The 115343-nt window shown below is 58.3% G+C and carries 101 protein-coding genes and 1 pseudogene (1 of these 102 running past the window's edge); 50 read left to right on the top strand and 52 right to left on the bottom strand.

The window, feature by feature from the left end:
• Window positions 1-42: the final stretch of a glycosyltransferase family 2 protein gene (locus tag FHT92_RS27290; protein WP_183831112.1), read on the top strand. It extends 1107 nt beyond the left edge of the window; 42 of the gene's 1149 nt are visible here — the last part of the coding sequence; its start codon lies off the left edge, out of view; the stop codon is at window positions 40-42.
• 3 nt (window positions 43-45) lie between these two features.
• Here the strand turns inward: FHT92_RS27290 and FHT92_RS27285 are convergent, their stop codons facing one another.
• Window positions 46-960: a DMT family transporter gene (locus tag FHT92_RS27285; protein ID WP_183831110.1), complete on the bottom strand. Its 915-nt coding sequence runs from the start codon at window positions 958-960 to the stop codon at window positions 46-48.
• A 298-nt stretch (window positions 961-1258) separates the two neighbouring features.
• Here FHT92_RS27285 and FHT92_RS27280 point away from each other — a divergent pair, with 298 nt between their 5' ends.
• On the top strand, window positions 1259-2461 hold the full coding sequence (locus tag FHT92_RS27280) for an ROK family transcriptional regulator (RefSeq protein WP_183831108.1): 1203 nt from the start codon (window positions 1259-1261) through the stop codon (window positions 2459-2461).
• 21 nt (window positions 2462-2482) lie between these two features.
• Here FHT92_RS27280 and FHT92_RS27275 read toward each other — a convergent pair whose 3' ends face one another.
• Window positions 2483-3397, bottom strand: coding sequence for a DMT family transporter (locus FHT92_RS27275; RefSeq protein WP_183831106.1), 915 nt, complete (start codon window positions 3395-3397; stop codon window positions 2483-2485).
• 277 nt (window positions 3398-3674) lie between these two features.
• Here FHT92_RS27275 and FHT92_RS27270 point away from each other — a divergent pair, with 277 nt between their 5' ends.
• Window positions 3675-4472 carry a helix-turn-helix domain-containing protein gene (locus tag FHT92_RS27270; protein ID WP_246735576.1) on the top strand — a complete coding sequence of 266 codons (798 nt, stop codon included), beginning with the start codon at window positions 3675-3677 and terminating at the stop codon, window positions 4470-4472.
• Between the two features lie 65 nt (window positions 4473-4537).
• Here FHT92_RS27270 and FHT92_RS27265 read toward each other — a convergent pair whose 3' ends face one another.
• Window positions 4538-5353 (bottom strand): oxidoreductase, encoded by an 816-nt coding sequence (locus tag FHT92_RS27265; protein ID WP_183831104.1) that lies wholly within the window; start codon window positions 5351-5353, stop codon window positions 4538-4540.
• 89 nt (window positions 5354-5442) lie between these two features.
• Here FHT92_RS27265 and FHT92_RS27260 point away from each other — a divergent pair, with 89 nt between their 5' ends.
• Window positions 5443-5904 carry a helix-turn-helix domain-containing protein gene (locus tag FHT92_RS27260; RefSeq protein WP_183831102.1) on the top strand — a complete coding sequence of 154 codons (462 nt, stop codon included), beginning with the start codon at window positions 5443-5445 and terminating at the stop codon, window positions 5902-5904.
• 123 nt (window positions 5905-6027) lie between these two features.
• Here the strand turns inward: FHT92_RS27260 and FHT92_RS27255 are convergent, their stop codons facing one another.
• The 8 genes from FHT92_RS27255 to FHT92_RS27220 form a co-directional block, all read right to left on the bottom strand.
• On the bottom strand, window positions 6028-8049 hold the full coding sequence (locus FHT92_RS27255) for a beta-N-acetylhexosaminidase (RefSeq protein ID WP_183831100.1): 2022 nt from the start codon (window positions 8047-8049) through the stop codon (window positions 6028-6030).
• A gap of 30 nt (window positions 8050-8079) precedes the next feature.
• The gene (locus FHT92_RS27250; RefSeq protein ID WP_183831098.1) at window positions 8080-8550 is read right to left on the bottom strand and encodes a GNAT family N-acetyltransferase; all 471 of its coding nucleotides are present in this window, start codon (window positions 8548-8550) and stop codon (window positions 8080-8082) included.
• A gap of 13 nt (window positions 8551-8563) precedes the next feature.
• Complete coding sequence (locus FHT92_RS27245; RefSeq protein WP_183831096.1) at window positions 8564-9490, bottom strand: ABC transporter ATP-binding protein; 927 nt, start codon at window positions 9488-9490, stop codon at window positions 8564-8566.
• Entirely contained in the window at window positions 9487-10302 is an 816-nt protein-coding gene (locus FHT92_RS27240; RefSeq protein ID WP_183831094.1) for an ABC transporter ATP-binding protein, read from the bottom strand. The genes FHT92_RS27245 and FHT92_RS27240 overlap by 4 nt, the downstream gene beginning before the upstream one ends.
• A complete protein-coding gene (locus FHT92_RS27235; protein WP_183831092.1) occupies window positions 10299-11201 on the bottom strand; it encodes an ABC transporter permease in 903 nt (300 codons plus the stop codon). Before FHT92_RS27235 ends, FHT92_RS27240 begins: the two co-directional genes overlap by 4 nt.
• Window positions 11201-12181 (bottom strand): ABC transporter permease, encoded by a 981-nt coding sequence (locus FHT92_RS27230; RefSeq protein WP_183831090.1) that lies wholly within the window; start codon window positions 12179-12181, stop codon window positions 11201-11203. Before FHT92_RS27230 ends, FHT92_RS27235 begins: the two co-directional genes overlap by 1 nt.
• Before the next feature lie 18 nt (window positions 12182-12199).
• Window positions 12200-13894 carry an ABC transporter substrate-binding protein gene (locus FHT92_RS27225; RefSeq protein ID WP_183743079.1) on the bottom strand — a complete coding sequence of 565 codons (1695 nt, stop codon included), beginning with the start codon at window positions 13892-13894 and terminating at the stop codon, window positions 12200-12202.
• A gap of 367 nt (window positions 13895-14261) precedes the next feature.
• Entirely contained in the window at window positions 14262-14717 is a 456-nt protein-coding gene (locus FHT92_RS27220) for an Lrp/AsnC family transcriptional regulator (RefSeq protein WP_183831088.1), read from the bottom strand.
• 113 nt (window positions 14718-14830) lie between these two features.
• Between FHT92_RS27220 and FHT92_RS27215 the strand changes: the two genes are divergently transcribed.
• Entirely contained in the window at window positions 14831-15247 is a 417-nt protein-coding gene (locus FHT92_RS27215; RefSeq protein ID WP_183743075.1) for a DUF2000 domain-containing protein, read from the top strand.
• Between the two features lie 468 nt (window positions 15248-15715).
• Here FHT92_RS27215 and FHT92_RS27210 read toward each other — a convergent pair whose 3' ends face one another.
• Window positions 15716-15901 carry a hypothetical protein gene (locus FHT92_RS27210; RefSeq protein WP_183831188.1) on the bottom strand — a complete coding sequence of 62 codons (186 nt, stop codon included), beginning with the start codon at window positions 15899-15901 and terminating at the stop codon, window positions 15716-15718.
• A gap of 298 nt (window positions 15902-16199) precedes the next feature.
• Between FHT92_RS27210 and FHT92_RS27205 the strand changes: the two genes are divergently transcribed.
• The 3 genes from FHT92_RS27205 to FHT92_RS27195 all read left to right on the top strand — a co-directional run bounded on the left by FHT92_RS27205 (window position 16200) and on the right by FHT92_RS27195 (window position 18562).
• On the top strand, window positions 16200-16739 hold the full coding sequence (locus tag FHT92_RS27205; protein WP_183831086.1) for a GXWXG domain-containing protein: 540 nt from the start codon (window positions 16200-16202) through the stop codon (window positions 16737-16739).
• Window positions 16740-16928: 189 nt separating this feature from the next.
• Complete coding sequence (locus FHT92_RS27200; RefSeq protein WP_183831084.1) at window positions 16929-17375, top strand: SRPBCC domain-containing protein; 447 nt, start codon at window positions 16929-16931, stop codon at window positions 17373-17375.
• A 128-nt stretch (window positions 17376-17503) separates the two neighbouring features.
• Window positions 17504-18562: an adenylate/guanylate cyclase domain-containing protein gene (locus tag FHT92_RS27195; protein WP_183831083.1), complete on the top strand. Its 1059-nt coding sequence runs from the start codon at window positions 17504-17506 to the stop codon at window positions 18560-18562.
• A 64-nt stretch (window positions 18563-18626) separates the two neighbouring features.
• Here FHT92_RS27195 and FHT92_RS27190 read toward each other — a convergent pair whose 3' ends face one another.
• Both FHT92_RS27190 and FHT92_RS27185 read right to left on the bottom strand, forming a co-directional pair.
• A complete protein-coding gene (locus FHT92_RS27190; protein ID WP_183831081.1) occupies window positions 18627-27122 on the bottom strand; it encodes a GH36-type glycosyl hydrolase domain-containing protein in 8496 nt (2831 codons plus the stop codon).
• 479 nt (window positions 27123-27601) lie between these two features.
• Entirely contained in the window at window positions 27602-28621 is a 1020-nt protein-coding gene (locus FHT92_RS27185; RefSeq protein ID WP_183743066.1) for a LacI family DNA-binding transcriptional regulator, read from the bottom strand.
• Between the two features lie 216 nt (window positions 28622-28837).
• Between FHT92_RS27185 and FHT92_RS27180 the strand changes: the two genes are divergently transcribed.
• From FHT92_RS27180 to FHT92_RS27160, 5 genes are all read left to right on the top strand, one after another.
• The gene (locus FHT92_RS27180; RefSeq protein ID WP_246735575.1) at window positions 28838-31096 is read left to right on the top strand and encodes an alpha-L-rhamnosidase; all 2259 of its coding nucleotides are present in this window, start codon (window positions 28838-28840) and stop codon (window positions 31094-31096) included.
• Window positions 31097-31162: 66 nt separating this feature from the next.
• The gene (locus FHT92_RS27175) at window positions 31163-32443 is read left to right on the top strand and encodes an ABC transporter substrate-binding protein (protein WP_409527177.1); all 1281 of its coding nucleotides are present in this window, start codon (window positions 31163-31165) and stop codon (window positions 32441-32443) included.
• Window positions 32444-32506: 63 nt separating this feature from the next.
• Window positions 32507-33370, top strand: coding sequence for a carbohydrate ABC transporter permease (locus FHT92_RS27170; protein ID WP_183831075.1), 864 nt, complete (start codon window positions 32507-32509; stop codon window positions 33368-33370).
• A complete protein-coding gene (locus FHT92_RS27165) occupies window positions 33367-34191 on the top strand; it encodes a carbohydrate ABC transporter permease (protein WP_183831073.1) in 825 nt (274 codons plus the stop codon). The genes FHT92_RS27170 and FHT92_RS27165 overlap by 4 nt, the downstream gene beginning before the upstream one ends.
• Before the next feature lie 2 nt (window positions 34192-34193).
• Complete coding sequence (locus FHT92_RS27160) at window positions 34194-35174, top strand: ABC transporter ATP-binding protein (protein ID WP_183831071.1); 981 nt, start codon at window positions 34194-34196, stop codon at window positions 35172-35174.
• A 3-nt stretch (window positions 35175-35177) separates the two neighbouring features.
• Here FHT92_RS27160 and FHT92_RS27155 read toward each other — a convergent pair whose 3' ends face one another.
• A complete protein-coding gene (locus FHT92_RS27155; RefSeq protein WP_183831069.1) occupies window positions 35178-35462 on the bottom strand; it encodes an acylphosphatase in 285 nt (94 codons plus the stop codon).
• An 89-nt stretch (window positions 35463-35551) separates the two neighbouring features.
• On the bottom strand, window positions 35552-36460 hold the full coding sequence (locus FHT92_RS27150) for a helix-turn-helix domain-containing protein (protein WP_183743051.1): 909 nt from the start codon (window positions 36458-36460) through the stop codon (window positions 35552-35554).
• An 85-nt stretch (window positions 36461-36545) separates the two neighbouring features.
• Here FHT92_RS27150 and FHT92_RS27145 point away from each other — a divergent pair, with 85 nt between their 5' ends.
• The 7 genes from FHT92_RS27145 (at window position 36546) to FHT92_RS27115 (ending at window position 43557) form a co-directional block, all read left to right on the top strand.
• A complete protein-coding gene (locus FHT92_RS27145) occupies window positions 36546-37820 on the top strand; it encodes an ABC transporter substrate-binding protein (protein ID WP_183743049.1) in 1275 nt (424 codons plus the stop codon).
• Between the two features lie 80 nt (window positions 37821-37900).
• Window positions 37901-38761, top strand: a complete 861-nt coding sequence (locus FHT92_RS27140) for a carbohydrate ABC transporter permease (protein ID WP_183743047.1) — start codon at window positions 37901-37903, stop codon at window positions 38759-38761.
• On the top strand, window positions 38758-39594 hold the full coding sequence (locus FHT92_RS27135) for a carbohydrate ABC transporter permease (protein WP_183743045.1): 837 nt from the start codon (window positions 38758-38760) through the stop codon (window positions 39592-39594). The genes FHT92_RS27140 and FHT92_RS27135 overlap by 4 nt, the downstream gene beginning before the upstream one ends.
• 11 nt (window positions 39595-39605) lie before the next feature.
• Complete coding sequence (locus FHT92_RS27130; RefSeq protein ID WP_183831066.1) at window positions 39606-40691, top strand: ABC transporter ATP-binding protein; 1086 nt, start codon at window positions 39606-39608, stop codon at window positions 40689-40691.
• 33 nt (window positions 40692-40724) lie between these two features.
• Window positions 40725-42728, top strand: a complete 2004-nt coding sequence (locus tag FHT92_RS27125; RefSeq protein ID WP_183831065.1) for an aldo/keto reductase — start codon at window positions 40725-40727, stop codon at window positions 42726-42728.
• A 169-nt stretch (window positions 42729-42897) separates the two neighbouring features.
• Window positions 42898-43116 carry a hypothetical protein gene (locus tag FHT92_RS27120; protein ID WP_183743040.1) on the top strand — a complete coding sequence of 73 codons (219 nt, stop codon included), beginning with the start codon at window positions 42898-42900 and terminating at the stop codon, window positions 43114-43116.
• Window positions 43117-43182: 66 nt separating this feature from the next.
• Window positions 43183-43557 carry a hypothetical protein gene (locus FHT92_RS27115; RefSeq protein WP_183743038.1) on the top strand — a complete coding sequence of 125 codons (375 nt, stop codon included), beginning with the start codon at window positions 43183-43185 and terminating at the stop codon, window positions 43555-43557.
• A gap of 33 nt (window positions 43558-43590) precedes the next feature.
• On the opposite strand, the pseudogene FHT92_RS27110 reads toward FHT92_RS27115, so the two are convergent.
• The 3 genes and pseudogenes from FHT92_RS27110 to FHT92_RS27100 form a co-directional block, all read right to left on the bottom strand.
• Window positions 43591-43800: pseudogene (locus FHT92_RS27110) on the bottom strand (DUF2934 domain-containing protein); the annotation flags it as partial.
• A 32-nt stretch (window positions 43801-43832) separates the two neighbouring features.
• Window positions 43833-44015: a hypothetical protein gene (locus FHT92_RS27105; RefSeq protein ID WP_183831061.1), complete on the bottom strand. Its 183-nt coding sequence runs from the start codon at window positions 44013-44015 to the stop codon at window positions 43833-43835.
• Window positions 44016-44159: 144 nt separating this feature from the next.
• A complete protein-coding gene (locus tag FHT92_RS27100; RefSeq protein ID WP_183831059.1) occupies window positions 44160-44930 on the bottom strand; it encodes a siderophore-interacting protein in 771 nt (256 codons plus the stop codon).
• 303 nt (window positions 44931-45233) lie between these two features.
• On the opposite strand from FHT92_RS27100, the gene FHT92_RS27095 reads away from it, so the two are divergent.
• The gene (locus FHT92_RS27095; RefSeq protein ID WP_183743033.1) at window positions 45234-45545 is read left to right on the top strand and encodes a DUF982 domain-containing protein; all 312 of its coding nucleotides are present in this window, start codon (window positions 45234-45236) and stop codon (window positions 45543-45545) included.
• 34 nt (window positions 45546-45579) lie between these two features.
• Window positions 45580-46506, top strand: coding sequence for a lytic transglycosylase domain-containing protein (locus FHT92_RS27090; protein ID WP_246735569.1), 927 nt, complete (start codon window positions 45580-45582; stop codon window positions 46504-46506).
• A gap of 35 nt (window positions 46507-46541) precedes the next feature.
• On the opposite strand, the gene FHT92_RS27085 is transcribed toward FHT92_RS27090, so the two are convergent.
• Both FHT92_RS27085 and FHT92_RS27080 read right to left on the bottom strand, forming a co-directional pair.
• The gene (locus FHT92_RS27085; protein WP_183831055.1) at window positions 46542-48032 is read right to left on the bottom strand and encodes a glycosyltransferase family 39 protein; all 1491 of its coding nucleotides are present in this window, start codon (window positions 48030-48032) and stop codon (window positions 46542-46544) included.
• Between the two features lie 574 nt (window positions 48033-48606).
• Window positions 48607-48753, bottom strand: coding sequence for a DUF1127 domain-containing protein (locus FHT92_RS27080; RefSeq protein ID WP_183831053.1), 147 nt, complete (start codon window positions 48751-48753; stop codon window positions 48607-48609).
• A gap of 410 nt (window positions 48754-49163) precedes the next feature.
• Between FHT92_RS27080 and FHT92_RS27075 the strand changes: the two genes are divergently transcribed.
• Complete coding sequence (locus FHT92_RS27075) at window positions 49164-49313, top strand: hypothetical protein (RefSeq protein WP_183743025.1); 150 nt, start codon at window positions 49164-49166, stop codon at window positions 49311-49313.
• 108 nt (window positions 49314-49421) lie between these two features.
• Here the strand turns inward: FHT92_RS27075 and FHT92_RS27070 are convergent, their stop codons facing one another.
• Complete coding sequence (locus tag FHT92_RS27070; RefSeq protein ID WP_183831051.1) at window positions 49422-50201, bottom strand: DUF1194 domain-containing protein; 780 nt, start codon at window positions 50199-50201, stop codon at window positions 49422-49424.
• Between the two features lie 223 nt (window positions 50202-50424).
• Between FHT92_RS27070 and FHT92_RS27065 the strand changes: the two genes are divergently transcribed.
• Window positions 50425-50667 (top strand): DUF6074 family protein, encoded by a 243-nt coding sequence (locus FHT92_RS27065; RefSeq protein WP_183743023.1) that lies wholly within the window; start codon window positions 50425-50427, stop codon window positions 50665-50667.
• Between the two features lie 5 nt (window positions 50668-50672).
• Here the strand turns inward: FHT92_RS27065 and FHT92_RS27060 are convergent, their stop codons facing one another.
• The 3 genes from FHT92_RS27060 to FHT92_RS27050 form a co-directional block, all read right to left on the bottom strand.
• Window positions 50673-50975: a hypothetical protein gene (locus FHT92_RS27060; protein WP_183831048.1), complete on the bottom strand. Its 303-nt coding sequence runs from the start codon at window positions 50973-50975 to the stop codon at window positions 50673-50675.
• Window positions 50976-51115: 140 nt separating this feature from the next.
• Window positions 51116-51337: a hypothetical protein gene (locus FHT92_RS27055; RefSeq protein WP_183743019.1), complete on the bottom strand. Its 222-nt coding sequence runs from the start codon at window positions 51335-51337 to the stop codon at window positions 51116-51118.
• A gap of 46 nt (window positions 51338-51383) precedes the next feature.
• Window positions 51384-52103, bottom strand: a complete 720-nt coding sequence (locus FHT92_RS27050) for a Crp/Fnr family transcriptional regulator (protein ID WP_183831046.1) — start codon at window positions 52101-52103, stop codon at window positions 51384-51386.
• Between the two features lie 119 nt (window positions 52104-52222).
• Here FHT92_RS27050 and FHT92_RS27045 point away from each other — a divergent pair, with 119 nt between their 5' ends.
• Window positions 52223-52456: a DUF6894 family protein gene (locus FHT92_RS27045; protein ID WP_183743497.1), complete on the top strand. Its 234-nt coding sequence runs from the start codon at window positions 52223-52225 to the stop codon at window positions 52454-52456.
• Window positions 52457-52739: 283 nt separating this feature from the next.
• Window positions 52740-54401, top strand: a complete 1662-nt coding sequence (locus FHT92_RS27040) for an alpha-amylase family protein (RefSeq protein WP_183831044.1) — start codon at window positions 52740-52742, stop codon at window positions 54399-54401.
• Between the two features lie 72 nt (window positions 54402-54473).
• On the opposite strand, the gene FHT92_RS27035 is transcribed toward FHT92_RS27040, so the two are convergent.
• Both FHT92_RS27035 and FHT92_RS27030 read right to left on the bottom strand, forming a co-directional pair.
• Complete coding sequence (locus tag FHT92_RS27035; protein ID WP_183831043.1) at window positions 54474-55814, bottom strand: sorbosone dehydrogenase family protein; 1341 nt, start codon at window positions 55812-55814, stop codon at window positions 54474-54476.
• Window positions 55811-56260, bottom strand: coding sequence for a DUF2231 domain-containing protein (locus FHT92_RS27030; protein ID WP_246735568.1), 450 nt, complete (start codon window positions 56258-56260; stop codon window positions 55811-55813). Before FHT92_RS27030 ends, FHT92_RS27035 begins: the two co-directional genes overlap by 4 nt.
• 154 nt (window positions 56261-56414) lie before the next feature.
• On the opposite strand from FHT92_RS27030, the gene FHT92_RS27025 reads away from it, so the two are divergent.
• From FHT92_RS27025 to FHT92_RS27015, 3 genes are all read left to right on the top strand, one after another.
• The gene (locus tag FHT92_RS27025; RefSeq protein ID WP_183743493.1) at window positions 56415-57587 is read left to right on the top strand and encodes an HlyD family secretion protein; all 1173 of its coding nucleotides are present in this window, start codon (window positions 56415-56417) and stop codon (window positions 57585-57587) included.
• Between the two features lies 1 nt (window position 57588).
• The gene (locus tag FHT92_RS27020; protein WP_246735567.1) at window positions 57589-59199 is read left to right on the top strand and encodes a DHA2 family efflux MFS transporter permease subunit; all 1611 of its coding nucleotides are present in this window, start codon (window positions 57589-57591) and stop codon (window positions 59197-59199) included.
• A 106-nt stretch (window positions 59200-59305) separates the two neighbouring features.
• On the top strand, window positions 59306-59497 hold the full coding sequence (locus FHT92_RS27015; protein WP_183743010.1) for a hypothetical protein: 192 nt from the start codon (window positions 59306-59308) through the stop codon (window positions 59495-59497).
• Window positions 59498-59554: 57 nt separating this feature from the next.
• On the opposite strand, the gene FHT92_RS27010 is transcribed toward FHT92_RS27015, so the two are convergent.
• The 6 genes from FHT92_RS27010 to FHT92_RS26985 form a co-directional block, all read right to left on the bottom strand.
• Window positions 59555-60625, bottom strand: coding sequence for an ABC transporter ATP-binding protein (locus FHT92_RS27010; RefSeq protein WP_183831041.1), 1071 nt, complete (start codon window positions 60623-60625; stop codon window positions 59555-59557).
• Complete coding sequence (locus FHT92_RS27005; RefSeq protein WP_183831039.1) at window positions 60622-61449, bottom strand: carbohydrate ABC transporter permease; 828 nt, start codon at window positions 61447-61449, stop codon at window positions 60622-60624. Before FHT92_RS27005 ends, FHT92_RS27010 begins: the two co-directional genes overlap by 4 nt.
• Window positions 61446-62348: a carbohydrate ABC transporter permease gene (locus tag FHT92_RS27000; RefSeq protein ID WP_183743004.1), complete on the bottom strand. Its 903-nt coding sequence runs from the start codon at window positions 62346-62348 to the stop codon at window positions 61446-61448. Before FHT92_RS27000 ends, FHT92_RS27005 begins: the two co-directional genes overlap by 4 nt.
• 104 nt (window positions 62349-62452) lie before the next feature.
• A complete protein-coding gene (locus FHT92_RS26995; protein ID WP_183831037.1) occupies window positions 62453-63685 on the bottom strand; it encodes an ABC transporter substrate-binding protein in 1233 nt (410 codons plus the stop codon).
• Between the two features lie 65 nt (window positions 63686-63750).
• Entirely contained in the window at window positions 63751-64653 is a 903-nt protein-coding gene (locus FHT92_RS26990) for a sugar phosphate isomerase/epimerase (RefSeq protein WP_183743000.1), read from the bottom strand.
• Between the two features lie 11 nt (window positions 64654-64664).
• The gene (locus FHT92_RS26985) at window positions 64665-65699 is read right to left on the bottom strand and encodes a Gfo/Idh/MocA family protein (RefSeq protein ID WP_183831035.1); all 1035 of its coding nucleotides are present in this window, start codon (window positions 65697-65699) and stop codon (window positions 64665-64667) included.
• A gap of 289 nt (window positions 65700-65988) precedes the next feature.
• On the opposite strand from FHT92_RS26985, the gene FHT92_RS26980 reads away from it, so the two are divergent.
• Window positions 65989-67035 (top strand): substrate-binding domain-containing protein, encoded by a 1047-nt coding sequence (locus FHT92_RS26980; RefSeq protein ID WP_183831034.1) that lies wholly within the window; start codon window positions 65989-65991, stop codon window positions 67033-67035.
• A gap of 95 nt (window positions 67036-67130) precedes the next feature.
• Here FHT92_RS26980 and FHT92_RS26975 read toward each other — a convergent pair whose 3' ends face one another.
• Window positions 67131-67724, bottom strand: a complete 594-nt coding sequence (locus FHT92_RS26975) for a transglutaminase-like cysteine peptidase (protein WP_183831032.1) — start codon at window positions 67722-67724, stop codon at window positions 67131-67133.
• 99 nt (window positions 67725-67823) lie between these two features.
• On the opposite strand from FHT92_RS26975, the gene FHT92_RS26970 reads away from it, so the two are divergent.
• From FHT92_RS26970 to FHT92_RS26955, 4 genes are all read left to right on the top strand, one after another.
• Window positions 67824-69491, top strand: a complete 1668-nt coding sequence (locus FHT92_RS26970) for an O-antigen ligase family protein (RefSeq protein ID WP_246735566.1) — start codon at window positions 67824-67826, stop codon at window positions 69489-69491.
• Window positions 69492-69745: 254 nt separating this feature from the next.
• Window positions 69746-70954, top strand: a complete 1209-nt coding sequence (locus FHT92_RS26965; RefSeq protein ID WP_183831174.1) for a polysaccharide biosynthesis/export family protein — start codon at window positions 69746-69748, stop codon at window positions 70952-70954.
• Window positions 70955-71189: 235 nt separating this feature from the next.
• Window positions 71190-71714, top strand: coding sequence for a hypothetical protein (locus FHT92_RS26960; protein ID WP_246735564.1), 525 nt, complete (start codon window positions 71190-71192; stop codon window positions 71712-71714).
• A 145-nt stretch (window positions 71715-71859) separates the two neighbouring features.
• Window positions 71860-72630: a hypothetical protein gene (locus FHT92_RS26955; RefSeq protein ID WP_183831028.1), complete on the top strand. Its 771-nt coding sequence runs from the start codon at window positions 71860-71862 to the stop codon at window positions 72628-72630.
• A 14-nt stretch (window positions 72631-72644) separates the two neighbouring features.
• Here the strand turns inward: FHT92_RS26955 and FHT92_RS26950 are convergent, their stop codons facing one another.
• Window positions 72645-73478: a metallophosphoesterase family protein gene (locus tag FHT92_RS26950; protein ID WP_183831026.1), complete on the bottom strand. Its 834-nt coding sequence runs from the start codon at window positions 73476-73478 to the stop codon at window positions 72645-72647.
• A gap of 542 nt (window positions 73479-74020) precedes the next feature.
• Between FHT92_RS26950 and FHT92_RS26945 the strand changes: the two genes are divergently transcribed.
• The gene (locus FHT92_RS26945) at window positions 74021-76294 is read left to right on the top strand and encodes a polysaccharide biosynthesis tyrosine autokinase (RefSeq protein ID WP_281413049.1); all 2274 of its coding nucleotides are present in this window, start codon (window positions 74021-74023) and stop codon (window positions 76292-76294) included.
• A 61-nt stretch (window positions 76295-76355) separates the two neighbouring features.
• Here the strand turns inward: FHT92_RS26945 and FHT92_RS26940 are convergent, their stop codons facing one another.
• The 3 genes from FHT92_RS26940 to ung form a co-directional block, all read right to left on the bottom strand.
• Entirely contained in the window at window positions 76356-76964 is a 609-nt protein-coding gene (locus FHT92_RS26940; RefSeq protein WP_183831024.1) for an alpha/beta hydrolase, read from the bottom strand.
• Window positions 76965-76978: 14 nt separating this feature from the next.
• Window positions 76979-77911, bottom strand: a complete 933-nt coding sequence (locus FHT92_RS26935) for a VOC family protein (protein WP_183831022.1) — start codon at window positions 77909-77911, stop codon at window positions 76979-76981.
• 128 nt (window positions 77912-78039) lie between these two features.
• Window positions 78040-78732: a uracil-DNA glycosylase gene (gene ung, locus FHT92_RS26930; RefSeq protein ID WP_183743487.1), complete on the bottom strand. Its 693-nt coding sequence runs from the start codon at window positions 78730-78732 to the stop codon at window positions 78040-78042.
• 300 nt (window positions 78733-79032) lie between these two features.
• Here ung and FHT92_RS26925 point away from each other — a divergent pair, with 300 nt between their 5' ends.
• From FHT92_RS26925 to FHT92_RS26915, 3 genes are all read left to right on the top strand, one after another.
• Window positions 79033-80457: a phosphomannomutase gene (locus tag FHT92_RS26925; RefSeq protein WP_183831020.1), complete on the top strand. Its 1425-nt coding sequence runs from the start codon at window positions 79033-79035 to the stop codon at window positions 80455-80457.
• Window positions 80458-80499: 42 nt separating this feature from the next.
• On the top strand, window positions 80500-81927 hold the full coding sequence (locus tag FHT92_RS26920) for a mannose-1-phosphate guanylyltransferase/mannose-6-phosphate isomerase (RefSeq protein WP_183831018.1): 1428 nt from the start codon (window positions 80500-80502) through the stop codon (window positions 81925-81927).
• Window positions 81928-82029: 102 nt separating this feature from the next.
• The gene (locus FHT92_RS26915; protein ID WP_183831016.1) at window positions 82030-83346 is read left to right on the top strand and encodes a UDP-glucose/GDP-mannose dehydrogenase family protein; all 1317 of its coding nucleotides are present in this window, start codon (window positions 82030-82032) and stop codon (window positions 83344-83346) included.
• Window positions 83347-83547: 201 nt separating this feature from the next.
• Here the strand turns inward: FHT92_RS26915 and FHT92_RS26910 are convergent, their stop codons facing one another.
• The 3 genes from FHT92_RS26910 to FHT92_RS26900 form a co-directional block, all read right to left on the bottom strand.
• Window positions 83548-85038 (bottom strand): SGNH/GDSL hydrolase family protein, encoded by a 1491-nt coding sequence (locus tag FHT92_RS26910; protein WP_183831014.1) that lies wholly within the window; start codon window positions 85036-85038, stop codon window positions 83548-83550.
• A 307-nt stretch (window positions 85039-85345) separates the two neighbouring features.
• On the bottom strand, window positions 85346-86545 hold the full coding sequence (locus FHT92_RS26905; RefSeq protein WP_183831013.1) for an O-antigen ligase family protein: 1200 nt from the start codon (window positions 86543-86545) through the stop codon (window positions 85346-85348).
• A gap of 584 nt (window positions 86546-87129) precedes the next feature.
• Window positions 87130-87984 (bottom strand): calcium-binding protein, encoded by an 855-nt coding sequence (locus FHT92_RS26900; protein WP_183742973.1) that lies wholly within the window; start codon window positions 87982-87984, stop codon window positions 87130-87132.
• A gap of 1010 nt (window positions 87985-88994) precedes the next feature.
• Here FHT92_RS26900 and FHT92_RS26895 point away from each other — a divergent pair.
• The gene (locus tag FHT92_RS26895) at window positions 88995-90260 is read left to right on the top strand and encodes a nucleotide sugar dehydrogenase (RefSeq protein ID WP_183742972.1); all 1266 of its coding nucleotides are present in this window, start codon (window positions 88995-88997) and stop codon (window positions 90258-90260) included.
• A 68-nt stretch (window positions 90261-90328) separates the two neighbouring features.
• On the top strand, window positions 90329-91582 hold the full coding sequence (locus tag FHT92_RS26890; RefSeq protein WP_183831012.1) for a glycosyltransferase family 4 protein: 1254 nt from the start codon (window positions 90329-90331) through the stop codon (window positions 91580-91582).
• Between the two features lie 178 nt (window positions 91583-91760).
• Here FHT92_RS26890 and FHT92_RS26885 read toward each other — a convergent pair whose 3' ends face one another.
• The 4 genes from FHT92_RS26885 to FHT92_RS26870 all read right to left on the bottom strand — a co-directional run bounded on the left by FHT92_RS26885 (window position 91761) and on the right by FHT92_RS26870 (window position 98665).
• Window positions 91761-93056 carry an HlyD family type I secretion periplasmic adaptor subunit gene (locus FHT92_RS26885; RefSeq protein WP_183831172.1) on the bottom strand — a complete coding sequence of 432 codons (1296 nt, stop codon included), beginning with the start codon at window positions 93054-93056 and terminating at the stop codon, window positions 91761-91763.
• 9 nt (window positions 93057-93065) lie between these two features.
• The gene (locus FHT92_RS26880) at window positions 93066-94814 is read right to left on the bottom strand and encodes a type I secretion system permease/ATPase (protein WP_183831170.1); all 1749 of its coding nucleotides are present in this window, start codon (window positions 94812-94814) and stop codon (window positions 93066-93068) included.
• Window positions 94815-95199: 385 nt separating this feature from the next.
• Window positions 95200-97578, bottom strand: coding sequence for a calcium-binding protein (locus FHT92_RS26875; RefSeq protein ID WP_183831011.1), 2379 nt, complete (start codon window positions 97576-97578; stop codon window positions 95200-95202).
• A gap of 163 nt (window positions 97579-97741) precedes the next feature.
• Window positions 97742-98665 (bottom strand): endonuclease/exonuclease/phosphatase family protein, encoded by a 924-nt coding sequence (locus FHT92_RS26870; RefSeq protein WP_183831010.1) that lies wholly within the window; start codon window positions 98663-98665, stop codon window positions 97742-97744.
• A 255-nt stretch (window positions 98666-98920) separates the two neighbouring features.
• On the opposite strand from FHT92_RS26870, the gene FHT92_RS26865 reads away from it, so the two are divergent.
• A complete protein-coding gene (locus tag FHT92_RS26865; protein WP_183742966.1) occupies window positions 98921-99415 on the top strand; it encodes a DapH/DapD/GlmU-related protein in 495 nt (164 codons plus the stop codon).
• 9 nt (window positions 99416-99424) lie between these two features.
• Here the strand turns inward: FHT92_RS26865 and FHT92_RS26860 are convergent, their stop codons facing one another.
• The gene (locus FHT92_RS26860) at window positions 99425-100309 is read right to left on the bottom strand and encodes an alginate lyase family protein (protein WP_183831009.1); all 885 of its coding nucleotides are present in this window, start codon (window positions 100307-100309) and stop codon (window positions 99425-99427) included.
• A gap of 395 nt (window positions 100310-100704) precedes the next feature.
• On the opposite strand from FHT92_RS26860, the gene FHT92_RS26855 reads away from it, so the two are divergent.
• Genes FHT92_RS26855 through FHT92_RS26845 form a run of 3 tightly spaced genes read left to right on the top strand, consistent with a single transcriptional unit; the run spans window position 100705 to window position 103669 of the window.
• The gene (locus tag FHT92_RS26855; protein ID WP_183742962.1) at window positions 100705-101616 is read left to right on the top strand and encodes a hypothetical protein; all 912 of its coding nucleotides are present in this window, start codon (window positions 100705-100707) and stop codon (window positions 101614-101616) included.
• A 48-nt stretch (window positions 101617-101664) separates the two neighbouring features.
• Window positions 101665-103101 carry an oligosaccharide flippase family protein gene (locus FHT92_RS26850; protein ID WP_281413048.1) on the top strand — a complete coding sequence of 479 codons (1437 nt, stop codon included), beginning with the start codon at window positions 101665-101667 and terminating at the stop codon, window positions 103099-103101.
• A gap of 19 nt (window positions 103102-103120) precedes the next feature.
• Window positions 103121-103669, top strand: coding sequence for a serine O-acetyltransferase (locus tag FHT92_RS26845; protein WP_183831006.1), 549 nt, complete (start codon window positions 103121-103123; stop codon window positions 103667-103669).
• A gap of 88 nt (window positions 103670-103757) precedes the next feature.
• On the opposite strand, the gene FHT92_RS26840 is transcribed toward FHT92_RS26845, so the two are convergent.
• From FHT92_RS26840 to FHT92_RS26830, 3 genes are all read right to left on the bottom strand, one after another.
• Window positions 103758-104387, bottom strand: coding sequence for an SGNH/GDSL hydrolase family protein (locus FHT92_RS26840; RefSeq protein WP_183831004.1), 630 nt, complete (start codon window positions 104385-104387; stop codon window positions 103758-103760).
• Entirely contained in the window at window positions 104387-105508 is a 1122-nt protein-coding gene (locus FHT92_RS26835; protein ID WP_183831002.1) for an acyltransferase, read from the bottom strand. The genes FHT92_RS26840 and FHT92_RS26835 overlap by 1 nt, the downstream gene beginning before the upstream one ends.
• A gap of 317 nt (window positions 105509-105825) precedes the next feature.
• A complete protein-coding gene (locus FHT92_RS26830) occupies window positions 105826-106890 on the bottom strand; it encodes an acyltransferase family protein (protein WP_183831001.1) in 1065 nt (354 codons plus the stop codon).
• A gap of 314 nt (window positions 106891-107204) precedes the next feature.
• Here FHT92_RS26830 and FHT92_RS26825 point away from each other — a divergent pair, with 314 nt between their 5' ends.
• The 6 genes from FHT92_RS26825 (at window position 107205) to FHT92_RS26800 (ending at window position 112950) form a co-directional block, all read left to right on the top strand.
• The gene (locus tag FHT92_RS26825; RefSeq protein ID WP_183830999.1) at window positions 107205-108464 is read left to right on the top strand and encodes an ABC transporter substrate-binding protein; all 1260 of its coding nucleotides are present in this window, start codon (window positions 107205-107207) and stop codon (window positions 108462-108464) included.
• A gap of 62 nt (window positions 108465-108526) precedes the next feature.
• Window positions 108527-109396, top strand: coding sequence for a carbohydrate ABC transporter permease (locus tag FHT92_RS26820; protein WP_183830997.1), 870 nt, complete (start codon window positions 108527-108529; stop codon window positions 109394-109396).
• On the top strand, window positions 109386-110195 hold the full coding sequence (locus FHT92_RS26815) for a carbohydrate ABC transporter permease (RefSeq protein WP_183830995.1): 810 nt from the start codon (window positions 109386-109388) through the stop codon (window positions 110193-110195). The genes FHT92_RS26820 and FHT92_RS26815 overlap by 11 nt, the downstream gene beginning before the upstream one ends.
• Window positions 110196-110220: 25 nt before the next feature.
• Window positions 110221-110970 (top strand): glycerophosphodiester phosphodiesterase family protein, encoded by a 750-nt coding sequence (locus FHT92_RS26810; RefSeq protein WP_183830993.1) that lies wholly within the window; start codon window positions 110221-110223, stop codon window positions 110968-110970.
• Complete coding sequence (locus FHT92_RS26805) at window positions 110967-112013, top strand: ABC transporter ATP-binding protein (protein WP_183830991.1); 1047 nt, start codon at window positions 110967-110969, stop codon at window positions 112011-112013. The genes FHT92_RS26810 and FHT92_RS26805 overlap by 4 nt, the downstream gene beginning before the upstream one ends.
• Window positions 112014-112062: 49 nt before the next feature.
• On the top strand, window positions 112063-112950 hold the full coding sequence (locus FHT92_RS26800) for a MurR/RpiR family transcriptional regulator (RefSeq protein ID WP_183830989.1): 888 nt from the start codon (window positions 112063-112065) through the stop codon (window positions 112948-112950).
• A gap of 78 nt (window positions 112951-113028) precedes the next feature.
• Here FHT92_RS26800 and minE read toward each other — a convergent pair whose 3' ends face one another.
• The 3 genes from minE to minC are packed head-to-tail and all read right to left on the bottom strand — an operon-like array spanning window position 113029 to window position 114872.
• Window positions 113029-113286 (bottom strand): cell division topological specificity factor MinE, encoded by a 258-nt coding sequence (gene minE, locus FHT92_RS26795; RefSeq protein ID WP_183742948.1) that lies wholly within the window; start codon window positions 113284-113286, stop codon window positions 113029-113031.
• Window positions 113283-114098, bottom strand: coding sequence for a septum site-determining protein MinD (gene minD / locus FHT92_RS26790; RefSeq protein WP_183742947.1), 816 nt, complete (start codon window positions 114096-114098; stop codon window positions 113283-113285). The genes minE and minD overlap by 4 nt, the downstream gene beginning before the upstream one ends.
• A gap of 30 nt (window positions 114099-114128) precedes the next feature.
• Window positions 114129-114872 carry a septum site-determining protein MinC gene (gene minC / locus FHT92_RS26785; protein ID WP_183830987.1) on the bottom strand — a complete coding sequence of 248 codons (744 nt, stop codon included), beginning with the start codon at window positions 114870-114872 and terminating at the stop codon, window positions 114129-114131.
• Between the last annotated feature and the right edge of the window lie 471 nt (window positions 114873-115343).

Here is a 115343-nt window from a genome sequence, read left to right as displayed (position 1 = left end):
CCGGAGCTCCCCAGTGGTGAAAGTCGCCATAAAATCGCGTAGCCGCTAATGCCCATCGGGCGAAACATCGGCTTTGGACGTGACTTCAGCGATGTTCTTGCGATGGAAGATGAAGAGGCCTGCGAGAACGATGATGGCGGAGCCGATCAGAATCTGCCTGTCCGGCAATTCCCCGAAGAAAATATAGCCAAGCACGATTGCCCAGAGCAACAGGCTGTATTGGAGCGGCGCAAGCAGGGAGGCCGGGGCAAGTTTCAGCGCGCGCGTGATCATCAAATGAGCGCTGCCCGCCACGATGCCGAGCGCCAGCATCGCGACGAAGTCGAGGGCGGACATGGCGCGCCAGTCGCCTACGCTTAAGATTAGACCCGTGACGAGAGCGCCGACCGTCTGCCATGTCACGAGAGTCGCATCGTTGGTTTGCCGCAGCCGGCGGCCGAGGATCAGTGTCAGCGCGAAGGAAAGGCTGCCGATCAGACCGAAGATCGACGGCCAGGATAGCATCGCCGTCGAGGGCCTGAGTGCTATCACGACGCCGACAAAGCCTGTGAAAACGGCGAGCCAGCGGCGCCAGCCGATCGTTTCGCCGAGGAAGAAGTGCGAAAGAGCGGCCACATAGATGGGACCGGCCATATAAAAGGTCATGACGTCGGCGAGCGGAAGGTAGGCGACCGCGGCATAGAAAAACGCGACATCCCCTGTCGTCAGGATCACCCGCAGGATCTGCAGGGGCACGCGCTCGACCTGAAATAGCGAGCGCGGTCCTTGCCGGGCAATCATCGGCGCAAGGATCAGAAAGGAGCCGACCGAACGGATTACCAAGACCTGACCGACCGCAAAGCTCGCCACCAGCCATTTGCCCATGGCGTCGTTGAGCGAAAACAGGAAATCTCCGAGAAGCATCAGCAGCACGCCGAAGAGTACGGTGTTTTCCGCGGTGCGGCTGATGCGCAGATTCATGATTCGTCCCAATTGGTTAGGCTTTCCGTCTGCCATAGAACTTCATCCTGGCGCCGTCGATTGCTGGCAGACGATTTTCATGACGGGTCCCTTATCATTCTCAATGAATTCGATGCCTGTCCGGTGCCGTCAACTGCATCGATCGCAGCGACGCAGCCATTAAAGTGATACTTTAAGAACCAGTGGAACGATCGGTATCAATTGTCGTGGCGATCACATTGAAAAGACTGCACACTTCTCCCCTTCCCCACGTCATTATCCTGTGGCAATGGTGATACTGGAACTCCATAAAGACACCATGAAAGCGATTTCAGGCACCAATCTCGAGCAGGCCAAGTCACACAACCGGCGTGTCGTGATTGAGGCTATCCGTACCAACGGTCCGCTGTCGCGCGCCGCGATCGCCCGTATGACCGCGCTGACGGCGCAGACGGTCTCGAACATCGTCGAGGAATTGCAGCGCTCTCATCTGCTCGTGCCGGCGAAAGCGCAGAAGCTTGCGCGCGGCCAACCGATCATTCCCTATTCGATCAACCCACACGGGGCCTATTCCGTCGGCCTCGAACTCGGCCGCCAGCGCGCCAGTGGTGTGCTGACCGATCTCTCAGGCGCCGTCTGTGCACGCATCGAACGCCATGTCGAACATCCCGATCCCGAACAGGCGATGCCTGTCCTCGGTTCCATTGTCGAGGATCTGCAGGAAGCCTTCTCCTTCGATCGCAACAGGCTGCTCGGTGTCGGCATGGCCCTGCCTGGCCGCTATGCGGAGGGAGGGGTTACGTCGCTCAGCCCGCAGAACCTGCCCGGTTGGCAGGACTTCCCCGTCGGCTACGAGCTGGAACGGCGCGTCAGGGTGCCGGTGCTTGTCGAGAACGATGCAACGGCGGCTGCCATCGGCGAGCGCCTGCATGGTGTTGCCCGCGGCTTCAGCAGCTTCGTCTATCTCTTCCTTGCGGGCGGCGGCGGCATCGGCGCCGGCATGTTTCTCGACGGGCACCTCTACAAGGGCAGCCGGCAGAATGCCGGCGAGATCGGCCACATCATCGTCGAGCCGCACGGCCGGCTCTGCAGCTGCGGCAAACGCGGCTGTCTCGACCGCTACGTGTCGCCGACTGTCGCCTATGAGTTCATGGGTATTGCGAATGCCGAAGAGCTTTTGCCGGATGAACTCGAGGCGCTGATCGCCAGAGGCGGCGAAGGTCTGGATGCCTGGCTGGATCAGGCGGTTCAGCCGCTGCGGCAGACCGTCGATTTTCTGGAACTGGCCTTCGATCCGCAGACCATCGTGCTCGGAGGAAGCATATCGACATCGCTGATGCGGCGGCTCGCCGAGCGGCTGGAGCCGCTGCACATTCCGATCGACCCCGACCAGAAACGGACGGTGCCCCGCGTCATGATCGGCATGACTGGCAAGGATACGGCGATCCTCGGTGCCGCGGCCCTGCCGGTCTTCTCCGAGACCAATCCACGTTTCGACGTTCTGCAAAAGCCGCTCGGCTAGAGAGATCGTCGACGCCGGCTCTCAACCGCCTGCCGGTAGCCTCGCGCCTGTCTGCGGCGGGCGACGGGCCAGAGGTCGCGCAAAGATGACCACGTTCCCGAGAAGCGTCAGCGCTAGGCCGATCAGGCCTAGACCGCTCCAGTGATAGCCCTCGAAGACCGTCGACAACGACAGGGCGACGATCGGGAACAGGACGGTGGCATAGGCAGCGCGTGAGGAGCCGATGCGCGACACCAGCATGAGATAGGTGGTAAAGCCGATCACCGATCCGATTGCCGCGAGATAGAGCAGAGCGGCAAGATAGGTGATGTCAGGTGGCGCCACGATGGGCGTTTGCGTCGCGGCAATCAGCAAGAGGAGGACGATCGTGCCATAGGCCATGCCCCAGGCATTGGCGGTCAGCGGTGAGATTCCGGCCGCGCTGTTTCGACGCGATGCCATATTCCCCAGAGAAAAGAACAGCGTGCCAAGCGCTGCAAGACCGATCCCTTTCAGCGTGCCCAAATCGAAATCCACGACAACCTCCTCTCCGAAAAGGAGGAGAAGGCCGGTTGCTCCGAGCGCCGCTGCGAGAAGCGTGCGGCCTGTAATGCGGTCGCCGAAAAAGAGGCGCGCATTGACCGCATTGTAGATCGTTGCGAGCGAGAAGATCACGGAGATTAGTCCTGATGGAATCGAGGCGGCGGCGTTGTAGAAACAGATGAAATTGAGGCTGAACAGGCAGAGCGCTTGCGCAAGGATGAAAGGTTGATCGCGCAAGGCGGGGAACTTGAGCCGCCGCATGACAGCCAGGATGGCGACGAGGATCACTGCTGCGACCGCAAATCTGTAAAAGACCGAGACCAAGACCGGCACCGGACCGACCTGCATCGCAATGGCGATCCAAGTCGTCCCCCATATCAGAACGGTCGCGATGAAGAGAGCGGCATTTGCCATAGACTGATCCTCGTTTTCCTAACGAGTAGGCGAACCGTGAGCAGGTCTCTTGCAGATTCTTGCTATGAAATCGATTTGCCCGGACTTCCTGCTCGCCACGCGGGCCGTCGATCAGTATTGTTCGCAAGGCGTGGCCAAGTGTGGGAAAGAATTGGTGAAAGATAGCCGCCTCTCGGTTTTCAGATTTTTGTCCGCATCTCCCAATGCGCGGATGTCACATTCCATCGATTTGGGTTTCGGGAGATCAGCTGCCATCTGGAGCAACGCACACGACAGGATGAGCTACGAGCGGCCGAACGGTCATACGTTCAGTCTTTATCTCAGGGGCGGCGCCGGAACGCGTCGTCTGGATGGCAGCCTCGACGCACGCGGCCGTCCGGGGGTGCTGTGCATCATGCCACAGGGGCACTCGTCCGAATGGGAAATCACCGACTTCTTCGAATTCGTCCACCTGTATGTTCCCGACGATCAGATGCGCCGGATGTTTGCTGAGACGTTTGACCGCGATGCTCGTCTCATGACCCTTCCCGAAGTGACCTTCGCAGATGCACCCGCCTTGTCGCACACGCTTCGGCAGATGACGAAAGCGGTGTTGGCGGGCGGTCATCTGCTGGCTGAAGAAGCGATGACACAGGCGATCAACGATTTCTTCGTTGATCCGCGTTATGGAGGGATGCGTCCTTGCGCGATCAGCGGCGGGCTCGCTCCCCATGTGCGGCGGCGGAGTCTGGACTATATCGAGGCCCATCTCGGTGAGGCGATCCGCTTGCAGGATCTGGCGGCGATCGGGCAGCTGAGTGCATTTCATTTTCAGCGGATGTTTCGGGCAAGCTACGGTGTATCCCCGCATGGCTGGGTGGCTCACCGGCGTATCGAGCGCGCCAAATCGATGTTGCGCGGCCCGGATCCAATCGCGCAGATTGCTTCGGCCTGCGGCTTCAGCAGCCAGAGCCACATGACACGGGCATTTAAGTTCGGCACAGGCGTCACACCTTCTGCCTACCGGCAACACAGTGAAGGCCCTTCGCTCGAGAAACGTTTGTTCGCTGTGGGCGGGGCGGGACGGCAGTCTTGAAGTTACCGTCCTTCTGGGGGCGAACTTTCGTTCCTGTGGTGCGCGGGAAATGCGGTAAGGCTAGCTCAACCGGGAAGCTTGTTGAATTTTCGGAGGCTCTTGTCGACGAAGGACTCGGGCAGGAAGCGACGGATGAACCGCACCTGTCCTGCTGCTTTCCCGGCCGTATAGCGTCTCTTTGGTGATGTCACATTGGCCGCCTTGACGACGGCTGCGGCAACCACCTCGGGCGCATCGCCCTTCGAAACGATCTCGCGCATCAGCTTCTCCGCACCGGCGCGCACCGCATCGTAGACGGCAAGCGGCTGGTCCGGGCGCGTAATGTTCTCTTCGAAGGATGTGCGGGTGACACCAGGTTCGACGAGCACGACGCGGATGCCTTGTGTCCGCACTTCGTGATCGAGAGATTCCGAATAGCCTTCGATCGCGTGCTTGGTCGCTGCGTAGAGCGCGTTGAAGGGCGCCGGGATCAGCCCGAGGATCGAGCTGAGATTGATGATCCGCCCCCTGCGCTGCCGCCGCATCACCGGCAACACTGCATTCGTCATTCTGATGGTGCCGAAGACGTTGACGTCGAACACGGCTTTCGCCTGCGCCGTCGTCGATTCCTCGGCGCCGCCGAGCAGGCCGATCCCGGCATTGTTAACGAGAAGATCGATTCGCCCTGCCCGGCTCAGAACCTCGTCGACGACGGCCTGTACGGATTGATCGTCGATGACATCGCAGATCAGCATGGTGATGCCGTCGGCAGTGTCGGCCATCGGCTTTCGGCTGGTGCCGAACACACGGTAACCGTCGCGCAGCAAGGCTTGCGCCGTCACCAGCCCGATGCCGGAGGAAGCCCCGGTGACCAGGGCAATACCGCGTTCTCTTTTGCTCATTGACATCTGCCTTCGTTTTGACGTGGAACATCTATGCGTATTCTGTTACTATCAAATTGATAGCAAGTCACTACTAAAAAGATATCGACATGAAAAATCTTTCGAACCAGCCTTGTCTCATCGCCCGAAGCTTGGCGCTCGTGGGCGATGCGTGGAGCATGCTGATCATGCGCGACGCCCATGCGGGACTGACTCGCTTTGATGATTTTCGAAGAAGCCTCGGCATCGCCCCGACAATGTTGACGGGTCGGCTGTCATCGCTGACTGAGGAAGGATTGCTGAAAAAACGCCGCTATTCCGAGCGTCCGCCGCGCGACGAATATGTGCTGACGGAAGCCGGCCGAGACTTCCTGCCGGTTCTGTTCGCGATCGGCGCCTGGGGGCGCAAGCACCGTGGCGGCGGCGAGATCACTCGCTTCTTCGACGCCGAGACCGGAACCGAAATCGATCCCATCACCATCGATCGCGCGACCGGCGCCCCTATTGGAACCCGTCCCATTCGCATCGCCGAACCCGGATGCGCTGCGCCGCCGCAGGATCCGCAAGGCTGAACGCCGGCGCATGCTTGCATCCGTGTCTAAGACGCTCAAGCTTGCAGCTTGAGCGTAATGTCAATGTCGAGTGCCATCCCCGTCTCCGGTGATGGCAAAATGATCCTCAATCCTGACCCGAACTTACGACTGCTGCAGCCCGTAGAGCAGCGGCATCAGCCCTGCGAGCGCCCTGAAACGCTCCCACGACTTGGACGACGGCTTCGTCCAGCCCGTTTCGGCAAGCGCGGACAGGCGCGGAAAGACGAGCCGATCGAAGACGGCGCGATCGGTCATCGGTTCCGACCAGATGCAGGCCTGAATGCCGCGAAGCTTCTGCTTCTGCGTTTCCGTCCAGCCGCCGACAGGATCGAAGGTGTAGAGCTTCTCGGCATCCGACGTGCCGGCCCAGCTGGCGCCCGGCTCGTCCCAGTCGGGCCGCAGCGCCATGTCGAGATAGTAGACCTGCCCCGGGCAGACGACGATCTCATAGCCGCGGTTGGCAAGGTCGGCCGCGACCTCGACATTGCGCCAGCTGCAGAGATAGCTCTTCGATTTGTCGATGACATCGCCATGCGCCGCCTCTTCCCAGCCGCCGGTGATGCAGCCCTTCGAGGCGAGGAAATTTTGGATGCGCTTCAGGAATTCCGCTTGCAGAAAAGCCGCACCCGAGCCGTGGATATCGTCAGCACCATGCGTGTTGGTGATCACGTTCAGGCGCTTGGCATGTGCATCGGCAACCTCGTTGCCGGCGAGCGAACGCAGCTTTTCGAGCGCCTCCGGCGAACCTGACCATGCGCCGAGCGGCACTTCGTCGGCACCGATATGGATGGTCTTGAAGGGGAAAAGCTCGATGAGTTCCGAAAAGATCGTTTCGATGACCTCATAGGTCTTTTCACGGGCAGGATTGATGCAATTGTCCGGGAAACCCTGAACCGAATAGTAGCTGCCAGCTTCCTGCGGATCGCGGAGTTCCGGTATGGCCTGCAGCATGGCGTAGCAATGGCCGGGTATGTCGATCTCCGGCACGATGTCGATGCCGAACCCTTGCGCGCAGGCGACAATCCGGTGAATGGCAGCCTTGGTATAGTAGCCGCCGGTGCGGGCCGGGCTGGAGCCGAGCAGCGGCGGCAGGGCAAGACCGTGACCGCGCCATGCGCCGATTTCGGTCAGTGCCGGATAGGCATCGATTTCGACGCGCCAGGCTTCGTCATCGGAGAGGTGCCAATGGAAACGGTTGAGCTTGTTCCAGGCCAGCACCGCCATCAGCTTCTTGATTTCGGCCTCGCCATAGAACTGGCGGGCGACATCGAGATGCAACCCGCGCCAGCCCATCGACGGTTCATCCACGATCTCGCCCGAGGCGGGGAACTGGAAGGTTCTTGGGTGCAGGCGCGCACCGCGCCAGATCTGCCCGAGCGTCACTAGGCCGTAGAGGAAACCAGCGCGACTGCTCGCCTCAACGGTAATCGCCTCGCCTTCGAAGCTCAGCCGATAGGCTTCGGGGCCGAAACCGGCAGTCTTCTTCAATCTGACGCTCAAAGCACCTTCCGCTGCAGTGCGGATGATGCCTTCGACAGCAAAGAGCTGGTCGACCAGTGCCGTAAAGCTATCGGCAGCCGCTTTTGCGTCCGGATCGTCGGCCTGGAGCGAAAACCCTGCCGGCAAGGGCTGACGAGAACTGACGGCCACGTGGTTCGGCCAGGGTATAATTGAAACTTGAACGGGCACCGTGGCAGGTACCGGAAAGGTCTCCGCGCCACGCTTCAATGGTGCATTGCTGGCGGAAGACCGCGTCGGCTCGAGCCCAAGCGAGACTGTGCTGCCGTCGGCAAAGGCCAGATAGGCGCTCGTTGCACCATCCGTCCAGTGACGGAACTGCCAACTCAATGCATGGACGGAAATCGTCCAGGTCTCGCCCCTATCGAGAACGAAGCCTTCCGGGGGATGAAATTCGGTGAAGTTCGACAGCCTTTTGGAAACCGTCGCACCCTCGACGCGACCGGCGGGATCAATCCGCCCAGGCCCGCTGACACAGAGTGAGAAGCCGGCCAGCGGTTCGGCATTGAGGTTCTTGAGCTGCAGGACATAGGAAAAATCCTTGCCCTCGGCCGGCGGGTTCCAGACTGTTTCGAGCCGCAAGGCCTGAGGTCGCGGTGTGGACATGATCGTTTCTTTCTTTTCGTACTATCGAAATCAACTCTTCAGCATGCCGGCATAGATGCCGGGGGCGGAATCAGGGATGGGAATGGCATTGACGGCTTTTTCGTAGAAGGCGGACGGGCCGACATCGCCGATGATCGCATAGCCGTAGCCCATGGTTTTCAGGTCATTGAGGCTGGCAAAGAGCAGCGCCCGACCGATGCCAAGCCCACGAAGGCTCTCGTCGACACCGGTCGGTCCGAAGAAGTCGGGTGCGGTCGCCTCGTGGCAGGAAAAGCCGACGAGCTTGCCTTCGCGCGTGGCGATGAAACAGGTTGGCGGCTGGCGCGTCATCGCAACCGTTGCCTCGCTTGCCCAGGCTTCGCCAAAATGATCGTCGATCCAGCGGATGATCAGCTTTAGTTCAGGCGGCAGTGCCCGGCGGATGGTGACGCCTGCCTTTGCCATGGCGTCGGGTGATTTTGTGTCCTGCGGAAGGGTCGACAAATTGACGAGATAATCCATGAGGACGTCCTGTTTAGCTCTGCGCGCCGAGCGTGCGCATGAAATGATTGGGACCGATCTGCTCGATCACGATGGATTCCGGGCGGCTGAGCGACCGGACGCGCTCGGCCTGTTCGAGGAAGCGTGCGCTGCCGCCGGTCACGAAGGGCCGTCCGCCGTCAGGCACTGCAGAAAGCAGCAGCTGGGTATAGGGATGACGCGGATGGGAGAGCACCGTTTCGGTATCACCCCATTCGACCATCTGGCCGGCAAACATCACGACGATCTCCTCGGCCACATGGGCCGCCGTCGCAATATCGTGGGTGATGTAAAGCATCGCCAGCTCGTTCTCCTGCTTCACCCGTGCGAGCAGATCGAGGATGTCCTTGCGGATGGAAACGTCGAGCATAGAGGTCGGCTCGTCGGCGACCAGCACGCTCGGCGCCACCGCAAGCGCGCGGGCAATATTGATGCGCTGACGCTGGCCGCCCGACAGTTCATGCGGAAACTTCTGCTTCGAGACGGCCGGATCCAGGCCGACGCTTTCCAGCAATTCCGTAATGCCATTCTCAAGGGCGCGCCGCGACGTGTTCTGGCTGTGAAGCTGCAGCGGCCGGGAAAGATGATGGCTTACGGTGAAGGCAGGGTTGAGCGACGAGAACGGATCCTGAAAGACCATCTGCACGTCCTTGCGATAAAGACGCTCGTCTTTTGCCGTCCCCTGGGCCGTCAGATCCTGCCCGTGAAAGAACAGCTTGCCGCCGGTCGGCCTGTCGAGACGCGCGATGATGCGGGCGCAGGTCGTCTTGCCGCAGCCGGATTCGCCGACGAGTGCCAGCGCGCGGCCGGGAAAGAGCGAGAAGGAGACATCCTTCAACGCATGGACCGGGCCGAACTGGCGCCTGATCTCCTCAAGCCGTATGACGGCTCCGGCCGGGGACGGATGTGCCTCGGACTTCATGCCAATGCTCCTGAAAGATCGGGCTTGCTCGGAAGCTGGGGAATGGCGTTCCAGAGCTTGCGCGTGTAGTCGTGGAGCGGCGCCTGGCTGACCTGCCTGACATCGCCGACTTCGACGAGTTCGCCCTTCAGCATGACGCCGATACGTTGGCAAAGCTGCGCCATCAGATGCAGGTCGTGGGTGATGAACAGCACCGAGAAACCGTAAGTCCGTTGCAGGTCGACGACCTGTTCGAGGATCTCGCGCTGCACGACAACATCGAGCGCAGTCGTCGGTTCGTCCATGATGATGAGCTCCGGCCTCAGCGCCAGGCAGATGGCAATGACGATGCGCTGGCGCATGCCGCCGGAAAACTGATGCGGATAGTCGCTGATGCGCTGGGGCGGTATGCCGACGAGCCGGAACATCTCCTCGCCGCGCGCCCGTGACTGCTGGCGCGAGCACCCCGTGTGCCGGTAGAGCACATCGTGGAACTGTGCCTCCACGCGCATCAAAGGATTAAGCGAGTTCATGGCGCTCTGAAAGACCATGCCGATACGCTTCCAGCGGATATTCTGCAGCTCCCGCTCCGGCATTTTGAGAAGATCCTGCCCGTCCATTCGGATGCTGCCGCCGCTGATCCAGGCTGGCGCCTTGGAAAGGCGTGTGATGGCATAGGCGATGGTGCTCTTGCCGCAGCCTGATTCACCAGCCAGCCCGAAGATCTCGCCTCGACCGATACTGAACGACACGTCCTTGACGGCGCGGAACTCGCCCTTGTCGAGCAGGTAGTCGACTTTGAGCTTTTCGACTTGCAGCAAATTTCCGCTCATCGGCCGGCCTCCAGTTGACGGTTGCGGGCACGGGTCAGGCGGAACCAGCGCGACAGCGCCGGCCCGGAGCGAAGCTGCGGATTGGCAATCTCGTCGAAGGTGAAATTGAGAAGTGCGAGGCCAAGGCCGGTCACGGCAATGCCGACCGCCGGGACACCGACATCCCACCAGGCGCCGACCATGATCGCCGAAGCGTTCTGGGCATTATAGAGCATCGTGCCCCAGGACACTTTCAGTGGATCGCCGAAGCCGAGATATTCGAGTGTCGTCTGCGCGACGATCGCATAGATGATGCTGCCGACAAGGTTGATACCGATCAGCGGCGTGAGGTTCGGCAGGATCTCCACGAAGATGATCCGCCAGGCTGGCTCGCCGATCATTTTCGATGCAGTGACGAAATCGCGATTGCGCAGCGCCATCGTCTGCGACCGTGTCATGCGGGCACCCCATGGCCACGAGGTCAGGGCAATGATCGTCATGATCGTCGTCGGCCCGACCGTGCCGGCAAAAGAGGCAAGCAGGATCAAAAGCGGCATGTTCGGAACAACGAGTACCGCGTTCGTTGCAAGATCGAGGGCGGCATCCGTCTTGCCGCCGACATAGCCGGCGACGAGGCCGATGGCGGTGCCGATCACGGTGATCGCAATGCCCGTGGCAAAGCCGATGGTGAGCGAGCTGCGCGCACCCCACACGAACTGGCGATAGACGTCGCGGCCCATCTTTGTCGTGCCAAGTACGTGCTCGATGGACGGAGACTGGTGAGAGCGGCCGACACGGGCGCCGGGTTCGCCGGGCGCGATGATCGGTGCAGATAGCGCCATGAGCCAGAGGGCGACAACAATGATGAGGCCGGCGACGGCCTTCTTCTGTCGAAGGATGGATCTCAGCGTGAAACGCATTACACAGCATCCCGCAGTCTTGGGTCGATAAACCCGTAAATGATGTCGACGAGGAAGTTGGCCCCGAGCGTTGCGAGCGTCATCAGAAGCAGTTGCCCTTGAATGACCGGATAATCGCGGGCAACGCTCGCCGTATAGAGCGTCAGGCCGAGCCCCGGATAATTGAAGACAATCTCGGTGACGATCGAACCGCCGAAGACGGCACCAAGCATGAGGGCAAGGTTTGTCAGGACAGGAAGCATGGCGTTGCGCGCGCCATAGCCGAACATCACGTTAAGATGGCTGAGACCCTTGGCGCGGGCCATCGTCACATAATCCTCACCGAGGATCGAGATCATCGACGAACGCATGGTCGTCTGGAATTCACCGATCAGGAAAGGCGAGAGCGTCAGTACCGGCAGGATGGCGTGCATCAAGACGCTGCCGGCAAAGGTGAAGTTGAACGCAGGATCGAGATTCGGGTCGTAGGCGTAACCGACCGGAAACCAGCGCAGCGAGACGCCGAAAACGAAAAGCGTCGTCAGCGCAATAATGACAGGCGGCACCGAGATCATGACGACCGACAGCGGCGAGACGATCGTGTCGAAGCGGCCACCGCGCCGCCATGCCGAGACCGCGCCGAGCACGACGCCGACGCAGAGCGAAAAGATGATGGCGGTCACGACGAGGAAAATGGTCCAGATGGTCGAGCGACCGAGAACCTGGACGACGGTCTGCGGATAGTATTTGACCGAGACGCCGAGATCGAAGGTCGCAAGCCCCTTCACATAATCGACGAATTGCAGAAGCATCGGTTGATCGACAGCTCCGAAGCGTACCTTGATCGCCTCGACGGCTGCGGGTGTGGCCCGCGGGCCGAGCTGGGCGACCATCGCATCGACGGGTGTCCCCGGCATGAGCCGGGGAAGAATGAAATTCATCACGATGGCAAACGCCAAGGCGACCGCGTAGACGCCGAGGCGCCGTCCGGAAATACGCATATCCCTACCCTCGCGGTCTTATTGGACCGGCTTCAGGCGCAGGAGATGCATCAGGCGCATCCGGTTGTTGTCATGATCTTCCGGGTTCATGACTGGGTCCTTCTCGGTTACCCAGCCGGTGAAACGCTTGCTGGAGAACTGGTACCAGGTCGGGCCGTTGAAGACAGGCACAACCGGGAAATCGTCGGCGACAAGCACCTGTATATCGTTGAAGATCTTCTTGTGATCCTCATCCGACGTCGCCTTCAGATACTGATCGAAGAGCGCATCGAGCTTCGGGTTCTGATAGCGCGAGGGAGCACCGGTGACACGCCCGGCATAGGCCGTCGACAGGCTTTGGTAGTAGCCGCGAAACGGAGTGGCGCCATCGGCGCGCGAGTTCATGACGACCTCGAAGCTGCCGTCGAGAATCTGCTTGCGCCATTGTTCATATTCCGGTGTCGCGACCGAAGCATTGATGCCGGCTGCGCGCAAGCCTTCGACGGCGATCTGTACGGCGTCGATCCAGTCTGTCCAGCCATTGGGAACGATGATCGGGAAATTGATCGGTTTGCCGCTCGGCGTCGTACGAAAGCCATCCGAACCCTTCATGTAGCCTGCGTCTTCGAGGATCTTGCTGGCCTTCTCGGTATCAAAACCCATGAAGGCATCTTTGTCGCCTTCAGCCGCCTTGTTGCGCCAGCCTTCAAAGCGAGGCGGCAGGCCGGAGGCATGTTCGTTGACGACGGGATAGCCGAAGCCGGCAATATCGACCATCGACTTGCGATCCATGGCAAGACTGAAGGCGTGGCGGAAGTTGAGGTCCTTATAGGCTTCCAGATTGCCGTCATTCTTGCTTTTGAAATTCATCTGAAAGGCAACGGTTTCCGCAGGCGGCTGCCAATAGCCGTTATGGTCGGCGTCAAGCGCCACGAAGGTCTTGTCGATCTCGGGAATGAAGGAGCCGATCCAGTCCATATTGCCTTCAGGCAGGATCGCCAGCATCTGGTCGTTGCCGGAAATCTGCGGTAGCCTCAGGCAATCGACATGGAGCGAAGCGGCATCCCAGTAATTCGGGTTGCGGCACTGCTCGTAAACTTGCGGCGTGAAACGGTGAACTTCCGTCATCGGACCCGAGCCGACCGGCTTCTCGTTCTTGAAGGCCACGGGATCGGAGACATCCTTCCAGACATGCTCGGGAACGACGGCGAGGTCGGCCAGCGATTCCGGAAAGTCGGAATTGACCGCCTTGAGCTTGATCGTCACCTCAGTCGGCGACGGCGTCTCGACGGACGCTACGGTTTCGCCGACACCAACGGTATCAAGTGCGGCGTTCTTCAGCATCAGATCGATCGTGTATTTGACGTCCGCTGATGTCAGCGGCTGGCCGTCCGACCATTTCACGCCCGGACGCAGTTCATAGGTGATCGACTTCATGTCGTCGGAAAACCTATAGTTCGTGGCAAGGCGCCAGACCGGCTTGCCACCCTCCTGTGCGTTGAAGATGACGAGCGGCTCATAGATGAAGTCCATGGTGCTCTGCCGGCGCCCGGCGAGGTCGAACGGGTTAAAGTTCTGCACCCAGCTCGTCTGCTCTTCGATATGCATCGTCAGCACGGATTCGGCGGCCGAAGCAGCCGATATCCCAAACGCCATGACCGCAGTCAGAGTAGTCGCCGCGGCCCAACCGGCGCGCGCGGACACACTTCGGATTACGCTCTTATCCAGTCCCATTTTTACGTTCCCTTGATTGTTATTTTTGGAGTCAATCAAATTGATTTAATCAAGCTAGCGTAAGATTTCCGATCCGGTCAATCGGGCGGCAACTAAAATTTCGGCTCCGATATCTGAACGTTATCGCGTCGAACCACATGTTGGCAGATTGCTCGCCAACCTCCCACCTTTCGGGAAACTAAATTGTCATACTTATTGTGCGCTGCGAAAAGCCTGGCGCAAGCGCAGCCAGCCAGACTGAGGTCGTTAAAATGCGATGATTTGATCCAACCTTTATTGAAGCCATGACGGCCTAATTTTCAGCACGATCAAGCCGTCCAGCATCAGCTGGACGGCTATTCCAATGATTCTTGGTCGGATCAGCCTCTTAAAGTCCTACCGGGAAGCCTTCGAACGATTTGATTTCCTTGAGAACAAACGTAGTCTGCATTTCCTTGATGCGCGGCAGGCGGCGCACGACCGACATTGCGAAATCGGCATAGGAATCCAGATCGGCAGAGACGACCTGCAGCAGAAAATCGGAGTCTCCGGCAATGCTGTAGCAGGCGACAACCTCCTGCAGCCGTGCAACTTCGGTGGCAAAGGCATCTGCTTCCGTCTCGTTATGGCTGTCAATTTTCACCCGGATGAAGGCGAGGACACCGAGCCCGAGTTTGCGCCGATTGAGATCGGCTCTGTAACCCCGGATCACGCCTGTCTCTTCGAGTTGACGTACCTTTCGCCAACAAGGAGACGTCGACATGCCGACCCGCTCAGACAGTTCCTGATTTGTCAGCCGCCCCTCATCCTGCAAGCTTGAGAGGATTTTCATATCTACCCGCATATCCCATGATCCAGGTGAAGGTTACCAAATCTCGGCGCTGGATAGCAATATCAGGTAAGATCCTTCTGGTGTGATCGCTTAGGCTGTGACCATCGCAATTTCAGGTCTTTCCCATGCTCCCCGATATCCGCATTGCCATTGTCGTCGATCCCAAGCTTCCGCCAGCCTTTGTTGCAAATACCGTCAGCGCCATCGGTATAGGTATGGGCGCCAAGATGCCACTCCTCGGTGCTGAAAGGCTCAGCGACCGTGCCGGCAGGACGACCGATATCGTCTCCAACCGACCTGTGCTGATACTGCAGGCCGACGGGCAGACGATCCGTCAGATCATGCTGAAGGCGCTGAATCAACCTGAGGAGCGCGCCATCGTACCGTTTCCTGGTTTCGCGCGTTCACTGCACGATTACGCCGACTATCAGCGCAGTTTTCCGCAGCGGGACCTGAACGAAGAAGTGATTGACGGACTGGGCCTTGCCGGACCGGCGAAATGGGTGAGATCCTTGACCGGCTCTCTGAAGTTGCTTCGCTAGCTCGTTGAGCAAGTACAGAAAACGACATTTGCTGTCGCTTGCAAATGGATCGCTTACTGCTGTTTGGTTCCGGGAACTTGTTGGGGAAGCTCGTCCGGTCGAATGACCGGCATGTCTTCGGTGGGTGGAGCCGGTTCGACCAACCCACGATCGCCAGTCGGCGGAGGCGCCAGCACGCCCTTGCAACGAGATGTTTGGCTTTCCGACCCCCGATTTTCCGACTGCCGATCCTTGCCGACTGACGACTGGCTATCTGCTTCACACTCCGGTTGCGGCCCTTTGCTGTCCATCTGACTGATGGCAGCCTGGGGTCCAGCAAGGAGCAACGCGAAGGCAAGTCCAAGCACGACATACCTACCGGAAAGGCGATGAATCGTACGCCTGGTCAGGGATATAGGCCGTAGAATACACATCGGTGTCACTCCCTGATCCCGAGATGGCAAACTACGCTGAGCTACGGGGAGATCGTCACTTCCCTTCACGAACGCGAACGCCCGGTTTGCCAATCGGCATCAGCCGGGGATCATTGATGCCGGGCCTTATGGCATCCTGCTCGCTCGACTCCTTGAGAGGCGGCGCGCGTCCGGTCCTGTTCTCCGGGGCTTTGGGAGGTGTTTGCAAATGTTCGCGATGTTGCTTGTCGAGTTTGGTCATAAGCAGCCTCATTGCGTCGACCAATCGCATGTCGGAACCGGTTCTAGGCGCGGCGGTTTTTCGAGGGATGAACGCCGCTTGCGGTCGCCAACGCCAGGATGAGAGGCTGCAATAAAGCCAACACACCGGGCGCCGTCTCGCGATTGGAGCTTTTCCTATCCGGTTCAACCGGCGCCGACTTCGAAAGTTCCGGATAGAGATAGAATTGATCCTCGGAACCTTCGGGTTCAGACGTTGCATCGTTCTCCGGAGCGAACATGAGAAAAGGTGACCCGTGCAAACGAACCTGCAGAAAGACATGACGGCTTGGTTTCGCTCGCTCGAACCTGTCGACCCTGTCGAGATGATCGGACTGTGGAGGGGTGTCGGCGTTCCGTCAGGACATCCACTGGACGGCGTTCTTGAGAATTTGCGATGGTTCGGCAAGCGCTTTCATCCCGACATGCGGGCGGATCCCCTGCTCTTTCAGTGGTTGCCGGGACAGCTCGTCGCCATCGATCCGCGCTTCGTCCCCGTCCGGCTTGCGATCAGACTTGCGCCGCTCGGACGGACCTCCCTTGCCCGAAATCTGTTCTCGCATATTCAGAAGGCATTCCGCGCGCAAGCTACGACAGCCGCTCTGGAGATTCGGACATTCGAGCAGACCGCGAGCGCTGCAATGATCTATGACAAGCAACCGATCGTCGACCACTTCAGGAGGGCAAACGATGACACGCTGGCTGGGATGATGTGCGTGCGCGACGACGAGATGCGGCTCTTCTTCAAACTCATGAAGGTCGATGTTCAGGTCTGGAACGATGTTGAAAAGGCAGATTCGCGATCGCGCCGTCATTCGTAGACACGCTCACGGCCTCCAATTTCTTCGAAATCAGTGAAACTCAAAGGCGACAAGCGAGAGCTCAGCGCTCTCCACAATTCAAGTGCTGCCAGCTGATGATACCCTTGCTGCGGGCGATCTTCCTCCTAAGATACTCCAGGTTACCGCGTCGTACATTCGGTCGACGCCGACCAAATTTGGGAGAAAGCGATGCATGAGGCTCTCGTCGTACGCCGCGAAACGCATCTTTCCGCGCCGCCTGCGGCGGTGTTCGCCCTGCTGACGGATCCGGAAAAGATCCTTCGCTGGATGGGAACGGAGGCGGAGGTCGAGCCGCAGCCAGGAGGGCTCTATCTCGTCAATGTGACCGGCGCACGTTTCGCTCGCGGCTCTTTTCGCGAAGTGGTGCCGGTCCATCGTCTGGCCTATAGCTTCGGCTGGGACGGCAGCGAGGTGGTGCCGCCGGGATCGAGCCTGGTCGAGATCGACCTGATCGAGCAGCCGGATGGGACACTCCTGCGTCTGACACATACCGGCTTGCCCAATGCCGAACAATGCGCCGGCCATGCCGAGGGCTGGGCTCACTACCTCGATCGGCTGAGCACGGTGGCGGCTGGACGCGATCCAGGCCCCGATCCCTTTCATGGTCGGACATAACCACGCTTCTCAATCGAGCGAGAAGCCGAATTGATGAAGAGAACGACCTCTTGCCGAATGAATCCGGCTCGCCGTTCTGTTGCAGCCGCCTGGCTGACATCAAGTGACCGCTATGGCATGATCGAAGCATGGATTTGCCCGCCCACCTTGCCTGGTTGATCGATGAGGCCATCGCCTCGTCCGGCCCAGAACAATTCATAGCCGAGCTTGGCCGCCACTTGCTTGCCGATGGCCTGCCACTTACGGGTGGGGCTCTCACTCTCGTCGTTCCGCACCCGATCATTGCGCGCCGCACTTGGTTGTGGCGGGCAGAAACCGACGCAGTCATCGAGGCGCTCGACTTTGCCGGCAGCCAGCTCAACAAGTCTGCGGACGACTGGCTTGCCGGCCTTGGGCCAATATATGAAGGAAAGATCGGCCGGGGCTCCGACAACCCAATATTGGGCTGGGCCGCATCCCGGCCGTTCGATCCTGCCGAGGCGGATCGGCTGAACCAGGCCGCGCGTTTCGCAGCGGCACCCTTGTCGGCTCTGACCGCACGAACGGCGTTGACAACCCTTTTGGAGGCCTATCTCGGCAAACGCAGTGCCGCGCAGGTGCAGGCCGGAGTGCTCGGCCGCAGCAGCGGTGAAACCATTCGCGCCGCTTTGCTCTGCGCAGATCTGCGGGACTTTACGGCGCTCTCCGAAGCGACCGAGCCCCCTGCCATGATCGCCACGCTCGACGCCTGGTTCGATCGTGTTGCAGGCGCAGTGCACGCTTTCGGAGGTGAAGTGCTGAAGTTCATCGGGGACGGTGTTTTAGCAATCTTTCCCGTTACCGGCACGCCCGGCGAGGCCTGCGAAGCATCGCTACGCGCCGTCGCGGCGGCTTGTGCCGGCATGGCCCATCTTGATGCCGCACGGCAGGCACAGGGCCTGCCCCCGCTACCCTTCGGCGCGGCTCTGCACTTCGGCGAAATGCTTTGGGGCAATATCGGTGCCGCCGATCGGCTGGACTTCACCGCCATCGGCCCGGCCGTCAATCTGGTCAGCCGGCTGGAAGGGCTGTGCAAGTCCCTTGGTCATCGCGTGCTGATATCAGGTGCGCTCGCCGCGGAGACGACGACGCATCTGGTTCCCCTGGGCGAACACCGGCTGCGAGGCATCGCCGATCCCTGCGCTGTCTTCACTTTGCCGACGGACTGAATGACGCAGATCACGGCGATCGCCGGGGCAGTGACACCAGTCGATCTGCCCCGGCAGCAAGTTCTCATTTGGCCGCGAGCAGATATCCTTCATTCAGATCATCGAGCGCCATGCCGTTGATGGTCACAGAGCAGCGGTCCGCATCCACCCTCGAAACGGAAACCTGATATTTCCCGCCCGGCAGGTCGAGTTCGGCGGAGAAGCCGTTCCATCCGTCCGGCAGCACCGGCTTGACGTGCAGGCGGCCATTCTCTGAGTGGATGCCGAGGATGCCCTCGATTGCCACACGGTAGAGCCAGCCGGCGGACCCGGTGTACCAGCTCCAGCCGCCGCGGCCCTTGAGCGCGCCCTCGCCATAGACGTCGCCGGCGATCACATAAGGCTCAATGCGGTAGACCTCCGCAGACGCCTTATCGAGCGAGTGATTGATCGGATTCAGCATTTCGAAGGCCCGCCAAGCATCGTTGGCGTGACCCATGCGGGCGAGAGCCAGAACTGCCCAGGCGGCGGCATGAGTGTACTGGCCGCCGTTTTCGCGAACGCCGGGCGGATAGGCCCTGATCACACCGGGGTCGTTGACCGGCTTGACGAAAGGCGGCGTCAGGAGACGGATGAACTTGCCATCTTCATCGACGAGCTTGTCGAGGACGGCTTTCATCGCCATCTCGCTGCGTTCCGGGTTGCCCTCGCCCGACAGCACACTCCAGGACTGAGCGATCGAATCGATCTTGTCTTCCTCGGACTGGCTGGAGCCGAGTGGCGCGCCGTTGTCGTAATAGCCGCGACGATAATATTCGCCGTCCCAGCCGGCCGTTTCGATCGCGTTCCTGAGCTTTTCGAGATGTGCGGTCCAGTGGCTGACACGCTGCGTGTCGCCGCGGCTTTCAGCATAGGCGATGAAGCGGCGCAACGCACCGGCCAGGAACCAGCCGAGCCAGACGCTTTCGCCGCGGCCGGCCATGCCGACACGGTCCATCTTGTCGCACCAATCGCCGCTCATCATCAGCGGCAGGCCGTTGACGCCGGTACGCTTGATCGCGAGATCGAGACCGAGGGCGGCATGCTCGTAGAGCGATGCGGTTTCCTCCGAAACACGCGGCTGCAGGAAGGCGTCATACTGGCCGGGGCTGAGCTGCGCGCCTTCGACGAAGGGCAGCATCTCGTCCATGATCGAGCTGTCGCCGGTCGCCGTGCAATATTGATCGACGTCATAGGCGAGCCAGACGGGATCGTCGGAGATGTTCGTGCGCACACCGGCGCCGCTGTCTGCCAGCCACCAGTGCTGGAAGTCACCTTCCGGGAACTGGCGCCGGCCGGTATTGAGGATCTGCTTGCGAGCGATATCAGGCGAATGCAGCAGGAAAGCCAGCGAATCCTGCAACTGATCGCGCAGGTTCCACGCGCCGCTCGATTGATAGAAAGCGGTGCGGGCCATGATGCGGCAGCTATAGGTCTGATAGGGCAGCCAACTGTTGACCATGAAGTCGAGGCGTTGATCCGGTGTCGAAACACGCGTCTTGCCGGTAAAGTTCTTCCAGAAGTCACGCGTCTGACCGAGCACCTCTTCGAAGCTGACGGAACGGATCTCGGCAATCAGAGCAGCCGCTTCCTCCTGCGAGGCAGCATCGCCCATATAGAAGCAGATGTCGCGGACCTCGCCAGGCCCGATTGTCAGATCGAAGGCCATGGCGGCGGCCGGATCGCCATCGAGATCCAGAGCGTTGGAGAGACGCGAGCCGGCAGAGACGGTACGAGGCTGCTGGATCGTTCCGTGCCGGCCGATGAATTCGCGACGGCTGGTGGAAACGCTCGACGGCGTTTCGCTTGCGGCAAAGGCCGCAACACGGGTGCCGAAGCTCACGCTGAACGGATTGCTCGCGAAGACCGCCCCACTCGCGCTGTCGAAGCTGGAGATGATGAAGGGTTTGCTCTTCGTCGGGTTGTTGCCGAGGATCCATTCGGCATAGCCATAAAGACGCAGTTTGCGTGCCTCGTCGGCATCGTTGCGGATGCGCAGCTGCGTGAGCTTGACCGACTTCTGCATATGCAGGGTCTGCGTCACCTCCAGGACGATCTCGTCCTGAACCGTGGAGAAGACCGAGTAGCCGAGGCCATGACGGGCTTCGAAGCGCGTGTCGGAGCGCTGCGCCAGAGACGCATAGGGCACGATGACCGAACCCCGATCGAGGTCCTTCAGGTAGAAGGCTTCGCCCGGTCGGTTGGTGACGATATCGTTGGTCCAGGGTGTCAGCTGGTGATCGCGTGAGTTCTGGCTCCATGTGAAGGCAGCGCCTTCCGCCGAGACATGGAAGCCGAAGCTGTCATTGGCCATGATGTTGACCCACGGATGCGGCGTCTGTTCGCCGCCCGACAGGCGCACAACATATTCGCTGCCATCGGCCGCGAATCCGCCATAGCCATTCCAGAACTCGAGATCGCTGCCGTCGACAGGTTCTGGCGAAGCCAGGCCGCGGACCATCCTCGGCACCAGCGTGGAATCACCCCACTGGCCGAGGAGCGCAGGTGAACCGGCAACGGAACGAGCCTTCTGCAACTGGTCGACAAGACTGCCGTCACGACCCCGCAGTACGACGCGCGAGGCGGCAATGATGGCGTCATAGGCTTCCGGTGTCGTCAGGTCCTTGCGCAGCACATAGATGTTGCGCTGAATACCGGCAATTTCGCTTGCATGACGCGCCGCATCGCAGAGTTGATCGATCGTGCGCTGCATTTCCGCAGCCGCCTCGCCGGCACGTTCGTTGAAGATCACGAGATCGACCTCGACGCCGCGCGACTGCAGGAGACCCTGAGCCCGCAACAGTTCCTTGACGAGATCGGTGCCGAGCTCGTCGGTGATGCGCAACGTCATCAACGGCGCATCACCCGAGAGCGTTGCTCCCCAGAGAACGGACTGGGACTTAAGACCCTCGCGGATCGTCTTGCTGTCGGCGCGTAGCGCCATGTCGGGATAGATAATGTAGCGCGCGAACCGCTGGTAGGCGGCTGCCTCCTTCGAGTTGACGCCGATCTGGCGCAACTGGCTCTGCGTTCTCGTCCAGGCCTGAACGAGCCCCTGGGCAAAGCTTTCCGGCTGGCGATAGTGCTCCAGCGCCGATTCGAGTTCGGCGCGTTCGGCTGCCGCAACGGTCCAGAAAGTCACGCTGACCTTTTCGCCGGCCGGCACACGAAGCGTACGGCGCAGCGACACGCAGGCATCCATGGTAAAGCCGTCGGTGCCTGACAATTTGGCATCCGGATCGAAGGCGGCAGCTTCGGTCAGGGTACGGCCGCGACCGAGGAAGCGCATTCGGTCCGTCTCATATTGCGTCGGGCCGTTTTCGCCTGATGTATCGACGATCAGCTGCGCGATGGCGACATCGGGATCGGTGAGGCCACGCTTCTGGCGCTCGACGAAGATCGCATCGCCGGCTGCGGCAATCTCGGTCTTCAGGAACATGCGGGCGAAGACCGGGTGGCCTGTATCGACGATATCGAGTGTCGCGACCGGCTCCATATAGGAGGTCACTTCGATAACGCGATCTTCCGTGCCGGTATTGGAGATCGTCAGACGGCGGCCTTCCGCATCGTGATCGCTGGCGACGAAGACCTCCATCTCGCTCGTCAGTTCTCCGACGGTCTTGATGAACTCCGCCTTGTCGTCGCTGAAGCTGACGCGCACGTGCTCGTTGGCGATCGAGCGCGGCTCCGCCGTCGCAGACCACCATTCGTTGGACGCGGTGTCCCGCAGGAAGATGAAGGAACCCCAGCGGTCTTCGGTCGGATCGGCCCGCCACCGGTTGACGGAAAGGTTCTTCCAGCGGCTGTAGCCGGAACCGGTTGCCGTCAGCATGGTCGAATAGCGACCGTTGGACAGCAGCAGCAATTCGCGTTCGCGCGATGCCGGGTCTTCCAGGCGGCGCACTTCCGGACGCATGAGGTCGCCCTGGATGGTCGCCGGCGCATCGGTTTCGTGCTTGGCTGCCATGACGGGAATGTCGCGCGGCGCCTTTTCCTGCAGCAGCAGTTCGGCTGCCTCGATGACAGGATCGGCATGGAAAAGCTCACGCAGCATGCCGTCGAAAACGACGTTGGCAACCGCTGCGATCGACATGCCGTGATGGTGGGCATAGTAGTTGTAGACCACGGCACATTGCTTACCCTCAGGCACGCGTGTTGGCGTGAAGTCGACGGCATCATGGAAGCCATACATGCCGAGCGCGCCGACGGCCCGCAACCTGTTGAGGTTTTCGAGTGCGGCGACCGGGTGGTATTGGCTCGCCAGCAGCGAAGCGTAAGGCGCGATGACGGCATTCTGGCCGAGGCCGCGCTTCAGGCCGAGCGTCGGCACACCGAAATTGCTGTACTGATAGTTCATCTGGTGGTCGCGGGCATTGAAAGCCGCTTCCGAGATGCCCCAGGGGGTGCCGAGCTTGCGAGCATAGTTCATCTGTTCGAGAACGATCAGATTGTTGGTCTGGTTGAGAATACCTCCGCTGCGCTCCTGCATGACGAGCGGCGGCATCAGATATTCGAACATCGAACCGGACCAGGAGACGAGCGCCCCGCGCGGGCCGACAGGCACGACGTGACGGCCGAGCTTGTACCAGTGTTCAGTCGGAAGATCGCCCTTGGCAACGGAGAACAGGCTCGTCAGTCGTGCTTCCGAGGCAAGCAGATCGTAGCAGGCCGCATCGACTTCTTCCGTCTCGACCCGGAAGCCGATCGACAGCAGCCGACGCTCGGGGCGATAGAGGAAACTGAAATCCATGTCAAAAGCGATTTCGCGGGCACGATTGCCGACACGGGTGAGCCTTTCGCTGATGGCGTCCGCTTGCGAGGGATCGAAAGCTTTATCGGTCAGATGAAGCTCGCAGGTTGCCACGAGCTTTTCCGCCCAATGGACAACCTCGTCGCTCTGCGCGGTCTTGACTTCGCGGTCGAGGCTGCCGGCTAGTTCCTTGATTTCCCGCGCCTGCCCGGCAAAACGCTCGATTAGGCCCGAAGAGAACTCCTTTTCCCGTTTGCCGGTAGCAACCGCACTTTCGAGGTCAGCAATTCGGCCATCCAGCCGATCGTGAAGGGATTGGACCGACTTATCTTCCTCCCGAAGCTCGTTCAGCACCTCGCGAAGAATGGCCGCAACATCGCCAATGCCGTCGAGATCGGTATGAATGTGAGCAAGCGGAGACTGCGCCCACATGCGGCAGGCCGACGATACTGCAATCAGATGGCCGGCGAAATTGCCGCTGTCGACCGACGACACATATCGGCGGCCGAGCGGCTTCAGCGTGTCGGTATGATACCAGTTGAAGAGGTGGCCGCGATATTTCTCGAGCCTGTCGACGGTTTCGATCGTCTGCTCGATACGCTTGACCGCGTCTTCGAAGGAAATCCAGCCAAAACGACGCGCCGAAATCACTGACAGAAGGTAGACGCCGATATTGGTCGGCGAGGTACGCATGGCGACGACGGCATGCGGCGTCTGCTGGACATTGTCCGGCGGCAGGTAATGCTGGCCGGGAACCACGAAGTGGTCGAAATAGCGCCAGGTACGCCTTGCGATCTTGCGCAATTCATTGCGGACAGTCTCCGGCACATCGAGCCGGTCTTCAGTTTCCGCCGTCTGGCTGACCGTCCAGGCGATGGCCGGCGAGAGGATCCACAGAATAACGAAGGGAAGGCCGACCATCCAGGCGCTGTCGCCGGAGGAAATGACGAAAAGCAATGCCAGGATGGCAAGCACCGGAGCCCGCCACATGACTTTATAATGACCGAGGATGGTGGTCTGCGCCATCGCCTGGGCGCTTGCGGCAGTGCGCCACTGCAGCATCAGCTTGCGGCTGACGAAGAGGCGGTAGAGCGAGCGGATGATGGCGTCGGCCATCACGCAGGCGGTGTCGGCGATGAAGACGATGCGCATCGCCACCTGGGCGTTGGCATTCTCAATGTCTTTCCAGACCGTGTGGAGATGCGCCTGCAGGATGATGTCGCTGGTGCGTGGGATGATACCATTGATCAGCGACAGGGTCGGTGCGACGAACAGGCTGAAGATCAAGAGGATCTGCCAGATGAGCGCACCGAGCGGGTCCATCCAGTACCAGCCGAGAACGGAAGCCAGGAACCAGGCGATCGGCGTCAGCGAGCGGCGCAGGTTGTCGAACATCTTCCAACAGCCGAGTGCAGTGACGCCGCGCCGATCGTCGAAGATATAAGGCAGAAGCTGCCAGTCTCCACGCGCCCACCGATGCTGGCGCGAGACTTCCACTTCATAGCGGATCGGGAAGTCCTCGACCAGCTCGCAGTCCGTCACCAGTGCGCAACGCGCCATCGAGCCTTCGAGCAGGTCGTGGCTGAGAACCGAGTTTTCCTTGATGCGGCCCTTCAGCGAGGCCTCGAAGGCATCGACGTGATAGAGGCCCTTGCCGGTGAAGGTGCCTTCGCCGGTAATGTCCTGATAGACGTCGGAGACGGCAAAGACATAGGGGTCGAGGCCGCGGTTGACCGAGAAGACGCGCTGGAAGGTCGATGCATCCTTGCCTGTCGTGAGCGACGGCGTCACACGGGGCTGGAGCACACCGTAGCCATCGACGACACGTTGTTTCTTTTCGTCGAAGACCGGGCGATTGATCGGATGGTGCAGCTTGCCGACGAGCTTGATCACGGTGTCGCGGACGACACGCGTGTCGCTGTCGAGGGTCATCACATATTTTACGTCCTGCGGCACGACATCGGCGCCCGGCAGGAAACTCGTGTTCGGCTCGCCGCGCAGAAGCATGTTGAGCTCATGCAGCTTGCCGCGCTTGCGCTCCCAGCCCATCCAGGCGCCTTCGGCGGGATTATATTGGCGGCGGCGATGCAGCAGATAGAAGCGCTGCTTGCCGTCTTCGGCATAACGTGCCTCCAGATCGGCAATCTTGCTCAACGCATAGTCGAGCACTTCGAGATCGCGGGCGCTCTGTTCTTCCTGCGCGTCCGGCCAATCACTCAAAAGCGCGTAATAGATTTCACCGCGCGCATTGGCGAGATAATGAACCTCGAGGTTGCGGACGAGTTCATCGACATGCTCACGCTTGCCGATCAGGCAAGGGATGGTGACGAGTGTGCGGGCTTCCGCCGGCAAGCCCTTCTTGAATTCATAACCCACCAGACGATCGGGCGTGATGAAGAAGGTAGCAAAGAAGTTGAAGAGGCCGGTCGCTCCTTCGGAGGCCGGAAGCGCGAACATCAACAGCAGCACGATCGTCGCGAAAAGCGGCATCCCGGCATCGACGAAAACCGCTTCGGTAATGACCAGCGCCAGCAGCGTCAGGAGCAGCACCGGCACGGCGATTGCCAGCCAGTTCAGCTTGCGGATGACGCGCATGAACCGCAGGCCGAGCGGCCGCCGGAAGCCGATCTCTGTTTCGAGAGCGGGGCGTCCATTGCCGACGAAATAATAGCCGACATTGCCGGCTGCCGCGGAAAGATCCTGGCTTCCCGCCTTCGCGCGGTCGGCCAAGCGGACGGCCGCCTCGGCGATATCCATCTCCGTCTTGTCGGAGCGCTTCGCAAGCTTTTCGATCTGGCGGCGATAGCTGTTGCGGGAGCCGGAATCGAGCTCGGCATAATCCGTCTGCTGCCAGAGCAGCTTGTCGATGGTGCTGACCTCTTCGACCCATTCGGACCAGTCGGTATCGTTGATCTCCCGCAGGCTCTTGATGATGCTGCCCATCAGGGCATTGGCCGCCCCAAGACGCAGTTGCTCGGCCGACATCACAGCTTCGGCGTCCGTCCCCCTCGCCACGAGCTTGGCCTCAAGCCAATTGAGCGCGGCCTCGGTCGGCTCCAGCGCATTGCGCAGGCGATAATGCAGCTGGGTAACGAAGGTCGTATCGTCGAGATTGGCCGAAAGCGTCTCCAGGAAACCCGCGGCCCCGGAATCGCCGAGCGCAATCGCCTGGGTCGCCGCTGCGTTGGCGCTGCCGCGCATTTCGCTGCCCTTATGGACCCGTGCCGCAACGTGACGAAGATTGTCAATTAGAACGTAACGGACGAGCGAAGGCAGCGCCCAGAGTTCGCCGATACGCAGCGTCTCCTTGTCCTGGAAACCTTCCGTAACGGCGGTCATGCCTGCATTGCTGATATTGCTGTGGGCATGCGCCATATAGAGCCAGGCGAGTGCCAGCGTGCGCGGCACTTCCGTCCCGTCGAGTGTGATCTTGCGCAGCTCCCGATAGAATTTCTTCGGAAAGTCGCGACGGACTTCCTGGATCGCCTCTTCGACGATGTAGTGGTTGTCGAGCAGCCATTCGGTGGCCGGCGTGATGCTCTCGCCGGCATCGACGTCAGCAGCGGCAGCGCGATAGACCCTCAATATCTCCGCTTCGTTCTCCCGATGCCGCTGGAAGAAATCGAAATTCTTGAAACTCGCCACATCAAGGGCGCGGCTTTCTGCAAACTGCGCAGCCTTGATCCTCAGCTGCTCGTTCGACAACAGAGATGCGCGGATGCCGAAATCGGGATCAGCGGAAGATGCTTGAACATGCGCGCTCGTAGCGCCTACAAGATTTTGAGACGTCATAGCTTTACCTTCTACTGGGTTCGTGTCCGACGAATGCATTCTTGCGGAACTGGATGCGAGCAGGGGCACGAGCGTTTCGAATTGGGCATCTTCATTGCTTCTGAGAGACAGTCTACATTCAAACGTGAATTGTTCGAAATGGCGGATAATGGTCAATAGCGGCCGTAAAATGAACGGACGATTAATCGGACGGCTCACCAAATGAAATGGACCTGCAGGAATATGTCGCCGCTTGCGCAGTCGCGTTCCAATACGCAGTCAGGCAGCCGGAGCCAAGGTGGTTCCATCGGGTTGAAACCCCTTAACGCCGTTGGTTTCGATCGGTACGCTTGGCGCTTTTAAGCGCCAGCGATCCCATCGATGACAGGCGAGATTGCCGATACTCTGCCGCCGCGGGCGCATGAATCAGCCAGTCACTCAAAACCGTCGCGGCGTTCTTTGTCGCATAATCTCGCCAGCTTCCAGAAGCCACCTGCCCTTCAAGTGCTTCCGCGTATTTCGACATGCGGATCGATCAGCAGATGCCGGGCTTCTTCACGGCCGTCGATCCTGCCGAGCAGCGTCTTGGCTGCAGTTCTGCCGAGTTCAGCGGCATTCTGATCCACGCTGGTCAGGCCGACGAGCGGTATCGCCGCCATCGGAGAGTTGTCATAGCCGATAATCGCCAGATCCTCCGGAACCCGTAGGCCGCTCATGCGCGCGGCATTGATGAGCGGAACGGCATCGAGATCGGACCAGACGAAAACGGCACGCGGACGGTCCTTCAAGACCAGAAAATCATCGATCGCGGCTCGACGGTCGGTTCCTACCAAAGGCAGGCGAAGGATGCGGGCCTCCAGCCCCGCCGCCTTCATGCCGTCAAGATAGCCCTTCTCGCGCTGCACGGCGACAATGGTCGGCGGTGAATCGGCAAGGTCATAACCGAGCATGGCGATATCCGTGTAGCCGGACCGCAACGCCGCTTCCACTGCCAGAGTGGCGCCCCGGCGATCATCAGAATTGACGGTGTCGTAGGTCTGGGCATGTGGCTCGTGATGGGCGATGACGACGATCGGGATCTGACGCGCATAGCGCTCCAGCACCTTGCCCGATATCCTGGGAGCAATAATCAGCACACCATCCATACGATTATCGATCATCGATTCAATCATCGAAGCCTCGATCGGGCTCGTAGAGCGGCCTATCCCGATCAGCGACTTAAAGCTGCTTTCCGCCAGCGTGCCGTTGGCTTCCTCGATGACACCCGCAAGGAACGGGTTCGACAATTCGATCACCAGGATGCCGACCGTCTGCGTGCGGCCGCGCATGGCGCGTGCCGCCACAGACGGACGATAATTCAGCTTTTCGATGGAGGTCTCGACCTTCGTCCGCAAGATGTCGCTGACACCGTAGGCATTGCGCAAAACCTTCGACACCGCAGCGACGGAGACGCCGGCATCCTGCGCCACATCGCGGATCGTGATCCTGTCTCTCGTCGCGTTAATCGCCTGATTTTTCATTCCAAATTGCCTCAACCAAAAGTGTCCTAAAATTATTGGCACAAAAGCTCTTGCGCGGCAATCGAGAATGTAGAATGATATACATAGAACGATACACACGGAGCGGCCGTCGGAGGAATTGGCGGTTGAGGGAGGTTCTGAATGAGGACTATTTCGACCCATGGCATCGCCGGGGAGGACGGGCTTGCCGGTTCTGCTTTCCAGTTTACAGCATCGATGATCGGTCCGTCCTGCGATGGCGGACAGGCAACAGCTGGCACCTTCCTGTCGCGCGAATTCATGCTTGATACCGTTCCTGCAGAAGCAACACTGCGCATTTCGGCACTTGGCCTCTACCGCGCCTTCATTAACGGTCAGCGCGTGGGCAGCGACCTGTTGACACCCGGCTGGACCTGCTACGACGACCGCATCGCCTATCAGACCTATGACGTCACCAGGCTCCTGCAGCCCGGCAGCAACCGCATCGAGATCTGGCTCGGCGATGGCTGGTATCGCAGCCAGCTGATGTGGGCTGCCAATCCAATCGTCAATTGCTGGGGCGAGCGGGTAGCCGCGATCGCAGAATTGCGTGCCGGCGGCGAACTGCTCCTGAAGACGGATGACAGCTGGAAGAGCGGCTTCACTCCCGTTGTGCGCAACGGGATCTATTACGGTGAAGATTACGACGCCCGTATCCGCCCCCACGATGACTATGGTGTCGACATCCTTTCCTTCGATAAGGCCTCGCTGGTGCCGCACGAAACCGGTGCAGTCAAGGAACTGGATGCTCTCGCCCCGATCGACAGCTGGACGGAGGCCGATGGGCGCACCGTTTATGATTTCGGGCAGAACGCCGGCGCCTACGTCCGCCTGCGCCTGAAAGGTACTGCAGGCGCGCAGGTGCGCGTCGAGCATTCCGAGGTGCTCGGGCCGGATCGCTTCTTCGACAACCGCAACTATCGCAGCGCACGCGCCGAACTTCTCTACACCCTCTCGGGTGAGGGCGAAGAAGAATATGCCCCGCTCTTCACCTTCTTCGGATTCCGTTATGCGCGCATCACTGTGACCGGCAAAGCCGAGCTCGTCGCTATTACCATGGTGCCGGTCACCTCGGTGCCGGTCAGAGCCGGCGGCTTCACCTCGGGCGTTGCCGCCGTCAACCGGCTCGTCGACAACACCATCTGGTCGCAGCGCTCCAACTTCATCGAAGTGCCGACCGATTGCCCGCAGCGCGATGAGCGCCTCGGCTGGACCGGCGATGCGCAGGTCTTTGCCGGGACCGCCTGCTGGCTCGCCGATAGCCAGTCCTTTCTGAAGAAATATCTTCGCGATGTGATCCACGACCAGCGCGCCGATGGCGCCGTTTCGCATTTCTCCCCCGATCCGACGCGACTGCACCCAATCAGCGGCCGTGGCGAATGGGCGGGCTCGACCGGCTGGGGCGATGCGATCGTCATCATTCCTTGGCAGCTCTACCTGCATTACGGCGAAAGCGCGGTCCTGGAAGAATGTTTTCCGGCCATGCTGCGCTGGCTCGATTATCTTTGGGGGATCTCCGATGGGCCGATCATCCGTCCGCCCGCCGTCTGGGGCGCGCATGGTTTCACATTCGGCGATTGGCTCCAGCCGGTCGGCGATAACAGGAAGCCGCGCCCGACCGTGGCAGACGATTGCGCAGCCACCCTCTACCACTTCATTTCCACTCAGCTGACGGCGAAGATCGCACGTATTCTCGGCGAAACCGTCGAAGCTGCGCGGCTTGAGAAACGCGCCGACGAGATCAGGGCGGCTTTCAGGAACGAGTTCTTCTCGCCCTCCGGCCGCATTGCCCATAACGACCAGACGTCATGGTCTCTGGCTTTTCTCCATGGCCTCGTCCCATCCGAATATGAAGAGGCCGCTCGCGGTTATTTTCGCAGGGTGGCGGAAGAAACTGACGGCGTCATCGGTACGGGCTTCATCGGCACCCCTGCCCTGCTGCCGGCTCTGACCCGGCTCGGCATGCTGGACCTCGCCGAAAAGATGTTCCTGAACCGGAAGGTTCCGGGATGGCTGTATCAGGTCGAGCACGGCGCGACATCGATCTGGGAGCGATGGGACGCGCTCGCCGAAGATGGGACGATCTACGATCCCGATATGAACAGCTACAATCATTATGCCTATGGCGCCGTTTGCCAATGGCTCTTCGAAGACGTTGCCGGGATCAAGCCGCTGGAGGACAAGCCCGGCTTTGAGGAGATTGCCTTCGATCCGGCAATCCTACCTGCTCTCTCGCCGGTTTCAGCCTGGCATGACACGCGTTTTGGCCGTATCGAAGCTGGATGGACCCTGGAGGAGGGTTTCGTCACGTGCCGTCTGGTGCTGCCGCCGGGTGTTACTGCACGCCTGCAGGGCCGAAGCGACCGTAAGGCGTTGAAGGCGAATGGCGCCACAGTCGAGCAAGGTCAGGATCTCAGGCTCGTTGCGGGGGAGCATAAAATAACATTTTCCATCTGATGTGGTCGCTCGCGGTGAAATCCCGCGAGCAGGCAGCCAACGCATTCCGGTCTTCAAGAGGAGGAAATGACTATGCGAATGACGAAGTGCAGCATCCTTGCAGCCAGCATCATGGCTCTTGCCGCTGGAGTGGCACATGCGGATGTGACCCTCAGCGTGCTGATCGATACCAATCCGGAATCCATTGCCTCGTTCGATGCCGTTTCCAAGGCCTATATGGAAAAGCACCCGGACGTTACCTTTGACGTCGAGCAGCGCGCCGGCGGCTCTGAGGGCGACAACATCGTCAAGACCCGGCTCGCGACCGGCGAAATGGCCGATGTCTTCCAATATAACAGCGGTTCGCTCTTCCAGGCTTTGAAACCGCAGGAAACGATCACGGATCTTTCCGATCTTCCCTCGGAAGCCGGCATTCAGGACAGCTTCAAGAAGGTCGTCACCAGCCCTGACGGGCATGTCCGTGGCATCCCCTTCGGCTCGGCGATGGGCGGTGGCATCTTCTACAATAGAAAGATCTACGCCGATCTCGGGCTGACGCCGCCGAAGACATGGGCGGAGTTCATGAGCAACAACGAGAAGATCAAAGCAGCCGGCAAGGTTGCCGTGGCGCAGACCTACGGCACGACCTGGACCTCGCAGCTCTTCGTGCTGGCCGATTTCTACAACGTGCAGTCCGAGGTTCCGAACTTCGCCGACGACTATACTGCCAACAAGGTCAAATATGCCAATACGCCGGCAGCGCTGCGCGGCTTCGAGCATCTCGAGGAGGTGGCCAAGGGCGGCTACCTCAATGCGGACTTCGGAGCGGCGACCTTTGATGACGGCATGCGCATGGTCGCTACCGGCGAAGCCGCCCATTATCCAAACCTCACTTTCGGCATCGGCAATGTTCAACAGAATTTCCCTGACAACCTCAAGGACTTGGGCTTCTTCGCCCAGCCTGGAACCGACGCCACCAAAAACGGCCTGACGGTCTGGATGCCCTCGGCGCTCTACGTTTCCGCAAAGTCCGCAAATGTCGAGGAAGCCAAGAAATTTCTCGATTTTGTCGGCTCCAAGGAAGCCTGCGACCTGATGGCAAAGGCCGTTCCATCCGGCCCCTATCTCGTCAAGGGTTGCGAACTGCCGAAAGATATTCCACCGGCCGTTTCCGATATGCTTCCCTATTTCGAGACGGCGGGACGCAATGGTCCGGCGCTCGAATTCCTCTCGCCCGTCAAGGGACCGGCGCTCGAGCAGATCACCGTCGAGGTCGGAACCGGCATCCGCTCCGCCAAGGACGCCGCTGCCCTCTACGACCAGGATGTCGAGAAGCAAGCCAGGCAGCTTGGCCTGCCGAACTGGTAACCTCCCAGCCGATCCCCCATCCAGGTCCATCGGGCTGGATGGGGGACGCCTCAAGGTGTCCGTATGACAAGACGCAAGTCCCCTTATCCCTACTGGTTCGTGCTGCCAGCGGCGGTGGTGTTCACTGTTCTCTTTCTGGCCCCGACGATCGCATCCTTCTGGTTCAGCCTGACGCGCTGGGATCTGTTCACCACGCAGTTCATCGGCCTGGAGAACTATCGGCAGTTCTTCCGAGAGCCCTTCCTGATCCAGGGCCTGATCAATACGATCATCTATGCCGTCCTGACCTCGGGCACAAAAACGGTGCTCGGTCTGCTGCTCGCCGTCTTGCTGACCTCAGGCCTCTGGGGGCAAGGCCTGCTGCGCACCGTGATCTTCTTTCCGGTCCTGGTATCGACAATCGGCGTCGGCATCACCTTCTCGGTGCTCATGCATCCGACCCGCGGGCTGATCAATGTGGCGCTCGCCGCCGTTGGCATCCATGGCCCCGGCTGGCTGACCGACCCGGCCCTTGCGCTGTATTCCATCGTCTTCGTCGACCTCTGGAAGGGGATCGGGCTTGCGACGGTCATCTATATTGCCGGTCTTGCCTCGATTAGCCCGGATTATTATGAGGCCGCCCGCATTGATGGCGCGACCCGCCGACAGATGTTCTTTCGCGTCACGGTTCCGCTGGTCAGGCCCGCGACCGTCACCGTCGTGACGCTCTCGCTGATCGGCGGGCTCAGAAGCTTCGACCTGATCTGGGCGATGACCCGCGGCGGTCCCGGTTTTTCGTCGGATGTGCTCGCAAGCGTCATCTACAAGCAATACCAGGCAGGTTTCTACGGCCTGTCGACCGCCGGTAACGTGATCCTCTTCCTGCTCATCGGCCTCATCGTCCTGCCGCTGACGGCCTGGTTCAATCGCAAGGAGGTGGACCTATGAGCCGGCGCCAGCTCTATACCGGGATTGCGGCGCTGGCCGCCTGCGGCGCGATCTTCGTGCTGCCTTTCCTCTTCATCTTCATCACCGCCGCCAAAACGAAACAGGATGCGGCGACGCTGAGATTCAGCTGGCCGGTCGAATGGCAGCTCTGGCAGAATTTCATGGAGGTCGTGCAGACCCGCAACTATATGCTGCTGCTCGCCTATTTTAATTCGACCATCATTACGGTGGCCGCCGTCACCCTGCTGGTGCTGTTCGGCGCCATGGTCGGCTATGTGCTGCAGCGCCGCCCCTCACGCTGGAATACGGTCATCTATGGCTGCGTGCTCGCCGGCCTGATGATCCCGCCAGCGGTTGTCCCGACCATCTGGGTGCTGCAACTGCTTGGCCTGTTCAAGACGCTGTCGGGCATGGTGCTGATCCAGGTCGCCTATGGGCTGGGCTTCACCGTTCTGTTGTTTCGCAGTTTCATCGCAACGATCCCGCGGGATCTCGACGAGGCTGCGATCATCGATGGCGCAAAGCCGTTCCAGATCTTCTTTCGCGTCATCCTGCCGCTTTTGAAGCCGGTTACCGTCACGGTCATCGTCGTTCAGTCGATTGCCATCTTCAACGATTTCACCAACCCGCTTTACTATCTGCCGGGCCGCGAGAACGTCACCGTGCAGCTGACGCTCTATAACTTTCAGGGGCAGTTCCAGACGCAGTTCAATCTGCTGTTCATGAACATCCTTCTGGTGACCATTCCGCCCCTGATCGTCTTCATCTTCTTCAACCGTCAGATCGTAGCAGGCATGACCGCCGGTGCAGTCAAGGGATAGCCATGACATCAGTTGTTCTCGAAAGTGTCCGCAAGAGTTTTGGCAGCCTGGAGGTCATGAAGGGCGTCGATCTCACCGTCGAGCCAGGCGAATTCTGCGTCTTCGTCGGCCCGTCCGGCTGCGGAAAATCGACCCTTCTGCGCATCATCTCCGGATTGGAAACGACGACATCGGGGCAGGTGTTCATCGACGGCAAGGACGTGACCGATGCCGAGCCTTCCGAGCGCGGCATCGCCATGGTTTTCCAGTCCTATGCACTCTATCCGCATCTGACCGTTGCGGAGAACATCGGCTTCGGCCTGTCGCTCGCAAAGCGCCCCAAGGCGGAAATTGCCGAAAGGGTGAAGCAGACCGCCGACGTTCTGCAGCTTTCGCATCTGCTCGATCGTAAGCCGAAGGCGCTCTCCGGCGGCCAGCGTCAGCGTGTCGCGATCGGCCGGGCAATCATCCGCAATCCGAAAGTCTTTCTGTTCGACGAACCGCTGTCGAACCTCGATGCGTCACTGCGCTCGCAAATGCGCATCGAATTGACCGAGCTTCATGCCAAGCTCGGCGCGACCATGATCTATGTCACCCATGATCAGGTCGAGGCGATGACCATGGCCGACAAGATCGTCGTCCTGAACGGCGGACAGATTGAACAGGTGGGAACGCCGATGACGCTCTACAACAATCCGGCCAGCCCCTTCGTTGCCGGCTTCATCGGCTCACCGAAGATGAACCTTTTCGATGGAGAGATTGCAACTCGGGAAGGCTGCCGGATCTACGGTATCCGGCCCGAGCATATCGCGCTTTCATCCACCGAAGGAAAATGGCAGGGCAAAGTACGCCATATCGAGCGACTGGGTGCCGACACGGTAGTCTATCTCGATGTTCCGGAACTGCAGACGCTTGTCGTACGTACGGACGGCGATCGCTCGGTGATGATCGGAGAAATACAATTCGCCTCGCCGCTCGCAGGTAAAGAACACAGGTTCTCCTGATCGCTATCGGACGATACGAAAGTCGTTCGGCACCTCATCGAGCGTTGCTTCCTCCGCCTTCACGTCGGATACGGAGGAGCCGGAGGGACCGCTCCAGAAACGCTCCAGCATGGCACCGGTAGCACCCTGAGAGCCGACAATCAAAGCGCTGACCGAGCCGTCGGCCTCATTGCGCACCCAGCCTGTTAAGCCGAGTTGCAAGGCTTGGCCGCGGGTCCAGGCGCGATAGCCGACGCCTTGCACGCCACCGGTGATGCACACACGAAAGGCATCCTGACTGATCGTCATTTTGCAGTCCTCTCTGACATTAGGACAATGATGCCCGGCTGTCGCTCGTTCCAAGCGCGACCGGTTCTGAGAGGCATGTTCACGGCATCTCAACCGGCGACGGAGATATTCCCTATCACTGAGCGTATATCCCGGCGGAAGTCGGACGGGGACATGCCGGCTATATTGCGGAACGACTTGTTGAAGGCACTGATCGATCCAAAACCGCTGTCCATCGCGATCTGGAGCACATTCGAACCCTCGCCCATCAACTGTGCCTGGGCATGCGAAAGACGCAGCAAATTGAGATATTTACTGATCGTCATGCCGGTCGTCTTCTTGAACAGGTTCATGGCATATTTCGGATGGAGATCGACCGCGCGGGCAATCTCGACGGTATCGATATCCTGCAAGAAATTGCTCGCAATGAAGTCGCACATGCGAGCAACGCTGCGGGACAATTGCGCGTTGGGTTGCTCAAGTTCGTCCGCGATATTTCCAGGTATCATCGAGTAGGAATCGAGCGCAATCCGTTCGATGCGCAGAAGCAGCTCATCCACGGCATGTTGCGTCTTCCGCAGGTCGCCGGACCTGGCATAATCATACCAACGCGGGAAATTCGCTTCATCCGCCGCGTCGGTCGAAGACGTCAGCAGCATCTCTCCTTTCATCAGGCGAGTGCCTATCGTCGGAGGCAGGCGCATTCTGAAGAAATAAACAAGCGGCAGATGCGCGCCGGCATAGAGGGAATCATCCGACGAATCGTCCATCTGATGCGGCTGTCCGCCCCAGAACAGGCACATCTGGCCAGCCCTGAGGCTGACTTCATGGCCATTCATGCGATAGTGAACACTGCCGCGCATGATGTAATTGACCTCGACCTGAGCATGCCAGTGCGGCATCGCCATGACCGGCGGATGGGCATAAAACATCTGAAGTGCCATCGGCATGCCTTCAATGGTGCTGGCACCGGGCTGGTAAACAGGTTTGCCGACGACCTTACTTTCCGCCAATTCCATATTCCCTTTTTATGAGACAGCCATTCCCGCAGCGCTAGATTAGTCACGTTCGCTCAGCGACGGCAATTGAAAAGGGAGGATTTTCATGCGCTCTAAACTCGTCACTGCAACGACAGCGCTTGTGCTGCTTGCATCCGGATCTGCCTATGCGCAATCCGCTACGCTTACCATCTGGAGCTGGAATGTCGCAGCTTCGGCTCTCAAATCTACGGTCGAAGGCTTCAACAAGCAGTTTCCCGACATCAAGGTCGATGTTCAGGATCTTGGTAATCAGCAGGTCTTCGACAAGACGCTCGCTGCCTGTGCTGCCGGCGGCGACGGCCTTCCCGATATCGTGACGGTCGAGAATTTCGAGGCCGAGATCTTCTGGAGCCGTTTTCCGGATTGCTTCGCCAATTTGAAGGACCTCGGCTATAACGCCGATATGCAGGCGAAATTCCCCGAGTTCAAGCGAACCGAACTCGAGGTCGGCGATGTCGCCTATGCCATGCCCTGGGATTCCGGGCCGGTCGCCGTCTTCTATCGTCGTGATTACTATGAAAAGGCTGGCGTCGATCCTAAGTCGATCGCAACCTGGGACGATTTCATTGCTGCCGGCAAGAAGATTTCTGCCGCCAATCCCGGCGTCGTGATGGGCCAGGCTGATTTCAACGGCGACAGCGAATGGTTCCGCATGCTCGCCAATGAACAGGGCTGCGGCTATTTCTCGACCGATGGCCAGTCGATCACCATCAACCAACCGGCCTGCGTCCAGACGCTGGAAAAAGTCAAGGCGATGAAGGATGCCGGCACGCTGACGGCGGCAAACTGGGACGAGAAGATCTCCTCCAACACCGCCGGCAAAGTGGCAAGCCAGCTCTTCGGCGGCTGGTACGAAGGCACGATCCGTTCCGGCTCTCCCGATCTGGCTGGCAAGTGGGGCGTCTATGCCATGCCCGGCATGACCGCCGACAGCCCGCATGCGGCCAATCTCGGCGGCTCGTCGCTCGCGATCAACGCCAATTCGCAGAACAAGGAAGCAGCCTTCAAATATCTGACCTACGCACTCACCACAAATGAGGGCCAAGTCACCATGCTGAAATCTTTCGGCCTCGTGCCGTCCCTGTTGTCAGCTGTCCAGGATCCCTTCGTCAACGAGCCGCAGCCCTATTGGGGCGGCCAGAAGATCTGGGCCGACATTCTCGCGACCCTGCCGAAGATCGTGCCGAGCCGCGGCACGGCCTTCCAGACGGATGCAGATGCCATCTACAAGACGACGCAGACGAAGTATTTCGCTGGCGGCTATCCCGATGCAAAGGCAGCCCTCGACGACGCTGCCAAGCAGATCGCTTCGGCGACGGGTCTTTCGATCGCACAATGAATGGCAAGCCGGGCGCCAAAGCGCCCGGCCTCGTCTGCCGCGGGAGGCGGCGGGCACATTCGTTTCGGTAAGGAGGTACCATGCCGGTCAGAAACCGGAGCGCCTACGCGTTCCTTGCGCCCTATCTTCTGGTCTTTGCCGCCTTCTGGGTCTGGCCGATCATCAATTCATTTCTGATCTCGTTCCAGAACACGCGTATCAATCCGTGGAAATTCAGCCTTCAGGCCAATTGGGGACGCCTGTTCGCCGACCCTGCCTTCTATAATGCCGTCTATAACACCCTCGTCATCCTGGTCATCCAGGTGCCGGTCATGATCGCCCTTGCGACCATTATGGCGGTGCTGCTCAATTCGCCGCTTCTGAAAGCGCGCGCCCTGTTCCGCTTCGCCTTCTTCGCGCCTGTTGTCGTGGGCGAAGTCGCCTATGCAGCGGTCTTCCGGCTGATGTTCAACCTCGATTTCGGCATCATCAACAAGCTGATCGGCGCAACAGGCCTTGCGCCCGTTTCCTGGTTCGACAATGCCAATGCCGCCATGGTCGTCATCGTCATCGCCGTGACGTGGCGCTGGGCGGGTTACAATGCCATCATCATCCTGGCCGGCCTGCAATCGATCCCGGAAGATGTTTACGAGGCAGCCACACTCGACCGCGTCAGCAAGCTGCAGCAGTTCTTCCACATCACCCTGCCGCTCCTGAAGCCGATCATTCTTTTCTGCGTCGTCCTGTCGGTCATCGGCACGATGCAGCTCTTCGCCGAGCCTTTCCTCATCACCAATCGCGGCGGGCCGGGCGGCGGCACGGAGACGCTTGGTCTGCTTCTCTATCGCCAGGGCTTTACATCGCTGAACTTCGGTTACGCTTCAGCAATCGCCTATACGATGGCCGCCCTCGCAGTCGCGATCTCGCTTCTCAATCTCTGGGTCGGGAGGGAGCCGAAATGAGATCCAAGTCACAATCCCTTCTCATCCGCCAGATCGCCTTGCACGCCTTCCTGCTGCCGCTCGCAATCATCTGGCTCTTTCCGCTCTGGATGATGTTCGTCTTCTCGACGATGCCCGATTACGGCATTTTCAGCCCGCAGATCGTGCTCTGGCCATCGACCAACTTCGTGGCAAACTTCCAGAACCTGCAGGCAGACACGAACTTCGTCGGCGCAATGGTCATCTCCATCGTCGTCGCCACCGTCTATACCGTTCTGTCCGTGCTCTTGACCTCGATGGCCGGATGGGCGCTCGCCCGCTACCGCTTCGTCGGCCGCTCGCTGGTCATCGCCATCATCCTCGGCACCATCACGCTTCCTTATTTCGTCGTCGTCATTCCGCAATTCATCATGGTGGCGCGCGAGTTCAAGCTCGCCAATACCTGGGTCGCCCTCATCGTGCCGCCGCTCTTCAATTCGCTCGGCGTGCTCTTCATGCGGCAATCCTTTTCCATGATGCCGAACGATCTCTTCGATGCGGCGCGTGTCGAAGGCGTCAAGGAATGGCAGATCTTCCTGCGCATTGCCCTGCCGCTTGCCCGGCCGACGATGGCGGCACTGGCGATCATTCTCTTCCTCGCCTCCTGGAACAACTATCTCTGGCCGCTGCTCATCAACTCGAAGCCGGGCATGATGACGGCTCCGGTAGCGCTTGGCGTTCTGATCGGCCTGACCAAGGTCTCCTGGGGCGGCATCATGGCGGGCGCGGTGCTTCTGACCGCGCCGATTCTCATCGTCTTCGTGGCTCTACAGCGCCACTTCATCGCCGGCATTGCGGCCGGCGCAATCAAATAATCGGGGAGCCCATGGCAGAGCTTTCACTCAACAATATCGTCAAACGTTACGGTTCATTCGAAATCATCCACGGCGCCGATCTGGACGTGAAGGACGGCGAATTCGTCGTCTTCGTCGGCCCTTCCGGCTGCGGAAAGTCCACGCTCTTGCGCATGATCGCCGGCCTGGAGGATATCACCGGTGGCGAACTGAAGATCGGCGGGCGCGTCGTCAACGATGTCGAACCGGCCGACCGCGGCATCGCCATGGTTTTCCAGTCCTATGCGCTCTATCCGCATCTGACTGTCGAGGAGAACCTGAGCTTCGGCCTGCGCATGAATGGCAATCCGAAGGCCGATACCGAACGGCGCGTTCGCCATGTCGCGGAGATTTTGCAGATCACGGAATTGATGACGCGCCGGCCCAAGCAGCTCTCCGGCGGTCAGCGCCAGCGTGTGGCGATCGGCCGGGCCATCGTGCGCGAACCGCAGGTCTTCCTGTTCGACGAGCCGCTTTCGAACCTCGATGCGGAATTGCGCGTACAGATGCGCGTTGAGATCTCCAGACTGCACAAGCAGCTCGGCACGACGATGATCTATGTGACCCACGATCAGACCGAGGCGATGACGCTGGCCGACAAGATCGTCGTCTTGCGCGCCGGCAATATCGAACAGATCGGCGCGCCGCTCGATCTTTACGACGACCCCGCCAACCAGTTTGTCGCCGGCTTCGTCGGTTCGCCGAAGATGAACTTCCTGAGAGCCGAGGTGGCGGGCGTGCTGGCAGGCAAGGCAACGGTCGTGCTTACAGGCGACAAGACGGTTCGGATGGAAGTGCCGCTTTCCGACCCGTCCGTAACATCAGGCGCGGAAGTGACGCTCGGTATCCGGCCCGAACATTTCGGCGAGGCGGGCCAGGGCGAGGCTGATCTGACGGTTGCCGTCGATGTTGCCGAGCACCTTGGAAATACCAGTTACATCTACGCCAATTTCGGCGGCGAGCAGCTCATCATCGAGCAGCCTGAATCCCGCAATCTTGGGAAGACCGAGACGCTGACAGTCTCCCTGCCCGCCGCCCGCACCTTCCTGTTCGACGCCGCCGGCAAGCGGCTCCGCTAACCTGATCCCAAGACTTAGACGAAAGAGGATAGTATGACTTCAGATAATCCGATCCGCTGGGGCATCATCGGCCCCGGCACCATCGCCCGCACCTTTGCCGATGGCGTCGCGCATTCACGCACCGGCAAACTCGTGGCGATCGCCACCCGCAATCCCGATAAGCCGGGCCTTGCCGAGGGCTTTCCGGGAGCCCGTATCGTCAACGGTTACGAAGCCTTGCTGATGGACAAGGGGGTCGACGCGATCTATATCGCCACACCCCATACCGGCCATGCCGAATGGGCCATCAAGGCGATCCGCGCCGGCAAGCATGTGCTGGTCGAAAAGCCGATCGCTCTCTCAGCCTATGATGCCGAGGCGATTTACTACGAGGCGAAGAAGGCTGGCGTCTTTGCCGGTGAAGCCTTCATGTATCGTGTCCATCCGCAGACCGAAAAGCTTGTCGAACTCGTCAAGAGCGGCGTGATCGGCGAGGTCCGCATCATCCGTTCCTCGTTCGGCTTCAGCATGGGGACATACAAGCCGGAACATCGCCTTTTTGCCAATGAAACGGCCGGCGGCGGCATCCTCGATGTCGGTGGCTATCCCGTTTCCATGGCCCGGTTGATCGCCGGTGCCGCGGCCGGAAAGCCGTTCCTCGATCCCGAAAAGGTTTCGGGCGTCGCCCATCTCGGCCAGTCCGGCGTCGACGAGTGGGCATCGGCCGTGCTGAAATTCCCGAACGAGATCATCGCCGAAGTCTCTTGCTCGATCATGGCACAGCAGGACAATGTCTTGCGCATCATCGGCTCGCAGGGCCGTATCGAGGTCAAGGATTTCTGGTTTGCCTCCGGCCACAAGGGCGGCGTCGGCAAGATCGAGATCTTCAGGAACGGCGAGCAGGAGACGGTCGAAGTCAAGGAAGACCGCTGGCTCTATTCCTTCGAAGCGGATGCCGCCGGTGACGCGATCCGTGCCGGCGAGCAGGAATTCCGCTCACCGGGCATGAGCTGGACGGATTCGGTCAACAATCTCAAGGTTCTCGACCAGTGGCGCGCGTCGGTCGGTCTCGAATATGGCGTCGAAAAAGCCGCCAAGCGCACCCGGAACATCGCCGGCGGGGTTGTCCGGCGCGGCAACTCCATACCGCAGCGCCAGATCCCCGGTATTTCCAAGCCGGCCTCGGTCGTCACTCTCGGTTTTGAATTCTTCCCGAATTTCGCAGCCGCCTCGCTGACACTCGACACCTTCTATGAGGCAGGCGGCAATGTCTTCGACACGGCCTTCGTCTATGGCGGCGGGAAGACGGAGAGCATCTTCGGCGACTGGCACACAAGCCGGCAGGTGCCACGCGAGGAGATCGTCCTGATCGGCAAGGGCGCCCACTCGCCGCTCTGCTATCCCGATGTCATCAGCAGACAACTCGACCAGTCGCTCAACCGCCTGAAGACCGATTATGTCGATATCTACTTCATGCATCGCGACAATACCGATGTGCCGGTCGGCGAATTCGTCGACGCCATGGATGCCGAGGTCAAACGCGGCCGCATCCGCGGCATCTTCGGTGGCTCGAACTGGACGCGCGAGCGCTTCGACGAGGCGATCGCCTACGCGAAGAAAAACGGGAAGCAAGCACCCGCCGCCCTTTCCAACAACTTCTCGCTCGCTGAAATGCTCGATCCGATCTGGGCCGGCTGCGTTACCGCCTCTGATGACGAGTGGAAAAGGTGGCTGAACGAAAAGCAGATCCCGAACTTCGCCTGGTCGAGCCAGGGCCGCGGTTTCTTCACCGACCGGGCCGGTCGCGACAAGCGTGACGACGAGGAGATCGTGCGCTGCTGGTATTCGGATCGCAATTTCGAACGGCGTGACCGCGCGATCGCGCTTGCCAAGGAGCTTGGCCGGCATCCGATCCATATCGCGCTCGCCTATGTCATCGCTCAGCCCTTCCCCGTCATCCCGCTGATCGGGCCGCGCACGATCGCCGAGCTGGAAGACAGCCTTTCGGCGCTGGACATAAAGCTGACGGTCGAACAGGTGAAATGGCTGGAAAGCTGATTGCCTCTTCCAAAGATGGCATGACGGCAAGCGGCAGGCCTGAGCGCCTGCCGCTTTTCTGTTGTGCGACGCTGTAGCGTCAGCAACAACAAATCCATCGGTGTTGCATTCTCGCCATTGCAGTCAACCATAGGTCATCTAGTGTGAGGCTGCACCAGGGAGCAACGCGATGACGCGAACGGTTTGGCCGAAGGAAGCGCTGACGTCGGAGACGATGAATTTTCTCGACGGCATTCACCAGGAATGGTGCTCGGCCGCGCGTTGCAACCGTAGCAGCAGCCTCGGAATGGCGAAGGCGAAAGCGTTGGTCGACTGGTTCGAGTTCGGCGTGCAGGATCGCGACGAATTGCTGGGTCTGCTGTCGGAAGATTTTTCCGGCGCCGCCTGAGGCGCCCCACTTGTTTTTGCCGTATTGGCGCTACCTCACTCTGGACGATATCAGGAGGCGACGCCTTTGCGTAAACATCTAGTATTATTCGGCATTATCCTGTTTCCGGCAGCAGCTTTCGCGCAATCCCCGGATCTGGAGGCGACATGTCAATCCGTCGCCAAGGCCTTCTTCATGAGCGATCAGCTTTCGATCGGCATGGTTCAATCCTTTCCGGAACTCAAGCCGCCGGGTGTTCGCATGACCTATTCGACACGACAGGGAACTGCACCGGGCGAGATGACCGATGCGTTCGAATGCGAGTTCGACAAGGTCGGCAAGCCGCATCAGCTTACGCGGTTCTGCGTGTCAAATACCTGTTATTCGCCGAGTGAAGATGATGCCGATCGAAAGCGTCGCTTCGAGGAAGCCCGGATTCTGCTGGAGCGTAGTGAGAAGTAATCTACCTATACGTGACTAACGGCGCCCGTGAATATCACCGCTCTCGCCGGCACCCTGGAGCAGAGCCGCATCGTCGCGATCGTCTTCGTCGATCAGCTCCTGCATCGTCTCGTGTTCGTCATCCTCGCTGAGCTCGTCGGATGCCTGCAGCCAATGGCGAAGTGCCGCTCCTTCCGGACGGCCTTCCTGCTCCCAGATCTCGTAGGCGCGCTGCCGAATTGCTTCTTCCTTGTCTCTGGCCATTCTCTTACCTCCAATCTGCCGGCTTCCTCTCGTCATTGGGCGACGCCGGTGATCGGATCGACGATTGGCCGCTCGCTTTCATCCCGGGCGCCCGGCGGCTGGACCGTCGCGGGAGCGATGGACTGCTTGTCCGCACGCTCTGGCGCTTCCGCGATCGGCCCGTCATCCCGGGGACGGCGCTGTTCGGCTTTGGCGTTGGTATCCTTTGTGCCCATGACGCATCTCCTTTGCTAGGAAACACCGGCATTCGTTCGAGGTTCCGCCGCCGAATTCAAATGAGTGCTGGGCAACAGGCTCCCTTCCCTATCGCTCCAGCCAACCGGCAGGAGCGATAGGGGGGATCGGGAATTTTCCGGCTGTCAGAACTTCTCGGTCGTATCGGCCTTGCCCTTGACCCAGTAGCCCGAGGCCTTGATCCAGCTCAGCGGATAGCCGCGTTCTTCGACAAGATACGCACGGACGGATCGCACCACCGATGCTTCGGCTGCGATCCAGACGAATGTCTGGGGAACGATATCGATCCCTGCCAAAGCAGCAATCAGCGGTTCGGCATCCGTTACGTTGAAAAGAGGACGGTAGACCCAGCGCGTTGTGAGCGCTGCCGCTGTTTCGAAAGATTGCTCTTCTTCCGGGCCTGCGACTGCGGCGATTGCCACAATGGTGGTATCGGCCCCGCTCTCCTCGATACGCCGGCCGATGGCAGCAAGAGCCGTCTCGTCGCCGATCAGAAGCCATCTCCTCACACTGTCGGCCACCACGGCCGAGCCGCGCGGCCCTCCGATCTCAAGAGACGCGCCGGGTTGGGCGTCTATTGCCCATTGCGTCGCCGGACCCGCCTCATGCAGAGCGAAGTCGATCGTCATGCTGCGGGCCGCATTGTCATAGCGGCGCGGCGTGTAATCCCGCCGTTCCTCGCCGCCGTGGGCACCTGGCACGATGATCTTGATGTGGTCGTCAGGCGCAAGGCTGGTGAAATCGGCGAGGTCTTCTCCCGTCAGCACGATGCGCCGCATGCCAGGGGTGATATCGGTGACACTTTCGACCGTCAGCGAACGGCGGCGCAATTCGTGGCGGACCCGCTCGATAATGGCTGCGGGAAACTGATGATTTATGGATCGATTATTGTCCATCATGTCCTTCCGGGGCCTCAGGAGACGATCCGCAGGACACAGTCGCGCAGACCGAAGCCGCAAAGCCGTTCGATCATACGCGTTGAGTGACGTTAACGCTTACGTGGCCGAAAGGTCATCAGCCAATGATGTTTCCTTTAGCGAAAGCCGGAATAGGAGGCAATAAAAACTTGAACCACATTCTCCGTTTTTGACATTGCCGGCAGAGCCACCCTGAAGTTGTCATATACATTATCTTTCACACGCAGTCGGTATGGTTCTTGCAACGTTACCAATATCCATACGTTGGGGAGACCAAGTGTAATGGAATGGAACATATACGAGCGCTTTCCCCCTCTGGTGCTGATGCTGGGTGGCCGGGAAAAATACAGGGTCCTCAGAACGTTGAGAGACGCCGCTGAGGTTTTGATAGCGGACTGGCCGTCCGAGGACGGCGAGGAATATGTCGTGGCCGTCAAGGCCTGCGTCGATGCGATCACCGGGCAGATCGATGTCAGTGAACTGCAGGACGCTATTCGCCGTGCGGCAGCTGAGGCTGGCATTGGGGTCTTGACGGTTGTGCAAGCACATCGCTCGGAGCAACGGACCGACAAGGACGCTTGCCGTCTAGCCTGAAAACCGCGACGATGTCGCCAGAAGGTTGGTGACGATGAGATGCGGCATAGGCTTAATAGCTGCAGTGTTGGTTTGCGCAGCATGGGTTATCGTGGCGGCCACGGCCAGCGCTGGCGAGCCGTCAGCTTCCGAAGCGGCTTGCCTTTACCAGGGTGACGCTGGTGACGGACAAACCATGTGCATTCGAAAAGATCACTTCAATGCCGATCTCTGCGCCGTGATGGACCGTTTCGCGGCGATCCACAACCTTCCGCCTGCTTTCTTCGCCCGCCTGATCTGGCGCGAAAGCCTGTTTCGCCCGGAAGCGGTCAGTCCGAAGGGCGCGGAGGGCATTGCTCAATTCATGCCGGGAACCGCCCGGCGGCGAGCGCTCGAAAACAGCTTCGATGTCGTCCAGGCGCTCAAAGCGTCGTCCGGCTATCTTGACGAACTCAGGCTTCGTTTCGGCAATCTCGGACTTGCTGCCGCTGCCTATAATGCCGGTGAATCCGGGCTCAGCCGGTTTCTCTCCTCCGGCCGTTTGCCGATCGAGACCCGCGACTATGTGTTCGCGATTACCGGCCAGACCGTGGAAACCTGGCGGGACAGCCCTCCGGAAATCGCTGCGCCGGAGCTGCGGGACGGCATGCCGTTCCATCAGGCATGTGTGGCACTCGCAGAAACCCGGCAGATGAACGAGCCGGTGCTGACCGGATCGGCCGACTGGGCGCCATGGGGCGTACAGCTTGCCGCCCACTACAATCCGTCCGTGGCGGACCGGCTTTTTACCGTATCGCTTACAAAGCTTCCTGAGCCGCTGAACGCCGAGCGCGCCCTGATCGTGCGCCAAAGGGGCGGAAACTTCGGCTACCGCCCCCGCTATGCAGCGAGAATCGGCCGGGAGACCCGCGCCGAAGCGGCCGAGCTCTGCAGCACGATCCGCGCTGCAGGCGTTGCCTGCACTGTCTTCCGGAACCGCTGACGTGGATTTAGCGAGTTTCGGGCACAGTAGCGGGGCTACTTCGCCCCACCTTCGATCCAGGCATAGCCAATAGCAAACGCGTGTTTCCGATGTCCGAAGAGATAGGGCATCGCAAGGGTGTTTGTTTGCGCCACCTCGATGCCTGCGGCTTTAAGCCTGGCCGCAAAATCTGGCGTCATCGTCGCGTCCTTATCGCTGGGGCCGCGCCAAAGGACGAGAACAGGGCCTTTCGTGTTGGCGTAGTCGGTCGCTGCCGTGTCCGGGAAGTCCGGAAGCACGGTCGGCACCTCTGGCAATTGCAAACGAAAGTTGCCGGCAAGGTATTTGTTGGAGGCGATGATGAGGTTCGGTCTTCGAGTCGCCGTCAGCTCTGACGCGAAACCCGCCATGGGGGCGTTCAGGATCGGATAGTTGCCGACATATTGAGCCCCAACGATCCTGACGGTCAGAACCGTCACGATGATGACCATTGCCACCGGCACAACAGGCAGGAGGCGGCGAATCCCGACAGACAGGTCGATGCCTGCAGCCTGCATTTTCAACAGCATGTAGATGGGCAGGACCAGCAGAAACGGGTCAAGCCAGCGCTCATGGATATGGCTTGCGCCACCAACGACGACGAGGGCTACGGCAAGCAGGCTTGCCATCATCATCCGCTCGATCAGGCGGATCATCGGGCTCGTCGCCCTGAGCGCGCGCAAGAGGTCGCGACGGAAGGCGGCGGCGAACAGCACGATCGGCAAGGCTGAGAACCCGATGACGGCAACGACAAGGGAGACGAGCCCCTGACCGATACGCAGGATGGCGCTCGAGGCTTCGTGCCTTGCCGTCATCCGCTGCAGGGTCGCTGTCGAGGCGCTGTCGATATTGTCCTTCAGCCAGAGCGCGTGCGGCAGGACGATCAAAACGCTGATGGCAATTGCAGCAAGCACGCGCCAGTCGAGCAGACGGCGACGCCAATCCTTATCCGCCAACACCGCGAGCAGAGCGGCGGCAGGCAGGATGGCAAAATTATACTTGGAAATCATCCCGATGCCGGCAGCGGTGCCGACCAGGAGATAGGAGGTGAGTGTCGGCTTTTGCAGCGTTCTGAACAGGCCGTAGAGAAACAGCCCGGTTGCGACGAGCAGCGCCACGGTATGGGTCAGCTCGCGCTGCGCAAGAAAGCCAACCTGTGGGAGGGTGATGAGGCTTAGCATCGCGACTGCGGCAAGCGCCCTGTCCTTCAACGCCTCTCGAGCAGCGAGTCCATAGAACACGTAACAGAGAAAAAGAATGATGTTTTTGGGGATCACCAGCGTCCATATCGACAGGCCGGCTACTGAGACGACCGCATATTGAAGCCAATTGTAGAGGGGCGGCTGAGGGCCGTAGCCTAAGAAGAGATACTGCGAGAAGAACGCCTGCTCGGATTCGTCAAGACCAAGCGTGTCGGGAAGCGCGATCCGAATGAGTGCGTGGGTGATAAAATAGGCAGCCAGAAACAGCATTGCGGCAGGAAGGCTGCTGCCGATCCGCAACAGCATCGATCGCCGGCCCGTGTCGCTTTTCTCAGGCGGCGGAAAAGGAATGCTTTCGACGCTCACGATCTGACGACCGATTTGGCGACAGCATAATCCGCAGCTTCTCGAATGGCTTGTCGAAACTTTGGGACTTCTCTTCGAGGCATTCCTGGCATTCCCCCTGTAAGCGCTACCCTGAATAGCAGGCCACTCCGCCTGATGAAAGTCTAAATGGGTTCAAGAGAGGGAAACCGTGCGGCGGTAGACTCTGGATTGACCAAGACCGTCGCCTAAAGAGTAAGGCTATGCCGGGGAGGAGGAGATCCGGCAGACGCCTTTCATGACGCATGGCGGCGGGAGGAGGAGGCCACCCCGTTGACGCCGGCTTGGGAGAAGGTAAGCCGCGTCTCAGACAAAGCGACGGGGAGGAGTTTCACCGCTTCGCTTAATCAGCGATATGGGCCGATCGCTGCCAATCTTCTAGGCACATATTTGCAAAGGTGCCATGCGCTATGCGCCAGAAGAAGAGCTCATGTGATACGAAAAACGCGCCCGCCTTGGTTGGGCGAGCGCGTTTGATATTCGTTAAGAACCGGTCTTAGCGGCCGACGGCAGCGCGTGCGACGTCGCGGATATCGCTACGGGCAATACCCAGATCGTTCAGTTCGCGGCTCGACATACGGCCAAGCTCAGTAACGGTTTGCCGATACTTGCGCCAGTTGTTGAAGGTGCGTGCGATGTTCATTTTAATCCCCTTTCCTTGGGTCCAGCGATAGCTGCCAAATAGCGGCGCTTCGTTCGCTTTGATGAGAGATATATAATATGGGGCGGCGAGAAAGAGTAGCGTTCAGACTACAGCTCACCTATGCAGGAAATGCATGACTAAGCAGACTGATGGCCTCTTTTGAGGCGCCGTCCTATCCGTGAGTATAGTTTGAACGACGCCTGCTTAAGCCCCATGTGATCCCTACGATCCTTCCAAGCCGATGAGGGGCACATTCGATGTCTAAATCAGTCTGCGAAGCCTATCCTAGAATATGCAGTAAATCCCGTCTCGCGCACCCTCGTCCTGTCCGCCTGTTCCATCCCGCAAACGACAACCGACAAAATGCGATCCGGCCAACCCTCGTCGTCGCCCTACCCACAAGCCTTTCAGTGCCCGAGGCCAGATCGATATCTGCCCTGGAAGTCGGATCAGCTATTTCACTGCTGGGGCTGCTGATCTTCGCCGCCCATGAGGAGATCATGGCGGCCGCTTCCGCTCTCGAACAGTTTCTCGCGAGTGCGCCGGTCGCCCTCTGGTAGCCACAGCATCTCATCCTGCCGCAAATCTTGGGCGATCACCCAGGTGGTTCTGCCATGGCTGGACCAGCGGGCAGAACTTCAGGCGTTTCGATAATTTGGGGCCGGCGGTCAACGATCGAACAAATTCTGCCAGAGCTTCTCGCCAACCAGGCAGTCTGTTGTCGGAGGATTTATCGCAATTTTGCCGATCTCTGCCGGTAGTTCGCGCCCGCTGATTTCCCAGACCAGCTTCCTGCGAACGGCAACGGCAAAATCCTCGATCTTATAGACAGGCAAAACGAAGGAGCCGGGGCCGCCGATCACGCAGTCACCGTAATATTTGTCGAGCCCTTCGGGCACATCGGATGGTCGCAGCATGATGGCCAGCCCGTTGATGACGATGCCCGCCTCCAGAGCCGCATCGCGCGCAGGTGTGACCGGATCGCCGGAATTATTGGGACCGTCGCCGGAAACGTCGATCACCTCGCGATGCCCCTTGTACGGACTCGCGGCAAGCATTGACGCCCCTTGAACAATCGCTGCGGATATGGAGGTGCGGCGCTGGGTAGCGATCGGCCGCATCTCCAGCTTGTCGGCAAAATCCAGCGCATCCTTTTGCGTCTCGATCACCTGCCAATCGATGACGGAACCAGGCACGACATAGCCGGCCCATTCGAAATAGCTGACAGCAATCCGCCCGGTCAGGCCTCCTTTCACAGCGTCGAGGAACTCCCTGTGCCGCAGCGCCTCGACATAGCCCTCGCGCTGGATGCGGACTTCTTCGTAATCCATCGAGCGGGACGTATCCACGGCCAGCACCAGCTCGACATCGACTTCGTTTTGGCTTGACTGCGCGATCGTGGCGGCAGCGCCGGACAGGCTCGCGAGGATCGCAAGTGTCGTGAGCATCATCACTTCCCATCACTGCGTCATGGGGAGAACTCTAACATAGCTCGGCGTGACGACGGCGACTGCTGCCAGTACATTCTGTCAATTTTCGGTGATCTGTCGCCAGCGAACGAACGGGCAGCAGGCGAGGAGCGGTGTCCTCGGTTGGTTCACCACTTATGAAGAACTCATAGCCATTCTGCGGGACACTTAGCGATTCGCCCAGTACAATGACGGAGATAGCATGCCGCTTCTGCAGTTTCCCGCCGACCGACGCACAGCCGATATCAGGCGCTGCGCCGAGGCCCTTCAGACCCTTCACGGCGAGGCCGCCAACCGCTTCTGGCGGTCGGAGATGGCCGGGTTCGCGGCCAACTTGAGGGAACAGGGCTGCAGCGACGCTGAGCTGTCGCGGCAGGCTGCCCTGTTCATGGATGCGGTACAGATGGAGCTTCAGGTCGCCTACGCCACAGCGGCAGAGCGATAGAAAGCTTACTTGGGAAAGCGGTTGTAGAAGGATTGCGGGTCGTAAACGCACTCGTAGTCGAGCACGCACATCTCCCCGTTGGCGGCGCGCACCCTTGCGACATCATATTTGTCGCCGAGCCGGCATTGCGCAGGCGGGTAACGGAAGCTCCTGCCGCCGATGCCCATGCGAACGAAGACGGCCTTTTTCTGCTGGATAATCTGCCGGAGTTCGCGGCAGGAATGGTCGCGCGCATTGACCTCCACCGCCTCGAGAGCAAAGGCAGCCGTGGGGGCCAGAAGGGCGACCGCTAAAATCAAACTTCTCATAAGACCTCCGGATGCGGACGGCTTGGCAGCAGCCATACGGCCCTCAACGGCGACAGCTGCGCCGACGTCGCGCGATAAAGGTAGGGTTTGGGCGGATGGCATACCAGATCGACGCACCCATATTGATGGATACGGTTGCTTCAGATCTTGCCGCGCGTGGCAAAGACCAGCGTCTTCAGTTGTTCTTCGTCGTGGACGCCCTGGCGGTAGAGTTCGATGATGATCGCAGCCGAACGGCTCACCTCCTCCTCGTCATCGGCAAACTTGAATTCGGCCTTCACAGCATCCAGCACTTTCTGGCAGACGGCGAGATCATCCGATGTCAGCGCTTCGTCGCGAGGCTTGATGTAACGGCTGATCATGATGCGTTCCCACGTTGGATCCGACAGGTTTCTGGCACAGCTACTCCTAACGCGCTTCGATCGACAACGACAGATACCCAGCGTCGAAGCCCGCAATCTTCTGCAGCTTGTCCCAGTCAAGAATGGTGATAACCCTACCCTCCCAAGCGAAAGCCTTTTCTTTCCTGAGCGACTGCAGCGTCTTGTTCAAATGAACCAGGGAAACACCGAGGACATCTGCCATGGCGTTCTGCGTCAGCGGCAGCTGAAAGCTCGGCCCGTTCGTCCGGCGCACCGTGCGAAGCCGCACGTAGAGTTCACAGATGAGATGGGCGATATGCGCCTTCTTGGAGCGGCGCCCCATGGCAACGATCCATTCGCGGTGCACTGCACCGTCCACCAGCGTATCAAGCCACAACAGCCGCGTCAGATGGGGATTGGTTTCGGTGATCGCCTTCAGTTCCTGATGATCGACGGAGGCGATGCGACAGTTGGAGATTGCCAGGACACCGTGGTCCACCACTTTCAATGGGAAGGCATGCAGATCGACGAAATCACCGGCAACCTGCAACGCGGTGATTTGGCGAGTGCCATCCTCCAGAACCTTATAGCGGGCCGCAAATCCATCCAGCAGCAGCGTCGAATGATTGGGTCTGCTTCCCTCCGATACGAGATCTTCACCCGCGGCCACGGATCTTTCCCGTCCGACGATCGCGCGCAAGAGCTCGATCTCCGCAGTGGAAAGCACATCGTGACTTTCGAGATTGAGAAGGAGCGGCTCGATCAAGAACGGCTCTCCCCGCATAGGACGAAAGCGGAAAAACGGTGACTTCCCAACAGAATAGACGAATGGAACAATTTGACCGGTCGGCACTTCATGATGAAACATTTCAATGGGGTGAGCAGATGGCCCGATACTTCTTTGACCTTCACAACGGTGACGGCCCGATTCGGGACGATGCGGGAACGGAACTTGCGTCACGAGACGAGGTGCTTAAGGAAATGGCGCGAATTCTAGTAGATGTCGCACGCGACGAACTGCCAGCCGGCGAGCGGACGATCATCTCGGTGACTGTCCGTTCCGAAGAGCGGCCGATTTCCGTCGCGAGTCTCGCTTTTTCGAACGAATGGCTGGATTGATTCCGCGCCATGCGAGGCTGTGTAGCCCATAAATAACGGATCAAACCTGCCAAACTCGCGCCCCCGACATGACATGCAAGACCATGCATGCGGCGGGACCATAGCTGGCAGTCCATCTGCCGGCATTTAAATTTGACACAACCGGCTGCCGCTTCGAGATGCCGGCGGGCCGGCTCGGCATGTCCTCCGACTCCATCAAAAAGACCGTCTGACAGCGCCATTTCCGCGGTACCGGAACAATCCGTCGATGACAGCCTTTTGGCTTGCGAACGAGGAGAAAGCGATGATCAACGACCTCTGGTATAAGAACGCAGTCATCTATTGTTTATCGGTAGAAACTTTCATGGACGCCAATGGCGACGGCATTGGCGATTTTCAGGGCCTCATGCGCCGGCTCGATTATCTCGCAGGCCTCGGCATTACTGCCATCTGGCTGATGCCTTTCCAAGCCTCTCCCGGAAAAGACGACGGATACGACATATCCGACTATTACAATGTCGATCCACGCTACGGCACGCTGGGCGATTTCGTTGAATTCACGCATGGTGCCAAGCAACGCGGCATCCGCGTATTGATCGACCTCGTAGTCAACCACACGTCCGATCAGCATCCGTGGTTTCAGGAGGCGCGACGAGATCCGACATCTCGCTATCGCGACTGGTACGTCTGGTCCGAGCAAAAGCCTGAGAATGCCGATCAAGGCATGGTGTTTCCGGGGGTGCAGAAATCCACCTGGACCTACGACCAGGCGGCAAAGGCCTATTACTTCCACCGCTTCTACGATTGCCAGCCGGATCTCAATACTGCCAATCCGCATGTCCAGGCCGAGATCCTAAAGATCATGGGATTCTGGATACAGCTCGGCGTCTCCGGCTTCAGAATGGACGCCGTCCCTTTCATCATTGCCAAGAAGGGAGCGGCTGTGAAGAAGCCGGCGGAGCAATTCGACATGCTGAGAACCTTCCGCGAGTTCCTGCAGTGGCGGCAGGGCGATTCCATCATCCTGGCCGAGGCCAATGTCCTGCCGGAAACTGATCTCGATTACTTCGGCGAAGATGGCGACCGCATGCAGATGATGTTCAATTTCCAGGTCAATCAGGCGCTTTTCTATGCGCTGGCAACCGCAGACACCGGTCCGCTCGTAAAAGCCATGGAAAAGACGCGCGCCCGGCCGCAAACGGCGCAATGGGGCCTGTTCCTGCGTAACCACGATGAGCTCGATCTTGGGCGACTGAGCGAAAAACAGCGCCAGGCCGTGTTTGCCGCCTTTGGACCGGACAAATCCATGCAGCTTTACGACCGCGGCATCCGGCGCCGGCTGGCGCCGATGCTCAAGGACAGCGCCCCGTACATTCGTATGGCCTACAGTCTGATGTTCTCGTTGCCGGGAACGCCTGTTCTTCGCTACGGCGACGAGATCGCTATGGGCGATGACTTGTCGCTGCCGGAGCGCAATTGCGCCCGCACGCCGATGCAATGGTCAAGAGAGCCCAATGCAGGCTTCACCAAACACGATAAACCGGTCCTGCCGGTCATTACGAAAGGCCCTTACGGATACCAGCACGTGAACGTTGCGGCGCAACGGCGCGATCCACAGTCAATGCTGAACTGGACAGAGCGCCTGATCCGCATGCGCAAGGAGGCACCGGAGATCGGCTGGGGCGACTTTACCTGCCTCGATGCCGGCGACCCGGGTGTGCTCGCTATCCGATACGATTGGCGAAACAACGCCGTGCTGATCGTCCACAATCTCCATTCGAAGCCCGTGGAAGTTGAAATCGATCCTGATGTCGGCGAACAAGGAAACTTGTTGATCGACATCGCCGATGGCGACAACAGCGAAGCCGACGATCGCGGCAAACATTGCCTGCTCCTGGAGCCTTATGCCTATAGGTGGTTCAGGGTCGGGGGATTGGATTATCTGCTGCGGCGAACCGAGATCTGAGGGCTGGCAAGGCAGATCGCCCGCCTACACGCGGCAAGGCCGGCGGTAAGAGGAACGGTCGACCTGCGCGGCCTACCTCGCGGCGGTCACGCGCCAAACCGTGTTGCCGACATCGTCGGCGATCAACAGGCCGCCGGCCTTGTCGACTGCCAGTCCGACCGGCCTGCCATGCGTCTGGTCGTCCCCTTGAAGAAAGCCTGTGACGACGTCCTGCGGTTTGCCGCTCGGCTTGCCATTCTGGAATGGGACGAAAACGACCTTGTAACCATTGAATTCATGGCGGTTCCAGCTTCCATGCTCGCCGACGAAAGCGCCACCCTTATATTGGGCCGGCAGGTTGTCGGCCGTGTAAAAGGCCATGCCGAGCGGCGCAACATGCGCACTCAGCGAGTAGTCGGGAACGATCGCCTTTGCCACGAGATCCGGCCTTTGCGGCATGACGCGCGGATCGACATTCTGGCCGAAATAGCTGTATGGCCAGCCATAAAAGCCGCCATCCTTGACGGAGGTCATGTAGTCAGGAACAAGATTGGGGCCAAGCTCGTCGCGTTCATTGACGACCGTCCAGAGCGCATGGGTCTGCGGCTCCCAGCTGAGACCATTGGGATTGCGCAACCCATCGGCAAAGATCCTGAAGCTGCCGGTCTGCCGGTCGACCTCCAGGATAGCGGCCCTATTCTTTTCCGCCTCGATGCCGTTTTCCGTTATGTTGCTGTTCGAGCCGACGCCGGCGTAGAGCTTGTTGCCGTCTTCGCTGGCGACGAGGCTCTTCGTCCAGTGATGGTCGATCGGCCCGCCTGGGAGTTCGGTCAGCACGGTGCCGCGCTCGGTTATCTTCGTCTCGCCCTCCTGATAGGGATAACGCCTGATGGCATCGGTATCGGCGACGTAGAGATCGCTTCCGACAAGTGCCACGCCGAAGGGCGAATTGAGATGGTCGAGGAAGGTTTCGTTGACTTCGGCGACCCCGTCGCCATCGGCATCGCGCAGCAGGGTAATGCGGTTGCTGCCCTCGTTGCCGCCGCCCGAGGTCGCCATGGATTCTATCCAGCCCATGATCAGATCCTTGGGCCGCTTGATCGACGCGGCAGGTGGCGCAATGGATTCGACCGCCAGTACATCGCCGTTTGGCAGGACATAGACCGAGCGCGGATGTTTCAGCCCCGCCGCCAACGCCGTGATCTTCAATCCGTCGGCGACTTTCGGCGTTTCGCCCTCCTTCCATCCGATGACCGAGGCGACGTGCATCGGGGGTATCAGATATTGCGCCTGTTCGGGCAGCTTGGGATTGGGGCCGATTTCGCTCGTCGGGTCGGGCTCATTGTCGCTGCAGCCAGCGAGAAGCGCGCCGCTGCTGCAGAGCAGGATCAGAGCCAAAGCGTTGAAATAAGAGAACGCAAGGGAGCGGTTCATTCTTCGAGCCCTCCTGCACGCTGGCGCAAGATAACCCAGCCGATGCAAGCATTGATCACGATCAGCACGGCTGCGACGACTGAGAGCGTTAGCCCCGTCGGCACGACCGAGGTCCATGCATCGCGGCTATGTATGAAGGCGTTGAAGAGCGACACAACAAAGGCGGCGATGTTGCCAATGATATAGAGCCAGCCCAAACCGCCCCGCAGGAGAAGCCGTCCGCTGAAGATGTCGATGAGCACGGCAATGGCCGCCAGAGCGCCGAGCAGCAACCCAAAGGTGAGAAGCCAGGAGGAAAAGTTCGTCCACATCATTTCGGCTGTCCGCCAGTAGACAATGTCGGTCAGAAGCGCGCCAACAAGGCAGGCGGCTGAAAAATGGAGCGGAACTGAACGCAGAGGTGGCGCCACGATTGCAATGTAAGAGCGCATGGTCGTGTAGGTCATGGTCGTGATCCGTAAAGGTTCGCCGGGCGCTTGCCTAACCACTACCACCGGAAATTGTTCCGGATATGCGAATTGAAAAAGCGGCCATGCCCGGACTTGCGACATTTTGACCGGAACCGAAGCCGATGATCCGGCGTTGGTCTCCGGTTTCAAGATGAAAGATTTTGCCGTGCCCCAAAACCAGCGCGCCGCCGCCAGGCAACAGCAACCCTCCGCTCCCACAAAAGATGAAGCCCCGGTCAAAGAGGCGGAAAACAATGCCGAGGAGGGCCAGGAGAAGGAGCAGCGACCCTCCGTCGTCAGGCGTCATCCGATCGCTGCTCTTCTCATCGTTCTTGCGCTGATTGCCCTTGCTGTCGGCGGTTACTTCATCTGGCTCATCTATTTCCATCCTTATGAGACGACAGACGACGCGTTCCTCGATGCGCGCAGCTTCTCCGTCGCGGCCAAGATCTCAGGTTACGTGTCGGATGTTCCTGTCTCCGACAACCAGCATGTCGATGCCGGAACGGTGATCGCCAAGATCGACCCGCGCGACTACCAGATCGCGCTCGATCAGGCGCACAGCCAGATAGACGTCGCAAAGGCTGCCATTTCGAGCGCCGAAGCCCAGATCGCCGCGGCAGCGGCGGCAATTGACGAAGCAAAGGCGCAGCTGACATCGGCAGAGGCCGCCCTTCAATATGCCAAGGACGAGAACAACAGACAACAGCAACTGGTCAAAAGCGGTGCAGGCTCCGAGCAGGCAGCCCAGCAGGCGGTGTCCACCTTGCGGCAGAACGAGGCGAGCACCGCTCAGGCCCAAGCAAGCGTTACCTCAGCCATCAAGAATAAGGCGGCTGCCGAAGCGCAGAGGGCAAGCGCGGTCGCCAATCTGCATCAGGCGGAAGCACAGGTCGAGACGGCCGAACAGAACCTCAGCTACACGACGATCACGGCCGCCCAGCCGGGTCGTGTCGTGAAGCTCAGCGGCGCGAAGGGGCAATATATCCAGGCCGGACAGGCAGTCTCCATGTTCGTGCCCGACGAGATCTGGGTGACGGCCAATTTCAAGGAAACCCAGCTGACTGACATGCGGCCGGGCCAACCTGTCGACGTGACGATCGATGCCTATCCAGATCATTTGCTTCGTGGCCGTGTCGATTCCGTCCAGCCCGGTTCGGGCACTGCCTTTTCACTGCTTCCGGCTGAAAACGCGACCGGCAACTATGTCAAGGTCACACAGCGCGTGCCCGTCAAGATCGTCGTCGACAATTGGCCCCAAGATGTGGCGATCGGTCCCGGCATGTCCGTGGTTCCGACGGTTACCGTGCGGCCGAGGAACTGACATGAGTGATGCCACGACAGCGGATGGCATGCCGGCATCCGGTGCCAGGGTTGTCAATCCGTGGCTGATTGCCCTGGTCGTTTCACTCGCAACCTTCATGGAAGTTCTGGATACGACAATTGCCAATGTGGCGCTGCGCTATATCTCCGGCGGTCTTGCCGTCAGCGCCGATGAAGCTTCATGGGTCGTCACGACCTATCTCGTCTCCAACGCCATCATTCTCGTCGCCAGCAGCTTCATTGCCAAGCGTTACGGGAGACGGCGCTTCTACCTTCTGTGCCTTGCGACGTTCACCATCGCCTCCATCTGCTGCGGCCTTGCCTGGAACCTGGAATCCCTGCTGATTTTCCGCATGATCCAGGGCTTTGCCGGCGGCGGCATGGTGCCGATCTCCCAGTCGATCCTCGCCGATTCCTTCCCGCCATCGAAACGCAGCCAGGCTTTTGCCCTGTTCGGCGTCGCCGTGGTCGTCGCTCCCGTGGTCGGCCCGACGCTCGGCGGCTACCTCTCTGACAACTTCTCCTGGCACTGGTGCTTTCTGATCAACGGACCGGTCGGCCTCTTCGCATTCGTCCTCGTATACGTCCTGGTGAACGAACCGGATTCACTGCGTCAGGAACGGGCGCGGATGCGTCAGCAAGGCGTGCGTTTCGATATTATCGGCTTCCTGATGGTTGCGACCTTTCTCGGGGCACTCGAACTGGTTCTCGACCGTGGCCAGACGGAAGACTGGTTCGGCTCGAACTTCATCATAGTCGCGACGGCAATCTGCGTTGCAGCTTTTCTTCTCGCGATTCCCTGGCTGATGAACGCGGCCAATCCTGTCGTCGACGTCCGCCTGCTGGCAAGCCGGCAATTCGGCTCCTGTTTTATCGTCATGCTGGCGACAGGCGCAATTCTGATCGCCACGACCCAGTTCATCCCGCTGGTCCTGCAGCAGAATTTCGGCTATACGGCGACCTGGGCCGGTCTTGCGCTTTCGCCCGGCGGCCTGGTCACGATGTTCATGATGTTCGTGGCGGGGCGGATTTCCAATAAGTTCCAGCCGAAATACCTGATCGCGATTGGCACAGCGATCATTGCTGCCGCCATGTATGACATGACGCGCCTCAACGCAGACCTCAACTTCGGTTTCTTCGTCTGGTCGCGCATCTATCTCGGCCTGGGCCTGCCGCTGATCTTCATCCCGATGACCGCAGCCTCCTATGACGGCCTGAGACCCGACCAGACGGACCAAGCATCGGCCCTGATCAATGCGGCGCGCAACACAGGTGGTTCGATCGGCGTTGCGATTGCGTCAAACGTGCTTGCCCATCGGGAGCAGTGGCATCAAAGCCGGCTGGTCGAGCACGTCATTCCTTCCGACCCCACCTACAACCACGCGCTGCAGAGCGCCACGCAATATTTAGCCGGCAAAGGGGCGGGAGCTGTCGATGCACAATCGCAGGCCATGGGTTGGATCGGCCAGCAGGTACAGATCCAGGCGAGCTATCTTGCTTATATCGACGTTTTCCACACGCTAATGTGGCTGTCGCTTGCCGTTCTGCCGCTCGCGTTCATCCTGCGCAGGATCGACCTTGGCGAGGGTTCCGGCCATCAGGGCGGACACTGATCTGCCTGATGTCGGCAACTTCTTGTATATCCCCTTATCTGGGGGTTCATTCGAATCGCCGCATGTACTATGTATGTGGCGTGATACTCGCACGAGACAGGTACTGATGACTCCAGAAATGTCCGGCTTTGAATGCACCCGCGGCAATGCCGTTTCCGGCAAATTCAAGCTTTCGAGCAAACTCCCCTACTTTATCGTCGCCGGACTTGCTGTGGCCATGTGGGCAAACTCGAGCGAAGCGCCCCATGGTACAGAGGTGGCGGCCAAACAAGCCACGCCGGCTTCGCTCGCTCGATAAGAAGGGCAATGTCCCGCCGCTGACCGCTGCGGAAATTGATCCGGCAGAAGCCGGATCTCAAATTCTGACGCCGCTCGCCTCATCGAAGAGATGCACCTGGGCTGGAGCCACCGCCACGCCGATCGTCTGGCCCGGCTGAACCGTTCCCCTGCCAGTTTCGACGATCGTCAGCTCAGGCGTCGTCGCCGCAGTGATGAAGGTCGAGGAGCCCGTCGATTCGACGACCGCGACCGGCACGTCAAAACTCCCCTGCCCCTGGTTGGTGATGCCGATATGCTCGGGACGGATGCCGACGGTAACCTTGCTGCCGGGCTGAATTTGATGATCGATGGCAATCGGCTGCCTGATCACGCCGAGATCGAGCGTCAGGCTTTTTCCATCCTCGTCGGCAATTGCGGGAATGAAGTTCATCGCGGGCGAGCCTATGAAACCCGCGACGAATTTGTTGGCAGGCTTGTCGTAAAGGTCGAGCGGCCTGCCCTGCTGCTCGATAACGCCGTCCTTCATGACGACGACATGATCAGCCATCGTCATCGCCTCGATCTGGTCATGCGTCACATAGACCGAGGTCGCGTGCAGACGGTCGTGCAGGGCGCGGATCTCCTTGCGCATATGGACGCGCAGCGCCGCATCGAGATTTGATAGCGGCTCATCGAAAAGGAAAGCCTTCGGGTGGCGGATGATGGCGCGGCTCATGGCGACGCGCTGGCGCTGGCCGCCGGAGAGTTCACGCGGATAGCGCTTCAAGAGATGCGAAAGGCCTGTCGTGGCCGCGACCTCCTCGGCCGCCTTTCTCGCCTCCGCCTTTGCAACGCCGCGCATGCGCAGGCTGTAGGTGAGATTTTCCTCAACAGTCATATGCGGATAGAGCGCATAGGACTGAAACACCATGGCGACATCGCGTTTACGCGGCGGCACTCCGTTCATCAACTCGCCGGCAATCTTCAGGCTGCCATCGGAAATGGTCTCCAGGCCGGCGAGCGAACGCAGCAAGGTCGACTTGCCGCAGCCGGAAGGACCGACGAGCGCAACGAAGGTGCCCTTGGTGATGGAGAGGTCGATATTCTTCAAGGCATGGAAGGCGCCGTAATGTTTGTTGACGCCGGCAAGCTCGATCTGAGGGGTCATTTAAGGGCTCCCGAGGTGAGGCCGGACACGATGCGGCGCTGCAAAAGAACGAAGATGGCAAGAATCGGCGTCACATACATCGTGGCGTAGGCCATGATGTTGTTCCACTCATTGGTGTTCGGCCCCATGAAGGAATTGAGCCCGACGCTTGCCGGCTGAAGCTCGGCGGCCTGGATCATCGACTTGGAATAGACGAACTCGCCGAAGGCCTGCATGAAAATGAGAATGGCGCTGACCAGAATGCCGTTGCGGGCAAGCGGCAGCACGATGTTGAAGAAGGCGCCGACACGCGAATTGCCGTCGACGAGAGCAGCCTCTTCGAGCTCCATCGGAACCGCCATGAAGGTTGCCCGCACCAGCACCACGAAGAACGGCATGCTCTTTGCGGCAATGGCGATAATGACGGCAAGCCTTGGATAATTCAGCATGCCGATCTGAGAGAAGCCGACGAAAATCGGTGTGATCATCAGCGAAGCCGGCAGAACCTGCAGCATAAGGATCAGGAAGAGGCCGATATCCACCCAGATATTACGGTAGCGCGCCAGCACATAAGCACAGCCGACGCCGAGCACCGTAATGATGACGACAGCACCGATCGCTATCAGCAGCGAATTCCAGAGATAGAGGCCCATGTTCCGGGTTTCCCAGACATAGGCATAAGTGCTCCATTGCGCAGAGGTCGGCCAGAAACTTGGCGGTGTGGCAAACATCTCCGAGCCACTCTTCAGCGCGGTGATGTACATCCAATAAAGCGGGAAAAGGTAGATCGCCGCCATGATGATAGCGATCGCGAGCATAAGACGGTTGCGTGCAGTCTCGCTCATCCGCGCACCTCATGGCGGGTCGAGCGGACGTAGACGACAGAGGCGAACATCACGAAAACGATCATGATGACGGAAATGGTCGCGCCCTTGGCGAAATCATATTGGCGGAAAGACAAATCCCAGGCCCAGTATTGCGTAACGTTGGAGGAGTTGTTCGGGCCACCCGAGGTAATGGCGGCAAAGAGGTCGAACTGCTGCAGCGTGAAGATCAGGCCGAGCGCGATAATAGCGCCGATCGTCGAGCGCATCATCGGCAGCGTAATCGTCCAGAAGCGTTGCCAGGCCGTGGCGCCGTCGAGTTCGGCGGCCTCATAGAGATCGCCAGGAATACCGGAAAGGCCGACAGAAAGCAGGATCATGTTGAACGACGTGCCGAGCCAGATATTGGCGATGATGACAGCGTAAAGCGAATAATGCGGGTCCGAGCGCCAGAAGATATTGCCGGAGATGATACCGCTTTCCTTCAGAATGAAATTCAGGACACCGAAGTCGCCCGAGAGAATCCAGTTCCAGATCGCGCCGACGACGAGACCCGGCATGACCCAAGAGACGAGGAAGAGACCGCGCAGCCAAGAAGCGCCCGGAAAATTGACCCAGAAAAATAGTGCCAGGCCGAAGCCGATCAGGAACTGGCCGGCAATCGAGCCGACGACGAAGATCGCCGTATTGTAGAGGATAGGCAGCGTTTCCGGCTGGGCGAAAAGATCCGTGTAGTTCTTGAAGCCCACCCACGGGCGCGAGAAGGTGCCGAGGCTGAACATGTCAACCTCCTGGAAGCTCATCACCACGTTGTAGATGAGCGGCAGGCCTGCCATCAGAAACAGAAAGCCAAGCGGAAAGGCGACAAGCACGATATCGAAACCGCGGCCATCCCTGACGCTGGAAAGGATCCTTCTCATGGGTCCTCCATTGCTCCGAACGGGGCTGCCTGGCCAAAGCCGCAGCAGCCCCTTCCGGGAGGAAAATCTTGGATGGCCGTCAGGCCATCCGGTGATGCGGGAGATCAGCCGAGAACCGCCTTGATCTTGTCGGCTGCCTGATCAAGTGCATCCTTAGCGCTCATCTGGCCGGTGAGCGCAGCCTGAATGGCATCCTGGATCGCCTTGGAGATCTTCGGCCACTGCGGATGCGGACCGCGCGGCTTGGCGTATTTCAGCTGCTCAAGGAAGACCTTCAGCGCGGCGTCCTTCAGCGGCTGGCCGGTCTCGGGGATGGAGATGTCGGAACGGGCCGGCAGCTGGCCGAAATTCTTGAACATCTTGTCGTCCTGCGAGGCGAAATATTCGAGCGCCTTGAAGGCCTCGGCCGGATGCTTGCTGGTCGAGAAGATCGCCCAGTTGAAGTCCCCCATCGCCGAAGAGCGCTCTGCACCTTCCTTCGGAACCGGCAGCAGCGTGACACCCCAGTCGAACTTCGCTTCCTTCATCATGCGATCCAGCTCCCACGGACCGGAGATCGCCATGGCGGCGTTGCCGGAATTGAACGTGCCGGTCGAATCCCACTGGCCGCGGGTCAGCGTATCCGGCGAGGCAAGCTTCTCGTCCATGATCGTCTTCCAGACTTCGAGCGCCTTGACCGCGCCATCGGCATTGATGTGCTCGTAGCTGCCGCCGCCCATCTGCGCCCAGGGCAGGAACTGGAAGGTGCCCTCCTCATTGGCCTTGGCCGAGAAGGCAAGACCGTAGACGTTCTTGGCCGGATCGGTCAGCTTGCGGGCATCCTCGACAAGTTCGTCCCAGGTCTGCGGCGGCTTGTTCGGATCGAGGCCTTTCGCCTTAAACATGTCCTTGTTGTAGTAGAGCGCGATCGTGTTCGTCGCCTTAGGCACGCCGAAATATTTGCCATCCCACTCGACCGACTTCAGCGGTCCGGGAAAGTAGTTTTCGGGCTTGATGACCTTCGAATTCTTGATCATGTCGGTGAGATCAAGAAAGGCGCCGCGCGATGAAAACAGCGCGTGCTCAGGATTGTCGACGGCGATGATATCAGGCGCCTGCCCGGTGGCATAGGCGCGCATCGCTTCGGTGACGACGTCATCGAACTGGATGAGGCGATATTCGATGGTGATGCCGTTATGCTGGTCATTGAATTCCTTGACCAGGTTCGGCGCCGGCTGCGTGTCCTTGTCCAGCGACCAGAGCGTCAGCTTGACGTCTTCCGCCTTGGCAGACAAGCCGAAGAGCGAAACGCCAGCAAGCGCCAGCGCGCCCAGAACTGCAAATTTGCGGATAGCCATGGTTCTCCTCCTTTGTGGTTATCCTTTGAAATGGCCGGCATGTCCTCCGTGCCGGCCATGTTTCCTCACACCGGATCGACGACGAAATCGCCGCCCCGGGCATGCTTCAGATGATTGAGTGCATAGACCTGGCCGGTCATTTCCAGGGCGTCACGATAGACCGGGTCATGCCAGCCTTCGATATCGATGGAGCCCGACCAGCCGGCAAGCCGCAGTTCGGAAATGATGTCGGTCCAGTTGCTGTCGCCGAAGCCCGGCGTGCGCATGAAGACGAACTTTTCCTTGCCGAAGATGCCGTGTTCCTTGATCACATCCCAGCGGATCGTCGCATCCTTCCCGTGGACGTGAAAGATCTTGCTCGCCCATTTGCGGATCTGCGGCAGCGGCTCGATCAGATAAACCATCTGATGGCAGGGCTCCCATTCCAGGCCGATATTGTCGTCGGGCGTCTCGTTGAAGAGCAGCTCCCAGGCATCGGGATTATGAGCGATGTTCCAGTCGCCGGTCGCCCAGTTGCCATCCATGGCGCAATTTTCGAAGGCGATCTTGATGCCCTTATCGGCGGCGCGCTTGGCAAGCTCGCTCCAGACCTGCTTGTAACGCGGCAGGCTCTCAGTCAGCGGCTTGTTGCGGATGCGGCCGGTAAAGCCTGCGACGCAGGTGGCGCCGAAGTGATGGGCGTTATCGATGCAATCCTTCCATCCCTGCAGCGTCTGCAGGTCCATATCCGTCTCCTCCAGCGGATTGCCGAACATGCCAAGCGTCGAGATGGTGATGTCGCGATCACCGATCGCTTCCACGCTGCGCTTGCCGAGTTCTGCAAGATCCTGGCCGTTGGTGGTCTGCCAGAAGAAGGGCTCGAAGCTTTCGAAACCCATATCGGCGATCTGGGCGATGCGCTTGTCGGCGCCGCCCTTGGAGGCGCTGACCATGGTACCGATGCGAATGGCTTTGGCGGGATTGCTCACGTCATCTATCCTTATGCTGAAATGTCAACGCGACGCCCGGTCTCGGCACTTTCGATTGCGCCGAAGACCATGGCGAGGCTTCTGATATTGTCGGAACTGACCGTCTCCGGGCGCTTTCCGGTGCGGATCGCCTCGACGAAGCTTGCGATCACGCTCGCATGGCCGTGGGTTTCCTCGACACGTTCCGGTGCGGGAACTTCGACGGGTGAAAAGCCGCGGAGCAGGCCCGGCTCGTTGCCGGCGACAGCAGCCTTGAACCCATCCTCACCATCCCAGGTCAGCATGCCTTTCGAGCCGACGATCCGCCACTGGCTTTCCCAGCTCGTGCGCTCACCTTCGGCACACCAGGAGCCACGATAGGTGAAGACCACGTCGTCGGAGAATTCGAAGGTCGCGTTGGCAGAAGCGCCATGCCGGTACCAGGATCCTTTGGGATTGCGCTCGACGCAGTAGACGGCGAGCGGCTTCTTGTCGGCCACGTAGCGGGCGGCATCGAAAGTGTGGATCGCCATGTCGAGGAGCAGGACATTATCCATCTCTTCGCGGAAGCCGCCGAAATGGGGAGCAATGAAGAAATCACAATGTATGCCGGTCAACTCGCCGATCGCCCCGCTTTCGACGAAACGGCGCAGGCGGCGGACGCCGGAAATGAAGCGACGGTTCTGAATGATCGCGTGGATCTTGCCGGTTTCGGCGGCGAGATCGATCAGCGCCGCCCCTTCTGCAAGCGAGGTTGCCATCGGCTTTTCAGAGAGCACATGGCAGCCGGCCTTCATGGCCGTCGAGACGACATTGAAACGCGCAGCCGGGATAACGACGTCGAAGACGATATTGGCTTCGGTCTGATCAATGATCTCAGCGAGATCCGTGCCGACCCGAGCCGCTCTCAAACCGAATTCCTCGGCGAGCGCTTCGGCGGCAGCCGGATTGACGTCGACCAGGCCGACGATCTCGATTGCCTCGGCAAGATCAGGCGTTTCCTTGATAGCACGCAGCCAGCCTTTAGACATAGCTCCGCACCCGCACAGAACGGCATTCAATTTCACGATTTCCTCCAGCGGTGCGCTTCAGATTCCTCCCGAAACGCCTTCCGTAAACGTTTACGATACTAAGCGGAAACGTTTACTGCTGTCAATGCCTATGCCGGTAGCTCAGATGCTGCGGAAAATCGCAATGCGAACGGGCGCTTAGCCAAAAACCTTTCGCAATGCAGCACTATTTTATTTGAAGGGTTTTGCAAAATGGCGCCTCTTCCTCGCTATGGCGCTTTCCGTAAACGTTTTCTCATGGCAATAAGATCGGATAACACACGTTTCGGAAGAAAGATCGCCGCAGATGAAGGGTATCCGCCAGCTCGCAGAACATCTCGATGTATCCATCGGGACGGTTTCGCGTGCGCTGAACGGCAAGGCTGATGTCAATGAAGAGACGCGAAAGCGAGTATTGGCCGCCGCCGAAGAGTTTGGCTACGTCGCCAACCAGTCTGGCCGCAGCCTTCGCCAAGGCACGACCAACGTTATCGGCTTGATGATCGAGACCAGCAAGGAAACGGTCGAAAATAGCGACAACTTCTTTCTCGGAGTGACGGGCGGGCTGCAGAGCGTGTTTTCACGCCACAAGCTCGATCTCGTCATGCTCCCCTGCCCGAGCGACGAGGACCCTTACGAATATTTGAAGCGCATGGTGGCGCGCCGCGTGGTCGACGCGATGATCATCTCCGCGACACAACGCATCGACAAGCGCATCGATCTGCTCGTGAAGGCAAAAATCCCCTTCGTCGCGCTCGGCCGCAGCTCTTCCGGCGGCGGCAACTTCACCTGGATCGACCTTGATTTCGAAGGTGTCGCGACCAGCGCCGTCGACCGGCTTGTCGCCAAAGGCCATCGCCGCATCGCGATCGCCGCTCCTTCGGGCGAGATCAATCTCGGCTATATCTTCGTGGACGCCTATCGAAAGGCTCTGGAGACGCACGGGATCAAATATGATCCGAAGCTGGTGATCCGCGTGAAATCAAGCGAACAGGGCGGCTACCAGGCCGGCCAGGAGTTGCTGCTGATCGAAGACAGGCCGACGGCCATTATTCTCATCTACGAACTGATGGCGATCGGCCTCTATCGCCGCCTTGTCGAAGCCGGCATTGTCCCAGGCCGGGATCTCGCTGTCATCGGCTTTCGCGAGGAACCACGCGCAAAATTCCTGCAGCCGACGCTGACATGCTTCCGCATGTCGCTGCCTGACCTCGGCGCGGCACTTGCCGAAACCCTGCTTGCGGGCATGCCGGCCTATTCCGAGATCTACCGCAACGGCGCGCGCAACCGGATTTGGCCGCTGGAGCTTGTGCCCGGGGAAAGCGATGCTTTTTTCAGAGAACCTAAAACGTGACGCAATGTGCGTCGCTCGATCCATGTTTCTGACAAGAGACGAACGGTCTCACGCAAGCCCCCTATGCCGCCCGTGTCGTCGACGGCAGATTTCAATCAAAGTTGGTACCAAACGCGCGGGTTGTCGCCCGACTGGATCATCAGCCAGCGAAGATCCGTATCCTTCCAGCCCTTGATCGCGTTCGAGCGGTTGTCGAGCACCAGATCGCCCTGATCGGTCTTGACGACGAGAACCGCATGACCTTCGCCGGCGGGCGTCTTGGTCACGGCGATCCGAAGCGCTTTCGCTGACCAGCCCATGGCGATGAGACGGTCACGCTTCGTCAGCGCGAAATCTTCACAGTCGCCGGACTTCACATTCACCTGCCAGACATCGCCCTGATCGGGCCTGTCATTGACCGGCCTGATCGAGCGGTTGACGGAGGCGTTGACGGCCCGAAGCTGCTTGTCTGCGAAAGGGCTCAGGAAGATTTCGGACGCGCCGCCGCCAGCAGCACATTCAGCCGGGTTCTGAGCGCAAAACATCACATGCGCGAAAGGGGCTGAAGTGCGGCGCTTTTCCGAGATATAGCTGATTGCCGGCGCTGTTTTCAGCCCGCGGGCAAAGCCGGCCGGACCAGCAGCCTCGGCAGTCTGAACCGCAAACAGAGATGCAAGCGCCACCGTCGCAATCAGTGCATGCTTGAACATTTTCTTACCCCGCTTCGACGACCGCGGCGCGGTCAGATGCACATGCCGGTTAAACCCGGTTTCTAATCCTTAGGCTGAAGCTCTAGCCGGCTTTGACCAATGACCGGGACCATACGGGGAAGGAATCTCGATCCCTTTAAATCGATCCGAACAATTTTAATGGATCTCGTTTTTGGCGGCAGTCGAACGCACGTTGGCCGCTTCCAATCCGAATGCCGCATCGGCATAGGACAGGGTTGCAAAGTCCAATTAATTCTTGCAGAGACAGGCGTAGCGGTGCCGGAGGGGCGACCGCTATCTAAAAAGTTATTCACCGTGGCTGTAACGGACAGATTGAAGACCATTTTTGCCGGCCTTTACAGCACTCTCGTGTTGGCCGCCGTCATTCCGTTCGGTCTCGTCGACGCCAGACCTTTCGCCACGGTCGCCATCTGTATGTTTGCGCTGAGCGCAGCCTCCCTGCTGCTCTTCGGAGAGCCCCGGCGCGGCCGCTGGGTCTTCGTCTTTGCACTGCAGCTCTTCATCGTCACCTCGGCTTGGATCGTTATCCAAACGGTCCACCTGCCCTGGGCCTCTCTCGTCAATCCAATCTGGAAGGACGCAAACCTGCTCGCCGGCGCATCGAGGGATACGATTTCGGTCGCGCCGGCCGACACACTCGCCTCCCTCCTCTATATAGCGCTGCCGGCCATGACCTTTTTGACCGGCCTCATCATTGCCGATACAGACAGGCGGGCGCGTCGCATCTTAGTCACGCTTGCCATTGGTGCAGGCTTGATTTCGCTGTTCGGCCTCGGCCAGTTCTTGATGTTTCCAAAGATGTTGCTGACCGAGAACAAGCGGTATTATCTCGACAGCCTCACCGCCGTCTTCGTCAACCGCAACACGGCAGCGACCTTCCTGGGGGTTGGTTTTCTGCTGCTTGCAACATTCGCTTCGGAAAACGGCCGCGCCTATTTCGGTTTCTCATCCGCTCCCTCCGGAAGTTTCAACGAAGGCTTGGCTTTCTGGTTTTTCGCCGGACTTGGCCTTTGTTGCCTGACCGCTTTGATGCTTACTCAATCCCGCGCCGGGCTTGCCGCAACGGGCATCGGCTCCCTCCTGTACCTCCCTTATCTTGCCAGCCGGTGGAAGAGCAGACGCTCAAGGCTTTCCTCTCGAGCGAGCAGATCGCTGACTCGGAGATGGTTGCCCGCAGCCGGTGCAATTGCCCTCATTCTCGTTTTCGCGATCATTTTTGGCGGGAGAGCGATCTTGCGCGCTGACCAGAGGGGGGCGGACGACGACCGCTTTTGTGTATGGTCGGGTACGATGAACGCTCTCTCTCAGAACTGGCTGCAGGGGACCGGATTCGGTACGTTCCGCACCGTCTTTTCGGCCTATCGTACGCCCGATTGCGGGATCGGTGGGATCGTCGACAGGGCGCATAATTCCTACTTGGAAGGCTTCTTGACGCTTGGGGTCATGTTCCCAATCGTCATTATCTTGATTTTTCTCGTCCTCGCGCGTGCTTTTTGGGACGGCTATCGAGCTCGTCGTCGTCAGAGGCACTATCCAATTCTAGGTTGCGCCTCGGTTCTATTGGTGGCGACACATTCTGCTATCGATTTCTCGATTCAGATCCCCGGTTTTGCCATCTTCTTCATGGGCCTTCTGGCGGCGGTCATTTCAATTTGCTGCAGTCGCGAAGAAAGAGTCAGCGAAAACAACAGCGACGTTCCGGCGGGCCTGCGAATCGAACGCTCGGCTGAGATTTTTAAAATATGACCATTTGAAGGCCGACATCACATAAAATCACCATCAAGAAGACTCCAAATATTCGTTCTAGTTGTATCCGAATTACTGCAGAATCCTTACGTATCGCGCCCTGCTAATTTACCATAACCGAGAGAATGCTAGTTGCCCTATTGCCACAATAACCTTCTGTTAGGTATGCAGCAGCTGGCGGGGTCGGATATCTACTTGTCTTTTAAGCTAGCACCGGGCTAAACGGTTTCAGTGCTATACCAGATAGGGTCATGATGGGCATTCCTGTAACTCGACGCGGCGGCATCATTGTATCGATGCTGATCGCGCTTTCCAGCTGCACTTCTCTCCCTCGGTCCGGTCCGGACCATACGGAAATCGACCGCGCTGCAGCAATTAAGGTCACGACACCCAACCGAAAGGTTGGCATCGACTACGTGCTGATCGACTTAAACAAGGGAATTTTACCTTATTTCGACAAGATCCCGACGAGCTCGCTGCGCACCGGTTTCGGTGGTGGTCGCGGTGGAGCCCCGGATATCCCGCTTGGTTTCGGCGATGTCGTGCAGGTTTCAATTTTCGAAGCTCAGTCGGGGGGGCTTTTCATTCCGTCCGACGCAGGCAGCCGTCCCGGCAATTACATTACCTTGCCTCAGCAGACGATCGACAAGGCTGGTACGATCAGCATCCCCTACGCAGGCCGAGTTCCCGCCGCCGGCCGCATGAAGGAGGAAGTCGAGAAGGATATCGAAGACCGGCTGGCAAGCCGTGCTATCGAACCTCAAGTGGTTCTCACGACCAGCGGCAGCCGTTCCGCTGAAGTGGCCGTCGTCGGTGACGTCAACAATCCGCAGAAGGTCGTTCTTTCGCCGGCCGGTGATCGCATTCTCGATGCGATTTCCCAAGCGGGCGGCCTCACGACGCCGAATATTGAAACCAACATCACATTGCAGCGCCGCGGCAAAACGGCAACTGTCGCTTACGAAACTCTGTTGAAGAATCCGGCCGAGAATATTTTTCTCGCGCCGGGCGACACCGTTTCGGTCGAACACGAGCGCCGGACGTTCATCGCGCTTGGTGCATCCGGCGTCAACAATCGCATCGATTTTGAGGATTCGAATCTGACGCTCGGCGAAGCTATGGCTAAGGCCGGCGGCCTCGTCGATACGCGCGCGGATCCGCGGGAGGTCGTGGTTTATCGTAAGGTCGACCGCGGCATTCTCCAGCGTCTGAACATCGACACCAGCCGTTTCAAGGGCGACCAGGTGCCCGTCATCTTCCGGGCGAACCTGCGCGATCCGGCAACGTTGTTCGCGGTTCAGGAGTTCCGCATGATGGACAAGGACGTACTGTATATCTCCAACTCGGATTCTGTTGAGCTCGTGAAGTTCCTCGACGTCCTGAACTCGGTTACCTCCACGGTCAGGGGCGTTTCTAATGATGCCCTCGATACCCGCGACGCCGTCCGAGATCTTGGAAATTAAATATATAGGGTAATACTTGGAGAACCTGATATCGAACGGGCTGGTGCGTAACGGAACTTATGTTATGAGTTCCGTTATCTTTCAGAGTCCGTTATCTTTAAGAGCCCTGGGCATGATAAATACAAGTAATCTAGTAAAAGGCACGGCCGCCTTTGCATTCGGCGCTCTTTGCTTTGCGACTTCATCTTTTGCAGGTAGTTGCATTTTGCGTCCAGGCGCGGCGAGCAGTTTGCAGATGGACGCCTTCAAAGCCGCTCCGGCAAGCATTCTTGTGGGCAATCCATCCGACGGTCTGCTCGCTGGCTCAGTTCGCACTCTCGCAGCAACCGAGACAACCCTGACGGCAACGCTGCTGACGCTGGCAGCCGACCCAGCAACAACGGATGCTCAAAGAGCAGCTATCGGCGCCGGCCTCGGGCGCGCCGTCAACGTCTGCCGTCCGCTGCACTCCGATCTCGCCGACGAGATTGCGGCAGCTGTCGCAGCGGCAATCGTCAGCAACCCGGCGCTCGAGAGCTTCCGCACGGCATTTGAAGCTTCGCTGACCGGCCAGACTGCTGTTGCAGCACTCGGTGGCGCGGGGGCAGGCCCTGCAGGTGGCGGTGATATCAGCGGTCCTGGTGCATCAGGTTTGGGCGGACCGGCGGGTGGCGCGAATAGTGGCGGCGCTGCCCAGGGTGGGGGTTCGCTCCAGACGGGCGCTTCAGGCGGCGGCAATTTTACGACTATCCTCAACAATTCTGTCAGCGGCAGTATCTAATCCGATTTCCAAATTGGCGTAGTGCATTCAGGAGGGGCCGTTCGGCCTCTCTTCTTTTCCCTTCATTTAAGAAAAGCTCCTATCTCGCACGAGCCATGCAGGCGGTGGAGCCGATCGTTCCTGAAGCAGGTCGGACCCGTAGGACATGTCTCATCACGTCAATGCAAGCAGACAAACGCGGCGAAGAGCCGCGGCCCCGATCGCGCTGCCAATTCCTTCTCCCTTAGCCCTCCTTTTCATTCTGACTGCCATCACGTTGCTCACCTTTGCCTTTGCCGATCTCAGGCAATCGGCACGATTTGCCGATATCTTTCTCGTCGCGACGAGACTTGAGCAGTCTGAACAGGTAAGCCCTGAAACGCTTGCAAGGACGGCCGCCGACACTGACACGATCGTCTCCGGGGATTATTGCCGTTCCGATATAGTTATGGCGGGCACGACACTCGTCCTGAATAGGCTGGATACGGCCGATGAGATCACCGGCTACGAGGCCTGGGCCAAGGCTGCAGACGACGCCGCGCGGTATATGCGCCACGCCGTCTCCTGCATGCCAACGGAAAGCAATCTCTGGCTCCGGCTTGCGATTGTTCGTGCCGTAATCGCCCAGGAGCCAAAATCAATTGCCCGGCTGATGACGATGTCAGCGCGGCTCGCGCCTGCGGACGAGCTCGCCCTCCTCGCCCGCCTCTACTTCTGGAACCATCTGAACGTAACAACGCTCAAAAATGCGCGAACCACCGTCGAGAGCGATGTCGGCCTGCTCTTAAAGGCTGGAGATTCACGGAGAGTAGCGCCCGCATTGAAGAGGATCAGCCCTGCCCTGCTGCCCTATGTCAAGCAGGCCGGTATGCAATTGCCAGCCAGCAAAAAGGGCTCACTCACGTGGTTCGGTTTCAGTCTCGACAAACTGCCGTGAGGTAAGCAGCCGCTTCAGCGCAACACGATTGCCTGGCGGTTCATGATGCGCAGCACCGTCAACTTACCGGTCGCAAATGCCCCGGTATCGATGGCGATACGACCATTACCAAAAAAAGGTTGAGCGACAGGCGTATGACCATGCACCACAAGCAAAGGCAACTCGGGCCCTCGCGTCAGAAAGGGTTCGCGAATCCAGAATAAATCTCTGTCCCTTTGCTCAGAAAGAGCAATGCCAGGCCTGATCCCAGCATGCACGAAAACAATGTCCCCCACTGTGACCATTGATGGCATCTCAGCCAATAGTTTTTTATGATGAGCTGGAATGGCATCGCTGATTGCACGCTCTATCGCTCTCTTGCTGCCGTGCTTCAGCAAATAGGTGACATCGATCCCGTATGACTTGAGCGTTTCCATGCCGGCAAAGCGATACCAGCTCGGGAACAGGCCCGGCTCCTCGAGCAATCGTAGAAATGCATCGTCGTGATTGCCGCACAACGTAACCTGTTTAATATTTTCTGGGGTTGGTTTACAGAGATGCTCAACAACGTCCTTGGAGGATGAACCACGGTCTACATAATCTCCGAGCATGACTATCAAAGCGGTGCCTGTGCACCTTGAGAAGTCCTCGAATATCTTCCGTTCTGCTTCGAGAAGTTTGCTGTAGCAGCCATGTATGTCGCCGATAGCATAGATGGCAGAGAAATCAGCCGCGTCGAAATGGAGCCTTTGCCGAGGTTGGCCGCGAACCGCCAGAAGAGGCGTTCTTTTTCCCGTAAGCTTCTCAAACACCCCAAATAGAGTTGGCTTTATAGAGCTTTGGTGGCGCTTCGCGTGTGAACTTGGCATGCTATTTTTGATCCTCATGTCCTTATATTTATGAGCCTCAGTTGGACTTGTCGCGCGCGCAATAAAGATCCTCTCTGTCCGTGGAGTTCGCAGGCACTTCACGTTCGCAAGTCCACGAACACCAGTCGCAGTTCTCAAGACGCAATCCAGGACAAACCTAGAGATATTTTCTTTTTGTCATGATTTACATTATTTTTCTTGGTAAAGCGGTCCACAATCGCCGTTCACTACATGAAGATACTATGTGCATGCCGGCCAGAGAAAGTTACATCCTTCCAACAAAATTCGAACACGTTGAGGTGTCACAGCGACGTTGCAGCAAGCTAGGATAATCACTAAAAATCATCGCGGTGCAAACTCGGCGTTGGAGCGGATTGACGGTATTGCAGTCGGAGCACTTTGTCCTGGTTGAGCTTAAATATTGATTGACGCTATCCCTTCATGTAGCGTGCGCCCACTTTCGATTGGCTTCCTGGAAGCGTTTGATAGGCGCACCTACAAGACCTTTCACCGATATGACTCAACTCAACGGAGGCTCCGGATTGCTTTCACCAGATAAGGTCACGGAACACACGAACGAGGAGTGGGAGCACTCTGAATCGGGGAGCACTATTGATGTCGAAAAGTTGATTGCGATTGCGGCACGCCAATGGCGTCCGGTCGCGCTCTCCGCGTTTCTATTTATCGTCCTGGGAATTATCTATATTGTTACCGCGGTTCCCAAATATACTGCTTCAGCAAGCGTGCTTATCGACCGTGGCAACAGCGAACTCCTGAGCCAACTTTCCAACGCCGGCGTTCCTGTAGAGGATGACTCGTCGGTGTTAAGCGAAGTGGAGCTTTTCAAATCTGATTCAATCAGCTCCGCCGTTATCGACAAGTTGAAGCTGCTGGATGACCCTGAGTTTTCCTCGCCGGACAACTCGCCGATTGCCATGCTTCGTTCATTGCTTAAATTCCGCAGCTGGTTTGCAAGCGACGACGTCGATGCCGATGATATCGACTCCAAACGGCGTGATGCGGCTCAAAAGCTCACCGACAATATGGATGTTGATCGGGTTGGCCGCACCTATGCTCTCTCGGTGAGTTACACCTCGACCTCGCCGGATCTGGCCGCCAAGATTGCCGGCTCAATTGCTGATGCTTACCTCGTGGATAAGCTGAACTCGAAATATGAGGCGACACGGCGCGCCAGCGATTGGCTCCAGGAACGAATAGACGAGTTGCGACAAAAGGCGCTCGACTCCGATCTTGCGGTCCAGAAATTCCGCACCGCACACGGGCTGCTTGCCAGCGGTGGCCAATTCCAGCTTCTCAGCGACCAGCAGCTTTCAGAGCTGACGACCCAGCTTATCTCGGCACAAGCCGAAACGGCAAAGGCGCAAGCAAAATACGACCGCGTCAAATCGATCATCGACAACAAGCGCACGGATGCAATCGTAACCGATGTTCTTGATAATTCGATTTCCAACGACCTGCGAAAAAAATATCTCGAAGCATCGAAGATCGAGGCTGAGATATCTGCACGTCTGGGGCCAGATCACATTCAAGCGGTTCGTTTGCGGAGCGAAATGGCCGAATATCAACGGCTGATGTTCGAAGAACTTAATCGTATCGCGGAAAGCTATCAAAGCGAGCTCCAGGTCGCGCAAACCCGCGAGAAGGCCCTTCAGGCAAGTGTCACGCAAGCAAGCAGCGTATCGGCCACCGCCGGCGAAACGCAAGTGCAGTTGCGCGAACTCGAGCGCACCGCCGATACCTATCGGAATCTTTATCAAACTTTCCTTGCTCGCTTCCAGGAGGCAACCCAACAGCAGACCTTCCCAATCACGGAAGCGCGCGTCATTACCAAACCCCAGGTACCGACATCCGCCAGCGCGCCGAAAAAACCCCTGGTGCTTGCTCTTGCCCTGGTACTTGGCTCACTCGTCGGCGGCGGCATCGGAGCCTACCGCGAATTCCGCGACCGCTTCTTCAGAACAGGCGATCAGGTTCGGGATGTCCTGTCGCTGGAATATATCGGCCATGTACCGGCCATCGACGCGAAGGAAGCCGCGAGCGGCGCCAGCGAAGTAGAATCGACCCGCGGCGTGCAGACCGGCAACGGCGTTACCAATTACGTGGTCAACCACCCGCTGTCGGCTTTCGCGGAAACAATGCGCAGTGCGAAAATCGCTGTCGACATGGAAAACCCGAGCGCCCGCAGCAAAGTCATCGGTGTCATCTCCTGTCTTCCGGGTGAAGGTAAGTCCACTATCGCGATTAACCTTGCTCAGCTCCTCGCGATGCAGGGCGCTCGCACCCTGCTGATCGACGCCGACCTTCGCAATCCAGGAGCAACACGCGCCATCGGTCGGCATGCCGAACAGGGCATTCTGGAGGCGTTGCTGGAAGGAAAGCCGCTCAAGGATCTGCTGCTTCTCGATAGCAAGACAAGGCTTGCCTTCCTGCCGGCTGTGGTCAAGCGTCGCGTGCCCCATTCCTCTGATCTGCTCTCTTCATCCATCATGGCAAACATGCTGGAAGAACTGAAAGCACATTTCGACTATATCGTTCTCGACCTGCCGCCGGTTGGCCCGGTCGTCGATGCCCGTGCGATCAGCCCGATGCTCGACGCCTCGCTCGCCGTCATCGAATGGGGCCGTACCTCACGTCGCGTCGTCCGCACGACCTTCGCAGTTCAGCCGGAACTCATGCAAAAGTGCATTGGCGTCGTGCTGAACAAGGTCGACACGGAAAAACTGAAGCTCTATCGCACCTACGGTTCCGGCGAGTACTATTACAATCGCTATTCCGCCTATTACCACGAGGCGTAGTAGCGCTTTTCAGCGAAATCTGAACTGAATTATGCGGCGAAATTCGCCGCATAATTTTTTGTCACATCCATTCCGAGAAGAACCCGCTGATTGCCTCGATCTCATTCGGGCGGATGTCATGTCCTCCCGAATGCCATTCCGTCTGCACTTGCGCCTTCTGACCCTCGAAATAGGTCGAAAGCGCTTCAGTCAAGGCGACGGGCGAGATCGGATCACGCTGGCCTGCCGTGATCAATATCCTGCGGCCGCTCAGATCGGGATTTGCGCGTGGCCGGAAAGGAATGAGCGGATGGAGCAGAGCTGCCGCATCGAGCAAGCCTTTCTCGATAAGTACATTCGCCAGAATGTTGGCGCCGTTCGAAAATCCGAGCCCGAGGATTCTGGATGCGCCCTGTGCAGACGCCAGATCTTGGACATACCCACTCATCTTTTCGGTCGCCCGCGCAAGGTCGGCCATATCATAGACCCCTTCACCGGTGCGCTTGAAAAAGCGGGCTGCCCCATATTCGAAGACATCGCCACGCGGCGACACGATCGTCGCCTCCGGCAGCAATCGCCTGCCGAAATCGAAGAACTGGTTTTCGTCGCCACCCGTTCCGTGAAGTACGAAGAGGATAGGTTTGCCGGATGCACCGGAATGCAGCCGGTGCACATAACCATTATCGGTCATTTTTCTAACTCCGTTTAGCCTTCGAGGGGCTGCAGATGCTGCTCGATGAGGGCGCGCAGATGAGCATGCTGCTGTGGCAGCTTCAATGCCTCGCCGAGATGGGCCGTATCCTCGTCACGGTCGAAACCAGGCTCATTGGTAGCGATCTCGAACAACACGCCGCCTGGCGTGCGGAAATAGATCGCCCAGAAATAATCGCGGTCGATGACTGGGGTCACCTGATAGCCGGTATCCATGAGCGCCTTGCGCACTTCAAGCTGCTTTTCGCGGTTCTCGACGGCGAAGGCGACATGGTGGACAGAGCCGGCGCCGGGAAGCGCGCGGGCGATATTGGGCATGGTTTCAAGATCGACCAGATGGGCACCATTGCCACCGGGAATGATGAAACGCTTCACGCCATCCTGCTCCTCCTGGACGTCATAGCCCATGAACCTCAAAAGTTCGGCCGTAGCGCCATCATCCCTCAGCCGCATCGCGACGGAGTGGAAGCCGCGGATAGCATGATCCTCGGTGACACCCCCATGCGTCCAGGGAGCGCGGGTATCGTCCTTGACCTCGACGAGCGCGAAGCCGTCGCCATCCGGACCGGCAAAATTCAGGCGCTTTTCGCCAAACGATTCTTCCGTCTTCAGGCCGGTGACATTGAGCCTCGCCAGCCGGTCACTCCAGAAACCGAGCGACCCCTCGGGAACCGAGTATACCGTGGTGCCGACTTCGCCGGTTCCCGGACGCCCCTGCGCCATCTTCGGGAATGGGAAGTAGGTCATGATCGTGCCGGGGGAACCGGTTTCGTCACCATAATAGAGGTGATAGACGTCCGGAGCGTCGAAATTGACTGTTTTCTTGACGCGGCGCAGGCCCAGCGCATTGGTGAAGAATTGATTGTTGGTTCGGGCGTCCTCCGCCATTGATGTGACGTGGTGCAGACCCTTGATCTGATCAAGCATTTTAGACCCTTTCTGCCCGCGTCGGGCGGGCTTTCGATAGGTCTTAGATGAGCCTTTTGCGCCGTAGGTCATAGCCCGACAAGACGGCACGCATTGTCTTCATTTTGTGAACAACAACACGCAAGCGTTCACGGACTGGCAGGGAGCTGCCAGTCGATGGGGGCGCGGCCGTGCGTCTGCAGGAACGCATTCGCCTTGGAAAAATGCCGGGATCCGAAAAAACCGTTATGGGCCGAAAGCGGCGACGGATGCGGCGCCTTCAGCACCAGATGTCGCCGTGCATCAACGAAAGCCGCCTTCTTTTGAGCATAAGAGCCCCAGAGCATGAAAACGACAGCCTCGCATTCGTCATTCACCTTGCGGATGACGGCATCGGTGAATCGCTCCCAGCCCTTGCCCTGATGCGAAGCGGCTTGCGATTCCTCCACCGTCAGCACGCTGTTGAGCAGAAGCACACCCTGCTTTGCCCAATGTTCCAGGAAACCGTGGCGCGCCGGCGAAATACCGAGATCGGTCTCCATCTCCTTATAGATGTTGACGAGCGAAGGCGGAATACGCACGCCGGGGCGAACACTGAAGCAAAGCCCGTGAGCCTGGCCGACGCCGTGATAGGGATCCTGCCCGAGAATCACGACCTTCACTTTCGCAAGCGGCGTCAGATCCAGGGCACGAAAATACTCGCCGCCCTTTGGAAAAATTCGCCGTCCAAGCTGCTTCTGTTCCACGAGAAAGATCTTGAGCTGCTGCATGTATGGACTTGCGAACTCGCCGGCGAGAGCTGTCTTCCAGCTCTCTTCAAGAGTGACTGACGTGTCGTTCACGACGCAAACCTCCCGGATCGATAAGCCCCTGCAAGAAAACCGTTCTAACAAAAATATGCAAAGCCACAATACGCGGTAATCGCAATGCCATGCCTTGTCATCTCGCAGATGCGAAGAACGCTCGGAGCTGTCATAAATCGGAAATTCTCCGCCGTTACCAAAAGGGCTGGCAACGATGCGCAAATGATGGCAATACTTCCCTAATGCCCATCTGCCGTTTTAACTCTGCCTTAATTTTGCTGTTTACCCAAGCAAATCAGCACAGTAGAAATTGGTGGTTCACAGCGCGGGGTGCTTCGCATGAAGTTTGGAACAAGCGGCCTTCGTGGTCTTTCGGTGGATCTCACGGGACGGGCATCGGCGCTTTATGCCATGGCTTTCGGCAAATATTTGCTGCAGAGCAACAAAGCCGCACAGGGTGACGTCATCCTGATCGGCCGCGATTTCCGGGAGTCCAGCCCGGAGATTGCCGGTAACTGCGCAGGCGCCCTCGCAAGCCTCGGCTTCAAAATTCTCGACTGCGGCACCGTCCCGACACCAGCCCTTGCGCTCTACGGCCTGGAAAGAAAGGCTGCCTGCCTGATGATCACGGGTTCGCATATCCCGGCGGACCGCAACGGCATCAAGTTCTATCGTCCGGACGGCGAGATCGACAAGGCGGACGAAGCCGCGATTACCCGGTTTGCAACCGCAATCGAAACTTCCGGCGAAGTCGTTGTCAGCGAGGCCGCCCCCGTGGAGGACCACTCGGCGCAATGCCTGCAGCTCTTCTTTGAACGCAATGCCGCCCTCCTGCCATCGGACGCGCTTGCCGGCATGAAGATCGGCATTTATCAACACAGCACGGTTGCCCGTGACCTGATGGTCGATATCCTCGCCCACTACGGCGCCGAGACTGTCGCGCTCGGTCGATCCGAGACTTTCATTCCAGTTGATACGGAGGCGGTTTCCGAGGAAACGATCGCCCTCCTGCAAGGCTGGAGCTCAACCCACAGCCTTGATGCGATTGTCTCCACAGATGGCGATGGCGATCGTCCCCTGGTTGCCGACGAAACCGGAACGCCGTTGCGCGGAGATCTTTTGGGGCTGATATCAGCGAATTTCCTTGGCGCCGGTACTGTCGTCACGCCAGTCACCTCCAATTCCGGAATTGAAGCCGCGGGATCTTTCAAAGTCGTTCGCACCCGCGTCGGCTCTCCCTTCGTCATCGCCGGAATGGAAGAGGCCGTCGCCGCCGGCAAGAATCTCGTAATGGGTTTCGAGGCGAATGGCGGGCTTTTGACGGCAACGTCCTTCGATATCAACGGCAGCAGTGTCCGGGCACTGCCTACGCGCGATTGCTTCTTGCCGATGCTGGCAACGCTTTTGCTCGCCGCAACCCGCAAGCAGCCGCTTTCGATTGTCGCGGCCTCCTATAAACTGCCCGTTGCCGCGGCCGACCGCCTTGAGAATTTCCCGGTCGAAACCAGCGCAGCGTTGATGGCATACCTGCGTGAATCCGATGCTAATCTCGCGCAATTCCTGCAGCCCATCGGCGAGGTCGGTTCGAAAAGCGATATTGATGGCTTGCGCGTGACGTTACGCGATGGCCGTATCATTCATTTTCGTCCGTCAGGCAATGCGCCGGAAATGCGCTGCTACGTGGAAGCCGGAGGAGAGGCAGCCGCCTTAGAACTCCTGAATATGGGATTGACCCGAATTAAGCACTGGGCAGAAGCCCCGTAAGCATGCGACAACCTGTCCGTTCATTTCAAGGAAGAGTATCCTATGACACAGAAAATCGTCCCCGTGATCATGGCTGGCGGCAAGGGCACGCGACTTTGGCCGCTCTCGCGCGCAACTGCGCCGAAACAGTTCATCCAGTTCGTCGGGGACAAGACGCTGTTTCAGGAAACCCTGGTTCGCGTTTCCGATCCGGCGCTTTACGAAGCCCCCGTCGTCGTGACGAATGAGGACTTTCGCTTCCTCGTTGCGGAACAGGCTCGCGAACTCGATATTCCCCTCGCCGCGGTATTGCTAGAGCCGGTTGCTCGCAACACCGCCGCGGCAGTGGCAGCGGCTGCAAGCCTGACCTCCGAGCATTTTGGCAAAGAAGCCATCATTCAAATGCTGGCCTCCGACCACGAGATCCTTGCAGACGAAGCCTATTTCGACGCCATCCGCACGGCGCGCGATGCGGCGGCCAAGGGTAAGCTTGTCACCTTTGGCATCACGCCAACGGAGCCGGCCACTGGCTATGGATATATAGAGGTCGGAAAGCAGCTGCCGAGCGGCGCGCATGAGGTCAAGCGTTTCGTTGAAAAGCCTGTTCGTGAAAAGGCGGAAGAAATGCTGGCCCGCGGCGGGTTCTACTGGAACTCAGGTATCTTCATGTTCCCCGTCGCCGAACTGCTTTCTGAAATGCAAGACTACGCACCAGATGTGCTGACGGCGGCCACCAAGGCTCTTTCAAGGGCGACGCGAGATCTGGACTTCACACGCCTGGACGCAGAACAGTTCGCCACAAGCCCCGATATTTCCATCGATTACGCCATCATGGAGAAGACGTCGAAGGCTGCAGTTGTTCCATCGGCCTTCAAGTGGTCGGACATGGGCAGCTGGGATGCCGTGTGGAAAACCGGGATCCAGGATGAAAACGGTAATATTGCTGCCGCCAATACGACTGTTGTAAACACCCGCAACTCGCTCGTCATGACCCACGGCGTTCATCTCGCTGTTCAGGGAATGGACGACGTCGCCGTCATTGCCAGCGAGGATGCTGTTTATGTAGGACCCTTGAAGGAAAGCCAGGAAGTCGGCAAGCTGGTCAAGCTCCTTGCCGGCCACAAGAAGACGTCGAAGCTGACGGAGACGCATCCCACGTCCTACCGTCCGTGGGGCGGCTATACCTCGATCTTCAACGGCGATCGTTTTCAGGTGAAGCGTATCTTCGTAACGCCTGGCAAGAAGCTATCGCTACAGAAGCACCATCACCGCTCCGAGCACTGGATCGTCGTGAAGGGAACGGCGGAAGTCACGATCGGCGACAATGTGCAGATGTTGCGCGAAAACGAGTCGGTCTATATCCCGCTCGGTGAGGTCCATCGCCTCGCAAATCCCGGCAAGATTCTGTTGGAACTCATTGAGGTTCAGACCGGTTCCTACCTTGGCGAAGACGATATCATCCGTATCGTCGACGAGTTCGGCAGAACCTGAACCTAAGCTTTTGGGCGGTCTTGAACTTGGTTCTCCGCCCCTGTAACGGATAGTGGTCCGCCTTTATAGTCGGACCACTTTTTGTTGAATGAAGGTTACGCCATGCGCATTGTGATGATTGGTTCGGGTTATGTTGGCCTCGTTTCCGGTGCCTGCTTTGCAGATTTCGGCCACCATGTAACCTGCGTCGACAAATCTGAAGCCAAGATCAATGCTCTTGAAGCCGGCGAAGTGCCGATTTACGAGCCTGGCCTCGAAGCCATTATCCAGCAGAATCGCAGCGCTGGCCGCCTCGATTTCTCCAAAAATCTCGCCCCTTCCGTCGGTGAAGCCGACGTGGTCTTCATCGCTGTCGGCACGCCGTCCCGCCGTGGAGACGGCCACGCGGACTTGAGCTATGTCTATGCAGCGGCGCGAGAGATCGCCGCCGCTGTCAGAGGCTTCACGGTCGTCGTGACAAAATCCACCGTACCCGTCGGTACCGGAGACGAAATCGAACGGATCTTCCGAGAAGAATTTCCGCAAAAGGATATTGAGGTCGTCTCCAATCCGGAGTTCCTGCGCGAAGGCGCAGCTATCACCGACTTCAAGCGTCCCGACCGTATCGTGATCGGTACTGAGGATGCGCGTGCTATCGAGGTCATGCGCGAGGTCTACCGCCCGCTTTACCTCAATGAAGCGCCGCTCTATTTCTGCGAACGCCGTACCTCTGAACTCATCAAATATGCTGCAAACGCCTTTCTGGCAATGAAGATCACCTTCATCAATGAGATCGCTGACCTCTCCGAAAAAATCGGCGCCGACGTCCAGAAGGTCGCCAAGGGTATCGGCATGGATAGGCGCATCGGTGACAAGTTCCTGCATGCGGGACCCGGTTACGGCGGCTCATGCTTCCCGAAGGATACGCTCGCTCTCGTCAAGACCGCGCAGGATTTCGATAGTCCGGTACGCCTGATCGAGACGACCGTTGCGATTAACGACAATCGCAAGCGTGCGATGGGCCGCAAGGTTATCGCTGCCTGCGATGGCGATGTGCGTGGCAAGAAGATTGCCGTCCTCGGCCTCACCTTCAAGCCGAATACCGACGACATGCGCGATGCGCCGTCGATCACCATCATCCAGGCTCTGCTGGATGGCGGTGCAACGGTTCACGCCTACGATCCTGAGGGCATGGAAGCGGCGAAAGATATGCTCGGCCCCGTCACCTACGGCAACGATCCTTACGAGATCGCCGCGAATGCCGACGCGATCGTAATCGTCACCGAATGGGATGAGTTCCGCGCACTTGACCTCAAGCGCCTGAAGACGGTTATGAAAAGTCCGACTATCGTTGATCTCAGGAACATATATCCCGTCAGCGAAGTGACGAAACATGGATTCGGCTATTTTGCCATCGGCAAAAAACCAGAGAAAAGGTGAGATCCGCTACTTCGTTTCGAAAAACCTGGCTTCAAAGGGTTCCATCCTGAGCCCCTATCCAGACGGTAACGAAAACGAGAGGGTAGCGGTTTCTCGAAGCGGACTGACGGCAACCTGCGACATCGTCACACTGCCCGGCGCAAGAGGGCCTTGCACGACTGGGCACTATCTCATACCTGCAGCACCGCAAGACCGATAACGTCACAGATTCCAGGCAGGGCGAGGATCTGTGCTTTTACGGATGATGAATGGAGAGAATTTCGCGACGAGCGTCTCTGTCGCATTCTTGTTCCAGTGGAGGCGAATTGGCCGCAGTGAGGTCCGGAAATAATCCGCCGGAGCTGCGACATCATCAGTTCCAAGCAATTTAAACCGCGGTATGGTTGCCCGTCCGGACAACGGCGTCGTCAATCGTGGCCCGTCTTGCGTGGTGTTGAGACGCACGACCATGCCGCCGACCGCTGAATAACGGCATGTCGCGGGACGGCTGTTCGCCTCGAGGCTAAACTCAAGCCCGAGCCAGCTATTGCTCGCTGACAACTCGTAATCCAACCCTGCCTCGACCCAATCCCCTTCAACGAGACCGAGTTTCTCAAAATCCATATCCGCCCAAGATAGCGTCAAAGTACATACACGAGAATCATTGGCATTATCGGCCGGGGTGATCGTAAATACCTGCCTCTCGACGCCGTCGGCTAAAGGCTCCTTTGACCCGATGATCGTGTCGTTCTGACCGCTGCCGCGTCTTGCCACAAGGCCATCGGCGACAGCGCCCGTCACACCCGACCGCTTGCCGGCACCTCCCGAAAAACCGCCAAGAGGCGAGAGGTTGGCCAACTTCACATCTCGGCTATAGAAGTCGCCTTCCATTACCATATCGCGCAATATCGGAAGCAGCACGGAATAGCGCAGCCACTGTCCATCGGTATTCAGGTGAACGCCGTCTTCGGTGATAGCGATACCTTGCTGAATTGCTTTGGCGAGCACGTCGCGATCGTCCACGACCCTGACACCTTCGCGGCTGCCAATCGAAACCAGATACTCGGTAAGGCCGCTGTTAAGCGTGTGCCGAGCATCTTCCGCCGCCCAAGTCCCTTTTGTCTTGCCAATTCTATCCACAGGCAACAGGCAGACAACCCAGATTCCTGCCTCCCGAAGCGGCTTCAACAAGGCTTCATAACGCTCGACAGCCTTCTCCAGAGTGAGTTTATCGCTGGCAATATCATTGGTTGCAATATCCAGGAGGACGATGTCCGGCTGCCGCTCCAGGCACCACGGTAGTCGCGCCAAAGTCTGCGGCATATGCTCCCCGCCACGACCCGATATCGCCCCGGCGAGCCTTGCAGTCGGAGCGGCGGCAGTCGGAACTTTGGGATCATACCAGCAATCGAGATTGAACCGGTTGTCTATGTTGCGAAGCGGGCCGATGGTCCCGAGCCAGTTCGCCGTGACCGTATCGATACGCGGCGTCGGGCTTCCAGGATAGATTACCGTGTAACCACTATTGGCGACGAAGCTGTGACCTATCGCCATCACCTTCGCGCCTGTCTTGAGCGGCAGGGGCGGTAATGGACGCGATGAGGATGACGCCAATGCGTGAGAATTTCCAACGAGATAGGCGCCGGTTGCCGCCAATGTTCCAGTCAAAAAGCGGCGGCGAGTGATCGACGTAAGATATGATTGCAAATTCACAGCAAAACACCTTCTACCTTGGCTAATCGCCGCACGAGTGATCACCGCAAGCTCGACATTTCTGTGACCGAGGACCGGAAACCTCTGCGAGACGGGAGGCGAAAAACCCTCTCCTGTCAGGAAGGTGCAGGTTTGCGAGTCCCAAGTTTGCGAGTCCATTGTCGCGGTAGGAGTGGCACGGCGGCATTCACGGCTAGGAGATCTTCCTCGCATGCCGTTGTGCATGATCGTCCAAGGGGTGGTTTGCCAGCAACACGTGATCTCTTGGATGCGAGGAAGCGCATTGGCACGATCACGACCGACCGCGTCACCCCCCTTGCGAAACCGCTGCGGCAGGACGACTACCTCTCTGCATTTGCGGCAAACTTCGAGTCTGGACGAGCCTTCGCGGATAAGGTTTCTCGTGCGTTGAAAGCAATGCCAAGAATATGAGAGGAAACTCCAGCGGTGACGAGAGAGCATTGTCGGAGTTGGACAAAAACAGGAAGCCTGCATAAGCCAAGATCGCGACGACGTTTGGGCGCCGGCCCCGGAAGCTGGCTTTGAGAACTGCAGCAGTAAGCAGCACGTAAAAAATGATCATGCCGGGAGTGCCAAGCTCGACCGACAGCCGAATGTAATCATTATGGGCAGCAGCAGAACCGGTGAGAATCTCGACTTCATGAGGCGTTATGAAGAACTGGTGTCCGAAGCCAATGCCTGTATAGGGAAATTCGGCAATGACGGTCCGCAGATAGTCCCACATGATAAATCGACCGTTATCGCCACTTTGAGCAAGCCGGGTCGCGAAACTCTTCCAAAAAATCGCCATTACAGCGAGCCCGCCTACCGAGCCTAAAACAATCAACGACAATTTGGTCGTAATGGCGATCCCTCGCTGGATGAGAACTGAAGCCCCTGTCACTACGACACAGACAGCCAGGGTCGCTCTGCCGCCAGCAGCAAGCAAAACCAGCAGATCGACGATAACCAGTATCGCGTAAGCTTTACGACCCGACAGGACGAGCTGCACCGCCGCGAAGACGCCGCACATTCCCAACGCCGATGTGAAAGCGGCCGCGGACAAGGAGCCCAAATACCGGTTGAGACCCGTCGCAAACTCGACCGCCGTCATCGGCTTCATGCCCGTGAAGTGATAGGCAAACCCCAGGAGTGCGCATAAGAGAGGCAGATATGCCGTCGCCTTCCAAACCGCTTGTTGGTCCCGAAAACCGGTTTTGCCTGCCAGCAGCGCAAACAAAATTATGATTTGATTGAGAGAGGCAAAAAAGATCGACCAACTGAAGCCCCTATAAGGGGTCGCGGCGGCAAGAATAAAAACGAGAAATATCTCTCCGACAAGAAGGAATATAATGCTCTTATCGGCCCCTTTCCGGAAAAGAATCGCGAAAGCGGCCATTAAGAAGGAGGTCTTTTCAACCGCATTGCTGCCTGAGAAGTGCAGTGCTCCACCGATATTGAACACCAACAATATCAACGACGCTACATAGGTTACTCTAAATGCCATTCACCGCTTCCACTTTAACCGCGAGCCTAAATCCCAGCGAATCACGACCTGTCCTAATGGATCTGAAAACCGGCTTCCGACCTGGCGCGAACACCCGCAAGCCAGTGTGCCGGAAAATGCTGTTTTCCTGCCCCGACGAATACCAACGTGATGCGTCCTGAATCCTGCAGCGAAGTCGAGACATCTGGTGGATCGTTCCTAACGGGCTTCCAGTGCTGACATCTCCCGTGATCCTCCATTGTTTGCTCTATGCCGTCAAGGAGTTCGGAACAGGGCCTTCTACGCCAGAACGCCAGCCCCATTTTAAAAAAAATATATGTCAGCGTGATGGCTGGAGACGCTCCTGCCGGATATTAGGGTTGTTACGGCGCACGCCATGTCCATGCCACCGACGAAACCTGCTGCAACAGTCCCCGCTGGTAAGAGGCCACCAAGACTGACAACAGCCGCCTCGTGACACAAGAAAAAAGGGCGCATCCTGGGGATACGCCCTCTCCACAAATACTGCTTCCACAAATATCAACGAGATTCGCGGAGGAGTTTGAGCACAATCAGACAAACTGGCACGAAGTGCCAATCAGGAGTTATGCAAACAGGAAGTCGGAAGAATGAAGGTCCGCCATGTTAACGTTTTCCAGCGTTATCACATGATCGGGATCAAGGGTGATGACCGTATTTGCACCGACTTGCGCCATATGATCATGGATGAAGTTATAATTATACTGGCTGACGCCAAAGGCGCCGAACTTTAGCTTATCCTCACCCACGGTGAAGTCGGCAATGCGATCCTGGCCGTTTTCGAAAACGAAGGTATCGTGGCCTGAGCCGCCGACCAGGTAGTTGTTCCCCGATCCGCCAAATAGGAAATCGTTGCCGGCACCACCGTAGACGCCGTCATCGCCATCGCCGCCGTAAACGAAGTCATTGCCGTCATCGCCAAGCACCTTGTCGTTGCCAGCGCCACCATAGACATAGTCATTACCGGCGCCGCCGTGGACAATGTCATTGCCTTCATCGCCGTAAACACGGTCGTCGCCAGCATCTCCGTTGATACGGTCATCGCCGATTCCACCGCGGACGATGTCGTTGTCGTCGCCGCCGCTCAGGTAGTCATCGCCTGCGCCGCCATAGAGCTTGTCGGCACCGGTGCCGCCGAAAACGATGTCGTTTCCGTCGCCCGAGACAACGATGTCATTGCCGTCGCCGCTGTAAACAACGTCGTCGCCCTGCCCAGAATTGATGGCATCGTCGCCGGATCCGCCGTAGACGTGATCCCAGCCACTGCCACTGGTGATGAAATCGTCACCGTCACCGCCGAGTATCTTGTCACCACCATTGCCAGAATAAATTACGTCGGAGCCATCTCGGCCACGAATCTCATCGGCTGCTGCAGAACCCTTGAGAGTGTCGTCTGAATTGGAGCCCAGAACGTAGACCATTACAATTCTCCCTTTGAAACAAAAACAACTAGTTTATATTGAAGCGCTACTCGCTTTCGCCGATTGATTATGGGATATTTAATATATTGTAAACCCTGATGAAGAGCTAAATTCCTGTTAGGAAGAATATACTTAACGCACATTCTCCCGTTAAAGTAGCAGGCTCGGATACGGCCTTTAATGCCATCGATGCTGGCGAAATACTTTCATGATAGTGTCATATAAGAAGGTTCTCGCGATTAGGCGGGCGTTTTCCGGTGAGACCATGTATAAGCTAGACGAAATACAAATATATACTAATGTACGGATGATCTCCGCCTTCTTCCACTTCAGAAAATAGGCGTCGCGCTATCCAGCAGAATGAGAGGGTTCCGCTGCTGCAATTGCAGGCAATCGAGGGCAGGCAAAGGCAAGACGTCAAAGAAGTGGCAATTGTAAATGAGACTTCGGGCGCACTTTTCGCGAGCGATTACCGCTGATCCGGCCTCCTTCCAAGCCAAGCTCAATTCCTTCGGTCGACGGCTTGGCTTGAGCTTAACCCCGCCCGAGGGGCGCTGTTCGCACATAGCCTAAGGTTGCTTTCAAGACGTCTGTTTCCCATGCGGCCTTTTTTGGGTCTTTACCGCGTAGGCCACTTTTTTTCCGACTCGCTCGGTTATCTCCACGGAGGTCTGGAGAGCCCTGTTTGCTGCGCTGCAAAATGCCTCGGCAACCGAACCCGATACGTGCGAAAATCTCCGCAGCGGTAAGGTAGGCGTGTAAAATTTAAATCAACTCAACGAAAAGGAGCATTCCATCTCATTGAAAGAAAACGAATTTTAGCATTGATGAGCATAGCGATTCCAGGTTTTCCGAAAAAAATCCCATGGCGGCTATTTCGAAAATGTCATATGCCCTATACAAACATGATTGAAATTGATCATCGGCGAAACGTTCATTTTTTTGCGGTTGCGTAATCGATGTAAATTTTCGAATATCGCCGCAAAGTCACAAACAGCAGGAGCGCGCGAATGAAAATTGCAATCTTTGGCCTTGGCTATGTCGGCCTCACAGGTGCCGGATGCCTGCTCAAAGAAGGTCATTCGATCGTCGGCGTGGAACCTCACGAAGACAAGGTAAAACTCATCCTTTCCGGCCATTCTCCAATCTACGAGCCGGGACTTGACGATCTGCTGGCGATGGGTCTGGCTGACAATCGCCTGACGGTTGTCTCGCAGGTAGGCAAATTACTCTCGGAATGCGACCTTGCGATCGTCTGCGTTGGCACGCCTAGCGCAGCTGACGGTTCACACAATATGACATTCATCGCAGAGGTCTCGCGCCAGATCGCCCTTAGCGTGGATGCCTCTCGCGAAAAACCGCTGACGGTCGTTTTCCGCAGCACGATCCGGCCGGGATCCATCGACGGGCTGATCGCGCCGATCTTCAGGGCGCATCTCGGCAAGGACTTCGCCAAGGCGGTAGAAATTGTCTATAATCCGGAATTCCTGCGTGAATCCGTTGCGATCAAGGATTACTTCAATCCGCCGAAGATCGTTGTTGGCACCCACAACGGCCAGCCCTCGGAGCGCATGACCGAGCTCTACAAGAACATCGACGCGCCGATGTTCGTCACTGGTTACCGCGAAGCCGAATTTACCAAATTCGTCGACAACACCTGGCACGCCGTCAAGGTTGCGTTTGCAAACGAAATTGGGCGTGTGTGCGTTCAGCTCGATATCGACCCGCAGACCGTGCACAAGATATTCGTCTCGGATACCAAGCTGAACATCTCGCCCTACTACATGCGTCCCGGCGGTCCGTTCGGCGGCTCCTGCCTTCCGAAGGATGTCAGAGCACTGGCCCATATCTCGGAGGAGGTAGGCGCCTTCAATCACCTGGTCGATTCATTGCTGCGTTCGAACGAAGCCCATAAGCGCTTCATCTTCGACTACGTTACGCGCGATATTGCTCCGAAGGCGAATATCCTCATGCTCGGGCTGGCCTTCAAGGCGGAGAGCGACGATCTTCGCGAAAGTCCCCAGCTTAACCTTGCGCACAAGTTGATCACGGCCGGCTACAAGCTCAGCATTTATGATCCAGCCGTCAAACCGACGCAATTGCTGGGTCAAAATATGGGCTATGCCTTCTCACATCTTCCGTCCATCTCCGAGATCATGGTTTCCAAGGAAGACGCAGAGAGCATCGAATACGATCTGGTGATCGATACAAATGGCAGTTTGGCAAAGATAGACGTGAAAGCCGCAAAGACGGTTGATACAAATACTTTGCACTAAAACAAAAGAAGACATCGTCGGCCTCTTCGGAGGCCGACTCTTTAAGAGTTACCAAGAGTAGGCAATCGATGGCAATTCAAGAAACGTTCGATACAGCCCTTGATGACGCAGCAAACGTCAGCGCTTTACCCCTGAAAGGGCGGAAAGTGCTGATCATCGTGGAGAACCTGCCGGTTCCCTTCGATCGTCGCGTCTGGCAGGAAGCCCGGACTTTGACGGCCGCCGGTGCACAGGTTTGCGTCATCTGCCCGACAGGAAAGGGCTTCACGGAACGCTACGAATGCATCGAAGGTATTCACGTTTACCGGCACCCGCTGCCGCTCGACGCAAGCGGCGCGCTGGGCTACCTGCTGGAATATGGTGTTGCCCTCTTTTGGGAAACTGTCCTCGCCTGGAAGATTTTCTTCCGTCACGGCTTCGACACGGTTCATGGCTGCAACCCGCCGGATCTGATTTTCCTGGTTGCTCTGCAGTTCCGGCTTTTTGGCGTTCCCTATATTTTCGACCATCACGACATCAATCCGGAACTCTACGAAGCCAAGTATGAAAAGCGTGGCTTTTTCTGGCGGCTGATGTGCTGCTTCGAATGGATCACCTTCAAAAGCGCGCGTGTGGTCATCTCGACTAACGAAAGCTACCGGGAGATCGCTCAGGTACGCGGAGGCAAGAAAGCCGACGACATCTACGTAGTCAGGAGTGGTCCCGATCTTTCTCGTTTCGTCGCCGTCGAGCCCAATCCGTCGCTTAAGAAGGGCCGGAAATACCTGGTTGGTTATGTTGGCGTTATGGGTGCCCAGGAAGGCGTCGATATCCTTCTGGACGCAGTCGCATACATTAAGAACCATATGGGCCGCGATGACATTCAGTTCGTTCTCGTCGGAGGCGGTCCGAGCGCCAAGGGCCTTGCGGCCGATGCGGAAAGGATGGGCCTTTCGGAATGCGTAACCTTCACGGGGCGCGTCTCCGACCACGACCTTCTCGAAGTGCTTTCAACGGCTGATGTCTGCGTCAATCCCGATCGCGTCAACCCGATGAACGATAAGTCGACGATGAACAAGATCATCGAGTATATGGCGCTCGGCAAGCCGATCGTTCAGTTCGACGTTACGGAAGGCAGGCGCAGCGCCGAAGAGGCTTCGCTTTATGCAAAGGCCAACGATGCGAAGGATTTTGCAGAGAAAATCGTCGCTCTCCTTGAGAACCCCGACGAGCGAGCGCGGATGGGTGCTATCGGCAGGCAGCGCGTCGCAAGCAGCCTTGCGTGGCCTTACCAGATCCCCAACCTGATCGCGGCCTACAAGAAGGTAAAGCGTCAGGCCTGAGCCTTCTTTTATAAACACAAAGAAGAGCCGCATGAGCAACCGTCATGCGGCTTTTTTATTGCCCGCTTGCGCGTGGCCGGAAAAGCCGCTCAGGCGGGGTGTTTCCTTCCATTTATATTCGTAATCTTAGAAGCGTTGTCCCGAGTTGGAGCCGATCAGCCTTCAAGCTCGGCGACGGCTATTCCTCGCGGAACGTGTGGTTCATTTGGTCTGTCAACGGCTTGGTCAGATAGGATATGACCGAGCGGTCAGCGACTTTGATGAAAATCTCGGCCGGCATGCCAGGATAGAGGGCCATGCCCTGCAGTTTCGCGAGGCTTTCCGGTTCCGGCTTGATACGCACAGGGTAGAATTTTGCGCCCGTGCGTTCGTCAGTAACGACATCTGGAGATACCGAAAGAACCTTGCCCTGAACTTCAGGCGTGGTCCGTTGGTCGAAAGCAGTAAATCGAACATCCACGTCCTGGTCGACATGCACCTGATCGATATTGCGCGTCGCGATCTTGCCTTCCACCGTCAGCGCGCGATTGTCAGGTGCCAGCAGCATGAGCGGTTCACCCGGATTAACGACACCACCAACCGTATGGATTGAAAGCTGATAGACTCTGCCTGTCAGCGGCGCCTTCACATCCAATCGCTGGAGTTGATCGAGAGCTGCAATCCGCCGCTCCTCCATCTCTGCGATCTTGGCTTCGACATCCGTCAGATCCTTGGAATTGTCGGCACTTTGATCAGCATCGAGCTGCAGTATCTGCAGCTTTATTTCTGCGATCTTACCTTCGGCCTGCGCACGAGCAGCAACCCGGCCACCACGATTGCCATCAAGATCGGCCTTCTCACGTTTCAGGCTATTGATCTTCTGCATCGTAACGAGCTTTCTGGCATAAAGCTCTTCGGTCGCTGCCAGCTCTTCGTCAACGAGCGCTGTCGCATCATCGATCGCCTGTAACTGTATGGTGTCGCCCTTGATCTCTTCGGCGAGTTGCGCCGTTTTCTCTTCAAGCTGCTTCTTACGCCCCACCATCGAAGACTGGCGCGTCTTGAAGAGCTGCATTTCACCGTCGATCAGCAGCTTGTTCGCTTCCAGATCGACGCCCTTTGCTTTCAGTTCATCCAACGAAAAATTGGGAGCGCCAAGACGCTCTGCCTGTAGCCGGCTTCGACGAACATAGAGCTGGGCAAGGCTGCTGTTGATGATGCCGAGGTTGGCCTTTACCGACGTCCCGTCCAGTCGCAACAAAATATCACCGGCTTGGACGTGCTCACCTTCGCTGACGGAGATCTCCGAAACGATACCGCCGACCAGATGTTGAATCTTCTTGACGTTGTCGTCGATGATGACAGTCGCGTCACCGACGACCGCGTTCGAAAGCGTCGTCGTGGCTGCCCAGCCGCCAATGCTTCCCACAAGCACGATTGCCATTGCGACAACCATCACGGCATGGCGCCGGAGTGAGTGTTGAGATTGTAACATCGCCACGGTTTACTGCTCCTGCGTGTCGCCGACGACCTTGAGCGTCGGCGATCGTTCCGCGTGGATCGGCTTGATATCGCGGCGCAAGATTCGAGCGAGCACTTCATCCTTGGGTCCGAATGCCGCGAGCTTCCCGTCATTCATCATCAGCACGAGATCACAGCCTTCCAGCGCGCTCGGCCGATGCGCGACGATGAAGACGATGCCCCCTCGCCGGCGTACGGCAAGGATGGCTTCAGCAAGCGCCGCCTCGCCCTCTCTGTCGAGATTGGAATTCGGCTCGTCGAGAACGACAAGGAACGGGTCTTTGTAAAGAGCCCGCGCTAGCGCGATGCGCTGTCGCTGACCGGCAGAGAGCATCGAGCCGCCTGGACCGATCTGGGTTTCATAACCTTTCGGAAATCGCAGGATCATTTCATGGACGCCGGCGATTTCGGCAGCCGCAATCACCGCAGCTGGCTCAGGCGCATGTTGAAAGCGCGAGATGTTCTCGGCAACCGTCCCGGAGAAAAGCTCGATATCCTGTGGGAGATAGCCGATATGGGCGCCGAGATCGCCGTCATCCCACTGGTCCAGCGTGGCGCCGTCGAGGCGGACGGAGCCGCGATAGGACGGCCAGATGCCGGTCACGGCGCGCGCAAGCGATGACTTGCCGGAGGCGCTGGGGCCGATCACCCCCACCGCGCTGCCGGCATTGACCGAGAAGCTGACGCCGGCGATGGTAATTTCCTGTTTGCCCGGCGGTCCGCTGACGAGCTGCTCGACGGTTAACTGGCGGTAAGGCGCGCGCAATTTCAACGGGCTCTCTTTCTCCGGCAACTCACGGAAAGCATCCTTGAGCCGGCGCCAGGCCTGTTGGGCCGCAACGAAGCCACGCCAATTGGCGATTGCCTGTTCCACCGGCGCAAGTGACCTGGATGTCAGGATCGATGAGGCGATGATGATGCCGCCGGATGCCTGATTTTCAATGACCAGAACCGCACCGGTCGCAAGGACTGCAGATTGCAGCACCGCGCGGAAAATCTTGGAGATGGTGGAATAGACATTGCCCGTATCTGAAGCCGCTCGCGAAGTCATTCGATAAGTACTGTTCTGGTGCAGCCACCTTTCTGCCAGATCCTTGCTCATTCCCATCGCGTGAACGACCTCGGCATTTCTCTGGGCAAACTGGAGAAAGCTGTTGCGCCTGTTGCCAAGTTCGGTCGCCTGCTTCGAAGACGCCTGAGCGCTTCTATGTGTCAAGAACGTCAGTGCGATCAAAACAAGCGCGCCGCCGATGGCAATGATGCCGATGATCGGATGAAACATAAAGCAAATGGCGATGTAGAGCGGCATCCACGGCAGATCCAGGAAGGCCGCCGGGCCCGAACTCGAGAGGAAGCCGCGGACCTGGTCGAAATCCCGGAGCATCTGCAATCCGTCCCCTTCGACCTTGGTTTTAACGGGGGCTTTCATCACCGCCCTGAAAACACGTCCGCTCAGCACTTCGTCGAAGACGCCGGAGATACGGATGAGCATGCGGCTGCGCATCACCTCAAAGGCGCCCTGGAATATATAGAGAAGCAGTGCCAGCAGCGACAGGGCGACCAAGGAGGGGATGCTTCGGCTGGGAATAACCCGGTCGTAAACCTGCAGCATGAAGAACGAGCCCGTGAGATAAAGGATGTTGACGAGCGCACTTGCCAGCGCAACTGCCACCAGCGCGCTTTTGCAACGCGAAAAGGCTTCGGCCTCTGTATCCTTCTTCGGCTGTCGCATGAAGCCGGCTACAAGATTATTCAACCTTCGACACCCTCTAAAATAGCGCCTTCCGAGACCCGGTAGGCGATTTACTCTCACTCGACTTCAGAACGCCCCTGAAGACACACGATCCGACGTTACGGGTTACATCTCATGCCACAGAAATTACGGTGAAATAAATAGACAGTCTGGCAAAATTGCTCCGTAAGTTAACGCCGATACTCTCGTCGGCCACTATTCTGCTAGCTTCGAGTGAACCCGAAAGAGCTAAAAAACCGTTACTGCGGACCTTTTCGCTAAGAAATCCCATGAGACGGACCGGTTGTTATGGCCAAGCCATCTACAGCGACCGCCGCGGCTATCAGCCGCAGAACCCAGCGCCTGACCGAACAAGCGATTTCCGTCAATAAGTCAGAAGCACGTCATCATAGCTGAAGAACGCTTTGTTGGCTCCGATAAAGGCTATGTCCTGTGCAGCTTTTTCACCCGATCCATCTGCATCATAGGATACGATACCGCTTGCCGAATTATAGATTATCTGCGGCCCCGCGCCCGTCGCCAACGCTCCCACTTTGCCGACGACCAGAAACGCGGAGGGATCGAGGACGTGGTCACCGTTTGCATCGAGGCCTGCAAATATTGACTGTGACAGGGCTACCTTGTCGTCATCGCTGAAATCCCAGATCGAATCTTTGTTGGAGGCACCCATTTCGGAGAAATAGAAGGTATCAGCTCCGCCACTGCCATAAAGAGAGTCGTTTCCCCCGGCGCCGGCAACAGTGTTGCTTTGCGCGTTACCGGTGATCAGGTTGGAAAGAGCGTTGCCGATTCCGTCGATTTCGGCGGTTCCGCTGAGCCGCAAGTTTTCGACGAAGGATTCGTTGCGAAGGTCTACGCTGACGCTTGACCATATCGTGTCCTTGCCGCCATCTGCCAGCTCTCCCGTGACGTGATCTCGCGCGTCATTAAAGACATAGCTGTCATCACCCGCAGAACCATAATAGAGATCGGCACCCTTGGCCGCGGCAAAGCTGTCAGCTTTATCCGTTCCCGTGTGTGGCGTTGGAGCCGGTAACGACGCCGAAGGATCGCCAGCGTTCCATTGTGTCGTCGCCGAAAGTGCCGTCTGGAGATTGCGCGTATCGAAGCCCGACGCACTTGCATTCTGGAGCGTGGCCAGCGTCGACCAGCCTTGGCCATCATTGGCCTGCACGACGGCAGATGTCCCACTCTGGATGACGCGGATATGGCCGTCTGCAATAAGGTCGCTTCCGCTGCCCCAGCCCAGTCGGGCGGCGAGCACCGAAACATCGATAACATCGCCATTACCGCCAACTTGAAAGTCGCTGATGATATCGCCGCCTTCACTCAGCGCATGATAGGCAAAGCGGTCATGTCCGGCACCACCGGTCAAAACATCAGCCTTGTCGCCGCCCCACAGATAATCATCACCGCCGCCGCCGGACAGATTGTCGGCACCGAGGCCGCCGAGAAGTTTGTCTGCCGCCGCCGTGCCGACCAGCGTATCGTCGCCGGGCACCACCTTAGTCAGAATCAGCGTGTTAATAAATTTAACCATCGATTCCGGGATATTGTATCCTTCCAGATAGCTCTCGAAGGTGCTGTTCTGGACGATGTTCCCCTCAGGCGAATTGGATATCATGAACGCGTAGTTCTTGATTTCACGCAGTACGAGGTTGTCGACAAGCGAATTGCGACCATCTCCGTCGCCGTATTCATAGAACTGTATGCCGTAGGCGTCCCCGGCGCTTCCGCTGTTTGTGAAGGCGTTTCCTATGCCGCGAAAATCTCCGAACATTCTGGAATTGAAGGAGAGATCGTCCGTGTAAACCCCGTTTCGGCTTTCGGAATGGAAATCATACGCCGAGTTCGCCCCATCGTAGACGACCGAATTTTTGGCGAGGAAACCGATCTCCGCGCCATAGCTCGCCGCGCTTGAGGCGTTCAGAGCCGTTCCTATACCCTGGACTACAACGCCCTGGCCGACATGCTCGGCAAAAAGGCCATCGATCTCGGTGCCAAGCGATGAACCTGTATGAATGCCGCAGTAGAGATTGGTGGCCGTGATGTCAGTCAACGTAGCATTGACGTTGTTGACGACGTTGACGCCAAAGCCGCCGTCTTTCACAGTCACATTTTCCACGACGGCATCAACAAGATTGCGTAGATGAAGAAGATCAGCAGTCGCAGCGCTGTATTCGCCGGCTGCGCCATCGATCGTGCCGTTCTTGATCGTGAACTGGCCCTCGGCATAGACCGTGGCGCGGACATTCGTCGCGTAGAGGTTCTGCTCGACCAGCGGACCCTCCAGAGTGACGGTGTTGCCATCAATGGCAATCACCTTGGCGGCCTGGCCGAGCTTGGTGGTCTGGCCTGCATCGCCCGGGTCGATATGGTCTCCTGGCAGGTTGTCGTCCGCGGTCACCTTTACCCAACTGCCGACCGCAAGGTTCTGCGGCAGGGACGCGTAGGTAACCGTTGCATTGTTCATCGAGTCAGATCCGAGCGTGACAGTCTGCAGCGGTGCCTCAGCACCGAACACACCCAGAACCCTTTCGGAGCCTGTAGCTTGGTGCAGTGTGCCGCCGTTGAGATCGATCGTAACGTCGTCTGCTCCGACCGACATGTAAATCGTTTTGCTGACGGTAATGTCGGCATCCTTCGCAAGGACAACTGTGCCCCCGCCGTTTGCGACAGTTGTCAGCGCCTTACGAAGTTCGGTCTCGCCGGCTGTGGCATCGAGATAGATTGTCGTGGGCATTCGGAAACTCCTGCATCAACTGAACTGCAGGGACAGCCTGTAGGAGCAGGGTTAAGATTAGCATTCCATGTTCGTTAAAAGTCTAACCAATCGAGATTTTTCTGAGTTATATTCACAAAACACACCCAAACCGAGAGTTATACGCTCTCAGCGTGTAACGAGGCTATTTAATCGCTACATTAGAAAGAAGTGAAACATACCCCGATCGACCATTTGCATCGATACGGTTGACGGAGAGAACAGATAGCGGCGCCTTGAAAAAGATATGATCGTTGCTCACGCCGAGAGGTCCAAGCCAGGCCGGCCACGTCGCCGGCTCAGGGTAGACGCTGCTCAGCCTGTTGTTTCCAAGGAACCAGCGCATGTCCGCGACAATGACAGGCGCGCTGAAATCTCCGGCAAGCAACACGGGTTCCGTCGTCTGCCTCAGGACACGCGTAATATTGAAAAGTTCGAAGCTGTGAAATGTGTCGAACCATGTCTTCGAAAGTCGAGTCGCAAAAACCCGCATGCGCTGGCCGTCAACCGAAAGAGTAGCGGCGATCAATTCGCTTCCGACCGGACTCAGCTGCTGGACGCGGATATCGGAAAGCGGTCGACGCGACCACAGCATGACGGAACAGCGTGAATTCACCGGATCGTCGCAACCGGCGCGAAATGGATAGGATTGGCCCGCAAGATTCATTCGGCCGGCAAGAGAGCCGGTGCTGGTCATAACGAGGATATCGGCATTCGCCTCTTCGATCATTTGATCGAGCGCGGCGTCCCCCACCGCGCTGTCGACAATGTTGATCGACAGCAGACGGAGTGCAGGCACCGCGTCCGGCGCTGGCGGGCGAGCAAAAGCTCCGAGCATGAGCATGGGGTGAGCGGCTAACAAGACGGAAGCCACGCCGAGCAACAAACCATACCAATGTCGGACCAGGAGGCTGGAGAGAAGAACTATCGCCAGGCATAGCGCGCCGATCTGCATCTGCATCGCACCGATAATTGTCAGAGGCCACGCATCGGCGAAATACCGCAGACAAACGGCCAACAGCACGATTGAAACCACGGTGCAGGCGACGCAAAAGACGATGTGTTTCATTCATTGATCCTGCGATGCGGAAAATGCTTCAAATAAAAGGAAGTCAGGCCGAGCGAAAAGGACGGCCGGGTCTGTCGGCCGTAAGGCGCCTGCAGAAACCGCGGTTAGCATCATGCGAAATGGCGGCAAAAATCCAATGGTTTTTCTTGCACCGCACACAAAGCGGCTTCCACTGACCTGTCGTCCATGCTTTATAGGCCCCGCGTTCAGGACCGATGAAACTGAAATGTTCGCGCAACAAGGAGAGGGTGTTTAATGGCACGCAGCTTGAACAAATTTCTCTGGCTGAGATCGCTTCTGGTAAAAGCTAAGTACCATTACTACACGAAGGTCTGGGGGATGAACATTCACCCGACAGCGACGTTCTCGTTGAGCGTTCGCCTGGACAAGACCTATCCCAAAGGCATCCATGTGGGCGAAAAGTCGTACGTCGCATTCGACGTAGCCATACTCACGCATGACAGAACGCGCGGCGTCTACCGTAACACCAAAATCGGCAAGCACTGCTTTATCGGGGCCAGAAGCATCATTTTGCCCGGCGTCGAGATTGGCGACGAATGCGTCATCGGCTCCGGCAGCGTCGTAACCAAGAACATTCCGTCGCGCTGCATCGCAGCCGGCAATCCGGCGACCGTCATTCGCGAGAATATCGAAGTCGGCCCCTATGGCCGTTTCCTGTTTGCCGACATCCCTGAAGCCGAAAGAGCGGCAGATCAGAAAAAGAGCGGCACGGCCGTGCGAAAGGCATAGTGCCAGTCTTTACTTCGCGTCTGCCTGACCGATCAGGCGCGTTGAAGGCAAAGCGATGAACGTATTGGTCATCGGCCGCAAGGGCCGCGCGATAGCGTCGAGCTTTTCAGCGAGTTGCGGATCGGTATGCTTGAAATGCGGCAGCAGGACGTCGATCCACGCAATCATCCCCGGCTCGACTTCCTGGCGATATCCCGTTCGCGCTTCCAATTCGTCGGGATGAAGATACATGGTGGCGGCGAACCCGGCGGCCGACTGCAGCTTCTTCTCCTGATCGGCATCGAGCGCAACATCGTTCGTATCAGCAAGCCGCACGAGGATCGCGATCGCGTCCATGGCAAAATTCTGATATTTAAGCGCACGTCCGCCGCGAGCAAGCTCACGCGGCAAACCGCCGTCCTCCGGGACTTCATCCAGCGCCGATTTCAAGATGTCCATTGACCAGCTGAACCGCTTGCGATCCTGCAAATGTACGGCCATCAGACCGACGGCAGCTGCGCCCCAATATCGATGATTGCTGTTGCCGTCGAGCCACTCATATTTGTGCTCACGCGGGGCGGGCGTGAATTCCGCTACGATCATATCCGAAAGCTTGGCGAACCAGGCTTTGATCGGAACGTCGGCGGCACTCGCCGGCGATGCGACGCCTTCAGCCACGGCATAAGCGTTCGAAAAGGAAATGCTGGTCCAGCCCCCGACAAGGACCGCCTGACGATGCCCGAGCGGGTCGTTGTCCTCGACATTGCCAAGCAAAGCATCTGCATTAGCCCAGACGCGCATCTGCCGGATGATGCAATTGGCGGCATTCTTACCTTGCCCCGGCACATCAAGCGCCGTCTCCATCATTTCCAGCATCTTCTTGCTGACAGCACCTGTCGGCCATAAACGCTTCACGTAGGCCTTCATAGCCGCAGGATCGACCTCCGACTGGGTGTGACTCGGTTTATAAAAACCAAATAGCTCGCTCATATCGACCAGCGGAGCAATTGGAACTGAGCAGACGAAAGGCCGCGCTCCCTTGGCAGAACCCGCCTCCTGCGTTTCGGCGGGCGCTCTCTCGAACATGTATCGGAGAGGCTGCTCGGCAGTCGCGGGCGCTGCGAAAAAGAGAAAGCTGGAAAAGAGCCAGGAACCCGTCCAACCGAAAATTCCAGCTTTCCGTGAAGCCATCAACATAAAACTCCCCAAGAGCGGTGATCGTGACTGCCGGTTGTGGCAATATCGAGAAACGAGTGTTTCCAGCAAAGTAATCTGTATGGGCTATTTTCTACTTTTCAACGCAGACCTCAATGTTTATGTTGCACCGCAAGATAGGGTCGCCAGCCGCGCCGCTCGTGCTGATGGTTCGCAGCTCCACTGACAAGTTCCCGAACAATAGAGTAGTCATGCCGAAAATTACCCTCTTTTCGACGAGCAATCTCAGGCAAGGCCGCTCCGAGCACCTCCAGAGGATGGTTGACTCGATTGCGCGTGCCAAGGTCGAAGATCCATCTATCGACGTCCATCTGTATCTCCTTCTGCAGAATGTCCCCGACGATGCCGCCGATCCTGACTTTCCGGACTGGATAAGCACGCGGCGAATCAATCATCAGATTTCGCTTTCGGCAGCCCGTAATCTACTTATGCGTGAGGTCGTGAAGGCCGGCGTCGTCACCGCAGACAGCATATACGCCTTCCCCGACGACGATTGCTGGTACCCGGAAAAATTCTTAACGCTGGTCGCCGGCCTCTTTCGCGATAAACCCGAGATTGATTTCTGGTTCTGCCGCTATAGCTCCACTCCGGAGATAAAGAACGCATTGCCAACGGAAAAACCTGCTTTGCAGAAAGTGATATCGCGAGCGTCATCGAACACGTTCTTCTTCCGCGGAAGACTGCTGCCAGAGTTGCAGACGTTCGACGAGACACTGGGGGTAGGCGCGCGTCTGAACGGCGGCGAGGACACCGATTATGCAATTCGCGCTTTCTACCTTGCCCGTGGTACTCTTTTCACCGACGCCCCGCTCGTCGGCCATCGTGATCACGATTCAAGCCTCAAGCCTAAATATTTCCCCGGCACGCTCTACGCCATTGCCGCCCACAAGACCCGAAGCCTCCCCGGCATCATCGCGTTTGTACGCAAACTCCTTGTTGGAGCATCCCTGGTCGCAGGTGGCAAGCTGACTCTGTCAAGCTATATCGCTGCGGTGCGGAATGCATAGTCGCAGGGGAAGGCGTTTGCCTCCGTTCAATGGCAAAATGAGGCGCCGATGAATCGCAGCTCGGTAATCTGGTCGGCCGTCCGCAACTGGGGGCCACGCTTCGGCACGATCATCACATTTTTCGTGCTGGCACGCATTCTCGACAAGACCGAGATCGGCATGTTTGCGGCAGCCTATGCGCTTGTGTCGTTGACCGAGCTATTTGCCGATAACGGTTTCGGTGACGCCGTTGTTCGCACCCAGGACGTCACACGCGGAATTGCGACAAGCATTCTGATCCTGAACTTCGCTCTGGCCGTCATCATATATGCGCTGCTGACGATCTTCTCGACGGAAATCGGCAGTCTTCTTGGTGTTACCGGAATTGAACCGGTGTTGCAGCTCGTCGGGCTCTCGCTGGTCCTGAACAGCTTCGGCTATGTTCCGCAGGCTTTGCTGCGCAAGGAGTTTCAGTTCAAGCGACTGGCCTTCCGCTCTCTCGCCTCGACGGTCATCGGTGCGCTGACGGGCCTGGCGATGGCGTTCCTGGGGTTTGGCGTCTACAGCATGGTTGGCCAGCTGCTGGCGACGACAGTAATCAACGTCGTCTTCTTGTGGTATCCTGTGGTCTTGCGGCCGGCATCTCCCCAATTCGCCGGAATCGGCCACATTCTGCATTTTGCCTTCGGCGTCTTCGGGTCGCGCGTCCTGAATTATGCTTCCCTGCGGATGATCGAGATCGTTATCCCGATTTTCTTCGGGCCGGCAGCGCTTGCCCTCTACATCATGGGCTCACGTGTCCCGGCCGTGGTAGCGCAGATGCTGACGGCTGTGATGGTGGACGTCAACCTTCCGCATCTATCACGTCTGGTGAACAACCCTCCCCAGATGAAGCAGGCGTTCTATTCTAGCTTGCGCTCGCTTTCGATGATTTCCGCTCCCGCTTTTATTTCCATCGCAGCGCTTTCTCCCGAAATTGCTCGACTTTGTTTTGGAAGTAACGGGTTCGATTCAGAGCTTATCATGTTCCCCGCCGCCATTTTGGGCGCCGCCCAGTCGATCGGCTATAGCAATGAGGTCATGCTGAACGCCTGCGGCCTGCCGCGCATCGTCTTGCGCATGCAGATCTGCGCAGCAGTGCTCATCGCGATTATACTGACAGTGCTTCAACATAGCACCGTGTTCACGCTTGTCGCAGTCTACGTCTGCTGCCACATCTTCGTCATATCAGTAGGTATCCTTTACGGATCGCGAAAAACGCACGTTTCATTGAAGACGATGTTCGCCAAGTGCGGCGCGTTTTTCCTGGCATCGTTCGCCGGCCTAGCCGCGGTTTATTTAGCAAGAGCCTATGCGATGCCCGCTTCGCCCGCCCTGCTGCGGGCCGTAATCCTGGCGCCCCTTTTTGTGATTGTCTATGTCGCAGGCATTGGGATGCTCGATCGAGACGCGCTGCGTAGTTGGCTGAACAGAGCAAGAAAGATCAGAGCCTGGAAACAGGCGTAATTTCCGAGGAGAGCGCGTCGTGTTTAGAGAGATTGCTCAAGATTTTCGAAGTCATAAAAGGGCCTTGATCGCGCAGGGTTTCTGGGCGCTCGCTTTCCACAGGTATGGAACCGCTGTCCGCGCGATCAAATTTGCGCCGATACGCATACCGCTGAAGATCGTACATTTCTTCCTTATAAAATTTTCCGAGGTCTTCTTCGGAATCTACATAGGAGCGAATGCAAAGATTGGTTCTCGATGCGTCATCGAGCATTTCGGATCGATTATCATCCATTCAGAAGTGCGGATCGGTGACGACGTTCGTCTTCGGCAAGGCGTGACAATCGGCAACAAATCGGCTGAAAAACCAAACGAAGTGCCGATATTGGGCAATGGCGTGGACGTAGGCGCCGGCGCCAAAATCCTCGGACCCGTGGTCATTGGCGAGGGCGCCGTCATCGGCGCGAATGCGGTGGTGGTCAGAGACGTTCCGGCCGGAGCGATTGCAGTCGGCGTACCGGCGGCAATCAAGTACCGCAAGACCACAGAAACGGCCCAGATCCCGACAGAAATCGAACATCAGGACTGATAGGCTGCAGTCCTTCCTCCACGAGCGAACCCGACACGGATTTGCAACTGCGTCCCCTCCTCCCGGCGGAGCGAATTCGAAACTTGAGTCAGTCCGCACACGCTCCGGCTAACGCCTCGACGATCGTCGGCACCATAACCTTGGCTGCTATCGAAGCGACAGGGTGAGCACCATCCGGGATAGCCTTCGACAGGTTCTCCGCAGACAACATCGACCAGCCGTTGGTGTGGTCGATGACTGCAACGTCTCTTTCCGCCGCAACGCTGCGATGGGCCGAAATATAACTGCCTAGAAAGGGTCTAATCGCCCCCCGCAGGCCAGACATCGGATTCATCACCATCATGTAGATCCGAGCCCGGGGAAGCCCCGCCTTGAGCCTGTCAACAATGGTGGAAAAATTCTGGCGGCTGCGGCTGACGCTCATCCAGCGGTTCAACGCCGCATCATTAGCGTAGAATTCAACAAGCACGATGTCGGGCCGCTCGGCGACGACGCTTTCTACGGAAGACAGGCCCCATTCCGTCGTCGCCCCACTCTTTGCCACTATGGCAATGTTCACCGGACGATGGATGCAACGCTCCAGATCTTGTTCAAGGCTTTTCTGCCACCCTCCCCGCGCCGTCAACGAGGTCCCGAACGTCACGATCTTCAGAGACGCCGCCTTCACGTCAGCAACCGACAAAAGAAGGATCACAAAGAGGCCGGCAGAGAACCTCATCAGCCATTTGAACCGGCGGCCACAGCCGCCGATGGCGCACGGCGCTTTTTCAACTGCATGAGCCGCTCCTCGAAGAAGATGAAGGAAATGATCGAAACGATCATCGTAAGAACGAAGGCAGTCGCTATCTGAACAATCTGGAAGGTCGTCCCTTCCCGCATCCCTGTCACCAGCGCGACAAGGCGCCCGGATGGGCCGAGCAGGAGATTATGAAAAAGATAAAAGCCGTAGCTGACGACGCCGACACCCCGGATCAACGGAATTTCAAGGAATTGAGTGGCGGTCGAATTCTGGCACACCGCCAAAAGCATAATCAGGAATCCGGCGAGAAGCGGTGCGATGATTAAGGCAGCGTTTGGGTGGCCGTTCAGCACGAAATAGAGGTGTTGCAAAACCAGAACGACGCCGAGAGCCGCGATCAACAAACCGGAAAAACGAAAGTCGATCGAGCCAAGCCGCCGAGCGGCAAGGCCAAAAAGCCCACCGACTGCAATGGCATAAAAACCCGAAAGTGAATTGACGCGAAACTTAAGCACGTCGTCGAACGCCCACCAGCAGGAGACGACGAGCAGCACAAGCAGAGAGACCAGCATGGCGGATCGCCAGAACCGCGACGGCAGCCAGATGAACAGAAGTGGGAAAAACACATAGAATTGCTGTTCGACGGAAAGGGTCCACAGATGCGATAGCGGCCCCAGCCAGTCATGCCTGACGAAGCCGATGTAGATGTTCGTCGTATAGGTGAGAATCCAGCCGATACTGCCGTAGAATTTATCGACATTGTCGCCCGAAACCACGGTTACGGTCGACATGAAGATCAGCGCGAGTGTCAGGTAATAGATCGGGAATATCCGCAACGCTCTATTGCGCATAAACAGCACGATTTCTGTCGGACCATCGGACGTGCCCGCTTCGATCCGCTGCCGCGCCTTGAAGAGAATTGGCACGATGAGAAAGCCGCTCAACGCGAAAAAGACCCAGACCGCGAGTGTACCCGTTTCCTGAGTTTTGGTCAGTCCCGCATGGTCGGTGAGCACGAAGAGAACGCAAATCGCCCGGAGGCCATCGAGACCTTTAATGGCCTTGGCAGCGCCAAATACCCTCTGATAGATTTCGTGCATATTCGTTCCTTGCGCGCGTTTATAGCAAATGAAAAAATGAGCGGAGTGCTTCGTTGCTGGGTAATCGTGCCGATTTCAGCACGCTCAGCAGCATGTGGTACCGAAACCCTTTGCAAAGGACGAGCGGTAGAGTGCTCGCGCGTTTTCTATTCAATCGAGCCCGGAGTATCAATCGAAAACAGCCTGCCAACATTACGTCACCCGTGGCACTTATTTGAGCGGTATTCCTCACAATGAAAGAACGCTGCGTTAGGACCCGCTTTAACGAGAACATGCTCCTTCAATCGATCGAAACTGGTTTGGCCGCATCTGTCTTCTCATTCCATGGCGGCTGCGATTGGCCGCAGCGAGCCAATCCGGCCTATGACATGTTTGACGGCGATCGGGCCCGCGACGCCTGCAATCGTCGCGCCAACGAGGAGAAGAAGCGCCTGATCGCTGACCGAAAAGAACCGTCCGAAAACAGCCTTCACCCCACCGACGAAAATTGTGTTCAATAGATAGATGGCAAAGGCATTCTGCCCGATGAACTCCAGGAACCGGCTTTGGTTGCAAAGCCGGGAGCGGATCAGCCCATGGAACACGACGAGAGATGTCATTCCGACGAAGAAATAACGCCATTCGGAATTGAATGTCACATAGAGAAGGATGAGGAAGACGGCGGCGGCCGGAATGAAATAACGCTCGACGAATGGCTCCCAGGCATCCTTGTGCAGGCAGGCAACGCAGCCTGCCATGAAGAAGGCATAAAACATGAAGATGCGATTGATGTAGATGTAGTCCAATATCGCATTGTTGTAGAACATAAGCACATGCAGGCCGAACATGATGATCGAGGCCGCAAGCAAGATATTCAGGCTTACGTTCATGCGCGAGAAGAGAAACGTCGTACCGATCGAAAGGTAAAAGAGGACGATCAGGTACCATACGAACATCGACGGGCTCTGCTCGGTATGGATGAAGACGTGCTGAACCGAGAGCAATAGGTCGTTGACGGGCTTATCGACCGATACAAACTGTCCCGCAAAGAACTTTGCGAAAATGACGATCGCCGCCATGATGAAGAACGGAATAAGCAGCCGCTTTGCGCGTTTCGTCGTATAGGTCGCCAGCGAGCCCTTCAGTTTATGGGCACCGACATAGACGAAGACATAGCCGCTGAGGAACATAAAGAGCGGCATATGGAAAGCATAGATTGCCTGTCGCAGATCAATGGCCCATGCCGGGAAAGCGGCGTCGTAGGTATGCCCCCAGACGACAAGGATGATAGCCAATCCCTTGAGGCGCTCGATATCAGCCAGCCATTTCCGCTGAGGCCTGACCGCGGGGTGCTGGGCTGCATTCATCTGCGACGCATTCGCCGTGTCTTCTTGCTGGGGCATATGATCTCTATCTGCACTTGACGATGAAAGACGGGCAGACAGCGGGATATCATGTCGCTGTCGACCTTGGAAGCATAATCTACCGCAGTGCACACAAAGCCGGCCGAGAACAGTGGCCGCTGGCAGTGCGACCTTTTCCACAGGAAGGCTCTTCAACGCGCCAGAACGGCTTGGCGGATATCCATCCGCCGCTCACGCTTTGAGCGGGCGGGCCCTCGGTCACCAAAACTTCACACAGCCTTCAAGAAACTGTCGCGTCTGCGCGCTAATCGTCGCCAAAACGGATTGCAATTTTTTTTGCAGAGGAGAAATTTATGTCAAATAAATTGCAGAATACGGTCGCAGCCAGCGTCGTCGCCCTGATGTCCATGGTCGGTTCGGCGCATGCCGATACGACCGTGAAGTTCTGGCACAGCTTCAGCAAAACCTCCGGCGAGGCGCTCAACAAGATCATCACCAATTTTGAAGCCGCCAATCCCGGCATCCATATCGAAGGAGAATTCGTCGGTGACTACAACGATATCGTCGCCAAGCTGCAGGCGGCCATTCCCGCCAGACGTGCGCCTGATGCCGTCATTATGGAAGTCACCCGCTACGGTCTCTTCGCCGACCGCGGCGCGCTGATCGATCTCACGCCCTATTTCAACGCCGATCCGCTGAAGGACGACCTTTACGACTACGCGCGCGAAGTCGGCGTCTATAACGGCAAGAACTATATCGTGCCGTTCAACTCCTCGACGCCGGTCCTCTATTACAACAAGGACATCCTGGCGCGCGCCGGCTTCACGACGGAGCCGTCGCTGAAGACTTTCACAGATATTCTTGCCGTTTCGAAGACAATCACCGAAAAGCTCGGCTCGGAAGGCATCACCGGCATTGCGGCCCCCGGCCAGTTCGCCCGCTGGGGCCTCGTCATGTCCAATGACAGCGAGCTGATCGATTCCAAGACCAATGATATCCTCCTCGACTCGCCGAATACGATCGAAGCCTATCAATGGATGGCATCGCTCGTGCACGACCAGAAGGTCGCCTCTCCGGATGGCGTCACCGATGAAGATGTCGGCCGCGACGCTTTCTTCGCCGGCAAGGTTGGGATCTCGCTCAATTCGACGGGTGACTATGGTGGCGCTAAGAAGGCGCTCGGTGAAAAGCTCGAAGTCCGTCCGATGCCCTGCAACAAGGTTTGCTCCGTTCCGATCGGCGGCGCCGGTATCGGTATCCTCTCAACCTCTTCGAAGGATGTTCAGGACGCCGCATACAAGTTCATCAGCTACGCTGCTTCGCCGGAAGCCAATTCCATCTGGTTTGCCGCAACCGGCTACCTGCCGATCAACAAGAAGAGCGCCGCCCAGCCGGCTGCCATCGAAGCGCTTGCCAAGAAGCAGGGCATCGACGTCGCCATCAAGCAGCTTGATTTCGCTCATGGCCGTGCCCGTCCGCCCGTCGTCACCTGGATGCGTTCGACCGAATACAAGATGTGGGAAGCCATGGCGCTCGGCCAGCGCGATGTTACGGAAACGATGAAGGATTTTGCCGCGCAGACCCGCGACGAAGCCAAGCGTTCCAGCAACTGAGCCTCTCACTTCAGCAATACGGCGGGTCTTGAACGGCCCGTCGTCTCAACTGTTCCGGTCCGATGCTGCGCAAACTCACACCCTATCTTCTCGTCGCACCGTTGATGATCTTCATCACAGTCTTCACCTACATTCCCGTCATCACCAGCGTGAACCTCAGTTTCCGGCACTGGGACTTCCTGTCGCCGACTATGCCTTTCGTCGGCTTTGAGAATTACCGCCTGCTTTTGAACTCCCGCGACTTCTGGAATTCCTTGCAGGTAACCGCCATCTTCGCGCTGATTTCAGTACCGATCAGGCTGGCACTGGCACTCGCTGTCGCAAGCTATCTCGTCCGCGAGACATTACCCTCGCGGCTTCTGCGCGGTGCGCTCTTTCTTCCGTCCGTAACCTCGACCGCCTCGATCGCCGTCGTCTTCTCCTGGGTCTTTGCCACCGATTACGGCATGGTCAATGCTGCACTGACCTCGCTCGGTCTCGGCAAGGTGCAATGGCTGCAGGACCCGCAGCTCGCCCTCTGGGTGCTGATAATAGTCAACACCTGGAAGCAACTCGGCTATGACATAGTCATCTATATCGCCGGCCTGCAGGCCGTACCGCAGGAACTCTATGATGCCGCCGCCGTCGATGGCGGCCGGCGCTTCCATGTGTTCCGCCGGGTCACCGTCCCGCTTGTCATGCCGACCACCTATTTCCTGTTGGTGATTTCCGTAATCGAGGCCTTCCAGGTCTTCACCATCGTCAACATCATGACCCATGGCGGCCCTGCGGGTGCGACCGACATGCTCGTCAATCTGCTCTATCGCGTGGGCTTCACTCTCTTCGACATCGGCAGAGGTTCGGCGCTCGCCGTTCTGCTTTTCATCTTCCTGATCATGCTGGCACTGATCAAATCCGTCGTCATCGGCCGGAGGGTTCATTATGAAGCTTGAAAACCCTGTTGTGACCGGTCTCGCGCTCGTCGCCGGGCTAATCTTCCTGTCGCCCGTGCTCTATTCGATCTGGATGTCCTTCGAGACCGCGCAATCCTATTACACAGGCAAGTACGAGTTCACGCTGGACAACTATGTTCGTGCCGTCGGCGAATACAATTTTGCTCGCTATCTTTTGAACAGCATCATCGTTTCCGGCCTAGTGACGCTGCTCGGCATCACGGTCGCCACCATAGCCGCCTTTGCCTTCGCCCGCTTCCAGTTCCGCGGCGGCAACCTGCTCTTCGGCGCGACGGTTGCCACATTGATGATCCCCAGCCACATCAGCCTGATCCCCAACTATCTGACGCTTGCCAAGGCCGGCCTGCTCGATACCTATACAGGCCTCATCCTGCCTGCGATCTCGAACGGCTTTGCTGCCTTCTTCCTGCGCCAGTACATCAAGGGCATTCCAAAGGCACTGGATGAAGCCGCCTATATGGATGGCGCGACACCGCTGCAGGTGCTCTGGCGGGTGATCGTGCCGATTGCAAAGCCCGCCATCTTCTCGATGGGCCTCTACATCTTCATCACCGAGTGGAACAACTACATTTGGCCGCTGGTGGCCGTCGGCAAGGAAGACCTCTACACGCTGCAGATCGGCCTTGCCCGCCTCTATCGTATCAATCCCGGCGAAGGCCTGGTCGACTGGCCGCTCGTCATGGCCGCCTGCACCCTCAGCATGTTGCCCGTGCTGCTCGGCTTCCTGCTGGTCGAGCGCCATCTCGTGCGCGGTATCACGCTCGGCGCGGTCAAATAAACCCATGAAGAAGGACAAGTATGCAATGACACGCATCGCATCGCATCGCGGCGGCACTCTGGAATTCGGCGACAGCACCCCGCAAGGCTTTGCTGCGACGGCAAAAATGCCGCTGGAGGAGGTGGAATTCGACGTCCATCCGACAGCTGACGGAGCGATCATGATCCACCACGACGCAACGCTTGACGGTATGACGGACCGCAGCGGCGCGATCGCCGCCATGAGCGAAGCAGAGGTCCGAGCCGCTATCATCAACTACGGGGCCGGCGGACATCCGATCTCGCTGGAAGAACTCTGTGCGATCTATTCCAACAGCAAGGTAAATTTCCGCTGCGAGATAAAGCCTGGGGTCAATGGCCACCCCTACGACAACTTCGTGCCTCGCGTCGTCGAAACCCTCGCCCGTCACGGCATGCTCGAAAGGACGATCTTCTCTTCCTTTCTGATGGAATCGCAGGATGCGCTGTCGGCGGCCACCAGCCAGCCGAAGCTCTGGCTCGTCAGCCCGCCAGTGTTGCGTCAGCTTGGAACCAGAGCTGTGATCGAAGTCGCCAAAGCGCATGACATCCCCGAAATCGGTGTTCATGTGGATACCGCCGATTCCGCTCTCATGGCCGAAACCATGGCAGCCGGTCTCGATTTCGGTTGCTGGGCCGCCCATTCGGCCCGGCAGATCGAAAAAGCGCTGGCGCTCGGCGTCAAGGTCTTCACAACGGACCGGCCAAGCCTTGCAATCGCCATTCGCAACGGCTTCGGAGCAGAGGCCGCGATATGACCGGCATCACCCTTCGCGACATCAGAAAGTCCTACCCCGGTGGGCCGGAAGTCCTGCACGGCGTATCCATGGACATCAAGCCGGGCGAGTTCGTCGTCATCGTCGGCCCGTCAGGCTGCGGCAAGTCCACATTGTTGCGCCTGATTGCAGGGCTTGAACGCTGCGAAGAAGGTCATATCGAAATCGGGGGGCGGCGCGCGAATGATCTTGCCCCGCAGGATCGCGATATCGCGATGATCTTCCAGAACTACGCGCTCTATCCGCACATGACGGTGCGCCAGAATATCGCCTTCGGTCTGGAGCTGCGCGGCATGCCGAGAGCCGAACGCAATGTGCGCGCTCAAAGTGTGGCCAAGACGCTGCAACTCGAACCCTATCTCGATCGCAAGCCGGGGGCGCTTTCCGGTGGCCAGCGTCAGCGTGTGGCGATGGGCAGGGCCATGGCGCGCAACAGTTCTATCTTCCTGATGGACGAGCCGCTGTCGAACCTCGACAACGCGCTGCGCGTCGCCATGCGCACCGAAATCAAGGAGTTGCACCGCCAACTCGGCGCTACCATCGTCTATGTGACGCATGACCAGACCGAGGCGCTCTCATTGGCCGATAGGATTGCTGTGATGAAGGACGGTGATCTCCTGCAGTTCGACACGCCTGAAGCCATCTATGACCAGCCGCAGAATCGCTTTATCGCGAGTTTCCTCGGCGTTCCCGCAATGAATTTCCTTCCTGTCGAACACCTTCCCAGTTGGCAGGGCCGGCAGGGTCTGACGGCGGGACTGAGACCCGAATCCATGGCAATCAGTGTCGAAGAACCGCATGAACCTGCCTTGCCCGTCCGGCTTGTGCTGTCGGAGATGACCGGCTCCGACATCATTCTGCATTGCGACAGTCCGGCTGGACGCATTACGCTAACCAGCCCGCGCAAGGATGTGCCGCGCCATGCCAATAATTTCTGGGTCATGTGCGACCTTGACCGGGCGGTGTTTTTCGATAACCGGAGCGGGAGCCGCGTCGATCTTTCAGCCGTAGATCGCGGTATTTAGGCGCCCTGGCCAATCTGCGCGGGACAGCGACTCGGCGAGAAGTGACACAATGGAAAGACAGAGCGAAATCCCGCAGCTTCTCGGCGATCTTATCAGTCGCAACTCGACGAAGCTCACAGAGGCCGACACCCGCCTTCTCGACGTGATGATGCGGGACCCGATCCGCGCGGCGATGGAAAACGGCAAAGCCGTCTCCTTCCGCGCCGGCGTGCACCCGGCTTCGGCCGTGCGGCTGGCTCGCCGGCTCGGCTTCAAAGGCTATCCCGAATTCCGAACTTTCCTGCAGGCGAACCTCATCGAAGGCGGCGGGGATTTCGAAAGCCCGGCCGTCCGCATGGCCGCTCGTCTCGTTCGCGCGGAAGACGGCGGCGTGCTTTCCTCCGTTCTCGACAGCGAGATTGCCGCTCTCCAGCAGGTACGCAACGCAGTCTCGGACGCCGATGTCAGAGGCTTTTCGGAAGTGCTGCGCGATTGCCGGCGGGTCTTCGTCTTCGGGCGTGGCCATTCGGTCGCCCTCGCCTCTCTCATCGCGCTGAGGCTCAATCGCTCGGGCTATCCGGCAGTCGATCTCGCCAGCCAGATGCATCTGATCGCCGAAGCACTGGTAACATTGGGGTCTGGCGACGTTGTCTGGCTGCTCGCTTTCCGCAAGTCCTCTCCACTCATCCATCAGATCAGGAAGATTGCCGCAGAAAGAGGCGCTAAGGTCCTGGCGCTGACCGATCTGCTCAGCGCCCGCATCGATCCTGCACCCGACCGCCAGATCTCGGTTTCTCGCGGTGAAGCCGGCGAATCCCAATCGCTCGTCGTTCCCATGACCATCGCCAACGCTGTCATTCTCGATCTCGCCGCCATCGATGGCGGCCGTTCGCTGCACGCGCTCAGTGGTTTCAAGGCGTTCCGTGCGGACTGCGGTCTATCGCCAGTGATCCTGTAGGGCCAGAAATCCGCCATCATGAGAAATATGAGAATTTCCGGGAGACATTTCGATCTCCCGGATAAATCACTTCGAACCTCAAGCCGCCCGGGCGGCCTTGGCGGGGATCTCGACGTCGATTTCGAGGATCGAGACGTTCTCGCCGCGATCGATCCTAATCTGCAGGCGATCGCCTTCGATTTCGACGTGTTTAGCGATCACCGCGAGAATTTCCTCTCTGAGAAGAGACACGAGATCCGAACCGGGAGAGATACGCTCGTGCGCCAGAAGCAGTTGGAGACGTTCGCGCGCAACCGGCGCGGTTTTCCTCTTCTGAAAGAAATCGAATACGCTCATGCTGCCCTCCGTCCGAAGATCTTACCGAACAGACCGCGCTTCTCGCCTGGTACCGTCACCGGGAGAACTTCACCGTTGAGGCGGCGGACTGCTTCGAAATAGGCCTTTGCCGGGGCGCTGCTTTGATCTGCAAGCGTGACCGGGGCGCCGAGGTTGGAAGCACGCAGCACATCCATGCTTTCCGGGATGATGCCGAGCAGCGGGATCGACAGGATCTCGAGCACGTCATCCACCTTCAGCATGTCGCCGCGTTCGGCGCGGGTGACATCGTAGCGGGTCAGAAGCAGGTGCTTTTCAATGCGCTCGCCCCTCTCCGCCTTTTCCGTCTTGGCGTCCAGAAGACCGATGATGCGGTCGGAATCACGCACCGAGGAGACTTCCGGATTGGTGACCACGACGGCGATATCGGCATGACGCATTGCCAGCGTCGCACCGCGCTCGATACCCGCCGGGCTATCGCATATCACCCAGTCGAAATGTTTCTTCAGCTCCCCGATGACGCGCTCGACACCTTCTTCGGTGAGGCAATCCTTGTCGCGGGTCTGGGATGCCGGCAGCAGGAATAGTGTCTCCAGTCGCTTATCGCGGATCAGGGCCTGAGTGAGTTTCGCATCGCCCTGGATGACATTGATCATGTCATACACGACCCGACGTTCGGCACCCATGACGAGATCGAGGTTGCGCAGACCGACGTCGAAGTCGACGACGACAACCTTCTCGTTCCTTTGCGCAAGCGCTGCCCCCAACGCTGCAGTCGAGGTTGTCTTGCCAACGCCACCTTTACCCGAGGTTACAACAATGACTTTTCCCATATCCCTCTCCTGTTTCAACCATTCACCCAGTTAAGTCAGTCGCGATGCGATGATCGCGTCGTTCTCCAGCCATAGCTGTGCAGCCTGACCGCGCAGATCTGCCGGCAGATCGTCCGCCGTCTTGTAGATCCCGTCGATTGCCAGAAGCTCGGCTTCCAGCTTGCGGCAAAAGATTCGCGCCGCCGAATTGCCGACCGATCCAGCGAGCGCGCGTCCACGCAGCGCGCCATAGACGTGGATCGATCCACCGGCGATCACTTCGGCCCCCGACGCGATGGACCCGATAACCGTCACGTCGCCTTCGGGAAAGATAATCGACTGGCCGGAGCGAACCGGTTCACGCAACACCAGAGATGGCGGGGCGGCGCGGACAACCGGGGCAACGACCTCCTGCACCTTTGCAGCCTCCGCCTTACGTGGAGCCCGCCCGTCGACCTGAGCCTCTGCGGCCGGCACGTCGACATCCGCTGCCGGACGACCGCCGACCATGCCAGGGGGCATACTGACATCGAGCTGCGACGGTCGCGCGCCTTCGATACCCATGACCCGCACTCCTCGCTCCCCCAGCGCCTGCACCATCGCCTTTAGCGCGGCGCGATCCAGCGAAAGCTCGGTCACATCAAGAACTACTGGCCTGCCGAGAAAAAACCCGGCGGAGCGCGCAGCAAGGTCATCGAGGCGAACCAGCCAGTCCTCGAACGGCAGATCGGGCGTCAGCACGACCGCGAGAAACGATCTGCCTTTGATGCGAATAGAGCGTGCGTCGGTTAACACGTTAGTAAACTTGGTTAATTTCGATTTAAAAGGATTAGCCGCTTCATGGTTAACAAATCGTTAACATTGGGGCTGACTCTAACGCAAAAATGCGTCTTTCTATTCATAGACATCATATGTCACAGCACCCGATGGGCGCCTGCAAGCGCCGCCGTGTAAAGTTCGATGTGAGAGACTCGCTGCGCCCCTTCAACAGCCCATAGATCGACAGTGCGAATCAAGCGACTGCCGGATCGACGTCGGCCGCAATTGCTTCGACATTAATATCGCCAAGCCCCAAGAGACACCCTTGATGCGGGCGATGCCATCTCACAGCTGTGGGGACCGCAGCATTCACCCGGTCTCACTGCGGCACAATAGACGCCAGATTCGATCTCGGCCGGACCGGGATTGCTGTGGACCTGCCGGGAATGGAGCGTTTTGGCGCGGTGTAAGCCGTGGCGATCGCACCTTCCCGTCTGCCGTCCCAAA

Origin of the sequence: Rhizobium sp. BK377, assembly GCF_014193935.1 — a bacterium.
Classification (GTDB): Bacteria; Pseudomonadota; Alphaproteobacteria; order Rhizobiales; family Rhizobiaceae; genus Rhizobium.
The sequence above is the reverse complement of the archived record's forward strand: the minus strand, read 5'-3'. Positions and strand labels throughout refer to the sequence as shown.

Excerpts from the sequence above, each read along its gene's own strand:
- FHT92_RS27285 (WP_183831110.1), bottom strand. The coding sequence starts at position 960 with ATGAATCTGCGCATCAGCCGCACCGCGGAAAACACCGTACTCTTCGGC.
- FHT92_RS27280 (WP_183831108.1), top strand. The coding sequence starts at position 1,259 with ATGAAAGCGATTTCAGGCACCAATCTCGAGCAGGCCAAGTCACACAAC.
- FHT92_RS27275 (WP_183831106.1), bottom strand. The coding sequence starts at position 3,397 with ATGGCAAATGCCGCTCTCTTCATCGCGACCGTTCTGATATGGGGGACG.
- FHT92_RS27270 (WP_246735576.1), top strand. The coding sequence starts at position 3,675 with ATGAGCTACGAGCGGCCGAACGGTCATACGTTCAGTCTTTATCTCAGG.
- FHT92_RS27265 (WP_183831104.1), bottom strand. The coding sequence starts at position 5,353 with ATGAGCAAAAGAGAACGCGGTATTGCCCTGGTCACCGGGGCTTCCTCC.
- FHT92_RS27260 (WP_183831102.1), top strand. The coding sequence starts at position 5,443 with ATGAAAAATCTTTCGAACCAGCCTTGTCTCATCGCCCGAAGCTTGGCG.
- FHT92_RS27255 (WP_183831100.1), bottom strand. The coding sequence starts at position 8,049 with ATGTCCACACCGCGACCTCAGGCCTTGCGGCTCGAAACAGTCTGGAAC.
- FHT92_RS27250 (WP_183831098.1), bottom strand. The coding sequence starts at position 8,550 with ATGGATTATCTCGTCAATTTGTCGACCCTTCCGCAGGACACAAAATCA.
- FHT92_RS27245 (WP_183831096.1), bottom strand. The coding sequence starts at position 9,490 with ATGAAGTCCGAGGCACATCCGTCCCCGGCCGGAGCCGTCATACGGCTT.
- FHT92_RS27240 (WP_183831094.1), bottom strand. The coding sequence starts at position 10,302 with ATGAGCGGAAATTTGCTGCAAGTCGAAAAGCTCAAAGTCGACTACCTG.
- FHT92_RS27235 (WP_183831092.1), bottom strand. The coding sequence starts at position 11,201 with ATGCGTTTCACGCTGAGATCCATCCTTCGACAGAAGAAGGCCGTCGCC.
- FHT92_RS27230 (WP_183831090.1), bottom strand. The coding sequence starts at position 12,181 with ATGCGTATTTCCGGACGGCGCCTCGGCGTCTACGCGGTCGCCTTGGCG.
- FHT92_RS27225 (WP_183743079.1), bottom strand. The coding sequence starts at position 13,894 with ATGGGACTGGATAAGAGCGTAATCCGAAGTGTGTCCGCGCGCGCCGGT.
- FHT92_RS27220 (WP_183831088.1), bottom strand. The coding sequence starts at position 14,717 with ATGCGGGTAGATATGAAAATCCTCTCAAGCTTGCAGGATGAGGGGCGG.
- FHT92_RS27215 (WP_183743075.1), top strand. The coding sequence starts at position 14,831 with ATGCTCCCCGATATCCGCATTGCCATTGTCGTCGATCCCAAGCTTCCG.
- FHT92_RS27210 (WP_183831188.1), bottom strand. The coding sequence starts at position 15,901 with ATGACCAAACTCGACAAGCAACATCGCGAACATTTGCAAACACCTCCC.
- FHT92_RS27205 (WP_183831086.1), top strand. The coding sequence starts at position 16,200 with ATGACGGCTTGGTTTCGCTCGCTCGAACCTGTCGACCCTGTCGAGATG.
- FHT92_RS27200 (WP_183831084.1), top strand. The coding sequence starts at position 16,929 with ATGCATGAGGCTCTCGTCGTACGCCGCGAAACGCATCTTTCCGCGCCG.
- FHT92_RS27195 (WP_183831083.1), top strand. The coding sequence starts at position 17,504 with ATGGATTTGCCCGCCCACCTTGCCTGGTTGATCGATGAGGCCATCGCC.
- FHT92_RS27190 (WP_183831081.1), bottom strand. The coding sequence starts at position 27,122 with ATGACGTCTCAAAATCTTGTAGGCGCTACGAGCGCGCATGTTCAAGCA.
- FHT92_RS27185 (WP_183743066.1), bottom strand. The coding sequence starts at position 28,621 with ATGAAAAATCAGGCGATTAACGCGACGAGAGACAGGATCACGATCCGC.
- FHT92_RS27180 (WP_246735575.1), top strand. The coding sequence starts at position 28,838 with ATGATCGGTCCGTCCTGCGATGGCGGACAGGCAACAGCTGGCACCTTC.
- FHT92_RS27175 (WP_409527177.1), top strand. The coding sequence starts at position 31,163 with ATGACTATGCGAATGACGAAGTGCAGCATCCTTGCAGCCAGCATCATG.
- FHT92_RS27170 (WP_183831075.1), top strand. The coding sequence starts at position 32,507 with ATGACAAGACGCAAGTCCCCTTATCCCTACTGGTTCGTGCTGCCAGCG.
- FHT92_RS27165 (WP_183831073.1), top strand. The coding sequence starts at position 33,367 with ATGAGCCGGCGCCAGCTCTATACCGGGATTGCGGCGCTGGCCGCCTGC.
- FHT92_RS27160 (WP_183831071.1), top strand. The coding sequence starts at position 34,194 with ATGACATCAGTTGTTCTCGAAAGTGTCCGCAAGAGTTTTGGCAGCCTG.
- FHT92_RS27155 (WP_183831069.1), bottom strand. The coding sequence starts at position 35,462 with ATGACGATCAGTCAGGATGCCTTTCGTGTGTGCATCACCGGTGGCGTG.
- FHT92_RS27150 (WP_183743051.1), bottom strand. The coding sequence starts at position 36,460 with ATGGAATTGGCGGAAAGTAAGGTCGTCGGCAAACCTGTTTACCAGCCC.
- FHT92_RS27145 (WP_183743049.1), top strand. The coding sequence starts at position 36,546 with ATGCGCTCTAAACTCGTCACTGCAACGACAGCGCTTGTGCTGCTTGCA.
- FHT92_RS27140 (WP_183743047.1), top strand. The coding sequence starts at position 37,901 with ATGCCGGTCAGAAACCGGAGCGCCTACGCGTTCCTTGCGCCCTATCTT.
- FHT92_RS27135 (WP_183743045.1), top strand. The coding sequence starts at position 38,758 with ATGAGATCCAAGTCACAATCCCTTCTCATCCGCCAGATCGCCTTGCAC.
- FHT92_RS27130 (WP_183831066.1), top strand. The coding sequence starts at position 39,606 with ATGGCAGAGCTTTCACTCAACAATATCGTCAAACGTTACGGTTCATTC.
- FHT92_RS27125 (WP_183831065.1), top strand. The coding sequence starts at position 40,725 with ATGACTTCAGATAATCCGATCCGCTGGGGCATCATCGGCCCCGGCACC.
- FHT92_RS27120 (WP_183743040.1), top strand. The coding sequence starts at position 42,898 with ATGACGCGAACGGTTTGGCCGAAGGAAGCGCTGACGTCGGAGACGATG.
- FHT92_RS27105 (WP_183831061.1), bottom strand. The coding sequence starts at position 44,015 with ATGGGCACAAAGGATACCAACGCCAAAGCCGAACAGCGCCGTCCCCGG.
- FHT92_RS27100 (WP_183831059.1), bottom strand. The coding sequence starts at position 44,930 with ATGGACAATAATCGATCCATAAATCATCAGTTTCCCGCAGCCATTATC.
- FHT92_RS27095 (WP_183743033.1), top strand. The coding sequence starts at position 45,234 with ATGGAATGGAACATATACGAGCGCTTTCCCCCTCTGGTGCTGATGCTG.
- FHT92_RS27090 (WP_246735569.1), top strand. The coding sequence starts at position 45,580 with ATGAGATGCGGCATAGGCTTAATAGCTGCAGTGTTGGTTTGCGCAGCA.
- FHT92_RS27085 (WP_183831055.1), bottom strand. The coding sequence starts at position 48,032 with ATGCTGTTGCGGATCGGCAGCAGCCTTCCTGCCGCAATGCTGTTTCTG.
- FHT92_RS27080 (WP_183831053.1), bottom strand. The coding sequence starts at position 48,753 with ATGAACATCGCACGCACCTTCAACAACTGGCGCAAGTATCGGCAAACC.
- FHT92_RS27070 (WP_183831051.1), bottom strand. The coding sequence starts at position 50,201 with ATGCTCACGACACTTGCGATCCTCGCGAGCCTGTCCGGCGCTGCCGCC.
- FHT92_RS27065 (WP_183743023.1), top strand. The coding sequence starts at position 50,425 with ATGCCGCTTCTGCAGTTTCCCGCCGACCGACGCACAGCCGATATCAGG.
- FHT92_RS27060 (WP_183831048.1), bottom strand. The coding sequence starts at position 50,975 with ATGAGAAGTTTGATTTTAGCGGTCGCCCTTCTGGCCCCCACGGCTGCC.
- FHT92_RS27055 (WP_183743019.1), bottom strand. The coding sequence starts at position 51,337 with ATGATCAGCCGTTACATCAAGCCTCGCGACGAAGCGCTGACATCGGAT.
- FHT92_RS27045 (WP_183743497.1), top strand. The coding sequence starts at position 52,223 with ATGGCCCGATACTTCTTTGACCTTCACAACGGTGACGGCCCGATTCGG.
- FHT92_RS27040 (WP_183831044.1), top strand. The coding sequence starts at position 52,740 with ATGATCAACGACCTCTGGTATAAGAACGCAGTCATCTATTGTTTATCG.
- FHT92_RS27035 (WP_183831043.1), bottom strand. The coding sequence starts at position 55,814 with ATGAACCGCTCCCTTGCGTTCTCTTATTTCAACGCTTTGGCTCTGATC.
- FHT92_RS27030 (WP_246735568.1), bottom strand. The coding sequence starts at position 56,260 with ATGACCTACACGACCATGCGCTCTTACATTGCAATCGTGGCGCCACCT.
- FHT92_RS27025 (WP_183743493.1), top strand. The coding sequence starts at position 56,415 with ATGAAAGATTTTGCCGTGCCCCAAAACCAGCGCGCCGCCGCCAGGCAA.
- FHT92_RS27020 (WP_246735567.1), top strand. The coding sequence starts at position 57,589 with ATGAGTGATGCCACGACAGCGGATGGCATGCCGGCATCCGGTGCCAGG.
- FHT92_RS27015 (WP_183743010.1), top strand. The coding sequence starts at position 59,306 with ATGACTCCAGAAATGTCCGGCTTTGAATGCACCCGCGGCAATGCCGTT.
- FHT92_RS27010 (WP_183831041.1), bottom strand. The coding sequence starts at position 60,625 with ATGACCCCTCAGATCGAGCTTGCCGGCGTCAACAAACATTACGGCGCC.
- FHT92_RS27005 (WP_183831039.1), bottom strand. The coding sequence starts at position 61,449 with ATGAGCGAGACTGCACGCAACCGTCTTATGCTCGCGATCGCTATCATC.
- FHT92_RS27000 (WP_183743004.1), bottom strand. The coding sequence starts at position 62,348 with ATGAGAAGGATCCTTTCCAGCGTCAGGGATGGCCGCGGTTTCGATATC.
- FHT92_RS26995 (WP_183831037.1), bottom strand. The coding sequence starts at position 63,685 with ATGGCTATCCGCAAATTTGCAGTTCTGGGCGCGCTGGCGCTTGCTGGC.
- FHT92_RS26980 (WP_183831034.1), top strand. The coding sequence starts at position 65,989 with ATGAAGGGTATCCGCCAGCTCGCAGAACATCTCGATGTATCCATCGGG.
- FHT92_RS26975 (WP_183831032.1), bottom strand. The coding sequence starts at position 67,724 with ATGTTCAAGCATGCACTGATTGCGACGGTGGCGCTTGCATCTCTGTTT.
- FHT92_RS26970 (WP_246735566.1), top strand. The coding sequence starts at position 67,824 with ATGACCGGGACCATACGGGGAAGGAATCTCGATCCCTTTAAATCGATC.
- FHT92_RS26965 (WP_183831174.1), top strand. The coding sequence starts at position 69,746 with ATGGGCATTCCTGTAACTCGACGCGGCGGCATCATTGTATCGATGCTG.
- FHT92_RS26960 (WP_246735564.1), top strand. The coding sequence starts at position 71,190 with ATGGACGCCTTCAAAGCCGCTCCGGCAAGCATTCTTGTGGGCAATCCA.
- FHT92_RS26955 (WP_183831028.1), top strand. The coding sequence starts at position 71,860 with ATGTCTCATCACGTCAATGCAAGCAGACAAACGCGGCGAAGAGCCGCG.
- FHT92_RS26950 (WP_183831026.1), bottom strand. The coding sequence starts at position 73,478 with ATGCCAAGTTCACACGCGAAGCGCCACCAAAGCTCTATAAAGCCAACT.
- FHT92_RS26940 (WP_183831024.1), bottom strand. The coding sequence starts at position 76,964 with ATGACCGATAATGGTTATGTGCACCGGCTGCATTCCGGTGCATCCGGC.
- FHT92_RS26935 (WP_183831022.1), bottom strand. The coding sequence starts at position 77,911 with ATGCTTGATCAGATCAAGGGTCTGCACCACGTCACATCAATGGCGGAG.
- FHT92_RS26925 (WP_183831020.1), top strand. The coding sequence starts at position 79,033 with ATGAAGTTTGGAACAAGCGGCCTTCGTGGTCTTTCGGTGGATCTCACG.
- FHT92_RS26920 (WP_183831018.1), top strand. The coding sequence starts at position 80,500 with ATGACACAGAAAATCGTCCCCGTGATCATGGCTGGCGGCAAGGGCACG.
- FHT92_RS26915 (WP_183831016.1), top strand. The coding sequence starts at position 82,030 with ATGCGCATTGTGATGATTGGTTCGGGTTATGTTGGCCTCGTTTCCGGT.
- FHT92_RS26905 (WP_183831013.1), bottom strand. The coding sequence starts at position 86,545 with ATGGCATTTAGAGTAACCTATGTAGCGTCGTTGATATTGTTGGTGTTC.
- FHT92_RS26900 (WP_183742973.1), bottom strand. The coding sequence starts at position 87,984 with ATGGTCTACGTTCTGGGCTCCAATTCAGACGACACTCTCAAGGGTTCT.
- FHT92_RS26895 (WP_183742972.1), top strand. The coding sequence starts at position 88,995 with ATGAAAATTGCAATCTTTGGCCTTGGCTATGTCGGCCTCACAGGTGCC.
- FHT92_RS26890 (WP_183831012.1), top strand. The coding sequence starts at position 90,329 with ATGGCAATTCAAGAAACGTTCGATACAGCCCTTGATGACGCAGCAAAC.
- FHT92_RS26885 (WP_183831172.1), bottom strand. The coding sequence starts at position 93,056 with ATGTTACAATCTCAACACTCACTCCGGCGCCATGCCGTGATGGTTGTC.
- FHT92_RS26880 (WP_183831170.1), bottom strand. The coding sequence starts at position 94,814 with ATGCGACAGCCGAAGAAGGATACAGAGGCCGAAGCCTTTTCGCGTTGC.
- FHT92_RS26875 (WP_183831011.1), bottom strand. The coding sequence starts at position 97,578 with ATGCCCACGACAATCTATCTCGATGCCACAGCCGGCGAGACCGAACTT.
- FHT92_RS26870 (WP_183831010.1), bottom strand. The coding sequence starts at position 98,665 with ATGAAACACATCGTCTTTTGCGTCGCCTGCACCGTGGTTTCAATCGTG.
- FHT92_RS26865 (WP_183742966.1), top strand. The coding sequence starts at position 98,921 with ATGGCACGCAGCTTGAACAAATTTCTCTGGCTGAGATCGCTTCTGGTA.
- FHT92_RS26855 (WP_183742962.1), top strand. The coding sequence starts at position 100,705 with ATGTTTATGTTGCACCGCAAGATAGGGTCGCCAGCCGCGCCGCTCGTG.
- FHT92_RS26850 (WP_281413048.1), top strand. The coding sequence starts at position 101,665 with ATGAATCGCAGCTCGGTAATCTGGTCGGCCGTCCGCAACTGGGGGCCA.
- FHT92_RS26840 (WP_183831004.1), bottom strand. The coding sequence starts at position 104,387 with ATGAGGTTCTCTGCCGGCCTCTTTGTGATCCTTCTTTTGTCGGTTGCT.
- FHT92_RS26835 (WP_183831002.1), bottom strand. The coding sequence starts at position 105,508 with ATGCACGAAATCTATCAGAGGGTATTTGGCGCTGCCAAGGCCATTAAA.
- FHT92_RS26830 (WP_183831001.1), bottom strand. The coding sequence starts at position 106,890 with ATGCCCCAGCAAGAAGACACGGCGAATGCGTCGCAGATGAATGCAGCC.
- FHT92_RS26825 (WP_183830999.1), top strand. The coding sequence starts at position 107,205 with ATGTCAAATAAATTGCAGAATACGGTCGCAGCCAGCGTCGTCGCCCTG.
- FHT92_RS26820 (WP_183830997.1), top strand. The coding sequence starts at position 108,527 with ATGCTGCGCAAACTCACACCCTATCTTCTCGTCGCACCGTTGATGATC.
- FHT92_RS26815 (WP_183830995.1), top strand. The coding sequence starts at position 109,386 with ATGAAGCTTGAAAACCCTGTTGTGACCGGTCTCGCGCTCGTCGCCGGG.
- FHT92_RS26810 (WP_183830993.1), top strand. The coding sequence starts at position 110,221 with ATGACACGCATCGCATCGCATCGCGGCGGCACTCTGGAATTCGGCGAC.
- FHT92_RS26805 (WP_183830991.1), top strand. The coding sequence starts at position 110,967 with ATGACCGGCATCACCCTTCGCGACATCAGAAAGTCCTACCCCGGTGGG.
- FHT92_RS26800 (WP_183830989.1), top strand. The coding sequence starts at position 112,063 with ATGGAAAGACAGAGCGAAATCCCGCAGCTTCTCGGCGATCTTATCAGT.
- minE (WP_183742948.1), bottom strand. The coding sequence starts at position 113,286 with ATGAGCGTATTCGATTTCTTTCAGAAGAGGAAAACCGCGCCGGTTGCG.
- minD (WP_183742947.1), bottom strand. The coding sequence starts at position 114,098 with ATGGGAAAAGTCATTGTTGTAACCTCGGGTAAAGGTGGCGTTGGCAAG.